The organism is Deinococcus aetherius (genome assembly GCF_025997855.1).
GTDB classification, from domain to species: Bacteria; Deinococcota; Deinococci; order Deinococcales; family Deinococcaceae; genus Deinococcus; species Deinococcus aetherius.
Genome location: NZ_AP026562.1, coordinates 359,692 through 473,425 on the forward strand (window position 1 = coordinate 359,692; position 113,734 = coordinate 473,425).

The 113,734-nt window shown below is 69.2% G+C and carries 100 protein-coding genes and 9 pseudogenes (2 of these 109 running past the window's edge); 34 read left to right on the forward strand and 75 right to left on the reverse strand.

The window, feature by feature from the left end:
* The 3 genes and pseudogenes from DAETH_RS21330 to DAETH_RS21340 form a co-directional block, all read left to right on the forward strand.
* Nucleotides 1-182 carry the 3' end of an ABC transporter permease gene (locus DAETH_RS21330; protein WP_264778139.1) on the forward strand. The gene continues 679 nt to the left of window position 1, outside the view, so only the last 182 of its 861 coding nucleotides appear in the window; its start codon lies beyond the left edge, outside the window; it ends in the stop codon at nt 180-182.
* 37 nt (nt 183-219) lie between these two features.
* Nucleotides 220-1,392 (forward strand): BMP family ABC transporter substrate-binding protein, encoded by a 1,173-nt coding sequence (locus DAETH_RS21335; protein WP_264778140.1) that lies wholly within the window; start codon nt 220-222, stop codon nt 1,390-1,392.
* A 303-nt stretch (nt 1,393-1,695) separates the two neighbouring features.
* Nucleotides 1,696-1,941, forward strand: a pseudogene (locus tag DAETH_RS21340) (IS6 family transposase); the annotation flags it as partial.
* Between the two features lie 12 nt (nt 1,942-1,953).
* Here the strand turns inward: DAETH_RS21340 and DAETH_RS21345 are convergent.
* The 3 genes and pseudogenes from DAETH_RS21345 to DAETH_RS21355 form a co-directional block, all read right to left on the reverse strand.
* Nucleotides 1,954-2,496, reverse strand: a pseudogene (locus DAETH_RS21345) (transposase).
* A gap of 48 nt (nt 2,497-2,544) precedes the next feature.
* Entirely contained in the window at nt 2,545-3,327 is a 783-nt protein-coding gene (locus tag DAETH_RS21350) for a hypothetical protein (protein ID WP_264777600.1), read from the reverse strand.
* Nucleotides 3,328-3,336: 9 nt separating this feature from the next.
* Nucleotides 3,337-3,609, reverse strand: coding sequence for a transposase (locus DAETH_RS21355; protein ID WP_264777599.1), 273 nt, complete (start codon nt 3,607-3,609; stop codon nt 3,337-3,339).
* 40 nt (nt 3,610-3,649) lie between these two features.
* Here DAETH_RS21355 and DAETH_RS21360 point away from each other — a divergent pair.
* A pseudogene (locus tag DAETH_RS21360) lies at nt 3,650-4,126 on the forward strand (IS6 family transposase); the annotation flags it as partial.
* Nucleotides 4,127-4,224: 98 nt separating this feature from the next.
* On the opposite strand, the gene DAETH_RS21365 reads toward DAETH_RS21360, so the two are convergent.
* The 4 genes from DAETH_RS21365 to DAETH_RS21380 form a co-directional block, all read right to left on the reverse strand.
* Nucleotides 4,225-4,917 (reverse strand): phenylalanine--tRNA ligase beta subunit-related protein, encoded by a 693-nt coding sequence (locus DAETH_RS21365; protein ID WP_264778141.1) that lies wholly within the window; start codon nt 4,915-4,917, stop codon nt 4,225-4,227.
* Entirely contained in the window at nt 4,910-5,821 is a 912-nt protein-coding gene (locus DAETH_RS21370) for a DMT family transporter (protein ID WP_264778142.1), read from the reverse strand. Before DAETH_RS21370 ends, DAETH_RS21365 begins: the two co-directional genes overlap by 8 nt.
* 25 nt (nt 5,822-5,846) lie before the next feature.
* Nucleotides 5,847-6,683, reverse strand: a complete 837-nt coding sequence (locus tag DAETH_RS21375) for a helix-turn-helix transcriptional regulator (RefSeq protein WP_264778143.1) — start codon at nt 6,681-6,683, stop codon at nt 5,847-5,849.
* Between the two features lie 513 nt (nt 6,684-7,196).
* Nucleotides 7,197-7,487, reverse strand: coding sequence for a DUF4158 domain-containing protein (locus DAETH_RS21380; protein WP_264778144.1), 291 nt, complete (start codon nt 7,485-7,487; stop codon nt 7,197-7,199).
* Between the two features lie 12 nt (nt 7,488-7,499).
* Between DAETH_RS21380 and DAETH_RS21385 the strand changes: the two genes are divergently transcribed.
* The gene (locus DAETH_RS21385) at nt 7,500-7,646 is read left to right on the forward strand and encodes a helix-turn-helix domain-containing protein (RefSeq protein ID WP_264778145.1); all 147 of its coding nucleotides are present in this window, start codon (nt 7,500-7,502) and stop codon (nt 7,644-7,646) included.
* 141 nt (nt 7,647-7,787) lie between these two features.
* On the opposite strand, the gene DAETH_RS21390 is transcribed toward DAETH_RS21385, so the two are convergent.
* On the reverse strand, nt 7,788-8,636 hold the full coding sequence (locus tag DAETH_RS21390; RefSeq protein ID WP_264778146.1) for an NAD(P)H-binding protein: 849 nt from the start codon (nt 8,634-8,636) through the stop codon (nt 7,788-7,790).
* A gap of 95 nt (nt 8,637-8,731) precedes the next feature.
* On the opposite strand from DAETH_RS21390, the gene DAETH_RS21395 reads away from it, so the two are divergent.
* The 3 genes and pseudogenes from DAETH_RS21395 to DAETH_RS21405 all read left to right on the forward strand — a co-directional run.
* Complete coding sequence (locus tag DAETH_RS21395) at nt 8,732-9,700, forward strand: AraC family transcriptional regulator (protein WP_264778147.1); 969 nt, start codon at nt 8,732-8,734, stop codon at nt 9,698-9,700.
* Between the two features lie 313 nt (nt 9,701-10,013).
* Nucleotides 10,014-10,832, forward strand: coding sequence for a MerR family transcriptional regulator (locus DAETH_RS21400; RefSeq protein WP_264778148.1), 819 nt, complete (start codon nt 10,014-10,016; stop codon nt 10,830-10,832).
* Nucleotides 10,833-10,984: 152 nt separating this feature from the next.
* A pseudogene (locus DAETH_RS21405) lies at nt 10,985-11,260 on the forward strand (recombinase family protein); the annotation flags it as partial.
* Nucleotides 11,261-11,389: 129 nt separating this feature from the next.
* On the opposite strand, the gene DAETH_RS21410 reads toward DAETH_RS21405, so the two are convergent.
* A complete protein-coding gene (locus DAETH_RS21410) occupies nt 11,390-11,521 on the reverse strand; it encodes a transposase (RefSeq protein WP_264778149.1) in 132 nt (43 codons plus the stop codon).
* A gap of 192 nt (nt 11,522-11,713) precedes the next feature.
* On the opposite strand from DAETH_RS21410, the pseudogene DAETH_RS21415 reads away from it, so the two are divergent.
* From DAETH_RS21415 to DAETH_RS21425, 4 genes and pseudogenes are all read left to right on the forward strand, one after another.
* Nucleotides 11,714-11,869: pseudogene (locus DAETH_RS21415) on the forward strand (NmrA family NAD(P)-binding protein); the annotation flags it as partial.
* 39 nt (nt 11,870-11,908) lie between these two features.
* Nucleotides 11,909-12,343 (forward strand): helix-turn-helix domain-containing protein, encoded by a 435-nt coding sequence (locus DAETH_RS24740; RefSeq protein WP_406585089.1) that lies wholly within the window; start codon nt 11,909-11,911, stop codon nt 12,341-12,343.
* Nucleotides 12,340-13,023 carry an IS630 family transposase gene (locus DAETH_RS24745; RefSeq protein WP_406585125.1) on the forward strand — a complete coding sequence of 228 codons (684 nt, stop codon included), beginning with the start codon at nt 12,340-12,342 and terminating at the stop codon, nt 13,021-13,023. Before DAETH_RS24740 ends, DAETH_RS24745 begins: the two co-directional genes overlap by 4 nt.
* A 25-nt stretch (nt 13,024-13,048) precedes the next feature.
* Nucleotides 13,049-13,777, forward strand: a pseudogene (locus DAETH_RS21425) (3-beta hydroxysteroid dehydrogenase); the annotation flags it as partial.
* A 62-nt stretch (nt 13,778-13,839) separates the two neighbouring features.
* Here the strand turns inward: DAETH_RS21425 and DAETH_RS21430 are convergent.
* Together DAETH_RS21430 and DAETH_RS21435 are read right to left on the reverse strand one after the other, a co-directional pair.
* Nucleotides 13,840-14,433 (reverse strand): TetR/AcrR family transcriptional regulator, encoded by a 594-nt coding sequence (locus DAETH_RS21430; protein WP_264778151.1) that lies wholly within the window; start codon nt 14,431-14,433, stop codon nt 13,840-13,842.
* Nucleotides 14,434-14,548: 115 nt separating this feature from the next.
* Nucleotides 14,549-15,661 carry a transposase gene (locus DAETH_RS21435; RefSeq protein ID WP_264774679.1) on the reverse strand — a complete coding sequence of 371 codons (1,113 nt, stop codon included), beginning with the start codon at nt 15,659-15,661 and terminating at the stop codon, nt 14,549-14,551.
* 115 nt (nt 15,662-15,776) lie between these two features.
* Between DAETH_RS21435 and ung the strand changes: the two genes are divergently transcribed.
* Entirely contained in the window at nt 15,777-18,098 is a 2,322-nt protein-coding gene (gene ung / locus DAETH_RS21440) for a uracil-DNA glycosylase (protein ID WP_264778152.1), read from the forward strand.
* A 193-nt stretch (nt 18,099-18,291) separates the two neighbouring features.
* On the opposite strand, the gene DAETH_RS21445 is transcribed toward ung, so the two are convergent.
* Together DAETH_RS21445 and DAETH_RS21450 are read right to left on the reverse strand one after the other, a co-directional pair.
* Nucleotides 18,292-19,785, reverse strand: coding sequence for an ABC transporter substrate-binding protein (locus tag DAETH_RS21445; protein WP_264778564.1), 1,494 nt, complete (start codon nt 19,783-19,785; stop codon nt 18,292-18,294).
* Nucleotides 19,786-19,856: 71 nt separating this feature from the next.
* Nucleotides 19,857-21,047, reverse strand: a complete 1,191-nt coding sequence (locus DAETH_RS21450; protein WP_264778153.1) for an amidohydrolase — start codon at nt 21,045-21,047, stop codon at nt 19,857-19,859.
* Between the two features lie 361 nt (nt 21,048-21,408).
* Between DAETH_RS21450 and DAETH_RS21455 the strand changes: the two genes are divergently transcribed.
* The gene (locus DAETH_RS21455; protein WP_264778154.1) at nt 21,409-23,625 is read left to right on the forward strand and encodes a UvrD-helicase domain-containing protein; all 2,217 of its coding nucleotides are present in this window, start codon (nt 21,409-21,411) and stop codon (nt 23,623-23,625) included.
* A gap of 15 nt (nt 23,626-23,640) precedes the next feature.
* On the opposite strand, the gene DAETH_RS21460 is transcribed toward DAETH_RS21455, so the two are convergent.
* Nucleotides 23,641-25,926: a 3'-5' exonuclease gene (locus tag DAETH_RS21460; RefSeq protein ID WP_264778155.1), complete on the reverse strand. Its 2,286-nt coding sequence runs from the start codon at nt 25,924-25,926 to the stop codon at nt 23,641-23,643.
* Between the two features lie 141 nt (nt 25,927-26,067).
* Here DAETH_RS21460 and DAETH_RS21465 point away from each other — a divergent pair, with 141 nt between their 5' ends.
* Nucleotides 26,068-26,784 carry an endonuclease NucS domain-containing protein gene (locus DAETH_RS21465; protein ID WP_264778156.1) on the forward strand — a complete coding sequence of 239 codons (717 nt, stop codon included), beginning with the start codon at nt 26,068-26,070 and terminating at the stop codon, nt 26,782-26,784.
* Nucleotides 26,785-26,843: 59 nt separating this feature from the next.
* Here DAETH_RS21465 and DAETH_RS21470 read toward each other — a convergent pair whose 3' ends face one another.
* Both DAETH_RS21470 and DAETH_RS21475 read right to left on the reverse strand, forming a co-directional pair.
* Nucleotides 26,844-27,248, reverse strand: a complete 405-nt coding sequence (locus tag DAETH_RS21470; protein WP_264778157.1) for an HU family DNA-binding protein — start codon at nt 27,246-27,248, stop codon at nt 26,844-26,846.
* Nucleotides 27,249-27,339: 91 nt separating this feature from the next.
* Nucleotides 27,340-29,229 (reverse strand): BTAD domain-containing putative transcriptional regulator, encoded by a 1,890-nt coding sequence (locus tag DAETH_RS21475; RefSeq protein WP_264778158.1) that lies wholly within the window; start codon nt 29,227-29,229, stop codon nt 27,340-27,342.
* Between the two features lie 45 nt (nt 29,230-29,274).
* Here DAETH_RS21475 and DAETH_RS21480 point away from each other — a divergent pair, with 45 nt between their 5' ends.
* The 4 genes from DAETH_RS21480 to DAETH_RS21495 all read left to right on the forward strand — a co-directional run bounded on the left by DAETH_RS21480 (nt 29,275) and on the right by DAETH_RS21495 (nt 31,746).
* Nucleotides 29,275-29,409, forward strand: a complete 135-nt coding sequence (locus DAETH_RS21480; RefSeq protein WP_264778159.1) for a hypothetical protein — start codon at nt 29,275-29,277, stop codon at nt 29,407-29,409.
* On the forward strand, nt 29,406-29,540 hold the full coding sequence (locus DAETH_RS21485; protein ID WP_264778160.1) for a hypothetical protein: 135 nt from the start codon (nt 29,406-29,408) through the stop codon (nt 29,538-29,540). The genes DAETH_RS21480 and DAETH_RS21485 overlap by 4 nt, the downstream gene beginning before the upstream one ends.
* Nucleotides 29,541-29,688: 148 nt before the next feature.
* Nucleotides 29,689-30,735 carry a DNA polymerase IV gene (dinB, locus tag DAETH_RS21490; protein WP_264778161.1) on the forward strand — a complete coding sequence of 349 codons (1,047 nt, stop codon included), beginning with the start codon at nt 29,689-29,691 and terminating at the stop codon, nt 30,733-30,735.
* 387 nt (nt 30,736-31,122) lie between these two features.
* On the forward strand, nt 31,123-31,746 hold the full coding sequence (locus DAETH_RS21495; RefSeq protein WP_264778162.1) for a GNAT family N-acetyltransferase: 624 nt from the start codon (nt 31,123-31,125) through the stop codon (nt 31,744-31,746).
* Here the strand turns inward: DAETH_RS21495 and DAETH_RS21500 are convergent.
* Entirely contained in the window at nt 31,739-34,129 is a 2,391-nt protein-coding gene (locus DAETH_RS21500) for a putative bifunctional diguanylate cyclase/phosphodiesterase (RefSeq protein WP_264778163.1), read from the reverse strand. The two genes, DAETH_RS21495 and DAETH_RS21500, sit on opposite strands and share 8 nt — an antisense overlap.
* A 785-nt stretch (nt 34,130-34,914) precedes the next feature.
* On the opposite strand from DAETH_RS21500, the pseudogene DAETH_RS21505 reads away from it, so the two are divergent.
* Both DAETH_RS21505 and DAETH_RS21510 read left to right on the forward strand, forming a co-directional pair.
* Nucleotides 34,915-35,040 (forward strand): annotated as a pseudogene (locus DAETH_RS21505) (IS6 family transposase); the annotation flags it as partial.
* A gap of 151 nt (nt 35,041-35,191) precedes the next feature.
* The gene (locus tag DAETH_RS21510) at nt 35,192-35,494 is read left to right on the forward strand and encodes a Rossmann-fold NAD(P)-binding domain-containing protein (RefSeq protein WP_264778164.1); all 303 of its coding nucleotides are present in this window, start codon (nt 35,192-35,194) and stop codon (nt 35,492-35,494) included.
* 149 nt (nt 35,495-35,643) lie between these two features.
* Here DAETH_RS21510 and DAETH_RS21515 read toward each other — a convergent pair whose 3' ends face one another.
* The 5 genes from DAETH_RS21515 to DAETH_RS21535 form a co-directional block, all read right to left on the reverse strand.
* Nucleotides 35,644-37,149 carry a sulfatase family protein gene (locus tag DAETH_RS21515; RefSeq protein ID WP_264778165.1) on the reverse strand — a complete coding sequence of 502 codons (1,506 nt, stop codon included), beginning with the start codon at nt 37,147-37,149 and terminating at the stop codon, nt 35,644-35,646.
* A complete protein-coding gene (locus DAETH_RS21520; RefSeq protein ID WP_264778166.1) occupies nt 37,146-38,018 on the reverse strand; it encodes a carbohydrate ABC transporter permease in 873 nt (290 codons plus the stop codon). The genes DAETH_RS21515 and DAETH_RS21520 overlap by 4 nt, the downstream gene beginning before the upstream one ends.
* Nucleotides 38,015-38,980, reverse strand: coding sequence for a carbohydrate ABC transporter permease (locus DAETH_RS21525; protein WP_264778167.1), 966 nt, complete (start codon nt 38,978-38,980; stop codon nt 38,015-38,017). The genes DAETH_RS21520 and DAETH_RS21525 overlap by 4 nt, the downstream gene beginning before the upstream one ends.
* 10 nt (nt 38,981-38,990) lie before the next feature.
* The gene (locus DAETH_RS21530) at nt 38,991-40,439 is read right to left on the reverse strand and encodes an ABC transporter substrate-binding protein (protein WP_264778168.1); all 1,449 of its coding nucleotides are present in this window, start codon (nt 40,437-40,439) and stop codon (nt 38,991-38,993) included.
* 344 nt (nt 40,440-40,783) lie between these two features.
* Nucleotides 40,784-41,788 (reverse strand): LacI family DNA-binding transcriptional regulator, encoded by a 1,005-nt coding sequence (locus DAETH_RS21535; protein WP_264778169.1) that lies wholly within the window; start codon nt 41,786-41,788, stop codon nt 40,784-40,786.
* A gap of 195 nt (nt 41,789-41,983) precedes the next feature.
* Between DAETH_RS21535 and DAETH_RS21540 the strand changes: the two genes are divergently transcribed.
* Entirely contained in the window at nt 41,984-42,694 is a 711-nt protein-coding gene (locus DAETH_RS21540; RefSeq protein WP_264778170.1) for an IS6 family transposase, read from the forward strand.
* A gap of 139 nt (nt 42,695-42,833) precedes the next feature.
* Here the strand turns inward: DAETH_RS21540 and DAETH_RS21545 are convergent, their stop codons facing one another.
* The 3 genes from DAETH_RS21545 to DAETH_RS21555 form a co-directional block, all read right to left on the reverse strand.
* On the reverse strand, nt 42,834-43,913 hold the full coding sequence (locus DAETH_RS21545; RefSeq protein WP_264778171.1) for a peptidoglycan recognition protein family protein: 1,080 nt from the start codon (nt 43,911-43,913) through the stop codon (nt 42,834-42,836).
* Nucleotides 43,914-44,032: 119 nt separating this feature from the next.
* Nucleotides 44,033-45,379 (reverse strand): peptidoglycan-binding protein, encoded by a 1,347-nt coding sequence (locus tag DAETH_RS21550; protein WP_264778172.1) that lies wholly within the window; start codon nt 45,377-45,379, stop codon nt 44,033-44,035.
* 131 nt (nt 45,380-45,510) lie between these two features.
* Nucleotides 45,511-46,515: a peptidoglycan-binding domain-containing protein gene (locus DAETH_RS21555; protein ID WP_264778173.1), complete on the reverse strand. Its 1,005-nt coding sequence runs from the start codon at nt 46,513-46,515 to the stop codon at nt 45,511-45,513.
* Nucleotides 46,516-46,843: 328 nt separating this feature from the next.
* Here DAETH_RS21555 and DAETH_RS21560 point away from each other — a divergent pair, with 328 nt between their 5' ends.
* Nucleotides 46,844-50,191, forward strand: coding sequence for a BTAD domain-containing putative transcriptional regulator (locus DAETH_RS21560; protein ID WP_264778174.1), 3,348 nt, complete (start codon nt 46,844-46,846; stop codon nt 50,189-50,191).
* Between the two features lie 157 nt (nt 50,192-50,348).
* Here DAETH_RS21560 and DAETH_RS21565 read toward each other — a convergent pair.
* The 10 genes and pseudogenes from DAETH_RS21565 to DAETH_RS21610 all read right to left on the reverse strand — a co-directional run bounded on the left by DAETH_RS21565 (nt 50,349) and on the right by DAETH_RS21610 (nt 59,843).
* Nucleotides 50,349-51,099: pseudogene (locus tag DAETH_RS21565) on the reverse strand (IS6 family transposase).
* 129 nt (nt 51,100-51,228) lie between these two features.
* Nucleotides 51,229-52,047: an SDR family NAD(P)-dependent oxidoreductase gene (locus tag DAETH_RS21570; RefSeq protein WP_264778175.1), complete on the reverse strand. Its 819-nt coding sequence runs from the start codon at nt 52,045-52,047 to the stop codon at nt 51,229-51,231.
* Nucleotides 52,048-52,179: 132 nt separating this feature from the next.
* Nucleotides 52,180-52,890: an IS6 family transposase gene (locus DAETH_RS21575; RefSeq protein ID WP_264778176.1), complete on the reverse strand. Its 711-nt coding sequence runs from the start codon at nt 52,888-52,890 to the stop codon at nt 52,180-52,182.
* A gap of 249 nt (nt 52,891-53,139) precedes the next feature.
* The gene (gene trxA, locus DAETH_RS21580; RefSeq protein WP_264778177.1) at nt 53,140-53,562 is read right to left on the reverse strand and encodes a thioredoxin; all 423 of its coding nucleotides are present in this window, start codon (nt 53,560-53,562) and stop codon (nt 53,140-53,142) included.
* A 323-nt stretch (nt 53,563-53,885) separates the two neighbouring features.
* Nucleotides 53,886-55,130 (reverse strand): hypothetical protein, encoded by a 1,245-nt coding sequence (locus tag DAETH_RS21585; protein ID WP_264778178.1) that lies wholly within the window; start codon nt 55,128-55,130, stop codon nt 53,886-53,888.
* Nucleotides 55,131-55,322: 192 nt separating this feature from the next.
* Nucleotides 55,323-56,399, reverse strand: a complete 1,077-nt coding sequence (locus DAETH_RS21590; protein WP_264778179.1) for a DHH family phosphoesterase — start codon at nt 56,397-56,399, stop codon at nt 55,323-55,325.
* A gap of 69 nt (nt 56,400-56,468) precedes the next feature.
* Complete coding sequence (locus tag DAETH_RS21595) at nt 56,469-58,370, reverse strand: putative bifunctional diguanylate cyclase/phosphodiesterase (RefSeq protein WP_264778180.1); 1,902 nt, start codon at nt 58,368-58,370, stop codon at nt 56,469-56,471.
* A 124-nt stretch (nt 58,371-58,494) separates the two neighbouring features.
* Nucleotides 58,495-58,698, reverse strand: a complete 204-nt coding sequence (locus tag DAETH_RS21600) for a hypothetical protein (protein ID WP_264778181.1) — start codon at nt 58,696-58,698, stop codon at nt 58,495-58,497.
* A gap of 614 nt (nt 58,699-59,312) precedes the next feature.
* The gene (locus tag DAETH_RS21605; protein ID WP_264778182.1) at nt 59,313-59,516 is read right to left on the reverse strand and encodes a hypothetical protein; all 204 of its coding nucleotides are present in this window, start codon (nt 59,514-59,516) and stop codon (nt 59,313-59,315) included.
* A 45-nt stretch (nt 59,517-59,561) separates the two neighbouring features.
* Nucleotides 59,562-59,843 (reverse strand): hypothetical protein, encoded by a 282-nt coding sequence (locus DAETH_RS21610; RefSeq protein WP_264778183.1) that lies wholly within the window; start codon nt 59,841-59,843, stop codon nt 59,562-59,564.
* Nucleotides 59,844-59,979: 136 nt separating this feature from the next.
* On the opposite strand from DAETH_RS21610, the gene DAETH_RS21615 reads away from it, so the two are divergent.
* From DAETH_RS21615 to DAETH_RS21630, 4 genes are all read left to right on the forward strand, one after another.
* Nucleotides 59,980-60,828: a CBS domain-containing protein gene (locus DAETH_RS21615; protein WP_264778184.1), complete on the forward strand. Its 849-nt coding sequence runs from the start codon at nt 59,980-59,982 to the stop codon at nt 60,826-60,828.
* 256 nt (nt 60,829-61,084) lie between these two features.
* On the forward strand, nt 61,085-63,376 hold the full coding sequence (locus DAETH_RS21620) for a PAS domain-containing sensor histidine kinase (protein ID WP_264778185.1): 2,292 nt from the start codon (nt 61,085-61,087) through the stop codon (nt 63,374-63,376).
* Complete coding sequence (locus tag DAETH_RS21625; protein WP_264778186.1) at nt 63,373-63,498, forward strand: hypothetical protein; 126 nt, start codon at nt 63,373-63,375, stop codon at nt 63,496-63,498. Before DAETH_RS21620 ends, DAETH_RS21625 begins: the two co-directional genes overlap by 4 nt.
* A 2-nt stretch (nt 63,499-63,500) precedes the next feature.
* The gene (locus DAETH_RS21630; protein ID WP_264778187.1) at nt 63,501-64,547 is read left to right on the forward strand and encodes a GAF domain-containing protein; all 1,047 of its coding nucleotides are present in this window, start codon (nt 63,501-63,503) and stop codon (nt 64,545-64,547) included.
* A gap of 84 nt (nt 64,548-64,631) precedes the next feature.
* Here DAETH_RS21630 and DAETH_RS21635 read toward each other — a convergent pair whose 3' ends face one another.
* On the reverse strand, nt 64,632-65,144 hold the full coding sequence (locus tag DAETH_RS21635) for a hypothetical protein (RefSeq protein ID WP_264778188.1): 513 nt from the start codon (nt 65,142-65,144) through the stop codon (nt 64,632-64,634).
* A 110-nt stretch (nt 65,145-65,254) separates the two neighbouring features.
* Here DAETH_RS21635 and DAETH_RS21640 point away from each other — a divergent pair, with 110 nt between their 5' ends.
* A complete protein-coding gene (locus tag DAETH_RS21640; protein WP_264778189.1) occupies nt 65,255-66,241 on the forward strand; it encodes an acetylxylan esterase in 987 nt (328 codons plus the stop codon).
* 3 nt (nt 66,242-66,244) lie between these two features.
* Here the strand turns inward: DAETH_RS21640 and DAETH_RS21645 are convergent, their stop codons facing one another.
* From DAETH_RS21645 to DAETH_RS21695, 11 genes are all read right to left on the reverse strand, one after another.
* The gene (locus DAETH_RS21645) at nt 66,245-67,015 is read right to left on the reverse strand and encodes an SDR family NAD(P)-dependent oxidoreductase (protein ID WP_264778190.1); all 771 of its coding nucleotides are present in this window, start codon (nt 67,013-67,015) and stop codon (nt 66,245-66,247) included.
* Between the two features lie 345 nt (nt 67,016-67,360).
* Nucleotides 67,361-68,143: a RusA family crossover junction endodeoxyribonuclease gene (locus DAETH_RS21650; protein WP_264778191.1), complete on the reverse strand. Its 783-nt coding sequence runs from the start codon at nt 68,141-68,143 to the stop codon at nt 67,361-67,363.
* 471 nt (nt 68,144-68,614) lie between these two features.
* A complete protein-coding gene (locus tag DAETH_RS21655) occupies nt 68,615-69,076 on the reverse strand; it encodes a hypothetical protein (RefSeq protein ID WP_264778192.1) in 462 nt (153 codons plus the stop codon).
* Between the two features lie 325 nt (nt 69,077-69,401).
* Nucleotides 69,402-70,817, reverse strand: coding sequence for a lipopolysaccharide biosynthesis protein (locus DAETH_RS21660; RefSeq protein WP_264778193.1), 1,416 nt, complete (start codon nt 70,815-70,817; stop codon nt 69,402-69,404).
* Nucleotides 70,810-71,160 carry a hypothetical protein gene (locus tag DAETH_RS21665; protein WP_264778194.1) on the reverse strand — a complete coding sequence of 117 codons (351 nt, stop codon included), beginning with the start codon at nt 71,158-71,160 and terminating at the stop codon, nt 70,810-70,812. The genes DAETH_RS21660 and DAETH_RS21665 overlap by 8 nt, the downstream gene beginning before the upstream one ends.
* Nucleotides 71,161-71,166: 6 nt before the next feature.
* A complete protein-coding gene (locus tag DAETH_RS21670; RefSeq protein ID WP_264778195.1) occupies nt 71,167-73,014 on the reverse strand; it encodes a hypothetical protein in 1,848 nt (615 codons plus the stop codon).
* On the reverse strand, nt 73,011-74,366 hold the full coding sequence (locus DAETH_RS21675) for a glycosyltransferase (protein WP_264778196.1): 1,356 nt from the start codon (nt 74,364-74,366) through the stop codon (nt 73,011-73,013). The genes DAETH_RS21670 and DAETH_RS21675 overlap by 4 nt, the downstream gene beginning before the upstream one ends.
* Complete coding sequence (locus DAETH_RS21680; RefSeq protein ID WP_264778197.1) at nt 74,363-75,400, reverse strand: glycosyltransferase family 2 protein; 1,038 nt, start codon at nt 75,398-75,400, stop codon at nt 74,363-74,365. Before DAETH_RS21680 ends, DAETH_RS21675 begins: the two co-directional genes overlap by 4 nt.
* Complete coding sequence (locus DAETH_RS21685; protein WP_344870094.1) at nt 75,390-76,166, reverse strand: glycosyltransferase family 2 protein; 777 nt, start codon at nt 76,164-76,166, stop codon at nt 75,390-75,392. Before DAETH_RS21685 ends, DAETH_RS21680 begins: the two co-directional genes overlap by 11 nt.
* Nucleotides 76,167-76,672: 506 nt before the next feature.
* Entirely contained in the window at nt 76,673-77,941 is a 1,269-nt protein-coding gene (locus DAETH_RS21690) for a deoxyguanosinetriphosphate triphosphohydrolase family protein (RefSeq protein ID WP_264778198.1), read from the reverse strand.
* Between the two features lie 34 nt (nt 77,942-77,975).
* A complete protein-coding gene (locus tag DAETH_RS21695) occupies nt 77,976-78,164 on the reverse strand; it encodes a hypothetical protein (protein WP_264778199.1) in 189 nt (62 codons plus the stop codon).
* A 146-nt stretch (nt 78,165-78,310) separates the two neighbouring features.
* Between DAETH_RS21695 and DAETH_RS21700 the strand changes: the two genes are divergently transcribed.
* From DAETH_RS21700 to DAETH_RS21710, 3 genes are read left to right on the forward strand one after another with little or no spacing between them, the layout of a single operon-like run.
* A complete protein-coding gene (locus DAETH_RS21700; RefSeq protein ID WP_264778200.1) occupies nt 78,311-79,633 on the forward strand; it encodes an alpha/beta hydrolase family protein in 1,323 nt (440 codons plus the stop codon).
* A 7-nt stretch (nt 79,634-79,640) separates the two neighbouring features.
* Nucleotides 79,641-80,237, forward strand: a complete 597-nt coding sequence (locus DAETH_RS21705) for a hypothetical protein (RefSeq protein WP_264778201.1) — start codon at nt 79,641-79,643, stop codon at nt 80,235-80,237.
* A 12-nt stretch (nt 80,238-80,249) separates the two neighbouring features.
* Nucleotides 80,250-81,452 (forward strand): NAD(P)/FAD-dependent oxidoreductase, encoded by a 1,203-nt coding sequence (locus DAETH_RS21710; protein WP_264778202.1) that lies wholly within the window; start codon nt 80,250-80,252, stop codon nt 81,450-81,452.
* A gap of 168 nt (nt 81,453-81,620) precedes the next feature.
* On the opposite strand, the gene DAETH_RS21715 is transcribed toward DAETH_RS21710, so the two are convergent.
* The 17 genes from DAETH_RS21715 to DAETH_RS21795 form a co-directional block, all read right to left on the reverse strand.
* Nucleotides 81,621-81,851, reverse strand: a complete 231-nt coding sequence (locus DAETH_RS21715; RefSeq protein WP_264778203.1) for a hypothetical protein — start codon at nt 81,849-81,851, stop codon at nt 81,621-81,623.
* Nucleotides 81,852-81,966: 115 nt separating this feature from the next.
* On the reverse strand, nt 81,967-83,481 hold the full coding sequence (locus DAETH_RS21720; RefSeq protein ID WP_264778204.1) for a CoA-acylating methylmalonate-semialdehyde dehydrogenase: 1,515 nt from the start codon (nt 83,479-83,481) through the stop codon (nt 81,967-81,969).
* Between the two features lie 208 nt (nt 83,482-83,689).
* Nucleotides 83,690-85,036: an aminotransferase class III-fold pyridoxal phosphate-dependent enzyme gene (locus DAETH_RS21725; RefSeq protein ID WP_264778205.1), complete on the reverse strand. Its 1,347-nt coding sequence runs from the start codon at nt 85,034-85,036 to the stop codon at nt 83,690-83,692.
* A gap of 81 nt (nt 85,037-85,117) precedes the next feature.
* Nucleotides 85,118-85,858, reverse strand: a complete 741-nt coding sequence (locus tag DAETH_RS21730; protein WP_264778206.1) for a PucR family transcriptional regulator — start codon at nt 85,856-85,858, stop codon at nt 85,118-85,120.
* Between the two features lie 6 nt (nt 85,859-85,864).
* On the reverse strand, nt 85,865-86,263 hold the full coding sequence (locus DAETH_RS21735; RefSeq protein WP_264778207.1) for a cytidine/deoxycytidylate deaminase family protein: 399 nt from the start codon (nt 86,261-86,263) through the stop codon (nt 85,865-85,867).
* A 77-nt stretch (nt 86,264-86,340) separates the two neighbouring features.
* Nucleotides 86,341-87,171, reverse strand: a complete 831-nt coding sequence (locus DAETH_RS21740) for an aminoglycoside adenylyltransferase domain-containing protein (protein ID WP_264778208.1) — start codon at nt 87,169-87,171, stop codon at nt 86,341-86,343.
* 2 nt (nt 87,172-87,173) lie between these two features.
* Entirely contained in the window at nt 87,174-88,445 is a 1,272-nt protein-coding gene (locus tag DAETH_RS21745) for a M20 family metallo-hydrolase (protein ID WP_264778209.1), read from the reverse strand.
* Nucleotides 88,442-89,524 (reverse strand): ABC transporter substrate-binding protein, encoded by a 1,083-nt coding sequence (locus tag DAETH_RS21750; RefSeq protein WP_264778210.1) that lies wholly within the window; start codon nt 89,522-89,524, stop codon nt 88,442-88,444. Before DAETH_RS21750 ends, DAETH_RS21745 begins: the two co-directional genes overlap by 4 nt.
* A 106-nt stretch (nt 89,525-89,630) precedes the next feature.
* On the reverse strand, nt 89,631-90,602 hold the full coding sequence (locus DAETH_RS21755) for an ABC transporter permease (RefSeq protein ID WP_264778211.1): 972 nt from the start codon (nt 90,600-90,602) through the stop codon (nt 89,631-89,633).
* On the reverse strand, nt 90,584-91,468 hold the full coding sequence (locus DAETH_RS21760; RefSeq protein ID WP_264778212.1) for an ABC transporter permease: 885 nt from the start codon (nt 91,466-91,468) through the stop codon (nt 90,584-90,586). The genes DAETH_RS21755 and DAETH_RS21760 overlap by 19 nt, the downstream gene beginning before the upstream one ends.
* A complete protein-coding gene (locus DAETH_RS21765) occupies nt 91,465-92,199 on the reverse strand; it encodes an ABC transporter ATP-binding protein (protein ID WP_264778566.1) in 735 nt (244 codons plus the stop codon). The genes DAETH_RS21760 and DAETH_RS21765 overlap by 4 nt, the downstream gene beginning before the upstream one ends.
* Before the next feature lie 278 nt (nt 92,200-92,477).
* A complete protein-coding gene (hydA, locus tag DAETH_RS21770; RefSeq protein WP_264778213.1) occupies nt 92,478-93,842 on the reverse strand; it encodes a dihydropyrimidinase in 1,365 nt (454 codons plus the stop codon).
* 10 nt (nt 93,843-93,852) lie between these two features.
* On the reverse strand, nt 93,853-94,290 hold the full coding sequence (locus DAETH_RS21775; protein WP_264778214.1) for a type II toxin-antitoxin system VapC family toxin: 438 nt from the start codon (nt 94,288-94,290) through the stop codon (nt 93,853-93,855).
* Nucleotides 94,290-94,568, reverse strand: coding sequence for a hypothetical protein (locus DAETH_RS21780; protein ID WP_264778215.1), 279 nt, complete (start codon nt 94,566-94,568; stop codon nt 94,290-94,292). Before DAETH_RS21780 ends, DAETH_RS21775 begins: the two co-directional genes overlap by 1 nt.
* 26 nt (nt 94,569-94,594) lie before the next feature.
* A complete protein-coding gene (preA, locus tag DAETH_RS21785) occupies nt 94,595-95,974 on the reverse strand; it encodes an NAD-dependent dihydropyrimidine dehydrogenase subunit PreA (RefSeq protein WP_264778216.1) in 1,380 nt (459 codons plus the stop codon).
* 135 nt (nt 95,975-96,109) lie between these two features.
* Nucleotides 96,110-97,465, reverse strand: a complete 1,356-nt coding sequence (locus DAETH_RS21790) for an NAD(P)-dependent oxidoreductase (protein ID WP_264778217.1) — start codon at nt 97,463-97,465, stop codon at nt 96,110-96,112.
* Nucleotides 97,466-97,986: 521 nt separating this feature from the next.
* On the reverse strand, nt 97,987-99,135 hold the full coding sequence (locus DAETH_RS21795) for a M20 family metallopeptidase (protein WP_264778218.1): 1,149 nt from the start codon (nt 99,133-99,135) through the stop codon (nt 97,987-97,989).
* A 267-nt stretch (nt 99,136-99,402) separates the two neighbouring features.
* Here DAETH_RS21795 and DAETH_RS21800 point away from each other — a divergent pair, with 267 nt between their 5' ends.
* On the forward strand, nt 99,403-99,732 hold the full coding sequence (locus DAETH_RS21800) for a hypothetical protein (RefSeq protein ID WP_264778219.1): 330 nt from the start codon (nt 99,403-99,405) through the stop codon (nt 99,730-99,732).
* Nucleotides 99,733-99,805: 73 nt separating this feature from the next.
* Here DAETH_RS21800 and DAETH_RS21805 read toward each other — a convergent pair whose 3' ends face one another.
* The 4 genes from DAETH_RS21805 to DAETH_RS21820 all read right to left on the reverse strand — a co-directional run bounded on the left by DAETH_RS21805 (nt 99,806) and on the right by DAETH_RS21820 (nt 103,689).
* The gene (locus DAETH_RS21805; RefSeq protein ID WP_264778220.1) at nt 99,806-100,693 is read right to left on the reverse strand and encodes a diacylglycerol/lipid kinase family protein; all 888 of its coding nucleotides are present in this window, start codon (nt 100,691-100,693) and stop codon (nt 99,806-99,808) included.
* A 31-nt stretch (nt 100,694-100,724) separates the two neighbouring features.
* A complete protein-coding gene (locus DAETH_RS21810) occupies nt 100,725-102,101 on the reverse strand; it encodes a replication initiator protein A (protein WP_264778221.1) in 1,377 nt (458 codons plus the stop codon).
* Between the two features lie 560 nt (nt 102,102-102,661).
* A complete protein-coding gene (locus tag DAETH_RS21815; RefSeq protein ID WP_264778222.1) occupies nt 102,662-103,402 on the reverse strand; it encodes an MBL fold metallo-hydrolase in 741 nt (246 codons plus the stop codon).
* 119 nt (nt 103,403-103,521) lie between these two features.
* Entirely contained in the window at nt 103,522-103,689 is a 168-nt protein-coding gene (locus tag DAETH_RS21820) for a hypothetical protein (protein ID WP_264778223.1), read from the reverse strand.
* Between the two features lie 17 nt (nt 103,690-103,706).
* On the opposite strand from DAETH_RS21820, the gene DAETH_RS21825 reads away from it, so the two are divergent.
* Together DAETH_RS21825 and DAETH_RS21830 are read left to right on the forward strand one after the other, a co-directional pair.
* Entirely contained in the window at nt 103,707-104,138 is a 432-nt protein-coding gene (locus DAETH_RS21825) for a hypothetical protein (RefSeq protein ID WP_264778224.1), read from the forward strand.
* Nucleotides 104,122-105,297, forward strand: a pseudogene (locus DAETH_RS21830) (IS701 family transposase); the annotation flags it as partial. The gene DAETH_RS21825 and the pseudogene DAETH_RS21830, both read left to right, overlap by 17 nt.
* 49 nt (nt 105,298-105,346) lie before the next feature.
* On the opposite strand, the gene DAETH_RS24750 reads toward DAETH_RS21830, so the two are convergent.
* From DAETH_RS24750 to DAETH_RS21860, 7 genes are all read right to left on the reverse strand, one after another.
* Nucleotides 105,347-105,481 carry an integrase core domain-containing protein gene (locus tag DAETH_RS24750; protein ID WP_406585128.1) on the reverse strand — a complete coding sequence of 45 codons (135 nt, stop codon included), beginning with the start codon at nt 105,479-105,481 and terminating at the stop codon, nt 105,347-105,349.
* A 51-nt stretch (nt 105,482-105,532) separates the two neighbouring features.
* Complete coding sequence (locus DAETH_RS21835) at nt 105,533-106,198, reverse strand: IS3 family transposase (protein WP_264778225.1); 666 nt, start codon at nt 106,196-106,198, stop codon at nt 105,533-105,535.
* On the reverse strand, nt 106,195-106,464 hold the full coding sequence (locus DAETH_RS21840; protein WP_264778226.1) for a transposase: 270 nt from the start codon (nt 106,462-106,464) through the stop codon (nt 106,195-106,197). The genes DAETH_RS21835 and DAETH_RS21840 overlap by 4 nt, the downstream gene beginning before the upstream one ends.
* A gap of 311 nt (nt 106,465-106,775) precedes the next feature.
* Complete coding sequence (locus DAETH_RS21845) at nt 106,776-108,425, reverse strand: DUF7933 domain-containing protein (protein ID WP_264778227.1); 1,650 nt, start codon at nt 108,423-108,425, stop codon at nt 106,776-106,778.
* Nucleotides 108,422-111,613 (reverse strand): RHS repeat domain-containing protein, encoded by a 3,192-nt coding sequence (locus DAETH_RS21850; RefSeq protein ID WP_264778228.1) that lies wholly within the window; start codon nt 111,611-111,613, stop codon nt 108,422-108,424. The genes DAETH_RS21845 and DAETH_RS21850 overlap by 4 nt, the downstream gene beginning before the upstream one ends.
* The gene (locus tag DAETH_RS21855; RefSeq protein WP_264778229.1) at nt 111,604-113,442 is read right to left on the reverse strand and encodes a DUF11 domain-containing protein; all 1,839 of its coding nucleotides are present in this window, start codon (nt 113,440-113,442) and stop codon (nt 111,604-111,606) included. The genes DAETH_RS21850 and DAETH_RS21855 overlap by 10 nt, the downstream gene beginning before the upstream one ends.
* Nucleotides 113,443-113,515: 73 nt before the next feature.
* On the reverse strand, nt 113,516-113,734 hold the 3' end of the coding sequence (locus tag DAETH_RS21860; RefSeq protein WP_264778230.1) for a COG1361 family protein. The gene runs 1,215 nt beyond the window's last position; 219 of the gene's 1,434 nt are visible here — the last part of the coding sequence; its start codon lies off the right edge, out of view; it ends in the stop codon at nt 113,516-113,518.

The window sequence follows — 113,734 nt, forward strand, 5'->3', positions numbered from 1 at the left end:
TCTTCGGGGTGCTGTACTACCTGCAATTCAGCCTTCAGGGCCGGACCGTCTTTCCCACCGAACTGCTCTCGGCCATGCCGTTCGTGCTCGTGCTCGTCGCCCTGGGGGTGGCGGGGGCGCGGCGGGCGGCGGGTCATGCCCCAGCGGCCCTCGGAAGGCCGTACCTGCGCGGCGAACGTTGACCCTCCCCGACCTTCCCCGTTCCCGGTAAGGAGAACCATGAACAAAGCGGCAGCCTCCCTTTCCCTGCTCGGCCTCCTCAGCCTCGCCCTCACGGCCGGTGCGCCCGGCGCCCAGGCCCAGGGGAACAAGCTCCGGGCCTGCTTCGTCTACATCGGCCCGGCCAATGACGGCGGCTGGACCTACGCGCACGACCAGGCGCGCAAGGCGGCCGAAAAGGCGCTGCCCTGGCTGGAGACCCGCTTCGTCGAGTCCGTGCCCGAGGGGCAGGCGACGCCGGTGCTCGACCGCCTGGCGCGGAGTGGGTGCCAGGTCATTTTCACGACCTCCTTCGGCTACATGGACCAGACGGCGGAGGCGGCCAAGAAGTACCCGAACGTGATCTTCGCGCACGCGGCGGGCTACAAGCGGGGGTCGAACCTCGCCACCTACATGGCGGACTTCTACCAGGTGTATTACCTCAACGGCCTGATGGCAGGTGCGCTGAGCAAGAGCGGCAACATCGGCTACGTGGGCACCTTCCCGATTCCCGAACTCAAGCGGCACATCAGCGCCTTCGCGCTCGGCGTGCGGGCAGTCAATCCCAAGGCCAAAGTCAACGTGAAGTGGATCAGCGCCTGGCTCGAGCCGACCAAGGCCCGCGAGTCCGCCGAGGCCCTGATCAACGAGGGGAACGACGTGCTCGCCTTCACCGAGGACACGCCCACCATCGTGCAGACGGCGGCGGCGCGCAATATCCCCGTGTTCGGGCACTACAACGACATGTTCCGCTTCGGGCCGAACAGCGTCGTGTCGGGCCAAATCGTCCACTGGGACAAGATCTACATCGACTTCCTGACCAAGGTCCACAACGGCACGTACACGAACAAGAACCTCCAGAACGTCGATTACTGGTGGCTGCTGAACAAGGGGGCGGTCGAGGTCGCGGCACAGCCCGGCGTGGTCATCAATCCCAAGTTTGCCGCACAGCTCAAGGCCGCCAGGATGACCGTGAACGGCAAGCCGGTCAGCGTCTATGACCGCGTGATGGCCCTGAACGCCGACATGAAGAGCGCCAGGCCCAAGTTCGACCCCTACACCGGGCCCATCAAGGACCGCAACGGCATCCTGCGTGTGGCCGCGGGCAAGGTTGCCAGCGTGGCCGATCTCAACAGCATGAGCTGGATGGCCCCCGGCGTGACCGGCGCCGTGGCCGACGAGCCGAAGAAGTAAGCGGGAAGAGAAAAGACGAGCCCCCACACGGCGCATCCCGCCGGGGCAGGCGCCTGTGAAGGGTCGGACTTCAGATGTTGAGGACCCTATCCAAGGTCGTGCGGTTGCGGCAAGGTGAACTTACTCCGCCCGTGTGGACATCGAGTGAAGGCCCGACAAGAGGAAGTCGAGGTTCCCGGTGGGGAAACGCCGCACCTTCACCGCCGAACTCAACCAGGAAGCCGTTCAGCTCACCCGGCAGGGTTGTGGCAAGTTGTTGGGGTAGGGTGTTCTGGCAACTTAACCTCGGTAAGCTAGCGAGCTGTGAGTGACCGGAAGCCGTGTCGCCATCGTTTTCCCCTGAGCGTCATCGACTACGCCTTGCGGCTCTACCACCGCTTCCCCCTCAGCCAGCGTGACGTTCAGGAGCTCCTACAGGAGCGCGGGATCATCGTCAGCCACGAGACTCTGCGACAGTGGAATAGGAAGTTTGTTCCGCTCCTGACAGAAGAACTGCGCCAGCGGGAACCCCGTCGGAGTTCTCGGTGGCCTCTGGACGAGGTGTGGATACTGTCGGCCAATTCATGCAGTCAAGCGCAGGGAGGCAAAGCGAGACGTCCTGGTCGAGCTTCTCGGGGTGCCAGCCAGCCAGGTCGTCACTCTTACGGCATTGATGGCAGCTGCGACGTTGGCATGCTGGAGCGCTGTTTTTGCGAGGCCCATGTAGCGGGGACGCCGAAGTCCACAGGCTCGAACCGCCTGAGAAATCGTGCCTTCAATTCCTGCACGCAGGTGGTACCGAGCTCACCACGTCGTGGACTGCTCCTCTTCTCGTGCCCGGAGCAGCGCTTCGTGCTGCTCCCTGGGATGCAGCACACTATGGCGGGGAGAGCTTTTTGATCGTGTACACAGCGACCGGACGGCACAGGGCGAACAGTCGGATCGGCTGAACTGCAGTTGGATGATCTCGTTCCCAAAGGCGTCCTCTCCGGGACGCCATGTTGTCGAGGCGTTGCCTTGCGGGCACGTTGCCTGCTGTCGCTCCCAGTCGATCCGAAAATTGGGGAGGTCATCGCCTTGACCGGCCTTGGCTTGCCAACTGCTGTTGACCCTCAGTGGGCCAATTCAGGTGATCTGCTCTTGCTGACTGGTCACGAGCAGTTCAGCGTCGGTCTACCCGGCATCTACCAGGTGCTCCTGTGGACACAGGTTTTTCTTGATGAGCTTGCGTTGAATGGTCCGCGTACTGGCGACATCAGGGATTTCGGCAGAGCACGTATCGCTGTCGACGATCAGGTGGACGTCGTTCTGATCGCAAGTTTCGGTGTAGTGCACTTTGTAGCCCAGCCATTTCACGCCCCGCTTGTCGCTGAAATGGGCTTCAGGAGCGTAAGGGGAATGCACGCGCTCACCGGTTGGTAGCCATTCCCCAGGCTCCTTCCCACGGCAAGCGGTGGCTTGCCGTTCAAAGTGGTGCTCCCACACCTGGCGGAGAATTCGCACTGCAGGACGTTCACCCAGGACCGTCATCGACTCCCCAGCAGCGTGAGTCTGAATTGCGTCCAGCAAAGCAAATCCGTCCTGACCCACCTGAACAAGATAGGTCGTGCGGGCCGGCAGGGTGTGCGGCAGGTGTTTTTCTTCACTCCGCCATGAATACCGGTCGAACCAGGCCAGCGGAGTTACGCCCCGCAACCAGCCCGGCACCACGGTGGCCAGGTCGTTTAACGCCGCCCGCAACGTTTCGGCGACCAGTTCCGTCAAATGAATTTCGCGTCCTGCCGCCAGGACGTGGGTCGAGTCGGTTCGTTGCTTTCCTCGCGCCTTGAGCAGCTGTTCTGCTCGAAACCGCTCCACCATCAAGTCGAGCAGCAGCGCGTGTGCGCTGCTGCCCACGAGACGGCTGCGAAATTCGGACAGCACGCTGAAGTGGAATCCGGGATCCGTCAATTCCAAGGCCAGCGCCTATTTCCAGTCGATCCGTCCCCGAACCGCGTCTGCCGCTTGACGATCACTCAAATTTTCCATGAACTGCAGCACCGTGACCAGCGCTAGCCGCCAGGGAGAGAACGCAGGTGGGCCTCGCCGCGAATACAGGGTCTGGAATGATTCATCCTGATACAGCTGCTGGAAGGCATCCCTCAGCTTCGTTGCCACAGTGCCCTTGGGGAAGGCGAGCTGGGCCACCCGAGCTGTTTCTTCAGGGATGGGCACCAGGGGCTGGATTTTTAGGGACATGTGCAGAGTCTGCCCCCACCGATGAATTGGCCGACAGTATCAGGTCTGCGTCAAGGTCGGCGGGGTGGGGCACTGGTTGTGGCGGGCGGTCGACAAACACGGGAACGTGCTGGACATCCTTCTTCAGGAACACCGCGACACCGAGGCGGCCAAGTCTTTTTTCGTGCGCCTGTTGAGGGAGTACGACGTGCCGGAGATCATTCACACCGACAAGTTGTGGGCCTATAGGGCGGCCCTGCGTGAGCTTCCCGTGCTCCACGGTGTGGAGCACATCCAGGTCATCTCCACCGCCCGCTGCAACAACCTCGTGGAACAGTCGCATCGAGCAACACGGCAGCAGGAGCGCAGTCAGCTCGGCTTCAAACAACGGCAGAGAACGCAGGAATTCCTCGCCCTGCACGCTCGAGTCTCGAACCTTCACCGCCACGCCCGAACCACCGTCTCTGCAGCCATCCGAAGAAGGAACCAAGCCGCAGCAGTTCTCCTCTGGCGGGCAGCCATGCAGCAGGCGGCTTGATTTTCAAGCCGCCTGCTGAGCTGCTATGGCCCTGCTGGGGTTAAGTTGCCAGAACTCCATTGATCGACCTCCAGGGAGCAGGGTGTAAGCCCGGGTGCTCACCGATGAACGCCTGCTTCGTAGATTTCAAGCTGCCGAGTCGCCGCCTGTGGCGCAAACAGCCGCACGTTGTCCTGGGTGGCGAGCAGTTGGCGCCGGACCCGCGTTTCTCCCACCCCAGCGGGCGCGTAGCACACGAACAAGGCCTGGGTGGTCGCCGCCGTGACGCGCGTCCGCCGGTCCTGCCCGTACAGGATCGTGCACACCACGCCCCCCTCGTCCGCCATCATCATGTCGTTCGCCCGCAGCGTCCGTACCTTGCCGTTCATGCCCTCGAACACCTCACCACCCCCCGTCACGTCGATGCGGAGCGGCCACACGAGGCGATCCGCGTCATGATTCGCCGTCAGCACGAGCGTGTCCAGTTCCGCCACGAAGCTGGCATCCACCAGCGGGCTGACGCTCGGCAGCGACTTTGCCTTGTGGACGACGGACTCCAGTTGCAGTTGCACGTGGTACGTCTGGCCAAACCGCTTGTAATACGCCCGGTACGCCTTCAGCACGTCGAGTTCGAGCAGGTCCTGACGGGAGAGGTCGCCGAATTGGGCGCGCAGCCTCTCTTCCAGGGCCCGCTTGCGCGCGTCGAGCGTAGCGTTCGGCGCTGTGTTGTCAATGCCCTCCATCAGGAGCACGCCCACGTGTCCACCGGGAAAAGTAGCGTGCCAGGCGTCACTCACCGCGATGTCAGTCATGAGAGGCTCCTTGCCGCGCGAAGACGAAGGTCGCGCACAGGACGCACGCGAGGCCGAGCGCGTGCCACGGGGTGAGTCGTTCGCCCAGCAGCAGGGCCGAGAGGGCCACGGCGCTCACGGGGAGCCACCCGGTGTACACGGCGGCGGTGCTCGCTGTCAGATGACGCACTCCGGCGAACCACAGGAGGTACGCCAGGACGGTCGCCCCGAGTGCGTAGTACCCGAGGGCGAACACGTCCCCCGGAGTGAGGCGCGCGAAGTCGAAGGTGATCGCCTCGAAGAGCCCGAGGGGGAGAAACAGCACGAGTGCCAGGCTCGTCACGAGCGTCGTGGCCGTGAGGGGTCCCAGGCGGGCGCCGGACAGTCGGCTCAGGACATTCCAAGAGGCCTCCCCGACCACGGCCCCCAGCACGAGTGCACCCCCGAGCAGGAGCCTCGCACCCTCACTGGCGGCGGCGCCGGGGACGGTCAGGACGAGGATGCCGAGGGCGGTCAGCAGGACGCCCAGGAGGGCGCGAACGGTCAGCCGTTCGCGCAGCAGGATCCAGGCGAGCAGGGCCGTCACGGCGGGCACGCTGCTGGTCAGGATGCCTGCCGAGGCGGCGGAGGTCAGGGGCACCCCGTAGAAGAGGAAGACCCGGAAGCCGACGATGCCGAGCAGGGCTTGCAGCCACAGGGGACGCCAGGCCTCACGCGGGACGCGCACGGGACCTTCGAGGCGCCAGGTGAGGAGCCACAGCACGCCCACGGCGGGGAGCAGGATCAGGGTGTTGGCGAGGAAGATCGGGAGGCTCGCGCCCACGATCTTGCTCAGGACGACGGAGCTGCCCGCGAGCAGCATGGCGAGCGCGAGCTGTCCACGGGCGAGGACGCTCCGGCGCACGTCCGGGAGGGCAACCAGCATGACGGCACGCTACGGCCCCCGAGCCTCACAGGGCTAGAACGTTCTTGACGCCCTGGCGGTATTGCCCGGGGGTGACCCCGAAGGTACGGCGGAAGTGCCGCCCGAAGTGGCTCTGGTCCGTGAATCCTGCCCTAAGTGCGGCTTGCGCGACCGTTTCACCCCCGCGCAGGAAACGTTTGGCGTGGCGCAGCCGCACCTGAAGCTGGTAGGCGTGGGGAGGCAGCCCGTAAGCGCGGCGGAAGGCGCGCAGCAACGTGTACGGGTTCAGTTCGGCGAGGCGGGCGAGTTCGTCGAGGGTGACGTTGCGCGCGAAGTCGTCTTTGAGGATCGTGCGCACAAGGTGCAGTGCCTGGGGTTCTTGCCCTACCGTGGGCAATGGAGGCGGTTTGGCCGCGTGACGGAGGACGAGGCCCGTGAGGGCCTCGCGCATCAGGGACTCCCGCGTGAGGCTGGGCGCGTGCTCCTCGAAGGCCCGGTGGGCGGTCACGAGCGCGTGGAAGAGGACCGGGTCGTCGATCACGACGGGCAGGCGGGGCAGCAAGTCCGCCCGGCTCCCCAGGGGCACAAACGCGCCGACCAGCAGCCCGGCGTCCGGGTAGAAGTTCCGGTACGTCCACCCGTCTCGGGTCTCCGCGTGCCCGGTGTGGACCTCGTCCGGGTGAATCAGGCCGATCACTCCGGGCCGTAGCGTGTGGGTGGCCCCCCGGCACTCGAAGCTCATGGCGCCCTGGGCGAGCAGGCCGATGCTGTAGGTGTCATGGGTGTGGCGGGCGAAGGCATGGGTGGTGAAGGTCCCATGCAGGAAGTCCACGCCGCCGAGTTCGGGAGCGCGCCAGCTCTGCACCCGGACACGGGGCGTCACGTGGGAACCTGCGGGGGCACGCGCCCATCATGCCACCCAAAGAGCCGGACCTAAACGGCTGTTTTCGGGCGCTTGGGCTTACAACGCGTATTTCGACCTCGCCACCATGAGTCGGCAACTGGCCGGGGGCTGAGTCAGGGTCAGCCAGCCCTGAGGAGGGTGCCCCCATGGTCGGCCCGGACCAATTGCACTTCGAGCGTACCTCAGCCCGCCTGGACTAGGCCCTAACCCGGCGGATGTGTCACCAGCAGCAAAGTGGCGGGGTATGCCTCCAGTAAAGCTGGAGACGTGCCCCGAGACGCTTCGCCTGTTCTGGGCTCAAGACCCGCTTTCGACATTTGGGTCCGCTGAGCGTAAACGCCGTCCAGGACGAGGTCTCGCTCCTCAGCCTCTGGTAGGTCCCCGGCGGAGACACCAGTTCCTGACGCCAGCAGTTGGTCCCGTCACCAAGGGCCTCAGAGCGTGTGGGGAATGGTGTTTGCGCTTATCGAACCAAGATGGCGAAACCGTATCTTAAGCCCAACTAGGCATAGCACGCGGGTTCACCCGCAGTTGCTCGGCGAGGGAGGCCAGAACCGCTTCTGGCGGTGCTTCCCCAGGGCACATGGCCCGCCCCAGATGGCGTAGCACGGTGAGCTGCACGGCGTACCCCAGCTTGTTGAAGTCCCGTCTCCGCTCTCGCACGAGCAGCAGGTCGGCGGCATCGAGCAGGTCGTGCCGCGAGAGGATGCGCTCGTCGAGCTGCGGGAAGCGGGTGAACTGTTCACGCTGGGCGGAGGTCAACAGCGGCGGGAGAGTGGTCAAGGAAGCCTCCAGGTGTCCCAGTCGCGGGTGCTGCGGCTGTGCGCCGAGGGGCGGTCATATCGGGAGATCGCCCGCGAGCTGCGCCTGAGCAAGAACACCGTCATGAACATCGTAAAACGCGCTTCCCCAGCAGGGTCCGGGGAGGACGAGGCGGCTTAGCACACAAAAATTGCTAGAGCTTGTCCGCTCCCCGGCAGGGGGTCGCACCGAGAGGGCGCCAGAACCTTGAAAATGGTTCTGGCGTTGACAACCTCATAGCAGGCCAGTGCAGCTTTCCTGCCCCAGGCTTCGCTGAGGCGCTCACGCCGAAGTCCAAGCCCTTGCCGCGCCCGCCGCGTACGCCGCGAACGGCGTCGCCGGGCGGCCTGTAACCTGGGCAACGGTGCCGGTCACGGTGGCGCCCGCCCCGTCGCGGATGGCCTCCTGGTCCCGCACCACCATGGCCGCGTAGTCGGCCGGGATACCGGAACCCACCAGAATTCCGGTCAACTCGTCCGGAGAAATCTGGCGGTAGCCGATGTCCCGGCCGATCACTTGACCTATGGTCGCCGCAGCCTGCGCGAACGTGAGCGCCTCGGGTCCGGTGACGGCGTAGGTGGCGCCCGAATGCCCGTCCTCCGTCAGTGCGGCAGCGGCGACGGCCGCGATGTCACCAGCATCGACGAGGGCGACCGCACCGCTGCCGGTGACGGAGGCCACTGCGCCCGCCCGCAGAATGCCGGGCAGCAAAAACCCCTCCGAGAAGTTCTGCGCGAACCCCGAGGGCCGCAAAATGGTCCACGCCAGCCCTGAGGCCATCACCTGCCGCTCCACCTTGCGCCTGCCAGAATCAGGGTCTTCGTTCGGAAATTCGGTGCCCAGGGACGACAGGAGCACCACCCTCGTCACGCCCTCCCGCTCGGCTGACTCGAGAAAAGGCCCGACGACGGGCGTGGGGTCCTCCACGAGGTCGGGGGCGACCAGGTAGAGCGCATCGGCACCCCGCAAGGCGGGAAGGTGGGTCTCACGGCGATCCCAGTCGAAATGGACGCGGCCCTCACCCGCCTTGCGGCTGGCGGCTCGCACCTTCAAACCACTCGCGGTCAGTCGTGGCACGAGGCGGCGACCTGTCTTCCCCGTGGAACCCAGAACAAGTACAGTCTCGGTCATGTGTTTCTCCTCTGGCCGGCTAGGAACGCTAGGAACGGCCGAGGTCAAGCTACGTGAGCGGCCCGCGACATTGAATACTTGATACTCTCCAAAACATGTTCGAGCGTATCGATTCCCTTCCCGATGTGCTCACCCAGGTGTTAGGGGCGGTGCACCTGGGTAGTTCGCTGTCGGCGCGCACCGAACTCGGGGCCCCGTGGGCGACCCACGCCGGAGGAGTCGGACAACGGGCGGGGTTCCACATCGTGGTCGAGGGGCGCTGCTGGGCGCGGGCGGACGGAAGCAGCGAACAGGTCGAACTCGGTCCGGGCGACATCGTTCTCTTTCCCCACGGCACGGGCCATACCCTGTGCGACCATCCGGCCACCCCGCCTATCGAGTTTGAGCCCCTGGTGGCCTCAATACGACCGGGCGAATCGAGGGCCCTGCCGACCGGGGGAAGCGGCCCCTCCACGGTGCTGCTGTGCGGCTCGTATTCCCTCTCGGCGGACGGCTCGCATCCTCTCCTGCGCGGTTTTCCGCACCTGCTGCACGTACCCGCCGAGGGCGGCCAGGGGAGGGCGCTTCGGGCGACGGTTGACCTGCTGGCGGAGGAGGCCCTTCACCCCGGCTCCGGCGGCGGGCTCGTCGTCGGCCGCCTGGTCGATCTCGTGTTCGTCTACGCGCTGCGCGACTGGCTGGCCCACCACGCGGACGCCCGGCACCGGAGCTGGTTCGGAGCGCTTCAGAATCCGCTGGTCGGGCCAGCCATCCACGCCATTCATGGCGGTCCGGCGTTCCCCTGGACGGTGGCGGCCCTGGCCCAGCTCTGCGGCCTGTCGCGTGCGGCCTTTTCCCGCCGCTTTCACCAGGCGGTCGGTGAGCCGCCCCTGACGTACGTCGCCCGCTGGCGCATGACGGTGGCGGCCGAACTGCTGGAGGAAGGGACGCGCGTTGCGGACGTGGCCCAGCAGGTGGGCTACGAGAATGAATTTGCCTTTGCCAAGGCGTTCAAGCGGGTCCGGGGCAGGGCGCCGGGACAGGTTCGCCGCGCCGCGCACTTTAAAGCGCTCCCAGGGGCCTGATACCGGCGAGGATCAGGGCAGAAGGTCGGACTTTTGGGCAAGGATGACCCGGGGCACGTCCGTACTAGGCTAAACCTAGCAAAGCTCCAGAAACTGGCCAACCGTCGTGCGAACACGTATTGCTGATGTTCGTGATCACGCAACAGCGTTTCGCAACGCCGGAACCCGCGCCCCATCACGCCATCACCATCGTTGCGCAGACGTCCGGTATCGCTTTCCCATCGCCCTAACCCCCTGCCTTACCAAGTCGCAGAGGGAGCGGCTGCGCCCGGGGCTTGCATCTGACACGGTGTGAGGCCGCACAGTGCAGGGCGTGACGGTATCCATTGGTGACTTTGCCCGGCTCGGCGGCGTGTCCGTCCGCATGCTCCGCCACTACGACCACATCGGCCTGCTGTTGCCCGCCAACGTCGACCCCCAGACCGGCCACCGCCGCTACGCCCTGGATCAGCTCGTCACCCTCAACCGGGTGGTGGCCCTCAAAACGCTGGGCTTCACCCTGGAGGAGGTGGCCGATCTGATCCAGGGCGGCGTGGCTCCGTCCGAACTGCGCGGGATGCTGCGCCTACGCCGCGCCCAACTGGAACGTCAGGTGCACCATCACCGGCACACGCTGGAACGCGTGGCCGCCCGCCTTCGCCTCATCGAACAGGAGGATGTTATGCCCGAGACCGTCCACGTGAAACACATTCCCGCGCAGCCATTGGCGGCGCTCTCGATGGTGGCCCCAGACCCGAGCCGCCATACGGTGGGGCCACTGGTGCAGGAGCTGTTCTCGAGGGTCGCTGATCACATGGATCACGCCGGAGGCGACCGCACGACCCCCATCGCCCGCTATGCGCCGGTCTCCACAGGCGGCCCGGAAGTGCGCCTCACCGCCGGGTACGTCGTCGTGGGGGACGCGGTGCCGGAGCTGGAGTTGGAGCCTCTGGCGGCCGTGGAGGTGGCGGCGGCAGTACATCGCGGCCGCATGGACGGAATCGCCGGCGCGTATCAGGCGCTGGCCAACTGGGCGCAGGTCAACGGACGCCAGGCATGTGTGGAGGCGGGGTGCTGGCGTGAAGTGTACTTAGAGGCGAATGGCGAAGACCAGCGGGAATGGCTAGTAGAAGTCCAGCTTGAACTGGGCTGAGGATCGCGAGGGGAAAGAGGCCTGTTCCTGCCTGTGATGGCGGCAATTGGGTTGTGGGTTGCGCTTGGTGCGGCCAGCCAGCAGATCGAGCTTCGCCACGCCTGGCCGCCAATGGCACCTTTACCAGGTGAAGACCCACCAAGTGGGCGCACGAGGCTGTCGACACCACCACACCCGCCGGCCGGATGATGATGCAGATGGTCGGCGCCTTCGCCGAGTTCGAGCGGGCCATGATCCGCGAGCGCACCCTGGCGGGCTTGGAACAGGCCCGGCTGGAAGGGCGCGTCGGCGGGCGTCGGCGCAAACTCCTCCCGCACCAGGAGCAGGACATCCGCGAGTCGGTGCAGGCCGGGCGGCGCACCGCGGCGCAGTGCGCCCGGTTGTTCGGCGTGCATCCCAGCACCATCACGCGGCTGCTCCAGCGCTGAGTGCCGCGCACACCGCCCCTGGACGCCCGAAGCCCTCGCCCAGCACCTCACCCTGACCCCCGGAGAACGGGCCTTCCTCGCGTTGTAGCCCCAAGCGCCCGAAAACGTCCGTTAAGCCCGGGCCTGTGCTCAGGAGCGGAGGCGGGCGAGGTCGAAGTGGTCACGCCCAAAGGGGTTGATGTGCTTACGCAGCAGCGGGGTTATCAGGGCCAGCACCTCCTCCGGCAACTCGTGCCCCTCGGCCCTACCCAGGGCGAGCATTCTCAACGGCCCGCTTTCCTCCCTGTGCACGGCAACGGGGCGACTGCACCTCTGTTCCTCTCCACCCCCCATTCGAAATTTGCAGAGTGATGGAATAATAGTCCCATCACTCTGCTATTGTGACGGGGTGGTTGTCCCATCACTCTGCTCCGTCGATGGGATAGTGGTCCCACAACCTCAGAGGAGACACGGATGCACATCTTCGTCACTGGTGGTACCGGCACCATCGGCACCCCCGTCATCGCCGAACTGCTCGCTGGCGGCCACAGCGTCTTGGCGCTGGCCCGCTCGGATGCCTCCGCGCAGGTCCTTGAGCGCGCGGGCGCTGAAGTCCTGCGCGGTGCACTAGTGGTCGACCACGGACAAGAGAAGGTCTAAGATGAGGGTATGGGACGGCGGAAGCAGTTTGTCGTGACGCTCAGCGATGAGGAGCGTCGTCAACTTACCGACATGACGCGAAAGGGCGTGATCAGTGCGCGGGTCATGACCCGCGCACGTCTCTTGCTTCTGGCTGACCAACAGTTGAAGGATGATGACGTGGCCGAGCGGCTGGACATCAGTCATTTGACGGTCGCCAGCATTCGGAAGAAATACACCCAAGGTGGGCTGCAAGCCGCCTTGTACGAGAAGGCTCGTCCGAAACCGCCGTCAAAACTGGGTCCTAAGGAGACAGCAATCCTGATTGCAGAAGCCTGTTCAGGAGGTCCAGATGGGCAAGCCAAGTGGACCATGCAACTCCTTGCAGATCGTTTGGTGACGCTGGGCGTAGTGGAAAGCATCAGTGATGAGACGATCCGGCGAACACTGAAAAAAACGACTTGAAGCCCTGGCAAGTCCAGAGTTGGTGCATCGCCAAAGTCGGCGCTGATTTCGTCTGGCGCATGGAAGAGGTGCTGGACACGTACGCTGAGCCGTATGATCCACTGTACCCCGTGGTCTGCTTCGACGAGAAGTCCTATCAATTGTTGGCGCACATCACTGAACCGCTTCCACCCGTGCCGGGACACCCGGCACGGGTGGACTACGAGTACAGGCGTTGTGGAACGGCCAATCTCTTCATTGCTTTTGAACCCTTGACCGGGCAGCGGACAGTCACCGTGACCGAACGTCGCAGCAGCGAGGAGTTCGTGGCACAAATGCAGGCTCTCCACTTGCGCTACCCCGAGGCGAAGACAATTCGCCTGGTGCTGGACCAACTGTCCACGCACACGCCGTCCTCGTTGTACCAGCACCTCCCGCCCGACGAAGCAAACGCCTTGAAGAGGCGGTTTGAATGGGTCTACACGCCGAAGCACGCTTCCTGGTTGAACATGGCGGAGATGGAATGGTCAGTTTTGGAGCGACAGTGCTTGAGACGACGGTTGGCAACCTCTGAGGAACTCAACAATGAAGTCAAAGCCTGGGAAGCGGATCGAAATGCTCGGTCAGTTAAGGTGAGCTGGCAATTCAATACAGACAAGGCACGAGTGAAATTAAGCCGCCAATATCCGTCCCAAAATTAGGCCTAGCTATGTCTGTGGTTATCCACTAGCTGATCTGTCCATCTTACGGGAAGGCGCGGCCCGGTCCGACGGAGTGGTCAGTTTGGCGTTCAGCCGCGACTACGGCACACTTGAGGCGGTCACACAGGGCGTCGCCGAGGAAACCGCCGCTCTCACCGTCCTGGGAGAGGCGCTCATCGGGAGCAACCGACCCATCGTCGCGGTGTCGGGGACGCCCGGGATTCCGGGCCGCGCCTCCACCGAGGCTGACCCGCTTCCGACAGAAGGGCCCGTCGGTGGACGAGCGCTGGCACAGATGGCGCTGCTTGATCTGGCCTCACGGGGTGTGCGCAGTGTGACGGTTCGCCTGCCGCGCACGGTTCACAACGAAGGCCAGGGCGGGTTTGCCGGTCTGTTGACCGACGCGGCGCGGCGCACTGGGGTGTCCGGTTACCCAGGTGACGGGACCCAGCGCTGGCCGGCGGTGCACGCGCTCGACGCCGCCGTCCTGTTCCGGTTGGCCCTGGAGTCGGCACCGGCGGGGACGTCCTGGCACGCCGTCGCCGATGAGGGTGACGCGGTGCGAGACATCGCGGCGGTGATTGGCCGGCGTTTGGGGCTGCCCGTCGAGCCGGTGCCGGAGGAGAGTTTCGGCCCGTTCGGCTCGATTTTCGCCATGGATCAGCCGGCCTCCAGTGCCTACACCCGCAACAGCCTGGGATGGGAGCCGACGCACCCCAGCCTCCTCGAGGATCTGGAAAACGTTCAGCCCTGACTGACTGCCCTGATTTGCCACACCGCAGGGCCGGTCAGGGCGTCTTCCCCAGGAGGCCGGGGTCACTCGCGGGGACGAAAGCTCAGAGACAAGCTCGCCATGCGCAGGTCCTCAAGGGCAGTCAGGACATACGGTGCGAGTCCTTCACCGTCCGCGCGGTCGTCTTCAGACCACTGGGCGTAGCCCCGCTTGAAGGCAAGCCCCCCCATTTCGCCCGCGAGATGCGCGGTGGGCTCTGGGACGCCGCGCGCGATGAGCGCGGCGGTCATGGCCGCCGCGAGACCGACACTTTTCAGGGCGTCTCGCTCCTGAAGTTCGGTGCTCGTTGCCACTGCGGCTTTGAGGCGGGGGCCGAGTTGACGGTTCACCGGCCCCATGACGCTGGAGGCGCGCTCGAGACCCGCGGCCACCGCTTCGAGCGGGCTGGCGTCTGCCGCCGCCTCCGCAATGCCGCCCGCGAGTAACCGGCTCAGCGTCTCCTGGCCAGCAACCAGGAGTTCACGCTTATCGGGGAAGTGTCGAAAAAACGTGCTTTTGGTGACGCCGGCGCGCTCGGCGATCTGCGCCACCGTCGTGGCGTCGTACCCCTGCTCGGCGAACAGATCGACGGCCGCGATGATCAGTCGCTCATGTGCCCCGGGCTGCCATCGGGCCATGCCAGGAGTATAAGGTGTCCCCTGGCGAAGGCCGAATCTTCGACCTGGGTCACTTTCGGAACTGCCTGGGACGTTGTTGAAACCCTGAATGGTCCATCAACTGACATCTTGCAATTTAGGTTGAGGGGACGGGAAGTGCATGCTGGAAGGCGTCGAGCGCGTCCAGCTCCAGTTGGAGTGCTTGACGACGCACATCGGGGACGAACGAGAACCGTACGGTTCTCGCCAGATCGCCCCAGTCGGGCCACATGCCTGCTCTCCCCACAGGCAGATCGAGGTTCTGGAGATGGCAGAGGAGGAAGGCTGTCCCAGAGAGGCACCACCAGCGCATCACCCCCTGTTTGCTGTGCTGGGCGAAGCGTTCGAGCCCAAAGCGTCCCTTGACCGTTTTGAAGAAGGCTTCGATCCGCCACCGGCACTTCCCCAGCCGAGCCAGGTACTTGCCCCCCAGATCGAGATTGGACATCACGAAGCGTTGTTCAGGCTCTTTGTTGCGGTAGAGCCAGACCCAGGAGACGCACATGGTGTGGTCAAGCCCTGTGGGCTTGACCAGGCTCCCCCGGACCATCAGGTCACGGACCTGCCGCCCACCCTCCAGTTTCCGGGTGCAGCGCACGCCGACCACGATGTCGAGGCCACGGGCGAGAACGCCCCGAATAAACTCGGCACTCTCGAAGCCCCCGTCTGCATGCAGACGGGGACGCCGTTTTCCAGACATCAGGGCAGAAGGAACGGTGCGGAGCAGCTTCAACGCGAGCTGCGCGGGGGAAGGGGTCCCCTTCCCCCGCCAGATTTGAAAAGCCCAGGGCAGACGAAGCTGCCCGCAGCACAGGTACAACACCACCAGGTGAACGCCGTGGACGCTGTTGAAGGTGTGAACCCAGTCGGCAAGTTCGCTGAACTTGCCGGTCTTTTCCAGGCTGGTCAGGTCCACCAGCAGTTCCAGCCGAGGGCGCTGGTGGGGCTGCTGTCGCCACCAGTCCTGCACCGTCTCCAGGGCGTGCTGACGCAACACTCGGCACAGGTGCCGGGTGTCCCAGACCGCGTGATTGAGGAAGCGGCTGAGAGCTGAGGGAGATTTGACGGTGGCCCGTTGGGGTAGCGGTCTACCAGAACCATCCAACAGCAGGTCGAGGAAGACCTCGAACGACTCCCGATGCTGCTTGCGGGAAAAGCAGGGCAGGATGTCAGAATACAACCGTCTGGAACGCTGTTCTTTTGGGTTCACACCCCACAATGGGGCCAAAAGGGCGTTCCAGACGTCCTTTCCCTCAACTGCAAGATGTCAGTTAGGTTTCCTACGTCCTACGGTGTATCTCGTGGAGGCCCGACATACTCGGCCAGTGCCTCACCTCGTCTGGTTCAAGCGCGACCTGCGAATTCAGGATCACGCCGCGTTGCTCGGGGCCGCCGAGTGCGGCGAGGTCCTGGCCCTGTACGTGTACGAGCCCGAGCAGTACCGGCACCCCGAGTTCCATCCCGCCCACCTCAGCGTCCTCAACGACGCTCTCGCCGAGTTGCGGGAGCAGCTGGACGAGTTGGGCGTCGCGCTCCTCCTGCGTCACGGGGAGGCCGTCGCCGTGCTGGAGGCCCTGTGGCGGGACGTGCCCTTTTCTTCGCTCTGGGCGCATCAGGAGACCGGGAACTGGGTGAGCTACCAGCGCGACCGGCGGGTCCACACCTGGGCGAAAGGGCGAGGCCTCCCCTTCTACGAGCCGCCTCAGAACGGCGTCGTTCGAAGGCTCCGCTCCCGTGACACCTGGGCTGAGGAGTGGGAGGCCCGCATGGGCAGTGCACCCAGGCCGGCCCCCGAACGGCTGCGTGGTCCTCAGCACCTTCCTCCAGGTGATCTCCTCACCCACCGGGACCTGGGACTCCCCGAGAACGACAAAGTGCTGCCCTGGCTGCCGGGGGCCTTCGGCGAACACCTCGCACACGCCACCCTGCACAGCTTCCTCAACGAGCGCGGGGTGAATTACACCCGCGAGATGTCCAGTCCCCTCACGGCCGAGCACGCCTGCTCGCGGTTGAGCGTCCACCTCGCCTTCGGCACCCTCAGCCTGCGGACCGTGGTGCACGCCACCCGGCAGCGCCTCGCCGCCGTGACGGGCGACCCGGAGGCCGATCCACGCTGGGTGCGCTCGCTGCGCTCCTTCGAGAGCCGCCTGCACTGGCATTGCCACTTCATGCAGCGCCTGGAGAGCGAGCCCGAGATGGAGTTCCGGGGCCTGAACCCGACCCTCGCCGACCTGCGCCCGGAGGAGTTGGATGAGGTGGCCCAGGCACGGTTCGTTGCGTGGGCGAGTGGGCGCACCGGGTATCCAATGGTGGACGCCTGCATGCGGATGCTGCTCGCCACCGGGTGGCTGCCCTTCCGGATGCGTGCCCTGCTGGTCAGCTTCGCCACCGAGCAGCTCTGGCTGCCCTGGCGGGCGGTGGGCCTCCACCTCGCGCGGCACTGGCTGGACAACGAGCCGGGCATTCACTGGTCGCAAGTGCAGATGCAGGCGGGGATGGTGGGCATCAACACCCTGCGCATCTACAACCCGACCAAGCAGGCGCGCGACCAGGATCCGGACGGAGTCTTCCTGCGAAGGTGGCTCCCGGAGTTGCGAGTCCTGCCCTCGGTGTACGTGCACGAGCCGCACCTAACTCCGCCGCTCGTGCAGGCCGAGACAGGCTTCCGGGTAGGAGAAAGCTACCCGCTGCCGATTGTGGACGACCGCAAGACGGTGCGGGCGGCCAAGCAGCGCCACCAGCAGGCCCAGGCACGAGACCCCGAGCGGGAGGTGGCGCGGCAGGTCTACGAGCGGCACGGGAGTCGCAAGAAGGCCCAGCTCCGGGCGGAGGGGCGCATGTCCCCGAGTCGGAGGGAGCAGCGGGCGACGGTGCTGGCAAGCTCGGCACCTTCCCCACCGCCGCGTCCAGTCCTGTCCCACGGGCAACCCCTGCTCTTCGACACCCTGGTCCCCGAGTTGCCACCAGTGACGTTGCCGCGTCTCCCAGCGGATTGGCAGGCGGTCCTGAGTCCGGTGATGCAACGTTCCGCCTTCCGTGAGTTGCTGGCCTTTGTCGCCTTGGAACGCGAACAGGGCCCGGTGTACCCGCCCGAGCCGGAGGTCTTCGTGGCGCTGCACCTGACCCCGCTCAAGGCCGTGCGGGTGGTGATCCTAGGACAGGACCCGTACCACGGTCCCGGGCAGGCGCAGGGCCTGGCCTTCAGCGTGCGGCCCGGGATGCGCGTGCCGCCTAGCCTGGCGAACATCCACCGCGAACTCGCCGCTGACCTGGGGTGCCCTCCTCCCCGGCACGGCGACTTGCGGGCGTGGGCGAGGCAGGGGGTGTTGCTGCTGAACACAGTGCTGACGGTGCGGCGCGGAGAGCCGGGCAGTCACGCGAACCGAGGGTGGGAGACGTTCACGGACGCGGTGATCAGGGCAGTAAACGCGCGGCCTGAGCGGGTGGTCTTCCTGCTGTGGGGCGCTCAGGCGCGGCGCAAGGCTCGGTTGATTACCGCGCCCCACCATGTTGTGCTGGAGGCGGGACACCCCAGCCCTTTGAGTGCGGCGCGCTTCCTGGGGAGTCGGCCTTTCAGCCAGGCCAACGCAGCGCTGCGGGAGGCCGGGCGCGGGGAGGTGGCGTGGTGTTTGCCGGAGCGGCCCTGAGGCGGGGCAGGCCGTGGGGAGGACGCGCCGCTCGGGTGATCGTGCATGTGGACATGGACGCCTTCTCTGCCTCGGACCGCGACGTTGAAAACGGCTGTTGAGACGTCTGGACTGTCATCCGGGCAAAACAATCACCCACCCCTAAGGGAACTGGGCGGCCACCACACTCCCCTCCTAACCACGCCAGAGGTCGTCAGTTCTTGAAGACGGTGGTGAACGCCTCGGTCCCCAGGGGACTGGGCGTCCAGCCCTGCAGATTCGGCACTTTCGCAGCCAGGGGACGACTGTGGACAATAGGAATGCGCACCGCTGCGTCGTGCGTGAGCTTGTGAATCTGGCCGTACACCCGGGCCTGCTGCGTCCTGCCAATGGCGGCCTGCGCCTGTAAGAGGAGCGCGTCCAGTTCCGGGGGCGCGTACTTGCTATCACTACTCACGTCCGCCCCGTAGTAGGCACCGTAAAAGTCCAGGGGGCTGCCGTTCCCCGGCGTCCAGCCGATCATGTACATGTCGAAGCCGGGCTGGAAGCGGTGCTGCAAGTAGGCGGCCCAATCCTCGGTTTTCAGGTTGACCTTGATCCCGATGTCGCTCAGATCGGCTGCCATCGCCTCCGCGATGGGTTTGGGCGTGGGGAAGTACGGGCGCGAGACGGGCATGTACCACAAGTCGAGGGAGAACCCGTTCGGGTACCCGGCCGCCGCGAGGAGAGCCTTGGCGGCCTTGGGATCGTACATGACGTTCGCGGGCACCTGTTTAGAGTTCGCCCACGCGAGCGCCGGCGGCAGGAAACTGTTGTCGCTGACGCCCAAGTCGCCCCAGAAGCTCTCCACGATGGCTTTCTTGTTGATCGCCATGCTAATGGCCCGGCGAACGCGGACATCCTTCAGGTAAGGGTTGCTGCTGTTTAAGCTTAGAAACCCAACGTTGAACGACGGCTTCAGGACAGGCTCGATGCGCCGGTCCGCCCGGACATTCGCCAGCGCGTCAGGGTTGAGGTCGGAGGTGAAGTCAATGGTGCCGCTCTTGAGTTCGTTCAGGCGGGCACTCGGGTCCTTGATGAAGCGCAACACGAGCCCGTCGGACTTCGGCGCACCGCCCCAGTACCCAGGGTTGGCTCGCAGGACCATCCGGTCCCCCGTCGTCCAACTCTGGTAGATAAATGGCCCTGTTCCGACGGCCCCCGCCCTCGGCGTACCGTAGTCGGCCCCCGCTTTCCTCACCGCCGCCGGGCTCGCCATGCCGAAGAACGTGGAGCCGATGACGAGCGGGAAATCGGCGTAGGGTTTGGACAGCACGAAGCGAATCCGGTAAGGTCCCTCCTTGAGGATGTCCTTCACCGTGCCCTTGGGATCACCCTTGAAGCCGTTGAAGGCCCGCCCCCAGCTCTGCCAGTCCTTGTTGGCGTCGCGGTAACCGTTGGGGTCTTTCGGGTCCCACCAGCGGTTCAGGTTGAAGAGCGCGGCGTCCGCGTTGAAGGGCGTGCCGTCGGTGAACTTCACGCCGGGCCGCAGGAAGAAAGTCCACTCGGTCGAGGTCGCGTTCGCCTGCCAGCGCAGGGCCAGGCCTGGCTGAGGGGTGGTCGTGCCGGGCTTGAAGCTGACCAGGGTGTCGTAGATCTGGGCCTGCGCGAGCGCCGAGCCGGTGTCGTTGATGTTCCCGGACTCGAGGCTGGTGGGCTCGCTGCCCATGCCGTACACGATGGAGGCCGCCCCCGCATGGCCCGCGGCCAGCAGGAGGGTGGACAACAGGAGCTTGATCTTCACACGTTCTCCTTTTCCCGGCCGTTCAGGGCCAGCACGGTGTTCACGAACAGGGCCGTTCCCGTTTTCAGGGCGGGCTCGTAGATGTCAAAGCGGGGGTGATGGTGGGGGTAGGTGATGCCTCGCTCGGGATTGCCGCTGCCGAGGCTGAAGAAACATGCAGGCACCCGTTCGGAGAAGTAGGCGAAGTCCTCTCCGGCCATGCTGGGGGGGATGGCCTCGACCCGGTCCTCGCCCCCGAGCCGGACGGCCACAGCGCGCACTGCCTCAGTGAGGTGGGGGTCGTTCACTACGCTCGGGTATCCAGGGAACTCCTCGAAGGTGGCCTCCGCCTCGAAGCCGCTCACGATGCCCTCCAGGAGCCGCCTCATGCGGCGCGGCACCTCCTGTCGGACCCCCGGTTTGAAGGTCCGGACTGTGCCCTGGAGTCGAACCGTCTCCGGAATGACGTTGTAGGCGTGACCTGCGTCGAGCTGGGTGACGGAGAGCACCGCGCTGTCGAGGGGGTCCACGTTGCGGCTCACGATAGTCTGGAACGCCGTGATCACCTGTGCGGCAATGACGACGGGGTCCACGGCCTGGTGGGGCATCGCGCCGTGCCCGCCCCGCCCACGAATGTGAATGTCGAAGCGGTCGGGCGCGGCGGTCTGGGCACCTGCGCTCAGGCCGATGTGCCCGCTCGTGCCGGCGGCCCAGAGGTGTGCGCCCAGGGCGTAATCCACGCCGTCGAGGAGACCTCCTCTGACCAGCTCGACCGCCCCGCCGGGTGGGGCCTCCTCGGCGTGCTGGAAGATGAACCGGACCTCGCCCGCCAGGTCATCGCGTCGGGCGCAGAGGGCCTCAATGGCCCCCAGCAGCATGGCGGTGTGCCCGTCGTGACCGCAGGCGTGCATGACTCCCGGCACTGCCGAGGCGTATTCGACGTCGTTCTCCTCCTGGATGGGGAGGGCGTCCAGATCTGCTCTGAGGAGCGCCGTCTGGCCGGGACGGGGCGTCCTCAGGACGGCCAGGACGCTGGTCGGCGTCGGGCGGGTGATTTCTAGATCGGGGTACGCGCGCAGTTGCGCGTCGACGTAGGCACTCGTCTGGTGTTCCTGAAAGGACAACTCGGGGTGTTGGTGTAGGTGACGCCGCCACGCGATGATGCGGCGCTCGAGGTCCGGGGAGAGAGAGAAATCAGCGGTCGTCACCGGGCCTCCTCAAAGCATTCGAAGGGTCAAAAACACGACCTCAGGTGGCAGGCAAATTGCCCAGAACAGTTCAACTCTACGTGCCACCACTTGGGGCGGGTGGTGCATTGTGCAGATGGGGAACGTCCGCCGAAGGGGGCAGGCGTCCGTTCTGGTCCGGCGCCGTGAAGGGGGAGGCAGAACATGGGGGCCCTCGACCATCCATGAGGTTTGGGCTGAGGTCGCGGTTGACCTTCCCAGCTACGCTGTTTCACATTGCCCTCGCTCACTCCGCCGGATACTGCATCCCTGACGTGTTGGATTGGCGCCTGAACGTGAAAGGACGTGCGATGCTCTCAGCCCCTCCCCGAAAGACACCGCTGTGAGTTACGTGTCCTGGCAGGGTGGGCGGCTGCGCACCGGGGCCTCCACACCACGTGCCATCCCCAGGCATTTCACCCCGCAACAACGGGCCTTTGTCGGGGCGGTCCGGGACACGGAGCGGCATCTGGTCTTGCGCGCGACGGCTGGAAGTGGGAAGACAACGACGCTCGCGGAGGCGGCCTGGCACCTCGATACAGCACGCCCGGTGATGTACTTCGCGTACAACAAGCACGCGGTGACGGATGTCGGGCCTCGCCTGCCGCCCCGGGTGTCCGCGAGCACGCTGCACGCCTACGGGTTGCGGGTGTTGTGCCGCGAGCGGAGCGCCTCGTTGGACGTGGATGAGGACAAGAGCCTGCGCCTCGCTGGGGTGGTGTACGCGGAAGAGCGGGTGGAACGCCGCGTGTTGCGTGCGGCGGCTCGCGCGTGGGATGCGGCTCGGGAGCAAGCGCTGGACGGGGACGCGCACGAGGACGATCTCGTCGCCGAGTGGCCCCAGGAACAAGGCGTAGGTGCTCTGCGCCGAGTCCTGCACGGGATGAAGCGGCTCAGCCTGCATGACTGGCAGACGGGCGGCCTGCCGGATTTCACAGATTTCCTGTGGCTCCCGCTCGAACTCGGGTACGCCGATGGGACGCTGGGCGTGGCGCTGGTGGACGAGGCCCAAGACCTCACCCCCCTCCGGCAGCGCTTCGTGACGCACCTCCTGGGCCTGAACGGCAACGACAGCCGTGCCGGTCGTCTGATCGCTGTGGGAGACCCCGAACAAGCGATCTATACCTACGCCGGGGCGGACCCGCAAGGCCTGTGGCGACTTGCGGAACGTTTGGGGGCTCAGGAGCTGCCCTTGAGTGTCTCCTTCCGTTGCCCGACCAGCCACGTGCAGCTTGCCCGGAATGCCAGCACCTTCATCCAAGCGGCTCCTCAAGCACGAACAGGCACGGTCGAGCACTTGGCAGCGGAGACGGCCACGTACGCGCGCGGAGACGTAATCCTCTCCCGCCTGAACGCACCACTCGTCCGCGCCGCCCTGCTGCTGATGACGCAGGACGTCAGCGTGAACATCCGAGGCCGTGACCTTGCCGCTCGTCTGGAGGCCGCCGCGCAAGACGCTTTTCCACGACCCTTCACGAAAGATGGGATCAAGGACCTCGTGGACGTGCTGTACGAGAAGCGGGCGGCACCCTTGGTTAAGAAGGCTCGGGAGGGGGACCTGGCGGCGAAGAAGGCGTTGGGGGAACTCAAGGACCTGTGCGCCTGCCTGCGCCTCCTCGCGCTGAGGGCCGCGAACGTGGCAGGTGGAACCGCGAGCATCATGGACGTGATGGGCGTGCTGCGCGGGTTGTACCACGAGGACGCCGACGTTCTCCTCAGCACCGTCCACCGCGCGAAGGGGTTGGAGTGGGAGCGGGTGACGTTGCTGTACCCGGAACTGATGCCCTCCCCGCACGGGGACCCGGAAGAGGAACGTTGCGTGTTGTTCGTGGGCCTGACCCGGGCCAAGGACACGCTGCGCTTGGCGTACGGGAAGGAGAGTTGGACCAACGGCTGGAGGTTGCACCCCGCTCCGCTGTCGGAGAACGAGACCACACCGCTCCAAGAGACGGACAGCGTAGTGCTGGAGAAAGAGCTGGGGCAGCAATTCCAGGTGGAGGACGTGCCGCCTCCCCTGCGGCCACCGTCGCGTCCGGTACCGCCACCGCCCGTCAGTGAGCGCGTTCAACACGCCCAGCGCTTGCGGGTAGTGCAGGTGCCCCAAGACGTCGAGGATCCCCGAACCCTGCCCTTGTACGGCGGGTTGGACAACCTGCTCGTCCTCGCGTTGCGCGAGCGCTTGGAAGCCCTGTTGGGGGAACCACGCCCGGCCCTGCGGGAGTGGGCGGAGGGGTCGCTGACCCTGCTGCGGACGATGGGGAGTCGTCAGGTGCGGGTGAACGCGGCGACCTTGAGACAAGTGGAGCGGGCGGCCAGTCAGGCTCGTCTGGCGGTGCCCTTGATGCAGGCGTTGACTGCCAAGCAGGTGCCGGTCGTCATGTTTGAGACGCACTTCGCGCGGGTGCGGGCGGGGCAAGTCACACGACAGGGCGAGCGGGTGTGGAGCGTGACGGTGGACGGGCAGGCGTTGCGATTCGATCCACGCACGGGGGAGGTCCTGGGGGAGCCTTTCACGCCGCTCGCCCCGCACCTGCAACGGAAGGAGACGTGCGGGTCCTGATCGTCCCGCGTTGGGTCAGGCCGACTCAACTCGAGTCCAGATCGGCGTGAGGGTCTCGACTGGCGGATCGAACAGGCCGGGCTGCCCGCCCTGCTCGAACACTTGCTGGAAATCTTCGGGCCGCAACGCCTTGCGCAAGCGCGTCGCGTACGCCTTATGCAGGTGGGCCGCGTAGTGCTTCACGTCGTAATCCCGCCCGTCCGGGTTCGTGTCCAGCGGCATCAAGCCCAGCCCAGCCCGGTGGTACAGCATCACCCGTTCTCCCGCCCGCCACGCGCGCCCTAACCCGTGCAGCGCCTCGTACGCGGCCTCCTTGCGGGCCGGTCGAGTGGCGGCATACACTTCCGGCGTTTTCGTCAGCCGCACTCGACTCGCCACTTCTGTGTTGGTGAACTCACGGGCTCCTAAGACGCGTAGCGTCTCCAGGTACACCTCACGCACGCCCACCACGTCACCGCTGAGCAAGCACCGTAAGGCACGCTGGAGGAACACTCGGCCGTAGGCCTCCGTCCGGCTGGACTCGAAGGCGGCGCCCCGGAGTTCGAGGCGCCCGTCGTACCGTAGTAAGGCGTAGTTCTTGATCTCATGGCTCAGCATCGCTCGCGCTCGCCCATCGAACTCCAGCGAGACGCCGGTGGGCAGCAACGCGTCCACCTCCGCGATCAGGTGCACTTCGTCCCCTTCCGTCCAGCCTTCTGGGCAGGCGAAGAACACGCCGTCGGTGTCGGCCTCAATCAGGGTTACCTCACGTTCGCGTAGGGCCATCACCACCTGGGACAGCACTTCCCGTCCGCGCCGGGTGATGTGGTCGGCCGCCTCGCGGTCCGCGAAGAGGGCCAGTCGTCCAGCCCCGAGGTAGCCGTACCCGGCATTCACGACGAGCTTCATGGCGCTCTGCATGGCGTCGTGCTCTCCAGGGTCGCCCCGCTTGGCGGCGGCTTTATGGTGCAGCCGCAGGGTGGTGAGGTGGTCCATCAGGTGCAGGAACACGCCCAGGGGGTCACAGGCCGGGCCGATGCGCTCGGCGCGGATCAGGCTGGGGTACATACTGGCGACATCGGCTTTCACGACTTGGGACAGGACGCCCTCGGCGTAGAGCTGGACGGCACCGCCCTGGTGAGGCTCGCCCGCCTGGTGTTGGTTGCTGGGAAGAGCATGTCCGGCGTTCAGGTAGGCGCGCACCAGCATCGGTTCGAGCAGACCGGTCGCTGGTCCGGCGTACGGGAGGCGGTGGTAGGGCCGGGGCGCCATCTTCGCCAGGGCGAAGGAGGGGGCCAGGACGCGGCGGGCGAGGGCGTCGACTTCCTGCACGTCTTGCAAGGCGTACCGCCGCACGGTGGCCGGGTCGGTCCGGTACGTCTGGGCGATCTGGTCGCCTTCCAGGTACACCCGGCCTTTGGGTGCGATGCCGAAGAGTTTGGAGACGACTTTGAGGCTGGCGCTGGGGAGGTCGAGGCGGCGAACCGCGTCGATGGTGTCCACGATCTCTCGGCCTGAACAGGCCCAGTGCGGAGTCGAGCGGCCATCCGACACCCGCCACATGCCGGGCGGTCCGCCGGGACGGCCCAGGTCGAGAGCCAGCCCATGCCCCTCGGCCCGGCCGAGGAGGAAGGGGAGGTCGAAGGCGCTGAGGTTGTGGTTCTCCAGCACGTCCGGGTCACGTTCGCGGATGACGTGCAGCAAGTCGAGGATCAACTGCGGTTCCTCGGCGGCCCGGCGGGCTTCGAGCACCACTTCAAATCCCCGGTTGTCGCGGACGGCGATCATGAAGATGCGGCCGTCTTGGGGAAAGAGGCTGGTGGTCTCCAGGTCGAACTGGAGGCGGTGCAGATCGTCGAAGGCCAGGCCCTTGAAGTAGGTGCGGCCGGAAGCCATCAGGTATTGCTCGGTGGGGCCGACCGTGTAGTAGCCGGGGAGGTCGTGCAGGCTAGTGATGGGGTGCCCGAGGCGTTGGGACGCACCATTGAGGACAGCTTGCCGTAAGGCGCGGCCATCCTGGGCGGTGAGGAGGTACTTGAGGCTGCCGGGTGGGCCGGGGAGTTCCCGCACGTGGAAGGGGGCTTGATCATCGTTCCAGGAGCGCCTCGTGCCGAGGCGCTGGAGGTCCGCAAGATCGCGGGCGTACAACCAGGGGCGGAAACGAGCACGTTCCAGCACGACCTGCTCCTGGACACGGCGCCAGATGAGGGCGTGGCCGTTGAGGGTGGCGTGGACGGAGACGATGCCGGGGGTGGGATCCTGTCCGAACAGGAGGGGGTCCAGCCCTTGGGCGGCCGTAGGGTTGTGCGAGGGGGTCTGCAACGTTCGGGACCGTGTTCAGGGTTGAGGGTGCTGATCGGGAGGGTGCGCCGCTTCAGGAGTACGGTCTGAGCATATTCCTTTCTCCCGCTTTGTCCTTCAGGATAGAAAGGTGCTTGTGTCGGCCGTCTTCGAAACTTGGGGGTGGGGTTCGTGATTCGGGAGCAACTCGTTGCCCCGTCCCCCACGGACCTCACCGCGTTCTTGCTGCGGCATACGCGGACACGGGACTGTCTGGTGCAGGTGGCGGGCCTGGCGGAGGTCACCTACCAGGGCCGGGCTGCGAGCACAGCTGACGTCGGCTCGTACCTCGTCCTCCTGAAGCGGGACGGGAGCTTGCAGATTCACGCGCCGAAGGGCGTGAAGCCGATGAACTGGCAGCCGCGCACGGATGAGATCACCGCCCGGGTCGAGGACGGGCAGTGCGTCCTGCTGGCGTCTAGGCGCAGTCGGGTGGAGCAGGTGCGCGTCGTCTTCCTGGAGGCTCAACTGGCTCAGGCGTTGGAGCTTTCGGAGGAGGCGGGCTTTGTCCTCTCCGGATCGGAAGCGCAGATGCAGGACGCGCTCGCACGCCACCCGGACCTTATTGAGCCGGGCCTGCGGGTGTTGAACCGGGAATTGCTGGTGGAATCGGGCGGTATCGACCTGTACGCGCAGGATGCTGTGTCCCAGCTCGCCCGATACGTGGCGTCGGTACAGCGGATGGTGGGCTCAGTGGTCGTGCGCGGGATTCTGGCCGCCCCCTCGATCACGACGCCGGCGCGAGCGCAACTGGAAGGGCGAGGGTTCGAGTTCCGGGAAGTGCAAGCCCTGCCCGCCGTGGTGTCGGCCTCGACGCAACCGGGGCTGTTCGAAGCTTGACTTCCCCGGTTGCCTCAAAAGAAAAGCGCCCCTCGTGGGGCGCTCCGGTGGACGTGTCCTTACTCGGCAGCGTCGCCCGTGCCGCCCAGCGTACCCTTCAGGGTGTTGGCTACTTTGAAGGCGACCTTCTTGCCCGCGGGAATCTGGATGCGCTCGCTGGTGCCGGGGCGCACGCCGGTGCGGGCGGCGGTGGCCTTCACGCTCAACGTCCCCAAGCCCGGCAACCCCACACTCTTCCCGCTCTTGATTGCGTCAATGATCACTTCCATCGCGGCATCTACGACCTGACCGGCCTGTTTCTTGGGCAGGCCACTCTGCTGAGCCACCTGTTCCACAAGCTGCGTCTTGCCGATCTTGCCGCCCGGGCCGCTCTCGGAGGGAGCCTGCGGAGCGGGTTCAGCTTCCGGTGCTTGCTGCTTGGCTGAAGTCTTCTTCGCTGGAGCCTTCGCCGTTTTTTTGGTCATGGCCCGCATCGTGACGGCTCCACCCTCGGAATGCAAGCGAAATTGCCCGGAGGACACCGGTCTGCTCGCCCTGCCGCCTCCCTGCTGCCCCTCAGTGGTAGACGCGGTGCAGTTCGGAGACGTACCGCGCCAACTCGTGCGCCGGGGCGTCCACCCTCTGCGCGGCCCGGACGCGCTCCTGCAAGACTTCCACATCCAGGGGGTCCACCTTAAGGACCTGGTTGGCGAACAACACCACCCGCCGCCAGTCCCCCCGTTCGCGCGCCTGCGTCATCTGTTTGCGCAGCTCGATGGTCAGGGCAAGGAGCGTTTCTTCACGGCGCTGGCGCACCCAGTCGCTCTCCTCGACCCCGGGCAGGAACTCTCCCCGGTATAAGGCCAGCGCCCGAGCGGCCTCCCCGTCTTTGACGGCTACCAGGAGGTGCGAGAAGTCCAACTCCACCTGTACGCCTGGCCCCAGCCGGTACACCGGCGCCCGGTGCGGCCCGCTGCACCCCACCACCTCGGGCCCGAGCTTGTCGCGCAGGTCCCAGATGCACTGCCGGAGGTAGCTGCTGCCCGTCTGGTCATCCTTATCGGGAAACAACTCCAGTTGCATCTGGGCCCGCGTCCGCCCGGGGTGCAGGGTCAGGTAGGTCAGCAGCAGGGGGCTATTGGGGTACGCGAAGCGCACCTCCTCGCCGTCCCGGGTCACGGCCACCCGCCCCAGCGTCGTGACGTGCAGGCGCATCGCCCCGTCCTCCGCCAACCGGGGTGTTCCAGCGAGGTGGGCCAGGCGGTCGAGCAACGGTTCGAGGTACGGCGCCAGGTCGGGTTCCAGCAGGGCGTAGTGCATCAGTTCCGAGAGTTCTTCCACGTCGGGTTTGAACTCGTGGAGCTGCTTGAGACGCAGCATGGCCGTCAACGCCTCGGAGAGCGACCTGGCCGCCTCCACTTCCCGCCGCAGGCGCAGCTCGCACGCCGCGAGGTGCAGCAGCACACGGATCAGCTCCGGCGTGGCGTCCGCTTGCCGGAACGCACTCGCTGCCGTCGCCAGCCGGTCATACGCCGTCTCGTAATCCCCCCGGCGCCGCCGCAACACGCCGTCTGTCGCCCACAACTCGGCGGGCCACTGCTCCTCCGGCAGCCCGAAGCCGTGCAAGGTCCCCAGGGCCTGCCCGTGCAGGTTCATCAGGCTCTGGTGCTCAGCCAGCCGCGAGATGGCCCACACCCGCAGGTGGTGGTCGCCCAGCTCCTCGGCGAGGGGATGCAGCGCCTCCAGCGTTCGGGCGTAGCTCTTGTACCCGCCGCTTAAGCGGTACAACTCCGCCTCACTGCACAGCAGGTGCGCGGCGACGCGGGGGGCGGGCGCCTTGGAGAGGGCCTGCTTGGCGGCCACCAGCGTCGTGTGGGCGTCGGCGAACTCGCCCCCCCGGATCTGGAGGTCGAGCAGGTTCTTGAGGGCACTCAGTCGCGGCGCGGGGTCGGGCTCAATGGGCAGGGCGTGGATGGCTTCCTGCAACAGCAGCTTGGCCCGCGCGACGTGCCCGAGGATCGCGTGCATCTGCGCGAGGGACTGGGTGACGCTCGCCGTCAGGGCGTCGTCGCCCAGGGCGACGTACCCGTGCCAGGCGCGCTCGACCTTTCTCAACCCTTCCTGGGTGTCCCCGGCCTCGAAGGCGGCGACCCCCCACCAGCGCAGGGCGCGCAGCTTGAGTTCGCCCTCCGGGAGCCCGGACAAGACCTCCTCGAGGTGGGCGCGGGCCTCGTCGTAGCGCCCGAGCAACCGCAGCAGGTTGCCATGCTCGACGGTGCCCTCCGGGTCCCCCAGGATGGTCGCACGGTGCAGGGAACTCTCGGCCTGCGCGAGCTGGCCGGTGCGCAGTAGGGCGATCCCGAGGAGGGCGTACTCACGGGCACTCCTGGCCTGCCCCTGGAGGAGGGTGACGACGGCGGCGTACGAACCGGCGGCAAAAGCGTCTTGGGCTGGGGAATGCGTCATGGAGAGGGTTTCCGTTTCTAAACAGGTCTCGCTCTACCTTAACCCATGCTGAAGAAAGTTGTGCTCATGTGCGGCGCGCTCCTGATCCCCCTGTGCTCCTTCGCCTCGGCGGGGTCCAAGGACTTCGGGCAGAAGGCACCGATCAGCGCGGACGGCAGCAAGGACTTCGGGGACCGATGACCCGCCCGGCGCAGCCCAAGCCCCTGAAGGTGCCGCCGCCCCGCGTCGAGGAGGTGCGGCTGGAGTTGGCAGCCGAACGCCAGGCCCTGCCCGTGATCGGCCGGCCCTCGCTGGACTTCGGTGACCGCTGACGTCATTGCCCCCCAGGGCAATGACCGCCCTCCCACATCGCTATGACACTTCCAATCTTCAAGGCGTGATCAAGCAGGAGATCACGCCTCTGTCTTTTGGGAAGGTGGGCTGACGGAACGCGTGCCTCTGATGGTCGACACTGCCCTCATGAGCCGCCTCGTGGTGCATGTGGACATGGACGCCTTCTACGCCTCCATCGAGGTGCGCGACCAACCGGAACTCGCCGACAAGCCCGTCGCCGTCATCGTGCCGGGCCGCAGGGGCGTGGTGATGACCGCCAACTACGTGGCCCGGGGCTTCGGCGTCCATAGCGCTTTACCCGCCCACCTCGCCCGGCGTCGCTGCCCCGGCATCATCCTGATTCCGCAGCGCATGGAGGTGTACCGCGCCGTCTCCGCCCAGATTCACGGCATCTTCGCCCAGTACACCGACGTGATCGAACCCCTCGCCCTCGACGAGGCGTACCTCGACGTGACCCAGGAGCAACGGACGCTCGATCAGGCTGAAGAGATGGCCCGGAGCATCCAGGCCGACATCCTGGCCGAAACCCAGCTCACCTGCTCCGCCGGGGTGTCGGTGAACAAGTTCCTCGCCAAGCTGGCGAGCGGGATGAAAAAGCCCGCTGGCCTGACCGTCATCTCTCCCGAGGAGGTGGACGCCCTGCTCGCCGCCCTGCCGGTGGAGGAGTTTTTTGGGGTGGGCCCCGTGATCGCGGGGAAGCTCCAGGCCCAGGGCACCCACACCGGAGCGGACCTGCGTGCGCGGTCCCTGGCGGAACTGCAAGCCATCCTGGGCTCCGGCAAGCTGGCCCCACGGCTCTACGACCTGGCACGGGGGGTGGACGAGCGCCCCGTCGAGGCGCACCGGGAGGCGAAGTCCATTGGGGTCGAGCAGACCTTCGAGCGGGACCTGACGAGCCGCGAGGCGTTGCTGGCAGAACTGCCGGGGATCACGGCGGAGGTGGAGGCGCGGCTGGCGAAGCGGGGGTACGTGGGGCGGACGGTGGTGTTGAAGCTGCGGTACGAGGACGGGACGCGGGTCACCCGTCACCGGACCCGGGAGGAGCCGCTGGCGACGGCGGACGAACTGGCCCAGGCTGCCGCCGAGGTGTTGACTCCGGAACTGCTCGCCGGGCACCGCGTGCGCCTCCTGGGCGTGAGCGTCGTCAACCTCAGCCCCCGGCAAGGGGCGTGAAGGCGGGTTGGACGGTCCCAGGCTCCGAGGTCGGGGCAGCCACACCGGAACAGGCAAGCGGTCCGTACCAATGACCTTCTTCCAGGGCCTGGCGCGCTGGGGGTCAGGCTGAGCTCAGCGGTGAGAACGACGCCCCGGCCATACGCTTCTCCTGAAGCTGGGCGCAGACACCAAGACCGTGCCGTTGCGGGCTCTGGGCCCGCCTGTGGAAGCGTCCCGGGTCAGGTGCGACCGCAGACACCCCGACTCTCTGGCGCGACGCTTTCCGGCCCAGTGTGGCTCAGAAGGTAACCCCCGGCAGCTGCGGCAAAGGGGTTCGGTCCGCGTGTGGGTGCAGCGTCTGCTTTTCCATCGCCCGCCCTGCCCCTTCTGGGTCAAGCTATCCCGATGACTGCCTCCTCGCTCCCCCTGCCCGCCGCGCTTCAGGCGCGGCACCTGCGTGAGGCCGCGCTGATGCTGGGGCGCGCCTTCCACGACGACCCGCTGATCACGCACCTGTTGCCCGACCCGGCGCGGCGTGGGCGCGAGGCCCCCGGTTTCCTGGGCGGCTTGGCGCGCTGCTGCCTGGCCTATGGCGAGGTCCACGCCGCCCCTGGGCTCGCGGGCGTCGCGTGCTGGCTGCCCCCGGGCGAGCACGCGACCACCTGGCGCCACCTGCGCACCGGCGGTCTCGCCGTACCCCGGCAACTCGGCGGGGCGGGCCTGCGGCGGGTGCTGGCCGTCCAGGCGTACCTGGGCCGCGAGCACGCCAGGCACGCTCCGGGGCCGCACTGGTACCTGTACCTCCTGGGCGTCGAGCCGGCCTGTCAGGGGCGTGGGGTGGGCCGCGCCCTGCTCTCACCCTCCCTGGCACGCGCGGACGCCCAGGGGGTGGCGTGCTACCTGGAGACCCAGAACCCCCGCAACGTCGGCTTCTACGAGCGGCAGGGCTTTCGGGTGACGAGCGACGGGCAGGTCCCCGGCACGGCGCTGCGGGTGTGGACGATGCGCCGCGACCCGGCGCTCAGGTGAGTTCCGGAACCGACGTCAGGTGCGGTTCGACCTCGGCCGCCGGCAGCGGGCGGCCGAGCAAAAAGCCCTGGGCGCGCCCACACCCCAGCGCCGCCGCTGCCTCGAGTTGCGCCGGAGTCTCCACCCCCTCGGCCACCACCTCCAATCCCAGCCCCCGTCCCAGGGCCACCACCGCCTGCGCCACCCGGTCTGCCTGTCCGGCCCGGCCCAGCCCGCTGATCAGGGCGCGGTCCACCTTGAGCACGTCGAGGGGCAGGTGCGCGAGGTGGCTCAGCGAGGAGTGGCCCTGGCCGAAGTCGTCGAGGGCCACGCGCACCCCCAGCCGCCGCAACGCGCGCAGCACCGTGACGGTGCGCTCCACCTCGCGCATCGCCAGCCGCTCGGTCACTTCCAGCTCCAGCCAGGTCGCGGCCAGCCCGTGGCGGCGCAGGGTGGCTTCCACCTGGGGGACAAACTCCTCGCGGGCGAGTTGGGCGGGGGACACGTTGACCGCGACGCGTACGGGGGCCAACCCCAGGCGCTGCCACGCCGCGTTCTGGCGGCACGCCTCGTCGAGCACCCAGGCCCCGATCTCGGCGATCAGGCCGGTGTCCTCGGCCACGGGGATAAAGCGGCCGGGCGCGACTGAGCCCAGTTCGGGGTGAGTCCAGCGCAGCAGCGCCTCCAGCGCGAGCACCTGGCGGCCAAGCAGGTCGAACTGTGGCTGATAGTGGAGTTCGAACTCGCCGCGCCCAACCGCGCCGCGCAGCAGGGTCTCGATCCCCGCCGCCGCGTCCAGATCCGGCGTGTAGGCTCGCCAGGCGTTCTTGCCGTGCGCCTTGGCATGGTACATGGCGGTATCGGCATGGCGCAGCAGCACGTCGGCTTCACGGGCGTCTGCCGGGTACACGCTCAGCCCCACCGATCCCGTCACGCTGGCCTGGCGCCCACCCAACGCGTAGGGCCGGGCGAGTTCCTCGAGGACGGCCTGGGCTACTCGCTCGGCCTCCCGGCCGACCACCCCGGGCAGCAGCGTGGTGAACTCGTCGCCGCTCAGCCGCGCGACCAGGCCCGGCTGGGGGACGGCCCCGCGCAGCCGCACGGCCACCTCGCGCAGCAGGGCGTCGCCCGCCGCGTGCCCGAGAGTGTCGTTCACCGCCTTGAAGCCGTCGAGGTCCACGAACAGCACGGTGAGTTCCTCACCGGTCACGCTGGCCTGGCTCACCGCCGCCTCCAGATGGGCCGTGAAGGCGGCGCGGTTGGGCAGCCCGGTGAGGGCGTCGTGCTGCGCCTGATGGGCGAGTGCGGTGAGGAGTTCGCTCTTGCGGTGGTCTGCCTCCTCCAGGGCCAGGGTCCGCTGCCGCAGTGCCGAGCCGATCTGCACGTTCTCGTGGATCACCAGGCCCTGCCGCGCCAACATCAGCAGGGTCGCCGCAAAGCACGCGGCCGCAATCCAGGCGCGTATTCGGGTGTCCCCTGAAAAGTAGGCGAAGAGCAGCAGGTACAGCGCGATCAGCGCGCCGTACGGCAGGACTGAGTTCAGGAGGGCCCCGTTCTCGAGGAGGAGGTCCGTGCGCCGGGCCGCGTCCTGCCGCTGTCGCAGGGCGGCCAGCACGAAGCACAGCTCGGCGAGCACCCACCCGCTGACCGAGAGCAGTTTGTGCGTTTGGAGGGCGGGCAGTTGCCCCAGCGGCGTCTCGAACACGAGCACCGAGAGGCCGAACAGGAAATCGGCGAGCAGGAGCCAGCGGGCGGGACGCACGTTGCGGGGGGTGGCGGGGGCAAGCAGGACCAGCGCGCCCAGCAGCACGAACAGGAGGCCGCCGCTGATCTGAATGAGCTTGTCCAGGTCCAGCGTGAGCATAGGCACGCCCCAGTGCGCGGCAGCCTCCTGCGGCCAGCGCACCAGCCCCACCCACCCGGCCAGGCCCCCCGCCAGGGCCAGGGTGAGCACGTCGATGGCGAGCTTAAGTCGGTCGCGGGCCAGGGCGGGCGCGCTGGGCAGCAGCAGCAGCCCGACCAGCATCGGGGGGGGAATCAGGGCGAACAGCAGGTCCGCGACCGGGCCGTCCTCCCGCACGGGGCCACCCAGGTGCACGTGCAGGCTCTCCGCCGTGAAGGCGGCCACCAGCGTGAGGTGGGCCGCGAGCATAAAGGTCCAGGCCCACCGGGTCCGGCCCTCGGCGCCCCGCCGGGCGATCCAGGCAGCCAGGGTTCCCAGCAGGCCGAGCGGCAGCATGAAATCCTGGTCGAAGCGGTACGCCGCCTCCGGGCCGGGTAGCCAGAGCGTGAAGAGCACCGTGCACAGCAGGAAATACACCAGCAGCAGGGCAGCCACCCCGGCGAGCAGGTGGGAGAGGAACCTGGGTGAGGAGGGGGGGGGATGGGGCGTCGGGGACCTCATGGGCGGCGCGCCCTGAGGCGCTGGGGCGAGCGTAACGCCTCCCGCCTCACAGCACTCCTACTGGGGGCCGGGTGAACCCCAACGTCCCGGGAGAAGCCGGCCAGCCGGGCCGGGTGTGCGGTTTGGACGGTCGGGGGGCGCCCGGCGTGGGGGGACGTGGCCGGGGAACAGGCCGGTGGCCAGGTTCTTCCCCCGCGGCCCTGAACTCCGGTGGCGGATGGGGTGGCCAGCGGACGGGCCTGGTGCGCCGTGAGAGAACCGGGCGGCCGACGTTCGCCCACCACGCGCCTTCACGGGCGTCCACCCTCTCGGGAAAGTCCTCTTCGGTTCCCATCTTCCGGGTGTGGAGAATACCTGGCGGCAGCTCACGGCCACCTGCGTCTCTGGATTCAAGCACCCCGCAGCGCCGAGGTGCTAACGCCGCGACGCCTCAACGAACACGAGGGTCGCTGCCTGGGCGTGAGCGTGGTCGACTTGAGCCCGCGGGCCGGGACCTGAAGACGTCTCGACGATCCCAAGCCGTGAAGGTCGATGAACCTGAACAGGAAAGCGGTTCGCAAAACATAAAGTGCGGCATGGATTGCGGAAGGCCGGCGAGCGTGGGGAACCGGGTTTCGACCGGGAGGAAGCATCCCTTCTAGGCCAGCGGAAGCCGCCATCCGGCGCCCTCCACTCCATTCCTTCACGGGTCATCGGATCAAGACGACGTTGGCGGCCTTCCTCCGCTCCTCCGGCGCCGGGGAGAGCGATGCGTTTACCGTCCACGTGACGCCTTTCAGCGGGTCGCGCTGCACGCCCGAGTCTCGAACCTTCACCGCCAGACCCGAACGACCGTCCCTGCTGCCCTCCGACGAAGCAACCAGACCGCAGCACTGCTCCTCTGGAGCGAGGCGATTCAGCAGGCGGCTTGATTCTCAGGCCGCCTGCTGAGCTACTCCGCTTCGCTGAGGTTAAGTTGCCAGAACTAAGCTGTGCAACCTGCTGTTCGCCTACGAACTCGACCGACGGCTGAGGACAGCGGGACGCGGGGGTATCACTGTGAACGCCTTTGATCCTGGGGCGGTGCCGGGCACCGGTCTCACGCGCGAGTATCCACCGCTGCTGAGGCTCGTGCTCACCTGGCCGCCGCTGCTCCGGCGGCTGGGTGTGCGCGTCGAAAACGGCGTCACCTCGGGAGCGGACATGGCCCGCCTGATCCTCGCTCCCGAATTGGAGGGGGTCTCAGGCCAGTATTTCCAGGGAATACAGCAGGTCCGGTCGTCGAGGGCCTCGTACGAGGCTTCCAAGGCCCTCGACCTGTGGCAGACCAGCATGGAGCTGGTCGGACTTGACCCGCGGCCGTCGATGCTGGTGGCCTCCTCCTGACCGTCAAGGTCGCTGAGTTCGTCGTTTGCCGCTTTCAACGCTGTGCAGGACGCTCTTTTCCCTTACTGACGCTCTTTTCCCTTACCAAGGTGGATGGATCTTGTCGTCTCCCCCACGAGTCCGCAAGGCGGTGACGCGTGCGGCGAAGATCAGGCGTTTTGCCGCTCCCGCAGGGTCTCTGGCCATAACGCGAACTGCCAGCCGCGTCCTTCTGGGTCCCGGTCGTCCTCGTTGCCCCGCGCGAGCGTACGGGGGTAGCGCCTCCAGTCCCCGCCCATCACGGCGGCTTCATGACCGTCCCGGGCCAGGCGTGAGAGGACGTGTTCCTTCAGGTCCCGCCCAACCTGCGCGAACTCCGGCCTTCCGGCGAGGTTCTCCGTTTCGCTCAGGGTACTGCTGTGATTGAGCAGGATTTCGAGGTCGTCCGCGGCGCTGTAAATGTACTTGTGCCGCTCGTTCATGGACAGGTACAGGCCCAACGGCCCGTGCTGGAACTGGCCAGTCAGCACCTCGCGCACGCGGCCCACCTCGCCGTGCAGCAGGGGCAGCAGGTTCACGCCGTCGGGCGAGAGCGGGGCGGAGTCCACTCCGGCCGCGCTCAGGAGCGTGGGGGGAAGGTCGGCCAGGCCCACCAGGGCGTGCGTCTCGGTGCCCGCCGGAAGCTGGCCGGGCCAGCGCACGACCAGGGGAATGCGCGCCGCTGCGTCGTGGAAGCCGCGCTTGCCGTATGCGCCGTGGTCGCCGAGGTATTCCCCGTGGTCGGCCATGAACACCACCAGGGTGTCCTCGGCGAGGCCGAGTTCGTCGAGGGTGCGAAGAATCTCGCCCACCCAGGCGTCGATAAAGGAGACGCAGGCGGCGTAGTACGCCCGGATGGTCCGTACGTGTTGCAGGTCGAAGTCGGGCCGGGTCCACTTGAAGCGGTGCTGACGTTTGATGAAGATGGTGTCCCAGGCGCGCTCGCGCTCATGCTGCACGGGGTCGGGCATGTCGAGCGGCGAGTACAGCCGGGACCACGGGGCGGGCGGATCGAAGGGCGGGTGCGGCTTGATGAAGGAGGTGAAGCACACGAACGGCTCGTCGCTTCCGGCCCGCTCGCGCAGGAATTCCACCGTCTTGCGGCCCGTCCAGGCGGTCGTGTGCAGGTGCTCGGGGAGTTGCGAGGGCTGCGGCACGTAATACAGCTCATGCCGCAGGCCGTGGGGTTCCTCCACGTGCCCGAAGCCCGCCGCGAACAGGTCCTGGAGAAACTCGTCCTCCTCGACGCTCCCCGGAATCTCCTCCGACAGCCACAGGCGCCGGAAGCCGTGCCCCTCGCGCACGGGCTCGAAGTGCATCTTGCCGATGGCCTGGGTGAAGTACCCGGCGTCCGCGAGCAGGCGCGGGAAGGTCGGGACGCCCGGGCGCAGGGGCGTGTAGTTGTCGAAGACCCCATTGCGGTGCGGGAGCTGCCCGGTCAGGAACACCGCGCGGGCGGGCACGCACACGGGCGACTCGGTGTACGCCTTGCGGAGCGACACGCCCTCGCGCACCAGCCGGTCGAGGTGCGGCGTCTGGAGGACCGGGTGGCCGTGCGCCCCGATCATGTCGTGGCGCATCTGGTCCGCCATCAGGATCAGGATGTTGGGGCGTTTCAGGGGAGTTCCGCCGCTCACGACTTCACCGCCCCCGCCACACCCTCGACGAAGGCGCGCTGGAACAGCACGAACACCAGGATCACCGGGAGCAGGCAGAGGGTGGCCGCCGCCGCGAGCGCCGTCCAGTCCACCGGGTTCTCGCCGAAGAACGAGTAGATGCCCACGCCCAGGGTCCGCAGTTCCGGCCGGGTGAAGGTCAGCACGAGCGGCAGCAGGAAGGCGTTCCAACTGGAGATGAACTCCAGGATGGCGACGGTGGCGATGATGGGCCGCGCCAGGGGCAGCATGACGTACAGGAACATCTGGAAGATGTTGGTGCCGTCCACCAGTGCGGCCTCCTCCAGCTCGCGCGGCAGGCTGGCGAAGTACGCGGTGAACATGAACACGTACAGGACGAAGCCGGTGCCCGTGAGGGCGAGCGTCACCCCGCCCAGGGTGTTGTTCAGCCCCAGCCGGCCCACCAGGTCGTAGATCGGGATGACGGTGTACCCCTGCGGCAGGAAGAGCGTCGCGCCGAGCAGGGCCAGCAGCGGCAGGCGCCCGGGGAAGGTGCGGCGCCCCAGCGCGAAGCCCGCCAGCGCCGTCACCAGCGTGACGATCACGACCGTGGACAGCGAGACCACCAGCGAGTTCAGGAAGTAGCGCGAGAAGTTGCCGAGTTCCCAGGCGCGCTGGAGGTTCTCCAGGGTGGGCGTGGCCGAGAAGAGCGCGAGCGGGGCGCGCTGCGCTTCCACGGCGGGCCGGAAGGTGGAGGCCAGCATCCACACGAAGGGCGAGACCCACAGCAGCAGCACTGCGATGAAGGAGACGTGCAGCAGGAGTCGCCAGGGGTTGAAGGGGCGGGGCACACGGCCCACCCGGCGCGGAATGGTCGCGGTCGTGGTCATAACACCCTCTCCCGGCGGCGCGCGGCCCGGGTGGCGAGCGCCTGCACGGCGATGATCGCCAGGTTGGTCACGCCGAAGATCACCCCGGCGGCGGAGGCGTACCCGAAGCGCGGCACCCCGAGTTCGGCGCTGAAGGCGAGGCGGTAGATGTAAGTACTCACCACGTCGGTGGAGTACAGCGGCCCGCCCGCCGTCATCACCCGCACGAGGTCGAAGACGTTCAGGCTTTGCAACAGGGCCAGCACCAGGATCGTGAGCGCGACCGGGCGCAGCAGCGGCAGGGTCACGAAGCGCAGAATCTGCGTGCCCGTCGCCCCGTCGAGCCGCGCGGCCTCGTACAGCTCGGCGGGGACGCTCTGCAACCCGGCCAGCCAGTAGATCATCTTGATCCCGAAGGTCTTCCAGATGCCGATGGCGATCAGGGTGGGCAGCGCGAGCGACACCGTGCCCAGGAAGTTGACCGGCCGGTCCACCAGCCCGCTCCCCAGCAGGGCGGTATTCACCGCGCCGCCGATGGGGGAGAGCATCACCGCGAGGACCACCCCGACGACAGCGGTGGTCGTCACGACGGGCAGGAAGAAGAGGGTGCGGTAGACGGTGCGTCCGCGCAGGGTGGGGTCGTTCAGCGCGACGGCCACCAGCAGGGCCAGCGGCACCTGGAGGATCACGACGCCCAGGGTGTACTTCCAGGTGTTGCCGAAGGCCTTCCAGAAGAGGCCGTCCCCGGTCACCTCGCGGTAGTTCCCCATGCCCACGAACTGCTGGGGCCAGCCGAGGCCGTCCCAGTTGAAGAGAGAGAAGTACAGGCTCGCCAGGGTGGGCCACAGCACGAAGCCCAGGTACAGCAGCACCATCGGCGCCAGGAAGAGGTAGCACCACCCCACGCCGCGCGGGTCGAGGAAGGGCCGCTTCCGGCGCGCGGGGCCAGGACGCGCCGCGCGGTCGAGGGAGGCGTTCGTCATGGCCCGCGCCTCACTTGCAGGCGGGCAGGCCGCGGTAGTCGGCGAGGGTGAAGTTCTTGCGGGCGTTGTAGTTCGGGAAGATCAGCAGCTCGCGGCAGACCTTGGCCCCGTCCGCCCGGGCGGTGGCGATGGCCTTGTCCAGGGCCGCGTTGTACGCCGCGTCGTAGCGCGCCGCGAGGTCCGCGTAGTTGCCCTGCCCCTGGATCGCGGCCTTCTGGATGTCGATCAGGCTGGGCTGCGGCGCGACGAAGGCGGCCTGCACGGCGGACCAGTCTGGGCTCCGCAGCAGCGGGTCGGGGCGCAGCACCCCTTCAACGTCGAACACCGCGTTGAGGGGGGCCGCGACCGGGTTGGCGGCGTTGATCTGCCGCTGCGAGAGCCGCACGGCCGGGATGAAGCCCCCAAGCTGCCCCTGGTTGGCCCGTAGGACCTTCTGCGCCACGTCCGCGTTGTACAGGTAGTCGAGGAGTTTCCAAGCCTCGTTAGGGTATTTCGTCTTGGCGGTGATCCCCAGGAAGCCCAGGGCCGGTTCGTACGGCAGCCTGGTGGTCGCGGCGGCCGTCGAACTGGGCACCGGCGCCAGGCCGAAGTCGTTCAGGCCGAGCTTGAAGTCGTTCACGAGGGCGGCCACCTGGGCGGGCTTGGCGAGCATCATGGCGATCTGGCCGCGCCCAAAGCCTGCGGGCAGGTCGTAGTTCGCCTCCCAACCGGGCACGATAGACCTGTCCGTCAGGTTCATCTGGCGCAGCACGTCGACGGCGGCGGCCATCGCGGGGTGCTCGGCGTTGTAGCGGCCCGCCGTGTAGTCGAGCGCGCCCGTGTGGTCGCCGACGAAGCCGCCGCGGGCCGCCAGGAAGGTCACGCGGGGGTCGCCCGTCTCCAGGCCCAGGCCGTAGTACCGCCCCTTGCCGGTGTCGGTGAGCTTCTTCGCGTAGCTGCGCAGCTCGGCCCAGGAGCGCGGCGGGCGGGTGAGCCCGGCCTCCTGGAACATCTTCTTGTTGTACACGAGGACGGCCAGGCCGCTCGTGCCGGGACGCTGCATGGGGAGCGAGTAGCGCTTGCCGTTCACCGTCGTGAGGCTGTTCTCGACCGCTCCCTTGGGGTAGCGCGTGATCACCCCAGCGGTCACGTACCGGTCGATGGGCAGCAGCCAGCCCTGATCGACCCACTTGGCGAGCGGGAGCGCGAGGTTGAAGAAGTTCCCCTGCGCGCGCAGCACGTCAGGCTGGTTGCCGCTGCGGAAGGCGAGCTGCACTGCGTTGAGGTACTGGGGCGTGCCGATGGTCTGCACCCTCACGTCGATGTTCGGGTTCGCCTTCTCGAAGTCCCGCATCAGCGTCTCGAAAAAGGCTTGCTCGGCGCTCGTCCCGTTCGTCCAGAAGTTTAGGGTGACCTTTTGCGCCAGGGCGGGCGAACCCGCCAGGGCAGCGAGGGCGAGCGTCAGGATGGGTCGTCTCATAGGAACCTCCGGGGGGCGCCGCCCGGCGCGTTCCACATCTGTCCGGGCGAATGGAGTCGGGGAAGCGGCCGAACGCCGGGCCATTGAGCATCTGCAGGTGCCGGAAAGTTGGGGACCCACCAGGAAGGCGGGCGTGCCGGGTGACGGCCCGCTGGAACAGTCGGGGAACCCGAAGCTGTCCTCCTGGAACTCCCGGTGATCACGACTCTGCCTGCTCTGGGAAACGGGCTCCTGACCACGAGACTCCTTGGGTGAAGGGGTTGAGGGCGAACGGCACGGCGATGTCAGTCTGAATTGGATCGTTAAAACTTTTGACGAGCGGGAGGTGGCCAGCAGAAGGAGAATCAGGCGGACTGACGGACGACGAGCCGAGTGGGGAGGACCCGGTGGGTGACCGACTTCACCTCACCCGCGACGGCATTGAGCAGCAGTTGCACCGCGGCGCGGGCCATATCCTGCACCGGCAGGTCCACGGTCGTGAGGGCCGGGTGCAGGTAACGGGCGAAGTCGAGGTCACCGAAGCCGGTCACCGCGAGGTCATGGGGCAGCCGCAGTCCCAGCGCGCGTGCGGCGTGCAGGGCCCCCAGAGCCATGCGGTCGTTGGCGGCGACCACCGCGTCCGGGGGTTCGGGCAGCTCGAAAAGCTGCCGGAGCGCCGCTGCGCCGCTGGCGTACCCCCAGTCGCCTGCGACGACGTACCCCTCCTCCACGTCCAGGCCGCATTCCCGCATCCCGGCGTGATAGCCCGTCAGCCGGGACTGTGCCCCACGGTTGAGGGGCTGCGGCGGCCCGCCCACGAACGCGATGCGCTGGCGGCCCCGGCCGTGAACATGCCGGACGGCAGCGCGAACACCCTCGGCGTAGGTGGCCGCGACGTAGGGCAGCCCGCTCTCCGGCGCGTCGCGGTCGAGCAGCACCACCGGGTGCGGCCAGGCGGCGAGGAGACCCAGCACGTCGTCCGGCAGGTCGGATGCGAGCAACACCGCGCCGTCGATGCGCCGCTGGGTGAACATCGCTTCCAGCACGCGCAACTCGCCGGGCTCGCCTGACAGGAGCGTGTGAATCAGCAGGTCATGCTTGGCGGCGCGGGCGGCTGTGCTGATCGAGGCCTGGACGAGCGCGGCGTAAGGGTCCGGCTCGGGCTCCGGGGTGCGCTGGTACAGGATGCACGCGAGCGTGCGCGTGTGCGACCTGCGCAGGGAACGCGCCGCGAAGTTCGGTTCATAGCCGAGCTGCTCAATGACCTCCTCGACCCGGGCACGTGTGGAAGGCTTGACCAGCAGGCTTTTGTTCAAGACGTTGGAGACCGTCTGCGGCGAGACCCCCGCGCCCTCCGCAACTTGTTTCAAGGTAACCGCCATCATCCTCCCTCCCGCTGGTACCCCCAGACGCTTGTTGGATCGTTGAGATTGTAACGTTAAAATGACTGTAGGCTTCCCGGCCCATCCTGTCAAGGGAAGGCCAGCGGCAGCTGTGCTGCCCCTGCTGGGGGAGCCATGTCGGATACGGGTTCTGGCAACTTCACGCCGGTAGGTCGTTGAGCGGTGACTGACCGGAAGCCCTACCGCCACCGTTTTCCCCTGAGCGTCATCGGCGACGCTCTCCGGCTCTCTCACCGCTTCCCCCTCAGCCAGCGGGACGTACAGGAACTGCTTCACGAGCGCGGTGTTCAGATTAGCCATGAGACCTTGCGACAGTGGAACATCCCATTCGCGCCGCTCCTCACCGAGGAACTGCGCCACCGAGAACCCGAGCGGGGTTCTCGGTGGCCTCTGGACGAGGTGTGCGTCAAGGTCGGTGGGGTAGGGCATGGGTTGTGGCGGGCGGTCAACGAACACGGAGACGTGCTGGATATCCTCCTTCAGGAAGACCGCGACACCGAGGCAGCCAAGTCCTTTTTTGTGCGCCTGCTCCACCAGTACGACGTGCCGGAGGTCATTCATACCGACAAGTTGTGGAGCGACAGTGCGGCCATCTGGAAACTTCACGTGCTCCACCTCGTGGAGCACGTCCAGGTCGCCTCGGCTCTACGGTGTAACAACCTGATCGAACAGTCGCACCGCCCCACCCGACAGCACGAACGGCAACAACTGGGCTTGGGGCGACGACGACGGACTCAGGACTTCCTCGCCCTCCACGCCCGAGTCTCGAATCTTCACCAGCACACCCGAACCACCCTGCCCGCCCAAAAGCGACGAAGCTACCTGACGGGTGCGCTGCACGTCTGGAATCAGGTCGTGCAGTGGGCAGCCTGACGTTCAGGTAGTCCGTCGGTAACGTCGGCTTGCACCTCGTTCACTTGCCAGAACCCTCGGCAGCATCAATGGGAGCTGAGTAAACCTGGCTGCGAGGACCTGATAGCGACCCAGGTTCCCGACGAGGGGGCAGGCTCGCCTACCCCACCAGGGCGGACCAGGTGGCCGGGCCCACCACACCGTCGACGGTCACGCCGCGGGCCGTCTGGAAGCGCTTGACAGCAGCGTCGGTGCCCGGTCCGAAGGCGCCGTCGACGGTCAGGCCCTCACCGGCTCCCACGTTGAGCTGACGCTGCACGGCCCGCACCGCGTCCCCGCTCTTGCCCAGCCGGACAGTGACGATCAGGCGCTCCCAGGTCTGTGGCCCCACAATGCCGTCGCTGGTGATGCCCACGCCCGTCTGAAAGGCCCGGACCGCCATGTCGGTCGCGGGGCCGAAGTCACCGTCCGACACGACATTTTGGCCGCGTGCCCGCAACAGGTATTGCACGCTCCAGGTGGCCTCGTTCCGGTCGCCCTGTCGCACCAGCGGCCAGGGGCGTGCCGCCTCGCCGAGCGCGGCGGCCACGTCGCGTCGCAACCGGGGGAGCAGCGCGTAGAGCCCGTCGCCCGGGCAGGTCGTGTCCACGAAGTCGCGGTGTCCGTAGATCGAGGTGCTGGGAATGGCGTACTGCTGGCAGATGTAGGCGCAGAGTTTGACGAGCTGGTTGTACAGGGCCGTTGGCGGGGTGGTCGAGGTGTAGGTGCCCTCGTTCTCGATCCCGATGGACACGTCGTTGAAGCCCTCGCACTGGGCGCCGCGCACATGCTGGCGCCCGCCCTGCACCGCCTCGATGCTGCGGTGACGGCCCTCCGTGACGTACCCGCCCCGGCTGATCGTGAACTGCTGACCGCTGTCAATCCAGCCCCGGGCAAAATGCGACTGCTGGATGGAGCGCGCCAGGCGGTAGGCCTGGGTCTGGGAGAGGTCGGTCGTGTTGGGGCTGGCGGTGTGGTGGACGATCACCATCCGGGGACGGCTACTCAGCAGGGTGATCGCCTCGGTCGGCGCGCTGGCACCCCAGGCCGCGCAACTCGCCACCGGGGGAAAGGTCGCCAGCGTCTGCACGGTGTTGGGGGGCACCTCCCCGTCGGGCAGCCGGGGGCTGACACCGCAACTCGCCAGCAGCAGGCCCAGCCCGGCCCCCAAACCGTACTTCATCACGTTGCGCCGGGACACGGCCGGGGCACCGAACGGGGAAGTGACAGCCGGGCGGCTCTCGCACTCAGAACACATAGAACTCCTTGAGGGAAAAAGGGTGGGGACCGGAGGGCAGGGCCGCCCGGGGCGGGGCCGGCTCAGGGCAGGTCACTGTAACTGACGACCACGTACCCGTTTTGCAGGGAGCCCAGGCCGAGCCGGCGCGCGGCGGCCGGGCTGAGGTCGATGCCCGCCGGGTTGCCGACGACGCGGCCGAACTCGTCGCGCCCGCCGTTGTAGTTGTTCAGGTACGCCGCCTGCGCCTCGGGCACGCAACTCCCCGCCGAGGCGAACTTGCGCCGCGCGGAACTCCAGTAGTTGTCGTTCTCGTTCCAGGGACCGACCTCGTACACCTTCAACCCGCCCACGACCGTCGTGCCGCGCGTGATCTGCACGGTGTACGGCGGGCTCTTGTAGGGGCTGGTCCAGCCGCGGTTGGCGAACTTAAGGTACTTGTCGGGCAGGGCCACCTGCTCGCTCGGCGTGCCCGCCTCTTGTTGAAACTGGGTGGCGTACACCCGGCAGGACCCGCCGCCGCCGTTCGACGAGCCGACAAGTTCACGCCAGGTGTTGGGTCCGACGATGCCGTCGGCTGTCAGGCCGCGCGACTGCTGGAAACTCACCACCGCCGACTTCGTCTGCGGCCCGAACTGCCCGTCCGCCGTGACCCCCAACTCCTTTTGCACCGCCTTGACCGCCTCCCCGGTGCTGCCCTCGCGCACGGTGATGACCAGCGCGGTCCAGGTCTGCTCGCCGACGATGCCGTCGGCGCTCAGGCCCCTGGACTGCTGGAAGCTGCGCACGGCGGCCTCGGTCTGGGAACCGAACTGGCCGTCGACGCCGACCGAGTGGCCGTGGGCCAGCAGCAGGTGTTGCAGGCTGGTCACGCTCTGGCCGCTCGACCCTACCCGCAACACCGGCCAGCTCACCGCCTGGGGGCTGACCATTCCCGTGTCCGCCGACGAGGACCGGGCCTGCTGGCGGGCCCACGCCGCGCGGACCCAGGCCCGAAAGGTGTCGTAGCGGTCGCCGAGCAGGGCGCGCACCCCGGCGTCGGTGGTGTCCACCACCCGCTGGAGTTGCAGGTTCTGCTGCGAGACGGCCTGGGGGGCGATTTGGCCTTCCGCGGCTTGCCGGCGGTATTGGGCGCGCAGGGCGGCCTCGCCCTCCTGCTCACGCTGGGCGAGGTTCAGCAGTTGCTCCCGCTCGGCCTCCGAAAGACCCAGCACGGCGAAGAGGTCGCGCACCTCGGCCGCCAGGGTCTCGTCCTGGGTGAGCAGCAGGAAGCCGAGCACGGGTTTCTGGCCCCAGGGGTCGAAGCTGGGTGCGGCGGCGGCGGGAGCGGCGCCGGAGGAGGGGCCTTGCGCCGACGGGGTGCCCGAGTTGGAGCAGCCCGCCAGCAGCGAGGCGCCGAGAACGGAAAGGAGGAGTGAGCGTCGCAGCATGTCAGTCTCCTGAAGTGGGTTGGAGAAGAAGTGTCCAATGTCCGCCGCGGCCCGGTGGCAGACAGGACACCGGGCCGCGGGTCACGCTGGGGCCGGAAAGGCCCGGAAAGCCCGGACCTTCCCGGAAGGGCTCAGCGCGGCCAGCCGCAGTGGACGTGGGTGCTGTGACCGGCGCTGCCGGGGCCCAGTACCTCGTCGGCGCCCGCGTTCCGGCAGGCCTGCATGAAGTTGCGGAAATAGGGGTTGCTGGAACTCACCCGCACGCCGTTGATGGTATCCACGTCGAAGGCCAGGCCCGCGTAGTGCCGCGAGTTGCTACTGTGCGACCCCCCCGCGATGGCCGTCGAGCGGTAACTGTAGACCCCGGCGGTGGACAGCATGCCGCGCAGCATCCGGGTGTCGAGGTACACCGAGCCGCCCGGCGCGTTGTCGTAGCTGCTGCGCTTGGCGGGGCGGCCCGCCGCGGTATCCACGATGTTGCTGCGGGCGTCCGCCCCGTCGTTCACGCCCGAGACCTGAACCGTGTAGAGGCTGATCCGGCCGTTGTTCAGAATCTGCTGCGCCAGGGTCGCCCGGTCACTCGTGGTGACCGTCCCCGAGCCGACAAGTTCACGCCAGGTGTTGGGTCCGACGATGCCGTCGGCTGTCAGGCCGCGTGACTGCTGGAAACTCACCACCGCCGACTTCGTCTGCGGCCCGAACTGCCCGTCCGCCGTGACCCCCAACTCCTTTTGCACCGCCTTGACCGCCTCCCCGGTGCTGCCCTCGCGCACGGTGATGACCAGCGCGGTCCAGGTCTGCTCGCCGACGATGCCGTCGGCGCTCAGGCCCCTGGACTGCTGGAAGCTGCGCACGGCGGCCTCGGTCTGGGAACCGAACTGGCCGTCGACGCCGACCGAGTGGCCGTGGGCCAGCAGCAGGTGTTGCAGGCTGGTCACGCTCTGGCCGCTCGACCCTACCCGCAACACCGGCCAGCTCACCGCCTGGGCGGTCAGGCTGGCCCCGTCCTGGGGAGCGGCCACTTCGGCATCCGTGCTGGCCTGCGCCGTATTTGCCCCCGAGCTCACCTGCGTGGACCCGCAGCTCACCATCATCAGCGCCGAAAGTCCCACCAGCCACCATTTCTGTTGTCGCATCGTCTTCCCCCCGGAAGGCTCCCCGGCAAAATCTTCCGCGCGTCCGGGAACCGAGAACGCGGGCAAACGGACTTCTGAACGAACCGTCGGCCGGAACACGCACTTTTTCCCCAGCGTGCCCCGCGGCGGTCTAGGCACGGTGGCCCGGACTCACACGGGTCAGCCTAAGCGCAGGTATCCTCGGCAGCGTCCTTACACCTGTCCTGAGACCCGTCCCACTTTCGTCTGCTTCCCGTCGAAGAGGCTTCGGAGGTGGTGGACGCCTTCCGGGTCGCTGTGCCAGCACCGGCACCGACCTGGCCGGAACCACCACCTCCCGAGGAGGACCATGCGCTTACCCCCTTCTTCTCCCCGCGTGCGCCTGTTCGGCCCGCCCCGCGCCGAGTGCGGAGCCCAGGTCACGCACCTGACCTCCCTCAAGGAGGTCGCCCTGCTGGGCCTGCTGGCCGTGGGGCGCGCCGAACAGACCCGCGAATCGCTGCTCGCCCTGCTGTGGCCCGACAGCTCCCCCGCCGCCGCCCGCAAGAACCTGCGCAACGCGCTGTGGTCGCTGCGCCGCCTGCTGGGTGAGGACGCCCTGAAAACGCGCGGCGACCACCTGACCCTCGCCCAGGACCTGTGGGTGGACGCCCGTCACTTCGAGGCTGCCGGTCGCCTGCTGCGCCTGGACGACGGACACGGACACCCGGCGCCGGGCGAGGGCGGGGAGGCCGCCCTGGAGCAGGTGCTCGAGCTGCATACGGGGCCCTTTCTGGAGGGAATCCCGGTCCCCGAGGAGGGCGAGTTCGACGCCTGGCTGCGCACGCAGCGCGACCGCCTGGGCCACGTCTACCTGGAGGCGCTGACGCGAGCGGTGCAGCACGCGGCGGCGCGGGGCGCTTGGGCGCAGATTCCCTCCCTGGCCGGGCGGGCGCTCGCCCAAGACCCGCTGCTCGAACCGCTGCACGGAGCGCTGATGGAGGCCTACGTCCACCTAGGGCAGCGGGGGGAGGCGCTGCGGCAGTTCGGGCGGCTGCGCGAGACCCTGGCGCGCGAGTTCGGCCTGGAGCCCTCGCCCGCCATTCTGGCGCTGCATGCCCGCATCGTGGCGGGGGACCTGGGCGGCCTGGCGCCTGCGGTTGGGAGCGCCCCCCGGGCAGCGGGACCGGAGCCCCTGCGGCTGATCAACCTACTGCCGCTCGACAGCTCGCAGCGCTTTTTCGGGCGGGAGCGTGAGCGGGCCGAACTCGCGCGGCTTTTGAGGGAGCGCCCGCGGCTGCTGGGCGTGTACGGGCGGGGCGGCGTCGGCAAGACCGCGTTGGTGTGCCGGGCGCTCCTGGACCTTCAGGCGGCGCCGGAGTCCTTTCCCTACGCCGGTGTCGTCTCGCTGGGCCCCACCACGACGGGCGTGGACTGGGCGCGCGTCGTGGGTGACCTGGGCCGCCTGCTTCCCGAGCCCGCCCGCGCCGCCCTGCTGCGCGACACCCACCAGCCCGGCCAGGCGCCCGGGCAACTGGCCCACGCCCTGCTGGACCACCTGCGCGGCGGGCGCTTCCTGCTGCTGCTCGACGAGGCCGAGCGGCTGCTCGATCCCGTCTCGGGGGAGGTGGCCGACCGCGAGTTGCGGGCGCTGCTGACAACCGTGTTGCGCCAGGGAGGACCGCTGACGGTGCTGCACAGCAGCCGCGCGCCGTGGCCCATCCCCGTCGCCTGGGCGAGCTGGGAGCGCAGCCTGCACCTGACCGCAGGCCTGAGCGTGGCTGAGGGCGCTGCCCTGCTGCGCGCCTGCGACCCCGACGGTCATGCAGGGCTGCGCGAGGCCGGGGACGACCAGCTCGCGCCCATCGTGCGTGGGGCCGCCGGCTTTCCGCGGGCGCTGGAGGCGGTCGCGGGCTTGCTGCTCGAACGCCCGCTGCTGCGCCTAGAGGATCTGTGTGGGGCCCCCGAGCGCTTTCTGGGAGAGGCTACCGGGCTGGTCGTTGAGCAGGTGCTGGGGCAGTTGCCACCCGAACTGCTGCGGGTGCTGGAGGGGCTGGCGCTGCTGGGCCGCCCGGTGCCGCGCGCCGCGCTCGCCTCCGTGCTGCGTCCTTATGTGGCCGAGGAGACGCTCGATAACCTCTTGCAGCGCCTGGTCCGCTCCCACCTCGTGCAGTACGATCGCTCCGTAGAGATCTTTTCCCTGCACACCCTGGACCGGGACTACGCCTACCGCCGCATTCCCACCCAGGGGAACGAGACGGCCTCGGCCGGGCCCCCCTACACCCGCCGCGCCCTGCACCTGCGCGCGGCAGCCTACCACCGCTCAGTTGCGCCCACCCCCGAACTCGCCGCCCCCGACGACGCCGAGAACCGCCTGCGGGAATTCGAGCATCTGCTGGCGGCCGGGGAGGGCGACCGGGCCGCGGCGGTGCTGCTCACGCTCGGCCCATCCCTGACCCACTGGGGCCAGCTCTCGCGCCTGGCCGGGCTACACGCGGCGCTCCACGGCCACGTCGCCGACCCTGAATTGACGCAGGGACACCTCGTCGCCCAGGGCCGGGCCCTGCGCGCCCTGGGCCGGGCGGGCGAAGCGGCGGTCCACCTGCGCGACGCCGCGGGGCTGGCCCACGCCGCGGCCGACACCCAGGGCGAGATTGACGCCCTGCTCGAACTCGCCTCCACCCTCTATCAACTGGGCCGCCGGGAGCAGTGGCAGGCCGTCACCACCCAGGCCCTGACCGCCGCCCAGGCCCTGAGTGACCGGGCGCGGCGGGCGGCGGCGCTCAAGGGGCTGGGCAACCTCTGCCTGAGCGGCGGTGACCTGGGGCGGGCACGTGACATCTACCGGGAGGCGTTGGAGGAGACCCGGGCCGTAGGCGACCGAACGCTGGAGGGCGCGTTGCTGTACAACCTGGGCCTGGTGCACGCCGAACTCTGGGATCTGGACCCCGCCCTCTCACTGCTGCGGGCCGCCCTGCACCTGGGCGGCGCGGGCCCCAATCCGGCCGCCGAGGCCGCCACACTCGGCACGCTGGGGTCGGTGCTCGCCGGGCAGGGAGATTTGGCCGGTGCTTTCTACCACACCCAGCGCGCCCTGGAGATTCAGCGCGCGCGCGGCGACCGCTACGGCGAGTGCTGGAATCTGGGCAACCTGGGCATCTGGGAACTGCTGGGGGGCAATGCCCGGCAGGCCGTGGCGGAACTGCGCGCTGCCGTGGCCCTCGCACGGGAGATCGGCGCCGAGTCCCTGGTGGCCTTTAAGGGCGTCTTCCTGGCCGCCGCGCTGCTGCTCGACGGGGAGGACGAGGAGGCGCTACAGGTGGCACAGAAGGTTCGCACCATCGACGAGCCCACCAACAACGACAGCGCGGCCCTGCTCCATGGCCTCGCGCTTGCCCGCGCCGACAGGAGCGCAGAAGCCCGCGAGGCTTTTGAGGCTGCCTGTGACTTCGCGGGGGCACGCCTGGCCCTCACGCCGGGACTGTACAGCGCTGTCGCCATACGGGGCCTGGCCGAGGCGGGGCTGGTCGTCGTCGCTGGCGGAGCTCCCGAACAGGCCGCCTGTAGCCTACGGGCGGCCCACGCCGCCTGCGCCCCGGGGCTGCTGCTGTACGGACAGCAACTGCTTGGCCTGCTCACCCAGTTGCCCGACGGAACGCGCCTCGCCGTCCTGAGCCGCACCTTTTTGCCGCCCACCTTCGCCGCCTCCCCGGGCTGAGGGCCAGTTGCAAGGCTCGTGGACTCGAAAGCCGAACGGGGTGGGAGTACCTGGATTTTGAGGTTCTTCCGTGATCTCAATGCAGCTCGGTTGTGGCAAGTTGTCAGCTTCGAAGAAAAGAAGCCTACGAGCCCTGGCGAGGCAGGTGGCCTGAAGATCAGGCCACCTGCTGCACGGTTTCTTGCGACGTCTTAAAGGCGACTTTGCGGTGATGGCAACGGTGGCAATCGGGTACGGTGGAACGGGCAGGGTGATGAAGATTGGTCGTTCAGGCATGCAACTCTAGGAAGCCTTGCGCCCGTTTTCGTGACCTAAAGCCTAGCTGTTGTCGCTCTTGTCGCCGTGTCGGTCGATGGGATTGTTCGACCAGATTGTTACAGCGAGCTGTGGAGACCACCTGGACGTGCTCCACAACGTGGAGCACGTGAAGCGCGCGCAGGGCAGCACCATAACTCCAGAGCTGGTCGGTGTGAATGACTTCCGGCACGTCGTATTCCCCCAGTAGCCGGTAGAAGAACAACTTGGCGGCCTCGGTATCCCGGTGCTCCTGCAAGAAAACATCCAGCACAGCTCCGTGTTCATCGACGGCCCATCAGAGCCAATGTTTGACGCCGCCCACGTCCACACACATCTCGTCGAGGTGCCACCGGGAACCCCGCCGGGGTTTCCGGTGACGGAGGCCCTGCGCGAAGAGGTCACTGAACTTGATGCACCACGTCCGAATGGACTCGCGGAGGAGTGGCGTCCTCATGGGCGTCCGTTCACGACGAGGGGTCACCGCAATGCCCCGTTCCAGCAGCAACTCTTCGACATCCCGGTAGCTGAGCGTGAAGCGGTGATAGAGCAGGGGCGGCGTACCCAATGACTGCGAGGGGAAACCGGTAGCCAGCAAGCTTCTGACCGCTCAGCACCACGTCACCCTACCTCAACAACTTGCCACAACCTTCGGCGGTCAGAACGAGCGTTGCAAATGGACTTGATCTCCCTGATCCCTGTGTCAGGAGCGGCCGGAACCCAAGTTGTCAGCGCCGTGCCCATCACCGCATGGTCATGCCGCCGTTGACGTCGAGGTACACGCCGGTCACGAAGCTCGCCGCATCCGAGGCCAGCATCACGATGGCTCCGGCCACGTCCTCCGGCGTGGCAATGCGCCGCAGTGGCGTCATCTGACGCATCCGCGCCATCAGGCCAGGCCCTCCGTCTTGCCCCTGATCCCCGCTCCACATCGACGCGCTGGCTTCAGTCTGTACCAGTCCCGGAGCCACGGCGTTCACGCGAATGCCGTGCGGCCCCAGCTCGTTCGCCAGCGTCCGTGTCAGGGCGTCCACCGCCGCCTTGCCGCTGGAGTGGCCCGCCATGCCCTCCTGGGCCCTGCGCGACAACTGACTGCTGACGTTGATGATGGTGCCCGCGCCCCGCTTCATCATGCCGCCGACCACCGCCCCCACCGGGTAGAACACGGCCTTGGTCTCACCGGTCAACAGGTCCTCGAACTCGGCCCACGACAGGTCCACGAAGGGCTTGACGGTGAACTCGCGCACGGCGTCAGCATTGCACACCAGGATGTCGATGGGTCCCAACTCCTCCTCGACCTGCCGGACCATCGCCTCCACCTCGGCCTGCTCACCGACGCTGCCGCGCACGGCCACGGCGCGTCCGCCCGCTGCCTCGATGGCGCTCACCACCTCACGGGCGCGGGCCTCGTTAGAGACGTAGTTCACGCCGACACTTGCTCCCTGAGCCGCCAGTAGCTTGGCGGTGGCGGCGCCGATGCCGCGGCTGGCCCCGGTGACCAGAGCCACCTTGCCGTGAAGGGAGAACGTCCGGTCGCCCCCGGGGGATGAAGGGGAAGTCATGGCCGGCACGATAGACCCGGGCCGCCCCACCCGTTGTCGGGCGGGTGACAGTGATGCGAGCGTAACTGTGAGCAACGGGTTCCGGCAACTTGATGACAAGCAGGCCGAGCTTCCGAAGGGGCAGCGTGACGCTCAGGCTGCCCCTTGCACCACCTCACTCCAGACCCGTAGGGCGGCCCTAAAGTAATTTTGTCGCCTTGAAGCAGGCACGGTGGTTCGGGTGTGCTGGTGAAGGTTCGAGACTCGGGCGTGCAGGGCGAGGAATTCCTGGGTGCGGCGTCGTCGCTTGAAGCTCAGATGTTGTCGTTCCTGTTGTCGTGTCGGTCGGTGTGACTGCTCGATCAGATTGTCGCAGCGCGCCGTCGAAGCGACCTGAACGTGCTCCACAGCGTGGAGCACGGGGAGTTCTCGAATGGCTGCCCCGTAACTCCAAAACTTGTCAGTATGGATGAGCTCCGGAACCTCGAACTCACTGAGCAGACGAGTGAAGAAGGTTCGGGCAGCTTGCGTATCCCGGTGTGGCTGAAGCAGGAGGTCGAGTACCATGCCATGCTCGTCGACGGCCCGCCATAACCAGTGCTTGACCCCTCCAACCGGCACGCAGACCTCGTCGAGATGCCACCGGGAACCCCGTCGGGGCTCCTGGTGACGCAGTTCCTCAGTGAGCAGGGGAGCAAATTTGATGTTCCATTGGCGCAAGGTCTCGTGGCTGACCTCGATGCCGCGCTCGAAGAGCAACTCCTGGACATCCCGCTGGCTAAGGGGGAAGCGGTGGTACAGCCACAGGGCGTAGCCGATGATGCTCAGGGGGAAACGGTGGCGGTAGGGCTTCCGGTCGGTCACAGGTCAGCAGCCTACCGAGGTTAAGTTGCCAGAACCGTCGGGTCCTAACTCCGTGTCCACGCAGCCGGGGCAAGCTCACGTCATGGCTCCCCCTTTTCAGGCCCCAGCCTACCGGGCGCCCGAACAGCGGATGCGCGAGAGGCGTGAACGGCCGTTGGTTTTCCTGCCGGGGCAGGCCTGGGCGAGATGAAGGGGAATGGTCCCGGCACTCCTCGAGGAAGCACGCAGGCCGGGGACCGTGGAGACCTCTCAGCCCAGGTAGGGCGCGAGACGGGCGTTCAGGGTGCCACGGGGCAGGGCGCCGACCCACGTCTCGGCCGGTCGGCCCTCCCGGAAGAGCATCAGGGTAGGGATGCTGCGCACCTCGTAGCGCCCTGAGACCGCTGGGTTGTGGTCCACGTCGAGCTTGACCACCTTGAGCCTGCCCGCGTGCTCGCGTGCCAGCTCCTCCAGCACGGGGGCCACCACCCGGCACGGGCCGCACCACGCCGCCCAGAAGTCCACGAGCACGGGCACGGACGCCCGGACCTCGGTGTCGAAGGTCGCGTCGGTGGCGCTCAGCAACCAGGGGAGGGGCCCGGCGCAGCGCCCGCACACCGGCACCTGACCGGGGGGTGGCGTGCCGAGGCGGTTTTTCGCCCCGCAGTTCGGGCACACGGCGACGTCACTCACCGCGCGCCTCCGGGGAAGGAGAGGAACAATCCATAGATGAGGTCCTCCAGAAGAGGGGGCTTGGCTCCGACTTCCTGCGAGAAGGATTCGTCATTCCCACGCGCCGGGACTCTGGCAGCGGGAGCGGACCGGGCGAGGGCCTCGAACACGCCGGTCAGGAGTGCCCACCCCGAGATCAGGTACAGCGGTGTCAGGACAGTTCGGGCGTCCGCGCGAAGCCGCCGCCCACCACACCCGGGAGCAGGCCACCCTCACGGCGCAGTGTCCTCCCCCCAAAGGAACTGGACGAGCCGCCGAAGCAACCCGTCCAGCCCCCTTCGACCTCAGTTGCCCGAGGTGGTGGTCGTGGTGCCGGTGCCGCCCAGGCGCGACAGGAGGACGACCGTGAAGCCGTTGTCCTCGTAGACGCGGACGCGGATGCGCTGGCCGTCCCGCTCGAAAACCGAAGCCTGCCCCTGTCCCTGGAAGGTCGAGGTCGTCCCCGCCGTTCCGGTGGTCGCAGTCGAGGTGTCGGTCGTCGCGGTGCCCGCCGTATCCGTGCCGGTCGTGCCCATCGCCGTGTCCGTTCCAGTCGTGCTGGTATCGGTGGTCCCGGTCGTCGAGGTATCGGTCGTCCCCGTGGCGGTGCCCGTCGTCGAGGTGTCGGTCGTTCCCGTGGTGCCCGTGGTCGAAGTTCCGGTAGCCGTTCCGGTCGTCCCAGTCGTTCCGGTGCCTGTCGTCCCTGTGGCGGTTCCGGTGGTCGAGGTATCTGTCGTCCCAGTCGTCCCCGTCGTGCCGGTGGTCGAAGTGCCGCTGGCCGTTCCGGTTCCGGTCGTCGAGGTGTCGGTCGTGCCCGTGGTTCCGGTGCCGGTCGTGCCGGTGGTCCCCGTCGTCCCGGTTCCGGTCGTCCCCGTCGTCGAAGTCCCAGTGGTTCCGGTGCCCGTCGTCGAGGTGTCGGTCGTCCCGGTGGTTCCGGTCGTCGAAGTCCCGGTGGCCGTGCCGGTCGTCGCGGTCCCGGTGGTGCCCGTCGTCGAGGTATCGGTCGTGCCGGTCGTCGAGGTACCCGTGACCGCGCCCGTCGTCGAGGTGTCCGTCGTGCCGGTGGCGGTGCCCGTCGTCGAAGTATCGGTCGTCCCGGTCCCGGAGGCGTCGGTTCCGGTGGTCGTACCCGCCGTGTCCGTCGCAGTCCCGCTCGCGGCGTCCGTCGTGCCGGTGGTCCCCGTGGCCGCGCCCGCCGTGGTGCCCTCCGAGCCGGGGGAGACGGCGGTGAAGCCGCCCGAGGTGAGCGCCTGGGCGTACTGGTCGAGGGCGTTCGCCACGGAGCCCTGGTAGATCACCGCGACGCCCGTGAAGGTCTGGACGCTACGGATGGGGGTGGCACCCGGCAGGTAGGGAAGTTGCAGGTCGCCCGAGGAGAGCGTGAGGGTCGTCTGCGCGGGCAGGCCCTGGGTCCCCTGCGCCGCCGTGGACGTCGTGTCCGTCTGGGCGGGGGCGGCCGTGGTATCGGTCTGGGTCGTGTCCGTCTGGGCAGTGGCGATGCCCAGGAGCAGCGCGGCCGTGAGCAGCATGTGGCGAGTCGGGTACGTCATCCTCCAACCTCCTAGCGTGTGGGTGCGTGCAGGTCCGGCGTCTCGGGTCTGAAGTGCTCTTTGGTTTTCAACCCATGAAAAGCAGCCTAGAAGCCCCACGTGTGAGAGTTAATTCACTTTTCGGGGCTTTTCTTGGCGCCGGGTTCATCCTGAGTTCCAAAGAACAGTTGACACTCTCCCGCACCGGGCGGCTCACACCCGCACGCCGGCGTCGAAGCCCAGGGCGTCCAGCAGCCGGTTGAAGGCGGGCGGCGGGAGATGCCCTCCCGAGGCCTGGTCGTGCCCGTGCCCGTAGCTCCCGTCCGTGTCCCCGACGTCTATGCCTTGCAGGACCCTCGGGAGGTTCAGGTCGGCGCGGGCGGTCCGCACGGAAAAGGCCACCGTGCCCGGCAGGTAGCCCGTGTTCGCCGCGATGACGGCGTGGCCGGGGAGTCTCCCGCGCCACTGCTGGGCGATCAGCGGGTGGATCTGTGCCCCCGAGTGGAGGCGGAGGAGGGCGTAGGGCCCCGTGGCGCTGAACTTCGGGGCCGAGCGGCGGGCGATGGCGAGTTCGGCGTTCACCTCCGCCCGGTAGGCGCGCAGGCGGTCGGCCCCGTGCTCGTCGTCGGTGGCGAGGTCCTTGGGCCCCCCGGCGGTGAGGAGCAGCCCCAGTGGCGTGTCGATGTCGAAAGCACTCGCGCGCCGGGCGGCGTTCACGAGCGCCACGGCCTCCTTCAGCCACTTGGCGGTGTAGCGTTTCTTGATCGCGGGAAGCGCCTCCCACGGCGCCCCGTCCCCGAGGTCGCTGATCGTCCCGACCGCCCCGATCCAGCCGAGGTCGTCCAGGTCGGCCAGCGGCGAGAGGAGGTCGTGCGCGAGCCACGCGCTTGCGGGGATGGGGTCCCACCCGTAGCCGCTCACGACGGTGGCGTTCCCCGTGGGCGTCCCGCCAGGCTGGTGGTGGTCCACGTACAGGGTGGGCACGTCCGGCAAGACGCCCCGCCCGTTCACCCCCAGGTCCGTGACGACGAGGGCCGCCGGGTTCAGCGCGGCGAGCCGGACCCGGGCCCGGTCCGAGAAGGCGGACTCCCCACGCCCCGAGGGCACTACCCGCACGTCCCGGAAGCCCAGCCGGGGCAGGGCGCGGCCGAACAGGGCGCCCGCCGAGAGGCCGTCCGCGTCGAAGTGGCAGAACACGACCACGCGCCCGGCGGGGGAGAGCGCCCCCAGGAAGGTCCGGGTGGCCTCGCGCGCGGCGGGGAGCGCGGTCTGGAGGGGCAGGGCACACATGCCCCCGTTGTACCAGCCCCGGGACCCGTCACCCCGGAACGTGAGGCCTGCGTGACGGGCCGGGAGGGGTCAGGCGGTGACTGTGTCCTCCTCGCGCGGCGGCTGGCCCCAGGGGGTGTCCAGCACGTCGCTGAGGGGGGCGGGGCGCCCGAGCAGGTAGCCCTGCCCGACGTGACAGCCGAGGTGGTGGAGGGCTTGCAATTGGGCGTCGTCCTCCAGCCCCTCGGCGACGACCTCCAGGTCGAGGAGGTCGGCGACCTGGAGGAGTGCGCCGAGGAGCGTCCGGGCGAAGGGCTGCGCGTGGCCGCCGCGCAGGTCCGCCACAAAGGAGCGGTCGATCTTGACGGTGTCGAGCGGCAGGTCCCGCAGCGAGGAGAGCGAGGTGTGCCCGGTGCCGAAGTCGTCGAGGGCGACCCGCACGCCCAGGGCGCGCAGTTGCCCCAGCGCGTGCCGGGCGCGGTCCACGTCGCGCATGACCGCCGTCTCGGTGAGTTCGAGTTCCAGCCGCTCGGGCGGCAACCCCGACTCGTGCAAGACCGCCTGGACCAGCGCCGGGAAGTCGCCGTCCTCCAGTTGCACGGGTGAGACGTTCACCGCGACGACGAGTGCGTCCGGGAGGCGACGGGCGTCCGCGCAGGCCTGCCTCAGCACCCACTCGCCAAGCGGCCGGATCAGGCCCGTCGCCTCCGCGAGCGGGATGAACTCGGAGGGGCTGACCGGCCCCAGGCCGGGGTGCGTCCAGCGCAGCAGGGCCTCGACCTTGACCGCCCGGCGGGCGCGCAGCTCGAAGAGGGGCTGGTAATGCAGGGCGAGTTCGCCGCGCTCGGCGGCGTGCTGCACGTCGCGCTCCAGCAGGGCGCGCCGCGATTCCGCCTCCCCGAGCGCGCTCGCGTAACGCCGCACCGCGTTCTTGCCCGTGCGCTTGGCGCGGTACATGGCGAGGTCGGCGGCCCGCAGCAACGTCTCGGGGTCGGTGCCGTCGTGGGGGGCGACACTCACCCCCACCGAGGCGGTCACGAGTTCGGTGAAGGCGCCGATCTCGTACGGGGCCTGGAGGGCGTCGCGCACCCGCTCGGCGAGGGCCTCGGCCTGCCAGGCGCTCCCCACCGGCGAGAAGAGGGCGAACTCGTCGCCGCCCAGCCGCGCGGCGGCGCCCCCGCCCCGCAGGAGGTGCAGCCGTTCTCCCGCCTGCCGCAGCAGGGCGTCGCCGACGTCGTGGCCGCGCGTGTCGTTCACGCGCTTGAAGCCGTCGAGGTCGATGAACAGCACGGCGTAGGCCTGCGTCCCCTCACGGGCCCGCAGCTCCTCCTCGAAGGCCGCCGACCAGCCCCGGCGGTTGAGGCGCCCGGTGGGCACGTCGGTCCCCGCCAGCCGCTCGTGCTCGCGGGCGCGGCCCCGCAGGCGGTCGGCGAGCGAGCGGGTGAGGGCCAGCACCGCCAGATTGCTGCACGCGAGCTGCACGAGCGCGGAGATCACCGGGAAGGCCTCCCGCTCGCCCGCGTGCAGCGCGGTGTAGACCGCGCCGACGAGCAGCATCGAGATCAGGCAGAGGACGGCGAGGCGGCGGGCCAGACGGCTGTTCCCGTCCGGCACGAGGTACGTCACGACGTACATGACGGGCACCCACCCGTACGCCTCGGTGAGTTCGCGCAGGGTGTCGGCCCCCTGCGTGAAGTGCAGCAGGTACGTGAGGCGCAGGCCGAAGAACGCCCCCGCCGCGCCCACGGAGGCCCCCACGACCACGCGCAGGGCCGTCGGCCGGACCAGCAGCCACCCGGCGAGCAGCAGCAGCAGCGCGCCGAGCACTGGGTAGCCCGCCCGGTCGAAGGGAAGGGACTGCGGCGCCCGGTACTCCAGCCAGACCCCCAGACCGACCGCCAGACCGGCGATGGGCAGCGCGAGCAGCAGGTTCTGGCGCCAGGCCGCCTCTTCGGCGGTGAGCACGGGGGGCGCGGCGGGACGGACGGTCACGCCTCACCCTAGGGAGGAGGCGACCCCAAAACTCTTACAGCGCCCGGTCTTCATGAGCCCCTACCAGGCGTTCACGCGGGGCCTTCGCTCGCCCCGGCGGCCGGGGGCAGCGAGTTGGAAACGCTCAGGACGCCTCGTTCCGGCTCCCGGGCGGGTCCCCGGCGGGCCGTGCCGCCGCGCGTTCGAACAGGCCGCAGACGCCGCTGCGGCCCTGCCCGTTGTACTGCAGCAGGGCGACGGGCGTGGTGGTGCCGGGTTTCAGGCCCTGGGCCTTGAGCTGATCGGCGGTCGCCAGCCCCTCGGGAATCTCGTCGATGTATCTGGGCATCCTGGGGCGGGAGGAGTGTTTGGGCATGGGTCGTTGGTGAAGTTCACCCCGGCCTGGACCAGGGTGGGGGAGAGGGGAGGTGGGGGCACGAACCCGGAGACTGGCGTCGCGCCTGCGCCCCTTCCGGGCCGGAGGGGCATGGGCGCCGCAGATGGTAGCGCGAAAATTGCCCGGGCGCCCTCCCCGGAGACCCGCGCCTCATGTCCCCCGCGTTCCCGGGGCTTAGCCTGCCCGGGATGCGCGCCCGCCTCCTTCCCGTCTTGGCGGCACTGCTCGCCGCGCTCGCCGGGGCCGCCCCGTTCGCTCCGGGCGTCCTCGACCTTCCCGAGGTCGCGCCCGAGCGGCTCGGCGACGACGTCGCGCTCATCTTCTCCGACTCGCCGGAGGTCCCGGACCGGGGCGGCCTGCTGTACCGGGACACGGTCCTGGGGAAGGCACGGGTGCTCGCCTACCACGCCAACGGCCTGAGCCGCCCCGCCCGGCTGGTGATTCTCGCGCGGGACGGGGGCGGCGGGGGAAGCCTCGTGACCACCCGGCGCGGCGCCGCCACGACCCCGGGGCCCGACCCGCTCGTGGGGCAGCAGACCCTGCTGCGCTACTTCGCGTCCCGGCCCCTACCGCCGCGCCTTCTCCCGCCGGGCGGGGTGACGGTGCTGTACCGCTCGGAGCCCCTCGCGCCGGGCGCCGTGACGAGCGTGATGCTCGACCTCCACGCGGGCGCGGCCACCCGGCTGAGCGTCCTGATGGTCGCGCAGGAAGACCGCCTCACGCCCGCCGAGCTGGAGGCGCTTCCCGCCCTGCCGCGTGACCCGGGCCACGGGCGGGGCACCTTTCGGGGGGCGAACCGCACCCTGCGGGTCACCCTACCCCCCGGTCCCGCGCGCCTCACCCTCGGCGGGCGGGGCGACCTGCCTCTGGCGGGCACCGACGCGCTCACGGGCGAGCCCCAGGTTCTCCTCGGCAACTACGGGGTCCTGTACACCCTGGAGGTGCGGGGGGCGCGGGGGCGGCGCCTGGCCCTCTCCCCGCGCGGCGGCGTGTACCGGGGGGCGCTCACGGTGGGGGAGGGCGGGCCCGTCCTCCCCGTCCTGATCGGGCGGGGGGGCGCGCTCCGGGACCCCGCCGCTCCTGCCCCGCTGTGGCACGTCCGCCGGGACCCCCTCGTGGTGGGCTTCGTGCCGGGGAACGGGTCGAACCTCCCGGTCGCCCTCGTGTTCTCTGGGCCGGGGGCGGAATGCTCCCGTAACGCCGCCCGAGCCTGCCTCCAGGGAGGCGCGCAGGATGAACGTGACGGTCGGAGAGGTGAGGAGTCCCCGGGTGGTGAGCGTCGGCGCCCACGAGGGGCTGACCGCCGCCGTGGTGAAGCTGGAGCGGCTGGGGTTGCGCCGGTTGCCCGTGCTGCACGGGGGCCGGGTGGTCGGCATCGTGACCGCCGGGGACGTGCGGCACGGCCTGCTCCGGATAGGCGACCCCTCGGCCTTCACCTACGCGGTCGGCCGGCTGCGGGTCGAGGACGTGATGCGCTCGCCCGTCCTCACCGCCCGGGCCGACGAGGACCTGCGGCCCGCCGTCGCCCGGATGCTGGGCGCCGGGGTGGGCGGCCTGCCCGTGCTCGACAGGAACGGCACCCTGGGGGGGATGCTCACCCGGGGGGACGTGCTGCGGGCCGAGGTGCGCCGCCCCCGCCTGACCTGGGGCAGCGTGGCCCAACACATGAAGGGCGAGGTCCAGACGGTGACGGCGGACACCCCCGCCGGGGACGCCCTCCTCCGGCTGCGCGAGACGGGGCGGCACGTCCTGCCCGTGCTCGACGGCGAACACCTCGTCGGGGTGGTCCACGCCCGCGACCTGGAGGCTGGGGGCCGAGCGCGAGGAGCGGGCACACGGCGAGCCCGACCCCGGGCGGCCCCGGCCCTGCCGGGCAGGCTGGTGCGCGACTTGATGCGCCCGCCGGGCGGGGACGTGCTGGGCAGCGCCCCGATGCACCGCGCGATAGAGCGGATGCTGGAGGCGGACGTGTACGGGCTGCGGGTGGTCAGCGACCCCGGGCGGCTCCTCGGCGTGGTGACGGTGAGCGACGTGCTGGGCGCCGTCCTGGGGGGCTGGCGCAAGGAGACCTCCGCCTCCTGACGCTGGAGACGCGTGAGAGCGTGGTTGAGCAGCCTCCTGATGGGAAGCGGAGCGCGGCAGGAGGAGGCCAGACGCGCTCCGGCGGGCAACGTCGCCCGCCCCCGGCATAGAAGACCCCGGTCCACCAGCCCGGCGACCGGGGCTACCCTCCGACTTCACCTGATCGGTTGTGGTTGGGACCCTTCCACCTTACTCCAGCGGCGGGGGCCCCGTGCGGGGTGACTTCATTCACCAAGAAACCCTCTAGCATGAGCGGGTGCATTCCTCTGCAGACCTCATGGCCGCTGGTGACGGCGGGGCGACGGGCCTCGACGAACTCGCGCTGCTGCGCCAGATCGTGGACGCGAGCGCCGACTGCATCAAGGTGCTCGACCTCGGCGCGCACCTGCTCGACATGAACGAGGGCGGGCGGCGCGTCATGGAGATCGACGACTTCGGCGTCTGCGAGCGCGCCCTGTGGCCCTCCTTCTGGCCCGAGGAGACGCGGCCCGACCTCCTGGCCGCCGTCGCCGCCGCGCAGGGGGGAGACACCGGGCGTTTCGAGGGCTTCTGCCCGACCTTCCGGGGCACGCCGAGGTGGTGGGAGGTCACAGTCAGCCCGGTGCGCGGCGCGGACGGGGAGGTGGGGAGGCTTCTCGCCGTCTCGCGCGACATCACCCGCCACCGCCAGGCCGAGGAGACCGCGCGGCGCCAGGCCGAACTCCTGGAGCTGACGAACGACGCCGTGCTCGTGTGGACCCTGGGGGGTGGGGTGACCTACTGGAACCGCGCCGCCGAGGAGCTGTACGGCTTCACCCGCCAGGAGGCGCTCGGGCAGGTCACCCACCGGCTGCTGGGCACCCGACGGGGGGACGGGCTGGACGCGCCGACCTTCGAGGCCCGGCTGCGCGAGGAGGGGGCGTGGCGTGGCCGCCTCTCCCACCGCGCGAAGGACGGGCGGGAGGTCGTGGTGGACTCGCGCCACGTCCTGATGCCGGGGGAGCACCCGGGCGAGTTCGCCGTGCTGGAGTCGAGCCGCGACGTGACCGAGCAGGTCCGGGCCGAGACCCGGCTGCGCGAGAGCGAGGCGCACTTCCGCCGCCTCGCCGACGCCAACCCCATCGGGGTGGTGATCGGGGACGAGGCGGGAGGGCTCCCATACGTGAACGACGCCTTCTTGCGACTCATCCAGGCCTCGCGTGAGGACTTCGCGGCGGGCCGGGTGAACTGGCAGGCGATCACCCCGCCCGAGTGGCTCCCGGCGGACGAGCGCGCGATCCGGCAGGCGCGGGAGCGCGGCCACAGCGACCCCTACGAGAAGGAGTACCTGCTGCCAGGCGGCACCCGCCTCTCCATCCTGGTGGCGGTGACCCGCGCGGGCATCCCGCACGACGGCCTCGTCGCCTACGTCCTCGACCTCTCGGACCGCAAGGCCGCCGAGCGGGCCCTGAGCGACCGGAACGCCCGGCTGGAGGCGCTCAACCGCCAGATTCTCGACTCGGCCGGGGAGGGCATCTTCGGCCTCGACCTGCGCGGGCACACGACCTTCGCCAACCCCGCCGCGCTCGCCCTGACCGGCTTTGCGCTGGAGGAGATGCTGGGAAGGCCCCAGCACGCCCTCCTCCACCACACCCGGGCGGACGGCACCCCGTACCCGGAGGGGGAATGCCCGGTGCAGGCCGCGCGCCGGGACGGGGAGGTGCGCCGGGTGGACGGGGAGGTCTTCTGGCGCAGGGACGGCACGAGCTTCCCGGTGGAGTACGTCGCCACACCGCTGCGGGGGACCTCGGGCGAGACGGAGGGGGTCGTCGTGACCTTCCGGGACGTGACCGCGCGCCAGGAGGCCGAGGCGGCGCTGCGGCGCAGTAACGAGGACCTCGCCCGCAGCAACCGCGAGCTCGAACAGTTCGCCTTCGTCGCCGCCCACGACCTACAAGAGCCCCTGCGCACGGTCGTGAGTTACGCGGGGCTGCTGGAGCGCAAGCACGCCGACGAACTGTCGGACGGCGCCCGGCGTTACCTGGGGTTCATCACCGGCGGGGCCACCCGCATGAAGACCCTGGTGGACGACCTCCTCGCCTACGCCAGCCTCAACGTCGTGTCCCCCGCCCGGCGGCCCGTGGCCCTGGCGGGGCCGCTCTCGACCGCGCTGGAGGCTCTGGGCGCGGCGGTGCAGGGCACAGGTGCCCGGGTGGAGGCGGACGAGTTGCCCACCGTCCCCGGTGACGCGCGGCAGCTCGCCCAGGTCTTCCAGAACCTGATCGGGAACGCGCTGAAGTTCCGCCGCCCGGGCGTGCCTCCGGTGATTCGGGTGCAGGCCGTGCGCGAGGGGCGGGAGTGGCAGGTGCGGGTCGGCGACAACGGCATCGGGATGGAGGCCGCGTACCTGGAACGCGTCTTCGGGATGTTCCAGCGTCTGCACACCCGCGACCGCTACGAGGGCACCGGTCTGGGCCTCGCCATCTGCCAGAAGATCGTCGAGGGGCACGGGGGCCGCATCTGGGCGAGCAGCACGCCCGGCGAGGGCACCACCTTCCACCTCACCCTGCCCGCCGCCGGGGAGGCGTGACCGCCCCGGCCGGGGAGGCGCCTGCGGCCTGGCCGGGAGAGGCGCCGGACCTGATCTGGACGCCGCGAAGGGCGATCACGGCCCGGGCCACCCCGCCCGCGTTAGAGTCGGGGAACCGGTGACCGTGAGCCTGCCCCCCCCCCTCCCCGCGAACGAGCGCGAGCGTCTCCAGGCGCTGCGGCGCTACGAGGTGCTGGACACGCTCCCCGAGGAGGCCTTCGACCGGATCGTGCGCCTTGCCGCGCGGATGCTGCGCGTGCCGGTCGCTATCATCAACTTCGTGGACGAGGACCGCCAGTGGGGCAAGGCCACGCACGGGACCGGCAGCACCGAGGCCCCGCGCGAGCACTCCTTCTGCGCCTGGACGATCCTCTCTGACGAGGTCATGGTCGTCGAGAACGCCCACGAGGACCCGCGCTTCCGGGACAACCCGCAGGTCACGGGCGCCCCCCACATCCACCTGTACGCGGGGGCGCCGCTCGTCACGCCGGGCGGCTACCGGCTGGGCTCGCTGTGCGTGGTGAGCCCGGGGCCGCACGAGATTCGCGAGGAGGACCGGACCGTGCTGCGGGAACTCGCGGCGATGGTGGTGGACGAGCTGGAGTTCCGCCGCGCCCGCCGCGACCTGGAGCGCGAGGTCGCCGTGCGCGAGCGGGCCCTGCGCGATCTCACCGAGAACCGGGCGCACACCGAGACGCTCGCCGTCCTGCTCGCCTCGCTGGAGGTGGACCTGCTCCCGGTCGAGGCGGCGCGGCTCACGGCGGAGCACGTCGCGCGGCAGGTGGGGCTCGACTGGGTGGCGCTCGCCTCCGCCGGGGGGAACCGGGTGACCGCCCGCACGGTCTGGCACGCCCCCGGGGTGCCCGATGCCCTCCTGCACACCGCCCGCCAGGGGGTGCCGCTTCCGGGCAGCCTCACCGGGCGGACCCTGGAGCGGGGCGCGCCCCTCTTCGTGGACGAGTCGGCGCAAGGGCCCTTCGCGGACCTCGGCGTGCGGGCGGCGGCGGCCCTGCCCCTGGGCCGGATGGGCGACGTCGCGCACGTCTACCTGGCGGCCCGCCTGCGTCCCGTGGGGTGGAGCGCCGCCGACCGCCAGCTCCTGGAGGCGGCGGCGAGCAGCGTGCGGGTCGCGTTCGAGCGGGCGGAGCGGGCCGCGTCCTTCCCGGGGTAGCCCCGAGCACTTTCTGCCGGGACAAAAGGCCGATGCCCCGCCAGGTCCGGCGGGGCACCGCTTTCCCCAGGGTTGTCGGGTCCCTCAGCGGGCCTTCCTGTGGGGGAGGCGGGTGGCGGGGACCGGGCTCCACGCGCGCTCCACGCGCAGGTCACCCAGGGTGAGCGCCCCTTCGGCCCCGTCGAGGTAGCCCGCCCGCGCGGCGAGCACCACGGCCCCGAGGGCGGCGAGGGGGAGGAGCAGGGCCAGCACGCCCTCCCACACGCCGCCCGCCAGGGACGCGGTTTCCACCAGACGCCAGCCGTTCGCCACCATCCAGCCCGCCGCGCCCAGGAGCAGCAGGACGCTCAGGAGCAGCGGCCACGGCTCCCGGGCCCCCCCACCGCGCCGTCCCTCCAGCAGGTCGAGGGCCACCCGGCACACGGCCCCGGCCAGGGCAGCGGGCAACATGGCGAGCAGGATGGGCGCCGCCGCGTAGAGGCCCGGGCGGGCCGCCGGGGAGATCACGTACATCACCCCCGCTGTCAGGAGCGCGGCCACCATGACGCTGCCGCTCAAGGTCTGTTGCAGGCGGGGAAGGGGGTGGCGATGGGTCATACCTGAATCTTCCCTTAAAGCTTCATTAACTGCTAGGAGGTTTCTCACGTCTCACATCTCTCTGTGCCGTGGCCTGCAATCCTCCCTCTCCTTCCCACAGAATGAAAGCCGTGGCCCTCTTCGACCTGCCCGAGGACGAACTCCGCGCCTACCGCCCCGAGCGCGAGGAACCGCCGGAATTCGACGCGTTCTGGACCCGGACTCTGGCGGAGGCCCGCGACCTCGCGCCGGGGCCGCGCTTCGAGGCGGCGGACGTGCCCCTCGCCACCGTCGAGGTGTTCGACGTGACGTTCGGCGGTGGCGGGGGCTCGCCCGTGCGGGCGTGGCTGGTCCTGCCCCGGCAGTGCGAGGAGCCCCTGCCGTGCGTCGTCGAGTTCCTGGGGTACGGCGGCGGGCGGGGCCTGGCACACGAGTGGCTGCTGTACGCCTCGGCGGGGTACGCCCACCTCGTGATGGACACTCGCGGCCAGGGAGGCGGCTGGCGGCGGGGCGACACCCCCGACCCGGGCGCGGGCGGCGAGCCCCACTCGCCGGGCTTCATGACCCTCGGCATCGGCAACCCGCACACGTACTACTACCGCCGCCTGTACGCGGACGCCGCCCGCGCCGTCGAGACCGCCCGCGAGCACCCGGCGGTCGATCCCGCCCGCGTCGCCGTGACGGGCGGCAGCCAGGGGGGCGGCCTCGCCCTCGCCGCCGCCGGACTCGTGCCCGGGGTCATCGCCTGCCTGCCCGACGTGCCCTTCCTGTGCCACTTCGAGCGAGCGATCCGCCTCACCGACCAGTTACCCTACGCCGAGATCGCGGGCTACCTGCGCGTTCACCGGGAGGCCGCCCCCCGGGTTCGGCACACCCTCGCGTACTTCGACGCGCTGCACTTCGCGGCGCGGGCCCGGGCACAGGCCCTCTTCAGCGTGGCCCTGATGGACGAGGTGTGCCCGCCGAGCACCGTGTACGCTGCCTACAATCACTACGCGGGAGAAAAACGCATCGTGGAGTACCCCTTCAACCGCCACGAGGGCGGCCAGGGCCACCACGACCTCGAAAAGCTCGCGTTCCTGGGGAAAGTCTTCGGGGAGGAGCGCCCCCCCGCCTGACCCTCAGCGGATCGTCCAGCCCCCGTCGATCATCAGCGTCTCGCCGGTGATCAGGGCCGCCGCCGGGGACGCGAGGAACACCACCGCCCCCGCCACGTCCACGGGCTGCCCCACCCGCCCGAGGGGAATGCGCTCCACCACCGAGGCGCGGAACGCCGGGTCGTCCAGCCACCGGCGGGTGCCCGGCGTCTCGACGAAGGTCGGCGCGACCGCGTTCACCCGCACGCCCCGGGGCGCCCACTCCAGCGCCAGGCAGCGGGTGAGGTGCGACACGCCCGCCTTGGTCATGCAGTAGACGGATTCGGTGGGGAGCGCCACGAAGCCCGCCTGCGAACTGATGTTCACAATGACGCCCCGGCCCCTTTCGAGCATGTGCCGCCCGACCACCTGCGCGACGAAGAAGGTGCCCCTCAGGTTCACGGCGACCGTCGCGTCGAAGTCCTCCTCGGTCACGTCCTCGGCGGGGTTGGGGGCGCCGATGCCCGCGTTGTTCACGAGGAGGTCGATCTGCCCGAAGTGCGCCAGCGCCTCCTGAACGGCCCCCCGAACCTCGTCCAGCCGGGTCACGTCCATCTGCACGGGGAGGGCGCGGCGGCCCAGCGCCTCGATCTCGCGGGCGAGGTCTTCTCCGGTGGCCCGGTCGTGCAGCCCGAGAACGATGTCGGCCCCGGCGTGCGCGAGGGCGAGGGCACACGCGCGCCCGATGCCCTTCGAGGAGGCGGTGACGAGCGCGACCTGCCCGTCGAGGCGGAAGGAGGGGGGAGCGCCTTGCATGGGGCCAGTGTAGGAGAAGCCCCCCGGCCTGCCGCCCGACGGGGCCGACCAACGCGAAAACGAGAAGACGGGAGCGCGCGGCCCCCGCCTTCCCGTGTACACACACCCGCATCCGGGCCCACGGCGGCTGCCCCTTGCGCGTCTGGAGAAAGGCGCCCACCGCCCGCCTCCCTAGCGTCCGGGCCTGGCCGTCCTGAGCGACGACCCCGGCAGGGGGGTGAGTTCGCTCGGCGGCTGGGTCTGGGACGGCGGGGTGTGGGCGGCGGTCATGCCTTCCTCCTTGGGTCGGGTGGATGCCGTCAGCGTAGCGGGGGAGAGGTTGGAATCAGGTTGAAGGAGGCGCCCCTAATTGCGCCGCGTGCCCCGCCTGCCGGAGCGCGTGGCCCGGGTGCCCCCACGTCCGGTGTCCTGTTCGGTCTGGCCCGTCAGCCGGGCGGCCCATCCCTCCAGGGTCGCCCACAGCCCCTTTCGCTCGGGTGAGTTGGCGGTCTTCTGGGAGGTCTTACCCGCCTTGGTGCCGGTCTTCTCCGCTTTGCCGGGGGAGGTCGGCGGGGTCTTCTTCGGACGCTGGGCCGCCTCGCTCTTGGGTGGTGTTGTCCTTGGGGGAACCGGGCGGTGGGGTTCTGCCTCCACCTTCGCCCGAACCCGCTGGGCCGCCGGGGTGGGGGGCGCCGCCGGTGACCTCACCGCTGCCGCCTTCGCGCCCGAGAAGAGGGTCACGGTCACCTCCACGCGCGGGCGGGCGGCGTCGTAGCGCGGGTGGTCGTGGCCGCCGTAGACCCACTTGTCGCCGCCGGGGAAGAGCGCGTCCACCACGCCCTTGCGCACGTTCTCGGGGTCGGCGTGCGTGCGGTTGGCGAAGTGGCACACCACGTCCAGCCGCACCCGGCTCGTCTCGTCCACCGGGCGCAGCCGCCGCAGCTCGGGGGGTGCGTGGGCGCGGACGTGGTCCTTCCAGGTCTGGTACTCGCGCAGCCGGGTGTGGTTGGGGGTGGCGCCCCGGGTGTAGTACCCCACCAGCTTCGCGCGGCGCGGCGCGGTGGGATCGGGCCGCCCGCCGCTGCGCCCCCAGGTCGCCAGGGCGGGGATGACGAAGTTGACTTGTCGGGCGGGTGGAGAGGCGGGCACGCGGGAGGGAGGGTCCTTTCGGGCCCGGTGCCGGGAGCCGCCTGAACGAACCGCCTCCCCGGGGATGAGGTTGTCCTCCGGGGGCCGTGTGTCCAGGACGGGCCGGAGAGATTCACGCACCCCGAGCCTCAATCTGGACGAACCGTACCACGACGCCCTCTCATGAATACCCTCCCCGATGACGAACGATCACCCCGACCGTATGACGGTGTATCGGGTCATCCTTCGGGAACTTCTCCGAATAAACCGTCGCGTGGGTGGAAGCTGGAAGTCTAGAAGCACCAGAAAGCTTCAAACGTGACGGTTCACACCAGGGACGGTGTGGGGAGGCTTGTCCTCCGGGACGCGCCACGCTCCTCTTTCCCGCTGCCCCCGCAGAGGTCGGCACAAAGGCTTGGGAGGCAGTGGGAAGGGTGGGCGGCCCACGGCGAGGACCGGTGTGATCCCTGGCCCTCCAGCCAGGGCCTGCGCCTACTGCTCCCGCTTCTGCGGCAGCAGTCCCGCTTCCACGACGCCGAACTCCCGCACGTTTCCCTCGCCGTCGAGGCCAAGGATCAGGGTCCAGCCGTTGCCCGGGTCACGCTCGAAGGTCGCGGTGCGGGTGTAGTACGTCACGCCGCCGTCTCGCGTCACCCGTTCGTTCAAGACGCTCTTCTCGTCCCCGTACGCTTCGGTGCCTTCGGCCCGGTAGGCCTTGAAGGCGGACAGGCTGCCCCACTCCGACCGCACGGCGGGAAGAAAGGCCGCCCAGACCTGATCAAGCTGCCCACTGTAGAACAGCCGTGCCAACTGCCGCCCCCGGTCCAGGGGTGTGGCCCTCGCCAGTTTGGCTGTGGCTGCGGGCGGCTGTGGGGCGGGGGAGGGCAAAACTCGCGCCTGGTCGGCAGGTGCCCGGTCACTGGGCTTCGCGGGAAGCACGGGCAGTGCCGGCACCTCCGCTCCTGCTGGCGCGGTTCCCAGCCCGGGAGCGTCCCCTGAGGCGACTGTAGGCACCCCATCCACCACCGGGCGCGCGAGCCAGGCCAACAGCTCGGGTCCGGCCACGACTCCCATACTCAACACGCCGCACAGCGCGACAATCACGTACCTACCGACAAATCGACTCACCAGGACCTCCGCGCTCCAGGTGTGGGCTGCCCGGCATTGAGGTTGTGGCATATGGCCGGGGTGCCGACCGCGCGGGCGGCCCACGGAACGATCCGGGCGACGCCCCGCGCCACCACGAGCCACCGGCGACCTGGGAATGGGGGAACAGGGTTCACGGTCGCCCTCCCGGCCATCCGGCGCCGCGCAGCACCGTGGGGAGCAGGCACAGCGCCTCCAGACCGTACGCGATCAGCAGGCCGACCGACAGACCCACCACCCCCCACGCCCGCCCGCCGAGGGCCGCCGCCGCCAGTTCCACCCCCCCGCCGAGCGCGACCATCACCGCCGCGCCGGCGAGGTGCCCGCGCACGCGCCCCAGCGCGATGTAGTGCGCCTTGACGATCACGGGCAGGGCCGTCAGCGCGAGCACCTGCAGGCTGAGCGCGTGTTGCTCGTACGCCGGGCCGAACAGCGCGAGCAGCGGGCGGGCGGTGAGGATCAGCCCTGCGGCGCCCGGCGCGCAGACCAGCAGCGACCACCGCAGCGAGGCGCGCACCCGGGCCCGCAACACCGCCGTCTCCTGCGAGCTGGCGGCGGGCAGCACGGTCGCCAGCGCGTACGGAACCATGCCGAGGAAGCTGGCGATCATCCACGACACGTAGAAGGCGGCGTTCGCGCCTGGGATCAGTTGGCTCGCGGCCAGCACCGGCAGGGCGAGGGCGGGGGCCTGCATCGCCAGGTTCAGCGCGTGGTGCCGCAGCGCGGGGCCGCCAAGGCGCGCCAGGAACGACCAGTTCGGACGGCCCAGCAACGGCGCGCCGCCTTGCCGGGCGAGCGGCAAGACCGCCAGCACGGAGGCGACGTTGCCGATGAACCATGCCCCGTAGATGGCCTGCGCGCCCGCGTGCGTGGCAAACTGCCCCACGACCAGGACCGCGAGCAGTTTGACGACGGCGGAGACGGCGTTGCGCCACCACTGCAACTCGCCGCGCAGCAGGCCGATCACCGCCTGGTCGAACACCAGGGTCACCGCCGAGACGACCACCCCGAGGACGAACAGCGCCAGCGAGGCGGGGTCGCGGGCGATCCAGGCAAAGGAGGGCGCGGCGTGCGGCAGGGCGAGGCCGCAGGCGACGGCCAGCAGCGCCGCCGCGACGGCGGCAGAGAGCAGCGCGGCGCTCATCAGGCCCGCTGCATCCGCGCGCTCCCTGGCCCCGGGCAGTTCACTGATCAGGAGGGTGCCCAGGCCGAGCATGCTCAACGTGGCGACCAGCATCATCGCGGACACGGCGGCGGAACCGAGGCCCACGCCCTCGGCGGGCAGCACGCGCGCCGCCAGCCACCAGAAGCCGAAGCCCAGCCCCGAGGTGACTGCGCTGGTTGCGACCAGCGAGACGGCGTTGGCGATCAAACTGTCCCTCATCGCCCTTCCAGGTCGGCGCCCGACGTGCCGCTCGCCGCTCGCCTCCGGCCCGCCCTCGACCGCGCCGTCACGGGAGACGCCCCTGGGCGGCCAGGTCATCACCGTCGGGCGCGCAGGCCGGAGCCGGGCGCCCAGCCCTCCACCATGTTCCTCCATGTCAGGCATTCGGCCTCAAATCGCGGGGGGGAAGGCCCGCGCGCACGGGAAGCAGGGCGGCGATGAGGGTGACCACCGAGAGCGCCACGGTGAAGGGCAACGGGGGCAGGTACAGCAGCGCCGTCGCGACGAGCAGATCGAGGGCCAGACTCAGGGCGAGGGCGAGCGTCCACGTCTGGGCGGGGTCCAGCCCCCGGACATGCCGGACGACGGCCAGGCCGGGACAGACCGCCATGAACCAGAGCGTGACGGGCGCGCGCAGGACCAGGGGCGCGTGCAGCGCCCAGGCGAGCAGCCAGCAGACGGTGGACACGAGCAGGACGGCGGGCAGGAGCAGAGGGGACGACTTCATCGGGCTTCACCTCCGGAAGGGGTTCAGGGTGGAGGCGTAGATCGTGACATGGGTGCTGGCGTAGACCCGTCTGAACTCGGGCGAGCGCGCGACCGAGCGTTGGAACCCGTCGTAGGAGCCGGGGTGAAGTTTCTTGTACAGGTTGACGTAGGTGCGCTGACCCTCGGACAGAACGATGTAGAGGGCCGGGAGTTTTTGTCGGGTGCTGTAGGACAGGATGTGGTCGAAATCGAGCGTGGAGAGCTGCACGCCCTGGTCGTCGGTCAGCGAGAGGTGGGTGAACTCGTTGTAGTTGCCGCTGATCTTGACCGGGAAGTTGTTGGTCGAGACGGTCAGGATGGCGCTTCCCGGGGGGGCGTGGCCGTAGAGCCACCGCGCGGCCTGCACCTCGTCCCGGTGGATGTGGTTGGTGCTCTCGTTGCCGAAGTACGCCACGGTCATCGCCCCGAGCAGCAAGGCACTCACCAGCCAGGGCAGGGGCGTGAACCGGGGCAGCCGCGCGGGCGACCCCGGCCCCGCCGGGCACAGCAGGGCGTGGGCGACCAGGAACGCCATGAACGGCAGCGCGAAGAAGTAGATGCGCAGCAGCATCTCACCGCCGTACGCCTGCAGGGCGAGCAGCGGGAAGGGTGCCAGGGCGAGCAGGCCGGGTGCCAGGAACCTCGCGCCTGCCCGCCACATCCTCCAGGCGCCCAGGGCGGCCAGCCCCCACATGCCCAGCGTCATCACGCGGGTGACGCCGACGACAAAGGCGTGGGCGGTGCTTAAGTTCTGGGCGTCGGGGACGTTCTTCGAGAGGTTGGCGAGCAGCGCCCCCAGGCCCGCGTACCACTGGTTGTGGCCGCTCAGGTACGTTGACGCCATCGTCACGTTCCACAGCACCGTGAGGGCGAGCATCCACAGCGGCAGCGTCCGGACGCGGCAGACCCGGGCCAGCACGAGCGCCGAGACGGCGGCCACCGTCATGAAGGGGGTGAGCTGATGCGAGCATGCCACCGCCGCGAACAGCAGCAGCACCGCGAGGGTGCCCGGGAGGTCGGGCCGGACCCGCCGGTACACCGCGAGGGCACCCGCCCGAACGCTTCCACCCTCACCCCCGGGAGGCGGGGGGCGCGTCCTCACCCCGGACAGCCAGGTCAGGCACACCGCCAGGATGATCAGGTGGAAAAAGTAGGCCAGCGCCTGCGGGGCGAAGTAGTCCTGCGAGACCCAGCTCGTGGCGTAGAACAGCCACGTGGCGTGCCAGACCGTGCGTGCGTCGGGGGTCAGGCTGCGGAACAGCAGCAGCAGGGCGGGCAGGTACAGGAGGTTGAAGGCCAGTTGGGCGTACCCGGCGAAGGGCAGGGGACTGGGCAGCCCCAGCGCCGCCGTGAATGCCGCCGCCAGCGCGAAAAAGCCCGGCCAGTTGTGGTAGGCGTCGATTCCGGGATCGACGGTGCCGTGCTCCAGGATGTAACCCACCACGCCGACGTGCTTGTAGGTCCAGGCGAAGCGCGGCTCGTCGTACAGAAACGCGGTCAGCCCGTGTAGCATCACGATCAGCGACAGGACGTGGATGGCCAGAAGCCAAGTGCTGACCCGCGCCCGCGTGAGCTGCCAGTAAAACGAGCCCGCCAGCACGATCAGCGCGGCGAAGTACGCCCGGGGAAGGGCCGTCGTCAGGCCGTAGTCGGAGAGCCGGTCCAGGTCGATGTGGCTCAACGCCAGCCAGCGCAGGCCAAAGACGAGCGCGAGCAGGCCCCAGGTGACCGCCACCGGCCACCACCTCCCGGGGGGCGCCCCCGGAACGTCGGCGGGAACGTGACTTGCCTGTTCCCGGTGGTCGGTCTGTTCACGGGCAGGAGAAGAAGTCATCTCGTCCCTACGCGAGTGAGAGGGAGGGACAACCTGCTCCGCGCCTGGCGGCGACTTCTCAGGTAGGCGACGGGGCCGTACAGCATTCCCCTGAGTTCCAGCCGGGTGAGTTCCGCCGGGTACCCGGCATTCTTCCCCTTGTTCTTCCCCGACCGGGGGTTCAAGGCGTAACCCAGGCCATTGGGCACGCGCGCCAGGAGGTCGAGCAACCGGGCGGGGCGGGTGAGCAGGGTCCTGGTCAGGTAGGCGGTCAGGCCCGCGCCGTAACCGAACATCTGCCTCTTCAGGGCGTCGTAGGTCGTGCGGTGCGCGTGGTACACCAGGGCCCCCGGCTCGTACGCCAGTTCGTAGCCGCGCGACAGCACTTCTAGGAAGATCGAAAGGTCCTCGCCGCCCATGCTCGGCGTGCCCGCGCCCAGCGACGGGTCGAAGCCGCCCACGGCCAGCAGCGCCGACTTCCTGAACGAGCAGTTGACCCCCGAGCCGAAGGTGCCCGCCGCGTAGGGGTAGAGCCCGCTGGGGCCGCGCTGTCTGGCGAGGTCGTAGACGCGGCGCGCGAAGCCCTTGTTGAAGCCGCCGTACTGCTCGAACCACAGCTCTGGCGCGGTATCGAGGCTCATCGCCAGGGTGGCGCCGGTGACACACCCGACGTTCCTGCCCGCCTGAAAGCCCCGCGCGACCTCGGAAAGCCAGCGGGGGTCGGGCCGCGCGTCGTCGTCCGTCACGGCAAGAATTTCGCCCAGGGCGTGGCGAGCGCCGCAGTTGCGCGCGTTGGACAGGCCGGGGCGGTCCTCGCGCATGTAGCGCACGCGCGGGTCATGTCCGTAGCGCGTACGCAGCAGCTCGCGGGTGGCGCCGCCACTCGGCGCGTTGTCCACCACGATGACCTCGTAGTGCGGGTACTCCTGGGCCAGCAGGGCGTCCAGCACCGTCGGCAGGGACGGTGCGCGGTCGCGGGTAGCGACGATCACGCTGGCAAAAGGCGCCCGCTCCAGAAAGCGCACCCGCTCCTGGGCGCAGCGCGGTTCGGAGACTCCCGTCACCCCCTGGGCCGACAGCGTCACGAGCGGCGGCACACCGTCGCGGCGCAGGTGATCGTTCACCTCCTCGGCGAGGTCGCGCCAGATCAGGCCGGCGAGGTCCTCGCCCGTCAGTCCCCCGGGGGGCAGCGCCAGATCGAGCAACCCGAGCGGCTCGCCGTGCAGCCTGACCAGGGCGCGCGCGCGCGAATAGGCGGGCCCGCTCGGGGACTCGGTGCGGTCGAGCCGGGGCAGCGGTGCGCTCAGCTCGATCTCCAGCACCCGGATCGGCTCGAAGGCGGACCCGGCACGCCCCAACGCCTCCAAGGTCACGAGGCCGCTCCGCTCGACCGCCGACTCGGGGCGGCAAGGGGCTCGTCCCCGGACAGACGGGGGGTCGGCGAGGCGAGACCGGCGGCGTACCCGGCCGCGACCGCAGCGAGGCCGACGACGACGGCGGTCGCCCGCCCCAGGCCAGTGATGTCGCCCCCTAGTGCCTGCTGCACGCCGCGCAGCACGCCCCGGGGCAGCACGCGCGCCGCGTAGGCACGCTCGGACGCCAGGGCTGCGCCCCGGCCGACGAAGCGTGACACCCTGGCCTTGCTGAGCCCCTCCGCGAAGCAGCGCCGCAGGAAGTAGCGCCCGGTCGCGCGCCTGCCGGGCACGGTGTGCCGCACGGTCGCCCCGGGTTGGTACAGCCAGGCCCCCCTGGCGAAGTGCTGCCCGGCGCGGATGCAGAACTCGGTCTCCTCGCCGCCCAGCGGAATACTGCCCACACGTCCCAACCCCGCGCGGAACCCGCCGACCTCCAGGGCCACGTCCCGCCGACACGACATGTTCGCCCCGATCAGGTTGCGCACCACCCCGGGGCGTGCGGGCAGGCCGAGGTAGGAGCAGCCCACCACCCACAGGAACTCGTCCGGAAACCACGCGGGCGCCCCCCCGCGCCACTCGGGCTCGATGTGCCCGCCCACGCCCAGGACGCCGGGGTCCGCGTAGGGGGCCAGCAGGGCGCCCAGCCAGCCGGGCTGCGCGGCGGCGTCGTCGTCGAGGAACACCACCACGTCGCCGCTCGCCGCGCGCAGGCCGCTGTTGCGGGCCCCGGACAACCCGGACCGCTCCGCGTTGGGAATGACCGCGACGGGCGGCGTGGCGCCGGAGAACGTCGAGCGGGCGCGCTCCAGGAGCGCCGGGTTGTGGTCGACCACGACGATCAATTCGTGGGGAGGCGGCGTCTGGGCCTGGACTGAGCCCACCGCCGCCCGCAACTCCGCCCAGCGTTCCTCGGTGTGAGCGCAGATGACGACCGAGGCACGCGGGGGGGCGCCGACCGGGAAAGCGGACGCCTGTTCGCGCCTACTGGGCATGGGCGGATCGCGCGGGGGCGCGGCGCGGCGCACGTCTGAAAAACCGTTCGCGCAAGATCACCTTGAAGATGCGCCAGCCGTCCCGCGCGGCGTGGAGGTTGCTCGTCCCGTACAGGCGCGGGTGCTCGAAGCTGTGCACCTCGACGACGCGCAGCCCCGCCCTCAGGGCGCGGATGCCCATCAGCGTCTCGATCTCGAAGCCGTCGCTGTCGAGGTCCAGCTCGGGCAGGACCGAGCGCCAGAAGGCGTTGTAGCCGTAGCACAGGTCCGAGTAGCGCCCGCCGAACAACGTGCGCACGGCCCAAGTGATGCAGGCGTTGCCGAGGCCGCGAATGCGCGAGATGTCGTCTGTGCCCGCCCCTTGCAGAAAGCGCGAGCCTTTGACGAAGTCGGCGCCCGCGCGAAGGTGCCGGACGAACGTGCCGATCTCGCCGGGGTCGGTGCTCCCGTCGGCGTCGATCATGACCACAATGTCCCCGGTCGCTGCGGCGAAACCGGCGCGCAGCGCGTTGCCCTTGCCCCGTCCCGGCTGCGGAATGACGCGGATGCCCGGCAGCAGCCCGTAGGCCACCGCGACGGTCCCGTCCGTGGAGTGGCCGTCCACCAGAATCACCTCGTCCACCCAGGCGGGAATGGCGGGCAGCACGTGAGGGAGGTTGTCCGCCTCGTTCATCGCGGGCACTACCACGCTGACGGTCGGTCTGGCGCCGGCGCTCTTGCTGGCGTGGATTCCGAGGGGGGCAGCCGGACGTCTGGACACAGTCATTACACTCCTGTCACCGCCTCGCCAGGGACAGCCCAACACGCTGCCAGGACGGCGCGGCGCGGAGGCCGGGTCTTAGCACCGGGGACGTTGCGGTTGGCGGTCAAGCGCGGCGGTCCTGGCAGTGCACGCCACACAGCAAGAAGGACACAGCACGGTTGGCAATTGCGCCATTGAAGGCGTTCTTGCAACCAGGCTGTCAGGTGAACGATAAGCGGGACTTTCTGGAAGCTCGACGTGAAGTTTTGCACGGTCGCACTCGTGCGAAAAATGATTAAGGCACATTTAACTCGTTCTTAAGCATCTCTAACTTGAGACAAAAAAGGGCACATAGCGGTATGCAACTTGGACGGGTTTGGATCGCCGGGTTTTCACAGGTGGGTTCTGCCAAGCCGGACAGGAGGCCGGGAGGTTCAAGCCGCTTCTTCACAGAGGTGGGAATGCCGCCTGGCTCGGGGCGGGACGAGGCGATCCAGCCGGAGGGGGCAAGGGGCCGTCCCGTCAACCCATCACAGCGGCGCGAAGGGTGAGCTCTGCGGGGCGCCGAAGAGGCGCTGGTGGTACTGGGAGGCCTGCGCGTCCGTCATGTCGGCGATGAAGTCGCACACGATCCGGGCCCGGGCCCGCTCGGAGGGGCTTTGCCTCAGGCTCTCGCGCACCTCGCGGGGGAGCACCGCCGCGCGCACGTCGTCGAGGTCGCCCATCGCCGTCTCCAGCAGCAGGCCGAAGAGATCGGTGATCGTGCCGGTGGCCTGCCGGGCGTACACCCCGGTGCGCTGGTCGCGCAAGATGAGTTCCTGGGTGATCGCCTTGAGAACCGCGCACTCCAGCCGCACCTCGGACGGCAGGGCGAGCGTGAAGTCGAAAGCACTCCTCGGCGTGCCGTGCGTCTCGATGTTCGTGGCCGTCACGAAGCGGTTGACGTAGGCGGCCTCCACCTCGCGCACTCGGGCGGTGGCGGGCGCGATGCTCGTGCCGTCGTCGAGCCGGGCGTGCAGCACGCGCAGCACCGACCCCACGAAGTCCTCGTCGAGTTCGGGGTGGGCCCGCCGCGCCCGCTCGGTCACCCGGGAGACCGCCTCGCCCGTCACGAGCGCGTGGTGCGACAGCAGGCCGCTGCGGATGCCGTCTTCGAGGTCGTGCAGGCTGTAGGCGATGTCGTCCGCCCAGTCCATGATCTGGCAGATCACGCTGCGCGGGAGGGGGTCCTCGCCGCCCAGCTCGCCCCCGTACAGCCAGCCCCCGTCGAGGCGGGCGTCATCCTCGTACATCGCGGGCACGCCGCCGCGCCCGCCGGGGTACTTCAGCACGCCGAGCAGGGTCGCCCGGGTGACGTTCACGCCGGGGTGCCGGGTGGTGAGGGGCTCTAACCGGGTCAGGATGCGGTACGTCTGCGCGTTGCCCTCGAAGCCGCCGTAGGGCCGCATGCAGGCGTGCAGGGCGTCCTCCCCGTTGTGCCCGAAGGGCGGGTGCCCGAGGTCGTGCGCGAGTGCGGCCGCCTCGGCGAGCCCACCGGGCAGCCCGTGGTTGGTGGCGATGGCGCGGGCGATCTGCGCGACCTCCATCGCGTGCGTGACCCGCGTGCGCAGGAAGCCCGACCACCCCGCCGCGAAGATCTGGCTCTTGCCCTGGAGGCGGCGAAAGGCGCTGGAGTGGATGACGCGCGCCCGGTCGCGCTCGTAGGGGTCACGGCGGTCACCCTCCGCCCCCGTCGCCTCGCTGAGGTAGCGGCGCTCGGTGTCGTGGGCGTTGAACCAGTCGTAGATGGCGGCCAGCACACCCCAGGATAGCGCCGGGCGGTCCCCTTCCCCTTCACGGTCGTGGGACGCAGGCCACCGGCATCGGAGCCGTGCCCGCCGCCGGGCACCAGCCCACCCCGGCGCGGGACTGGACGCCGGGAGCGTTGGCCGATAGCCCGTGGGAGAGGGCAGCGACCCCCACCAGGGCGAGGACGCCCAGGAGCAGCCATCCCGGCCGGGTCACGCGCGGCGTCATCCTCATCCCCACACGATACGGCAGGCCGGGCGGTCACGTTCCCGGAGAGGCCCGGGGCCGGTGTATGCTGCGCGGGCAACCGCAATTTCCCCGGGAGGCCCGCCGTCCGCTCCCGGTTTCCTCCCCCCTCGTTCCCCGTTGGAGGTTCACCGATGTCTGTCCTGTCCTGGCGTTCCTGTCTGCTGGCCCTGTCCTCGCTGCTCGCCCTGGGCGGCGGGGCACCGGCCCAGACCGCTTCCCCCACCTCGACCAGCCCGGCCTACCCCGGCGCCCCACGCCCGGACGCCCCCGAGCTGAGTGCGCGCGGCCCACACGCGGTGGGAGTGCGAACCCTCTCGCTCGTGCGGCGGGACGTGCCGGACATCGCGCGGGCGGCGGCCATGTCACCCGCGCCCAACCCGCTCCCGCGCTACGACCGCCCGCTCACCGTGGAGGTGTGGTACCCGGCCACCCTGGCCGCCGGGCAGGCGCAGGCCACCGAGTACCGGGACGCGCTGGGCAGCGGGCCCGGGGACCCGAAGCGGCCCGTCGTGCCCTTCACCTTTCCGGGGCGGGCTGCCCGCGACGCCGCGCCCGCCGCTCAGGGTGGTCCCTACCCGCTCGTCATCTTCTCGCACGGGTACCCCGGCAGCCGCTACCTGATGAGCCGCCTCGCCGAGAACCTGGCGAGCAAGGGCTACGTGGTGGCCTCCATCGACCACACCGACAGCACCCACGCCGACAAGGCGGCCTTCGCCAGCACCCTCCTCAACCGCGCCCCGGACGACCAGGCGGTGCTCGACGGGGTGGCGGCCCTGGCCTCGGCCGGAAGCGGTTTCCTGCGCGGCCTCGTGGACGCGAACAACACGGCGCTGGTGGGCTACAGCATGGGGGGCTACGGGGCGCTCAACTTCGCGGGCGCGGGCTTCGCCCCCCAGGTGCTCGGCTTCGTGCCGGGCGGGGCGCTCGCCTCGCGCGGGGTGGGGGCCTACCGGGTGGACCCGCGCCTCAAGGCGGTCGTGGCCTTCGCCCCCTGGGGCGGGGACGCCGCCGTGCGGTCGGCGGGCATCAACAACGCGGCCCGCTTCGGCTTCTGGGACGCCGCCGGGCTGGGCGGCCTGCGGGTCCCGACCCTCTTCATCGTGGGCGACCACGACGACGTGTCCGGTTACGAGGGTGGGGTGAAGGCCCTCTTCGAGAACGCGGTGAACGCCGACCGCCACCTGCTCGTGTACCAGAACGCCCGCCACAACGTCGCGCCCAACCCGCCCCCGGCGGCGAGCCTGGGGAAGCCCGAGGAGTACGCCCACTACGCCGAGCCCGTCTGGGACATGGAGCGCCTGAACGACCTCAACGCGCACTTCGTCACGGCCTTCCTGAACCTGCGCCTCAAGGGCGACGCCGGGGCCGCCGCCTACCTCGACGGCACCTCCTGGAAGGGGTTCCCGGCCCGCAGCGCGCTCGGCATCGAGCTGCGCCACCTCCCGCCCCGGTAGGTCACCCATGACGGAAGACCCCGATCTGCCCACCCCCGCCGCCCGGGCGCGGGTCGCCTCGCTCGTCCTGATCACCGCTCTCACCGCCGGGCCGGGTGCTGCCTCGGTGCCGCCACCTTCCAGCGTGTCCCCCACCCTCCAGGCCCAGGTCGAGGCGCAGCCCTACCGCATCGGGGACTGGGCGGGCTTCCGGCCCCTCGCCGTCACCAGCCTCGACATCCTGATGCTGGGCGAGGCCGGGGAGGCGGATACCGGGGACCTCGACCTCGCGCGGCCGCTGCTCACCGTCGCCGTGTCGGCAAGCCCCTCGCCCGCCGTCGTCGCCCGGGAGGCGTTCGCCCGCCGCGCGCTGGAGTTCGTTCCCTTCGTCTCGGGCATCGTGGCCCAGAGCGCCGGGACCGTCCGCCGGGGCGGGGCCGAGTGGCACGAGACGGTGGGGCGGGCCCGCAGCCCCTCGGACCGGGAGGTGGTCGTGTTCCAGTCGATCCGCTTCGGGGCCCCCGGCACGCCGTATCTGCGGGTGGTGGGCCTCGCCCCGCTGGAGACGCGGGACGACGTGCTGCCGCGCTTCCGCCTGCTGGCCCGCAGCATCACCCCCAGGTAGCGGGAGGACCGGGTGCCCGACCTGTATGCCCGGCGAACGGCGGACGTGATCGGTGCGGGGCAAGCTCGCCCGCGACCCCTGCGCCTGCTGCTCGTGGGCGGCGGGCACGCGAACGTGGCGCTCCTCAAGGCCGCGCGCCGCTGGACCCGCCGGGGCGTCCGGGTCACGCTGGTGAGCGACGCCCGGCACCTCTACGCCTCGGGCATGACCCCGGAGTCCCTCGGCGGCGTCTACTCTGCGGAGGACGTGCGGATCGACCTGCTGCGCTGGTGCCTGGTCAACCACGTCGCGTTCGTCCAGGCGCGGGTGACGGGCCTCGACGTGGTCGCCCGGACCGCCCGCACCAGCCAGGGCGACATCCTTCCCTGCGATCTCGCCGTCTTCGACATCGGTGCCACGAACCCCCTGCGGGACCGGGCGGGGAGCGCGGTGCTCACCAAGCCCCTGCACCACATCGGGCGCCTGAGGGCCTGGCTGGAAGGGGGCTCCTCCTCCGGGCCGCCGCGCTCGCTCGTCGTCGTGGGCGGCGGCCCCGCCGGAACGGAGGTGCTGCTCAACGTCAGCGCCCGCTGGGGGCGCCGGACCGGCCCGGGCGCGCTGGGCCTTACGCTGGTGCATCCCGGAGGCCGCCTGATGCCGCAGTTCGCGCCCGGCCTGGGCCGCCGGGCCGAGCACCTGCTGCGCGGGCGCGGGGTGCGCGTCCTGCTGAACACCCGGGTCGAGCGGGTCGAGGAGGGCGCCGTGGTGCTGGAAGGCGGGGAACGGCTTCCCGGGGACGTGGTGCTGTGGGCCACCGGCACGCGCGGGCAGGCCCTCTTCGGGGAGGCGGGTCTCCCGGTGGACGGGCAGGGGTACGTGCAGGTCGACCGTCGCCTGCGGGTGCTCGGCCAGCCCTGGCTGTTCGCGGCGGGCGACTGCGCGGTCATGGAGGGCCGCCGCCTCGACCGCAGCGGCGTGAACGCCGTGGCGCAGGGGCTGGTCCTGCGCGGCCACTTGGACCGGCTGGTGAACGCCTGGCAGGCGGGGAGGGACCCGGCGGGAGTGTCCCTGTCGCCCTTCCGCCCGTACCCGGTCGCCCCCTACCTCATCTCGACCGGCACCCCCGAGGGGATGCTCGCGCTCGGCCCGCGCGTGGGGCTGCGCGGGCGCCCGCTGCTGTGGTGCAAGCACCTTGCCGACCGCGTCTGGGTCGGGCGTTACCGCTTCCCGGCCTGAAGGCTCTCGGCAACGCAGTCCTGGCGGTGGGGAACTCAGGTGGCGGCTCCAACGCCCCTGGGCGGGCAACGTCCTCGCGCTCGACCACACGCCGGGGCGGGAAGACGCTCGCCCTGACCGTGCCCCTGGGCTCCTGGGCTATCCCGGGGGTGGAGGGGGCCGTTCGGCTCAGCCCTGACCGGCCTTCCCCGCCTCCCGGAAGGACAGAACCTCGTAGGGAAGCTGCGGGGGCAGGTCCGGCGAGGCCTCGCGCCGCCGCGCGTGTTCGGCCTGAGCGAGGACGTGGACGTCCTGACTCACCTTTCCAATCCACAAAGGACCCTCGTAGACGAACCGGGAGCGGTGGCCGTCCGCCCACCGAATCAGGACGTGCCACCGCAGCACCCCCGGGGGAGTCATGGCGCCCGGGGGACCGGGGGTCGGCCCACCTGAACAGGGTCGTTCATCCTCATGTCGCTGAGGCGAGTGTACCCCGACCTCCCGACCTGTCCCACGGAACGGGTCAGGCCCCCTCCTACCGGTTCTGCGGGAAGCCCAGGTCCACCCGGCTGCTCGCGGGGTCGGGCCAGCGCGAGGTGACGACCTTGGAGCGGGTGTAGAACTTGATCCCCTCCGGCCCGTACATGTGGCTGTCCCCGAAAAGGCTCGCCTTCCAGCCGCCGAAGGAGTAGTAAGCCACCGGCACGGGGATGGGCACATTGATGCCCACCATGCCGACCTCGACCTCGAACTGGAATTTCCGGGCCGCCCCGCCGTCCCGGGTGAAGATGGCCGTGCCGTTGCCGTACTGATTCTCGTTGATGAGTTTCAGGCCCTCTTCGTAGCTGCTCGAGCGCACCACACAGAGAACGGGGCCGAAAATCTCGTCCTGGTAGGCGTCCATCTCGGGCGTCACGTGGTCGAGGAGCGACACGCCCAGGAAGAAGCCGTCCCCCTCGAAGGGCTGCTCGCGCCCGTCCACCACCACCGTCGCGCCCTGGCCCCGCGCGCTCTCGATATACCCCGCCACCCGGTCGCGGTGCTCGCGGGTGATCAGGGGGCCCATCTCGTTGCCGGGCTGGTCCCCGGGGCCGACCTTGAGGGCGGGCAGGCGTTCCTGAATGGCCGACACGAGGGCATCACCCACGTCACCAACGGCCACGAGGACGGAGATCGCCATGCACCGCTCGCCCGCCGAGCCGTACGCGGCAGAGACGGCGGCGTCGGCGGCCATGCCCACGTCGGCATCGGGGAGGACGAGCATGTGGTTCTTCGCCCCGCCGAGGGCCTGTACCCGCTTGCCGTGCGCGGTGCCCTTCTGGTAGATGCTCCGCGCGATGGGCGTGCTGCCCACGAAGCTCACGGCGGCGATGCCGGGATGCTCCAGCAGGGCGTCCACCGCCTCCTTGTCGCCGTGGACGACGCTGAACACGCCGTCGGGCAATCCCGCTTCCTTCAACAGTTCCGCCAGGAAGAGGCTCGCGCTGGGGTCCCGCTCGCTGGGCTTGAGGATGAAGGCGTTTCCGCACGCGAGCGCGTTCGCCATCATCCACAGCGGCACCATCGCCGGGAAGTTGAAGGGCGTGATGCCCGCCACGACGCCGAGCGGCTGCTGGATGGAGTACACGTCCACGCCCGTGCTCGCCTGCTCGGAGTAGCCGCCCTTGAGCAGGTTCGGCACTCCGCAGGCGTACTCCACGTTCTCGATGCCTCGCGCGATCTCGCCCAGCGCGTCGGCATGAACTTTGCCGTGCTCACGGGTCAGGATACGGGCAAGTTCGTCGCGGTTGCGGTCCAGCAGGTCGCGGAAGCGGAAGAGGACTTCGGCACGCTTGCCTAGGGGCGCGGCACGCCATGTCTTGGCCGCAGCCGCGGCGATCTCGACAGCCTGATCCACTTCTTCGCGGCTGGCGAGGGGCACTTGGGCCTGTACCTGCCCCGTCGCCGGGTTGTAGACGGGGGCGGTGCGTCCGGAGGTGCCCTCAGCCGGTTTGCCCGAGAGCCAGTGGGTGAGGGTGAGGACGGCGGGCTTTTGGGCGGTGCTGGTCATGGTAGGAACCTCTGGGGCTGGTGCAAACACGGAGGGCTTTGCTGCTGTCCTCTCCCCCTTGAGGGGGGAGGCCGGGTGGGGGGGAGCGGGCCGGGCGTCAGGAGGCCAATGGAAAGGGAGAAGCCCTCTTCTTGGCGGTGAAGCTGGTCACACGCCCCCTCACCCCGGCCCTCTCCCACGAGGGGAGAGGGGGAAAGGCACGTCCTCTTCAGTCTGCCGCCACCGGAGCCCCGATCATCTCGTCCACGAGGGCCAGCGCCTCCTCGTACACGTCGAGCCCGGCGTCCAGCTCCTCCTTCGTGATCACGAGGGGCGGGCAGACCCAGACCATGTTGAAGCGGCTGAAGGCGTAGACGTGCTTGGACTTGAGGTAAGCGGCAAGCTTCGCCATCTCCGGCGAGGTGCCGTTGAAGGGGGCCAGCGGCTCCTTCGTCTTCTTGTCCTTCACGAGTTCCAGCACGCTGAAGAGGCCGATGTACCGCACGTCGCCCACGCAGGCGTACTTGCGTTTCATAGCCTCCAGGCGCTCGCCCAGGTAGGCTCCCAATTCCAGCGTGTGCTCGAAGAGATTTTCCTCCTCGTACACCTTGAGGTTGGCGATGGCGGCGGCCAGGGACACCGGATGGCCGCTGTACGTCAGGCCGCCCGCCAGAAAGTTCTTCTCGAAGTGGTCGGCGATCTTCTGGTTGACGATGACGGCGCCCAGCGGCATGTACCCGCTCGTGAGGCCCTTGGCGCAGGTCACGATGTCGGGCACGATGCCGTAGTGCTGGGTGGCGAGCCACTTGCCGGTGCGCCCGAAGCCGCTCATCACCTCGTCGTCGATCAGGAGGATGCCGTACTTGTCGAGCAGCGCCCGCAACCGGGGGTAGTAGCTGTCGGGCGGGATCAGCAGGCCGTTGCTGCCCGTGATGCCCTCCACCAGCATGGCCGCGATGGTGTGGGGGCCCTCCATTTGAATGACTTCCTCAATGTGGGTGATGCAGCCGTCCTCCCACTCCTCGGCGCTGCCGCCCATCGGCGGGCGGTACATGTAGGGGTCGAACACCCGCACGATCCCGGGAATGCCCGGCTCCACCGGCCAGCGCCGGGGATCGCCCGAGGCGCTCATGGAGCCCATCGTCGCCCCGTGGTAGGAGCGGTAACGGGTGATGATCTTGTCGCGCCCGGTGTAGAGCTTCGCCATCTTGATGGCGTTCTCATTGGCCTCGGAGCCGCCCAGGGTGAAGAAGCTCTTGGCGAGGCCAGTCACTTCCGCGAGCTTCTTGCCCAGCTCCGCGCGCACATCGGTAGCGAAGGACGGCCCGGCGAAGCACATCTGGTCCACCTGATCCTTGATGGCCTGCAAAACCTTCGGATGCTGGTGCCCCACGTTGATGTTGATGAGCTGCGAGGAGAAGTCGAGCCAGGTGTTGCCGTCGCCGTCGTAGAAGTGGCTGCCCTTCCCGCCCGTCATATGGATGGGGTTGGCCTGCCCCTGCACGCTCCACGAGAAGAGGGTGTATTCGCGGTTCTCGGCGATGACCTGTTGGGTGTCGGGTCTGGGTTCCGGCATGGGGTGCCTCCTGGCGGAGAAGGGAAAGAGGGACAACTTGATCGTAGGTTCCGCGCGTGAGGCTGCCAAGAGACAGAGTGTCTAACGCTCCGTGGGCATCGGCACCGCCTCGGCCACCTCGCTGCGGCTGAGTTCCAGGGCGAGGTGGAGGCCGAGTTGTCGCCGGGGTGAGTCGAGGTCGCCGAGCATCGCCCGCAACTGCTCCAGGCGGTAGTACACGGTCTGACGGCGCACGCCAAGTCGCCTCGCCGACTCCGCCATATTGAAGTTCGTCTCCAGCAGGGCGGCCAGGGTGCCGATCAGGGTGACTCGCGCCCGGGTCGGAAGGACGAGGAGTGGCCCGAGTTGCGCCTCCAAAAAGGCCCGGCTGCGCCCCGTCTCGGCCAGGGCGTCGAGAAGGGGCGCGAGGCTGGGCTCCCCGTGTTCGGCAGGTTGCCGGAGGATGCGCGCGTGGGCCGCCCGGGTGAGCTGGGCGAAGTTGACCTCCTGCCGGAAGACGAGGAGCGGGAAGTCGTAGAGCCGGGCGGCCCCCAGCACGGCGGGCGGCGGCTCCCGCACCTCCCGCACGAGTTCGAGGGCCAGCCCGCTCGCCCCTCGCTCGGCCAGCGAGCGGATGTAGGCGTGGCTCGCCTCCTCCGCTGCATTGACCAGGGGAGCGCCGACCGACAGCAGCAGCTCACCGCCGCTGAGGAACCGGGCGGCGTCTGGGATTTCCGAGACATGCACCCAGGTCACCGGTTCCCCCAGCCGGGCGTGACCACTCAGCACCTCCGCGCCCGTGAAGGCCGGGAGGGTCAGGAGTTCGCGCAGGGTGGGGAGCATGGAAACTTACCCCTCGTTCTCGGCGTGCCAGTCGTAGGTATAGGGCAACAGCTCGCGGATGCCGACGCGCCGCACCTGCCCGCCGTCGGGGACGAGGACATCGATGTTCGGGTGGTAGTCGAACAGAATTTGCCTGCACCGTCCACAGGGAGCCAGGACACCGCGGTCACGGTTGCCCACCGCGACGATCAACTCCAACGGGGCAGCCTGTCGCGCGACGGCAACAGCCAGAGCCACCGGCTCGGCACAGGGACCGCCCGTGAAGTGGTACAGGTTGATCCCCTCGAACAACCGACCTTCAGCGTCGCGGACTATCGCGGCGACCGTATGGTTCTCGTCGGCGGGGAGGGAGGCAATGAGGGCCTTTCCCCTTTCCACCAGGGCTTGATCAGCGGCAGAGATCATCTTCGTTCCAGTATCTCAGCCCTTGCCCAATTCTGCGGCTTGTCCCCGGCACAACCCAACTCACCCTGGAGCATGGGTCAGGAGGCCGTGGCGGCGAGCGGATGACCCAGCGCGAAGCGGATGAAGTCGCGGGTGAGGGCGAGGTCATTCGGGTCCGCGGGTCGCTGATACCGCGTGAACTGATCGGCGTGCTTGGCCCAGGCGCGCCCCAGGAGCGGCGCCCACTCGGGGGCGTGGCGCTCTGCCCAGGCGACCGCCGCCTTCTTGGAATGCACCTGACCCGTGTTCAGGGTCTGCAGCATCCGGGTCATGAGGAGGACCACGAGGGGCTGCAACCAATCGTTGTTCAGGCCGTCGGGGGTCCAGGCCCAGCCCCTCGAACTTTCCTCCGATTCGCCGAGCAGCGCGCGGCCCCACCTGTGTAAGAGGGTCCGCACCTCGGCGCGCAGATCGTTCGGGTCCACCGGGTCAATGAGTTCCCGTGGCGGTGGTCCGGCGAGGGCAAGACCGTGCTCACGCGTGACCCAGCGCACGACCAGGGTGTTGTCGTGGTCGGAGAATTCCAGATCGCGGCCGCCGTGGTTGAAGTAGGGAATGGGCGTGCGGGCCGGGTCGGGGCGGCGCAGCAGGTCCGCCGGGAAGTACGAGCCTTCCAGGTGCTTCCCCCAATGCGCAAATTCGTCGTAGAGCGTGCGCTGCAACGCCTGCACCGCCGCCTGCTGCGGCTCCGTCAGGAATGCCCGCGTGACGACCAGGAAATCCACGTCGCTGCCCGCGTCGGCGTCACCGAGGGCGAAGGAGCCGGAAAGGTAGACTCCCATCAAATCCGGCCTCAACGCTTCCCGAGTCCCCTCGACCAGCCGCGTCAGCACGTCGTTGAGGGCAACAAAGGGCGTGAGGTCCGTCACCACTACTGCTCCGCCACCCACTCCATCGCCCGACTCGCCAGCCGGTCGAAGGCCTTCACGCTCTGCATGATGTGCTCCTCCCGCGTGTCCTCGATCTTGTTGTGGCTGATGCCACGCAGGCTTTGCACGAACATCATGACCGTGGGCGCCCCGGCGCGGGCCACTTCTGCCGCGTCATGGAGCGGGCCGCTGGGCAGGCGGTGACTGGTCGGCACCGTCTCCAGGATGGCCGCCTCCGCCGCGTCAATGAGGTTGGGGTGGAAGGGGATGGGCTCGATGTTCCACAGGTTGCCGAATTCGACGGTGCAGCCGCCCTCCCGCGCGAACTGCTGTGCCGCCTCCCGCGCGTCCTGCCACATCGCCGCCAATTTGTCGGCGTCGAGGTGCCGCTGGTCGAGCGTGATCTCGCACCGCTCCACAACGCTCGTGACGATGCCGGGCCACGTCTTGACGCTGCCTATCGTGCAGACGCCGCCGTGCCGCTCCGCGATGGCGTAGATTTCCTGTCCCAGCCGCGCCGCCGCCAGGAAAGCGTCGCGCCGGACGTTCATCGGCGTGCTGCCCGCGTGCGCCGCCTGCCCGTGAAAGGTCAGGGTATGGCGCTCGACCCCCACCGTGCCCAGCACCGCGCCCAGCGGCAGGCCCAGCCCCTCCAGCACCGGCCCCTGCTCGATGTGCAGTTCGAGGTAGGCGGCGGCGTTCCTCAGTTCCTGCCGGGCCTGCGGGGCGTCCTCCAGACGAACACCCACCCGTTCCAGCGCTGCCCCCAAACTCACCCCATCCCGGTCGGTCAACTTCGCCATTTCGGACACGTCGAAATGGCCGCTCGCCGCGCTCGACCCGTACAGGGAACGTCCAAAACGCGCTCCCTCCTCGTCGGCCCAGTCCACGAGGCGCACGGTGACGGGCGGACGGCCCCCGTACTCGGCGTTCACGCGCCGCAGCACCTCCAGCCCGGCGAGCACGTTGAGGCAGCCGTCGAGCCACCCCCCGTTCGGCACGCTGTCGAGGTGGCCGCCGATCAGCAACTCGCGCTCGGACTCGCCCCTCAGCGTGGCCCACAGGTTCCCGGCGGGGTCCTGGTGAACCTCCACGGGAAGCTCGGCGAGGCGCTCTTTCAGAAACTCCCGGGCGCGCAGCCAGGTGTCGGTGAAGGCGACCCGCTGGGCCCCGTTCTCATCGCCCGTGAGGCGCCGCAACTCCTTGAGTTCCGCAACGGTGCGGGCCGGGTTGGGCCCGGTAGGGGTCGTCTCGGTGGCCTCTCCCGCGCTCACCGCGCCGCCTTCTTCCCGGTCGCGGCCTCCCACACGCTGTAGGTCACGGCGCCCGCGTCGGGGTCGGCCTTGAGGATGCCCAGGTTCTTGAGGAGGGCCACGTTGTTGCGGTACACGGCGGGGTCGAGGTATCCGGCCATGCCCCGCGTCGTCGGGCCGGTGTTGTAGAGCTTGGCGACCTCCGCCATCTGCCACGTCTGGTGAGATTTGGCATCGGCGCGGGTGCCGCTGCCCTTACAGGTGTTGCCGCAGAGTGGCAAGACGATATTCACGGCCTCGGCCTGGTTCTTGACCGCGTAGTCCCAGCCCTTCAGCGTTGCGCGCACGAGTTTGGCAGCGATCTGCTGGCCGCTCTGCCCGCTGCCCTTGAAGTTGGTCGTCTTGAGCGTGCGGTCGGTGGTGAACATCAGGTCTTCGAGGAGGTTGATCCCGTAGTCGGCGGTGCGGAAAATCCGCAGCTTGTCGAGGCTGTACCCCAGCCCCACGATCTGGTCGATCTCGTTGTAGGTCATCGCCGACACGAGGTCCACCTTGTCGGGGAACACGATGCTGGGGTCGAAGGGGTAGGTGACCGCCTGCACGCTGGGGTTGCTCACGGTACTGTCGAGGCTGGTGGTCAGGCCGTACTTCTTCATCAGCGCCACCGCCGGGTACTCGTTGCCGCTGGGCCACACACCTACCCGCTTACCTCGGAAGTCCTGCGGTTTGGTGATGTTGCTGTTTTTCAGGGCGACGAGCGTGTACCCGCTCTTCTGGAAGAGCTGCGCGATGTGCGTCACCGGGATGCCCTGCGCCCGCGCGGTGAGCAGGTCCGTGATCCAGGTCGTGCCGAAGTCGGCGGTGCCCGTCGCCACCGTCTGAATCGGCGACTGGTCCCCGGTGGGCAGGAACTGCACGTCCAGCCCCTCGGCCCGGTAGAAGCCTTTCGCCTGCGCCACGAAAAAGCCCGCGAACTGCGCCTGCGGGAACCACTTGAGCTGCACCTTGACCGGCACGAGCTTCTGGGCTCCGGCGCCGGGGGCGAGCAGGGCGGCGGCAAGCGCGGCGGTGGCAGCGACGGTCAGCTTGGAATGCTTCATGTGTTCCTCCGGGGGAGAAGAAAGGCGGGATAAAAACTTGTGTTCAAAGAATGCCGAGCGTCTCGGCTTTTCCTGGTGACTGGACACTGGCGACTGGCAACCCTCCCTAGCTGCCCTGCGGTACCGGCGCGAACCGCCGCTCCAGCACGCTGATCAGCCCGAAAAACGCCAGCCCCACCACGCTCGCCAGCACGATAGCCGCCCACACGACGGCGAGGTTGAACCGCCCCACCTCGATCTGGATGCGGAAGCCCAGCCCGTGCCCGGTCGTGCCGAAGAACTCTGCAACGATGGCCGAGATCAGGGCGAGGGTGCTCCCCACCTTGAGGGCGTTGAAGACGAAGGGCAGCGCCGTGGGCACCCGGACGGTGCGAAAGGTCTGGGCGGGGCTCGCCGCGTAGGTGTGCAGCAGGTCGAGGTGCAGGGGCTGGGCCGCCTGCAACCCGCGCACCGCGTTCACGACGACCGGAAACAGCACCGTGACCGCCACGACGACCATCTTGCTCGGCCACTCCAGCCCCAGCGCCTTCACGACCACCGGGGCGAGCGCCACGATGGGCACCGAGCTGAAGAGGGCCGCGTAGGGCAAGAGCCCGCGTTCGAGAAAGCGGAATCGCACCACCAGTAGCGCGAGCACGAGTCCGATCACCGTGCCCACCCCGAAGCCCAGCAGCGCCTCCAGCACGAAGGTGTAAAAGGTGTCCTGAAGAAGGACCGTCCGCGCCTCCCACAGCGCGGCGAGCACCCGGCTGGGGGTGGGGATCAGGCCCGCCGGGACTCCGTAGGCCCGCAGCAGGACCTCCACGGCGAGCACCGTCAGCAGCCCCGTGAGGGCGGCGGGGAGGACCCGGGCGGCCCTTCCTTCTCCCCGTGCCGCCAAACGAATGCCGAGCACGCCCAAGAGCAGCAGCGCCAGCACTCCCAGCAGCCAGGGTAGCGGGCGGCCGGGGGCCGTTCCCACTCGGGCCAGCGCGACGGCGAGCCCCAGCAGGCCGAAGCCGCTCAGCGCCAGCGGGAGCATGGCCCCTAACCCCGGACGGCGGGCGGCCCCGCGCCACGTCACCGCCCCACTCGCCACGGCGTCACCACCCTTTCAAGAAGTCCGACGAGGGCGACCAGCCCCACGCCCAGCGCCGCACCGTAGGTCATGATCACCCAGAGCGCAATCGTGTCCGATGCTCGCGAGTTCTCGGCCAGCATCTTGCCCAGGCCCGAAAAGGAGATGGTGCTGATCTCCGCCACGATGCTGCCGACCAGCGCCGCCGTCACCGCCACCTTGAGCGCCGTGAAGAGGTACGGCAGGCTGGCGGGCAGCCGAAGCTGGAAGAACACCCGCCCCGGCGAGGCGCTGTACGTCCGCATCAGGTCGAGTTGCAGCGCGTCCGGGCTCCGCAGCCCCCGGCTCATCCCCACGGCGACTGGGAAAAAGGCGATATACGCGGCGATGAGCGCCTTGGGCAGAAAGCCCTGCACCCCGTACTGCCCCAGCAGCACCGCCAGCATGGGCGCGATGGCGACGATGGGCACGGTTTGAGAGGTGACGAGCCAGGGCAGCGTGGCCCGCTCGAACGACCGACTCAGCACCAGCAGCGCGGCCAGAACCAGCCCGAGCCCGGTTGCCAGAACGAGCCCCAGCAGGGTTTCCCCACCCGTCACGACGGCGTTGTAGGGCGCGGAGGTCGGGGCGGTGGGAGGCACGCTGAGCGAGCGGAACCCCTGCGCGAGTTGTCCGGGCGCGGGCAGCACCGGGTTTCTAAGCTGCGTGGCACAGGCAATTGCAGTAGGACATCCCAAGTCCGCCCCATTGGCAAGCGCCCGCGACGCCGGGCCGACGTTCGCCCACAGCATCAGCGGGAGGTACAGCAGGACGGCGATCACCAGCACCACCAGCATCGGGAGGAGGGGGGACCCGGCGAGTCGCCCCCTCCTGGGCGCGGCGGTCATGCGTGCCCCTTCCTGAGCAGTTCCCGCACCTGGGTCATCAGCTCGAAGAAGCGCGGCAGTTCCCGGGTGTCGTCTCCCCGGGGCTGCGGCAGGTCCACGTCCACCACGCCCTCGATCTTGCCGGGCCGGGCGGTCATGACCACGACCCTCGTGCTCAGGAACACCGCCTCGCTGATGCTGTGCGTCACGAAGATGACCGTCTTGCCCGTCTCGCGCCACAGCCGCAAGAGTTCGAGGTTGAGGTGCTCGCGCGTGATCTCGTCGAGCGCCCCGAAGGGCTCGTCCATGAACAGGAGTGGCGGGTCGAAGGCGAGCGCCCGGGCGATGCTCACCCGCTGCTGCATTCCGCCCGAAAGCTGCCAGGGGTAACGCCGCTCGAAGCCCGCCAGCCCCACGAGGTTGAGCATCTCGCGGGCGCGGGCCACCCGGTCGCCGGGCACGTTCATCACCTCCAGCGGCAGCAGGACGTTGCTCAGCACCGTGCGCCACTCCAGCAATGCGGGGGCCTGGAAGACATACCCGTATTGCCGCTCCCGCCGCGCCTGCCCCGGCGGCTGACCCCCGATCAGGATCGTCCCCGCAGTCGGCTGCACGAGGTCCGCCAGCAGCCGCAGCAGCGTCGTCTTGCCGCACCCCGACGGCCCGATCAGGCTGATAAATTCCCCCCGCCCGATGTTGAGGTTCGCGTCCTGAAGGGCAACCGTCTGCCCGCCCGGATGCGGAAAGACCATCTGGAGGTCACGGATGGAAACGATGGGCTCAGAGGAGGGGGGGTGAACGGCCTGGGTGGTGAGCACTTGTGTCACGGGGCGCTCCTCTGGGGTGGGACCTTGAAAGCCTGTGTTTTTGTTTTTCTCCCTCCCCCTTCGTGGGGGAGGGCCGGGGAGGGGGGGAAGGCGAGCCAGCTCCACCATAAAGAAGATGCCTTCCCCTTCCTGCTGACGTGGGAAGCGGCGACGGTCCACCCCCTCCCAACCTCCCCCCTCAAGGGGGAGGAGCTAAAAGACCTTCACCGCCGCAGCAACTGCCCCCGCCCCGGGTCCCCGACGAATTGCCCGCCCTCGACTGCCACCTCGCCGCGAACCGTCACCACGTCGGGCCGACCGTCGATCTCCCAGCCCTCGAAGCCGCTGTAGTCGTTGTTCATGTGACTCGTCGCCGCCGAGATGTGGCCCCGGTAGCCCGGGTCGTAGATCACGAGGTCGGCATCCGACCCCACCGAGATGGTGCCCTTTCGGGGGAAGAGGCCGAAGAGCTTGGCGGCCTTCGTGCTCGCCGACTCCACGAAGCGGCTGAGACTCAGACTGCCCCGGCTCACCCCGTAGGTGTAAAGCAGGTTCACCCGGTCCTCGATGGCGGGGATGCCGTTGGGAATCCTCGTGAAGTCGCCCTCGCCCATCGCCTTTTGCGACACATCAAAGGGGCAGTGGTCGGTGCCCACGGTGTCGATCAGGCCCTGCTCCAGCGCGGTCCAGAGTGCATGTTGATTGTGCTTCTCGCGCAGGGGCGGGCTCATGACGTACTTGGCGCCCTCCACGCCGGGGCGCTCGGCGTAGGTCTTGTCCAGCAGGAAGTGCGGGATGACGGACTCGATGTGAAGGTTGACGCCCCGCCGCTTGGCCTCCAGTGCCGCCTCCAGCGCCCGCTCGTTGGAGAGGTGAACGACGTACCCCTCGGCCCCCGTCATCTCCACGAAGGCGGCGAAGTGGGCGGTGCCCTCGGCCTCCACCCCCTCCGGGCGGCTGGGCTCGTGCCACTCGGGGCCGGTCTTGCCCTCGGCCAGGAGTTTGCGTTGCAGTTGCGCCACCAGTTCCGCGTTCTCGCAGTGGGCGGTGACGACCACGCCGAGTTCGCGCGCCAGGGTGAGCACCCGGTAGAGCACGTCGTCGTCAATGCCGAAGGCACCCTTATACGCCAGGAACACCTTGAAGGACTTCATGCCCTGCCCCACCAGCTCGCGCAGGGTGGTTTCCGTCTTGTCGTCCCAGCGCGTTACCCCCAGGTGGAAGGTGTAGTCGCAGGCGCTCTTCCCCTCCGACAGCCCGGTCCACTTCTCCCAGCCCTCCCGCAGCGGCTCGCTCTGGGCGGGCGCCAGCATCTCGATGTAGGTGGTCGTCCCGCCGATCAGGGCCGCCTGGCTGGCCGTCGTGTGCGTGTCCTTGGCAAAGGTGCCCATGAACGGGAGGTAGACGTGGACGTGCGGGTCGATAAAGCCGGGAAAGACGTACTTGCCGCTCGCGTCGATCACGCGGGCACCCTCGGGCGCGGTCAGCCCCTCCCCGATCTGGCTGATGGTCTCGCCCTCCACGAGGAGGTCGGCGGTGTAGTCGGCGTCGGCGGTGATGATGCGGCCATTCTTGATCAGGAGAGCCACGAAACCTCCGTTACAGGTCGGCGGGGGTCAATACGGTTAGGCCAAAACGTTTGAAGTCGGGGGCATTGAGGGTGAGGAGGGCGCCCAAGTCGTGTGCCAAAGCAGCAGCAGCCAGGCGGGCATCGTGAGCCTGCTTGCCGGAGACTTGATGCGTCATGACCAGATTGAGCCAAGTGTTGAACAGGTCCAGTGGGTCCGGAAGCAGGGCGAAGGCACCGCTCAGCAGCCGAAGGGCGGTGTTCACCTCCTCGGTGGTGTAACTCAGGCCATTGCTGGTTCCGTAAGGCCGGGTCGCCACCACCCAGTACTCGTACATGACCTGTGGGACGAGTACGAGTTCGTCCCCCCGCTCCATCAATCGGTCAACGGCGGCCTCCACCTCGGTGTGCTGCTCGGCGTCCTTTTGCACGTAACGCAGCATGATGTTGGTGTCGGCCAGCACACGCATCAGTCGTAGACCAGTTCGTTGATCTCGGCCCGGGTCGTGGGAACCGGGCCACCACCGGCGCGCATCACCTGCTGCTTGAACGCGGCGTAAGCGGCGGCCCGCTCCCCGGCGTCCGCGATCTCGCTCAGCCGACGCATGGGCGGACTCAGGGTGATGTTTTGGCCCTCCACGCTCAGCCGGAAGGTCTGGTTCCTCAGGCGGGCCAGCAGTTCGGGGGCTCCGTGCAGGCGACCCTCGGCGTCTATCTCGATCAAGGCGTCCAGTTGTGGCGCTTCCATATTGCCCCCTTTCCTTAAGTTTAAGCTCAGTGAATCTCGATCCCCGCCTCCTCGCGGTACGCCTCCATCGCGCCCCACTCCTGAGTCACGGCAGGGCGGGTGGCGGTGAGCTGGTCCCAGGTGACGGACGGGCGGCCGCTGGGCACGCTGACCATCTCGATACAGCCGTCCACCGGGCAGACGTTGGCGCACAGGGCGCACCCCACGCAGTCGGGCTCGCGGACGACCGGGGTGGCCCGACCCTGGGCGACCTGCTTTCCGCCGTCCCGCACGTTAAAGCCGGGGTTCACCTTTACCCCCTCCGGCGAGTACAGGTCGATGCACTGGTGGGCGGTGTCGTTGCAGGCCACGTAACAGAGGTCACACTGAATGCACTTGTCGGGGTCGATGCGCGCGACTGCCTGGTAACCGAGGTCCAGCCCGCCGAAGCTGCTCATCTGCGGCAGGCTGCGGCCCGTCACGTCCGCGAGGGTGGCGAAACCCTTGTCGTCCATCCAGTTGCTCAAGCCGTCCACGAAGTCCTCGACGATGCGGTAGCCGTAGTGCATCGCCGCCGTGCAGACCTGGAGGGCTGAGGCACCCAGCAGCAGGAACTCGGCGGCGTCGCGCCAGGTCTGGATGCCGCCCATGCCGCAGATCGGCACGCCGCTTTTCCTCACAGTGGGATCACACATCAGCTCGCTGAGCATGTGCAGCGCGATGGGCTTGACCGCCGGGCCCGCGTACCCGCCGTGGGTCGCCTGCCCGCCGATGCTGGGGGTCACCAGCAGCGTGTCGAGGTCCACCTTCATCACGCTGTTGATGGTGTTGATGAGGCTCAGAGCGTGCGCCCCGCCCGCCAGCGCCGCGTGCGCCGGGTCGATGATATGGGTGACGTTGGGAGTGAGCTTCACGATGACGGGGAGGCGGGTGACGGACGTGACCCAGTGCGTGTTGAGCTGGCACATCTCGGGCACCTGGCCCACCGCCGCGCCCATGCCGCGCTCGCTCATGCCCTGGGGGCAGCCGTAGTTCAGCTCGATGCCGTCGGCCCCGGTGTCCTCAATCTGCATGACGATCTCGCGCCAGGCTTTGGGGTCGGCGTCCACCATCGCGGAGACGATCACCGCGCGGTCCGGCCACATCCGCTTGACCTCGGCGATCTCGCGCAGGTTCACCTCCAGCGGGCGGTCGGAGATCAGCTCGACGTTGTTGATGGCGACGAGGCGCTGCCCGCCCAGGGTCAGGCCCCCGTAGCGGTTGGAGATGTTGAGCACGGGGGCGCCGATGGTCTTCCACACAGCCCCGCCCCAGCCGTGCTCGAAGGCGCGGTGAATCTGCGCCCCGCTGTTCGTCGGCGGCGCGGAGGCCAGCCAGAAAGGATTGGGCGCCCGGATGCCCGCGAAATTCACGGAGAGGTCAGCCATAAGGGGTCTCCAGAAAAGGGGTGTGCGCTATGGAACAAGAAAGGCGAGGCTGTCTTTTTCCCCTCCCCCTTGAGGGGGGAGGTTGGGAGGGGGTAAACCGAAGCAACGTCCCCAGAACGCAGACGCCCAACCCCATCAGTCCGCCGCCACAGGAGAAGCACTCAGCGCCGCGTGAATGCTCGCCGCCGCCAGCTTGCCGTCCTGCACGGCCATGACGGTGCTCGCGCTGCCGCGCACGCGGATGCAGTCGCCGCCCGCGTACACCCGAGGCTCGCTCGTCTGCAGGCCGTCGTCCACCCGGATATAGCCGTTTTCGAGGGCGAGGCCGAGCTGGGCGGCAAGGGCGGGTTTCTCCTGCCCGATGGCCGCGATCACCGTGTCGCATGGAATCACGAACTCGCTGCCGGGCACGGGCTCGGGGCGGGGGCGGCCCGAGGCGTCGGCCACGCCCAGGCTCATCCGCACGCAGCGCAGGCCCGTGACCTTGCCCCCCTCCACCTCCACCCCGACGGGCTGGGTCAGGAAGGTGAAGCGCACCCCCTCGTGCAGGGCGAACTCGTACTCGTGGCGGTAGGCGGTCATCTCGTTCTCGGTGCGGCGGTAGACCATCTCCGCCTCCGCACCGTGACGCCGCCCCACCGTCGCCGCGTCGATGGCGGTGTTGCCCGCGCCAATGACGACGATGCGCTCTCCGAGGGCCAGCGGGCCCACCTTCAGCCGCCAGGGCTCGACCTTGCTCGCCTCGATGATTTCCAGGCCGTCCAGCACCGCCTCCTCACCGGGGACACCGAGGGCAGGAACGGCGCCGAGCCCGAGCCCGAGGAATACCGCGTCGTACTGGGAGAGCAGCACATTCAGCCCCTCGCGGTCGGTCAGCTCGACCCCGGTGCGCACCTCCACACCGAGGTTTTGCACCGCCTCCACCTCGCGCAGGGATACCTCCACGGGCTCGCGCAGGCCGATGATGCCGTAGGTGCTCAGGCCGCCGCCGAGGTCGCGCCGCTCGAAGAGGGTGACCCGGTGCCCCAGCTTGGCGAGTTCGGCGCTGGCGCTGATGCCCGCCGGGCCGCTGCCCACGACCGCCACGCTCCGCCCGGTGGGGGGCGAAGGGGTGAAGACCTGCACGCCCCGCTCGAAGATGTGGTCGGTCGCGTACCGCTGGAGGCGCCCGATCTGGATGGGCTGGTGGTCCTTGCCCAGCACGCACGCGCCCTCGCACAGCTCCTGCACCGGGCAGACGCGGGCGCAGGTGGCTCCCAGGAAGTTCGCCTCCAGGATGACGCGGCCCGACCCGCGCAGGTTCCCGGTCGAAATCTTGCGGATGAAACTGGGGATGTCGATGTGGGTGGGGCAGGCCTGCAGGCACGGGGCGTCGTAGCAGTACAGGCAGCGGTTGGCCTCGACGGTCGCCTCGTGGGCGGTCAGCGGAGGCAGAGCCTCCTGAAAGCGGTACACCTCTGGTTCGGGGACGGCCGGACTCGAACGTTCCATGACTGACCTCGCTTCTCACCGGGGCGGGTCGGTTCGAGCCCTCACGGGAGCTGACTTAACCGAAACGTAATGAATTGTAATTCGAGGCATGTATAGCGTCAAGCTGGAGGTCAGAGGCGTCCGGCAGGGAGGAAAGGGCAAAAACAACGTTTCCGCCTCTCACTTTGCCGCTGCCGCCGCATCTTTGGAAGAGATGCACGTCGCCTTGAACGCATGAATTAGCGCGTATACGCCTTCTTATGCAAAGCAACTGTCGGCGGACGACTTTTCCTTGGCGATGAAACGATGCGTGCTACGGCGTCTTGGGAGTCATTGCCGAGAGCGAGGAAGGCAAACCGTTCTGCTGTTGGCTGTGAATATGCAGGGTCAGGCCCTCAAGTGCCCCGCGCCGGAATAAAAATGCGCCGGGCGTCCGCCTTTTGAAAAAGGCCCCGCGAAAGCTCGGCCCTCCCTCCTCCGGGTCCGAGGTCTCGCAGACGGGAAGACTTCCGGCCCAATGTGGCAAATCATGGCGCTGGCCCTCACGCCGCACGCATGAGAAAGAGTGTTGCCGCCGCTGCATAAATTCGTGTGGCATCCACGACCGCTTTCAGCGACACATGTTCGTTCACCTGATGGGGAATGGTGCGGTCGCCCGGGCCGAGGGTGACGATGGGAAGACCCGCCCAGGCGTGGAGGAAGGTCCCATCCGTCGCCCCCGGCACGCCCCCGTAGCGCACCGGCTGTCCGGTGAGTTCCAGCGCCCGGACGACGGACTGCACGACGGGCGCGTCCAGCGCCGTCTCGGTAGCGGGGCGGTCCTCGTAGATGTCGAGCGCGGCGGAGATGCCCGCAAAGTCCCGCAGGACCGCCCGGAGAAGGTCCTCCACCTGACCACTCAGCAGCGCATGGTCCACGCCGGGCACCGTGCGGATGTCGAGCCCCACCCGGCACGCCCCGGGAATCACGTTGTTCTGCCCGGGTCCGGCACTCGCCTCGAAGACCGTGGGCGTGAGGTAGACCTCGCCCAACAGGTCGTGCCGCGCGTCCCGCCAGTCTTCTTCGAGGGCCGCCAGTCCGGACACGAAAGCGGCGGCGGCGGGAATGGGGTTGACCCCGGCGTAGGGCATCGCGCCGTGGGCCATCCGCCCCTGGAAGTTCACCCAGACCCGCATGGCCCCCTTCTGGCACAGGCAGACCTCGTTCTCCTCGGGCTCGCAGATGATCGCCCCGGCAAACCCCCGCGTGTACCCGGCCCGCACGAAGGCCTTGACGCCCAGCATCAACCCCTCCTCGTCACATAGGATGGCGAGACGCAGGGGGCGTGGGGGGTCGGGCATCACCTGCCGCACGGCGACGGCGGCGCAGATGGCGGCGGCCAGACCCGCCTTCATGTCGGCGCTGCCGCGTCCGTGGAGCAGGCCGTTCTCGATGCGGCCCTCGAAGGGGGGAATGGTCCAGCCTCCCGGGTCGCCGACCGAGACGACGTCGGTGTGACCCTCCAGGATCAGGCCGCCGGTTCCGGTGCCGAGGTCGGCGATGAGGTTGGGGCGGCCCGGCGCGACCTCCTGCCGGGTGACCGCGAAGCCGCGTTCCCGCAGGTACGGTTCCAGGAAGCTGGCGGCGACGGCCTCGCCGGGCAGCGGGGCCTGGGTGTCCAGGCGAACGAGGGCCCGGGCCAGGTCGGTCAACGCCTCCTCGTCCACGGCGGCGGCGGCGCAGCGGGCCAGGGTGTCCAGGTGGTCGGGGGAGATCAGGGGGGAGACGTTGATGGGGGAGACCTCCTTCGGGGTCGGGGCGACCGGGTGCCGTGCTCAGGAGCATAGGGCGAGGAGGGAGGTGGACGGCGAAAGGACAGTCCGGCGCCCCCTGATCCTCCGCCCGGAGCCACACGAGGACACCGCCGCGCCGGCGGCAGGCGGGGGGAACCTCGCCTAGAGTGGAGGGTGGGAGGCAGGATGAACGAGATCGTGGTGGTGCTGGAGGGCGGCGTGCAGGTCACGGGCACGCCCGCGCAGGTGGACCCCGAGCAGGTCTCGCTGCTGGCCCAGGCCTCGGAGGTGGACGGGGTGATGCTGAGTGGGGTCCGGTTTCAGGGCGGCGGGGCGGAGGTCACCCTGCCCTGGCTCTACGTGCCCTTCGTCCGCGTGGTGGCCTGCGGCGTGGCCCAGCCCGTGGACGAGGACGAGGCCCGGACCCGGCTCGCCTTCCTGGTCCAGGGCATCCGCAAGAGCCACTTCAGCTCGCGGGGCGCGAACGAGGGGCTGCGTTCCGTCGAGAACGAGTAGCCCTCTGGAGCTGCCGTCCGTCGGGAACGTCCCCGCAGGGGCGGTGGGGGGAGACGCCCGCCCCTTCCCCTCCTCACACCCGGCTGGCGTCGAAGCCACGGGGCACCCGCACCCGCAGGGCCCCGGCCTGCACCCGCAGCTGGAGGGCGGTGCCGAGCGTCACCTCGCCGTCCACGCTCATCCATTCCTGGCCGCGCCGCGTCCGGACGCTCAGTTCATCGGTGGAAAAGCGCAGGGCCGGGTCCCCGAGCGTCCAGCCGATCCCCGCCCGCAGCAGGCTGACGAGCCGCCCCTTGCCGAACACCAGCACGTCGAGTTGCCGGTCGGCCACCGAGGCGCCCGGAGCCGCGCGCAGGGGACCGGCCACGTACCGCCCGTTCGCCACGAGGAGCTGGTGGGTGTGCAGCCGCAGGGTGCCCCCGGCGGAGGTCAGGGTGAGGTCGAGCGCCCGGTGCCGCCACAGCACCCGCGCCCCCACGGCGGGCCAGGCCAGCAGGCCCAGGCGCCGCTTGAGATCCCCGTCGAGGCTGCGTGCGATCTGCGCCGAGAGCCCGAGGGCCACGCTGTTGAGAAAGACCCGCCCGTTGACCCGCCCGACATCGACCGCCGTCGTCTGCCCCTGGGCGACCACCCGCGCGGCCCTGGCCAGGTCGAGCGGCACGCCCACGCTGCGCGCGAAGGTGTTGCCCGTGCCGAGCGGCAACACGCCCAGGGCCGTGTTCGTCCCCGCCAGCAGGTTCGCCGCGTGCGAGAGCGTGCCGTCTCCGCCCCCCACGACCACCCAGGGGGCGCCGCGCTCCACCTCGGCGCGCAGCAGGTCTTCCGCCGCCCGGGAGTCGGTCACCACGAGCGCCGTGACCCGCAGCCCGGCCGCCGCCAGAGCCCCCACCGCCGGGCCGACCGAGACCCGGCCACGGCGCGAGTTCGCGTTCACGAGCAGCTTGAGGTCGCCCGGGGTCATCGCCCGTCCCTCCTGACCGGTCCCCGGGGCGTCACGGGCGGGTGCCGAGCTTCCCCTTGAGATCGTCCACGAAGTCTTGCAGCCGCAGGGTGGCGGCGGCCCGGGCAGCGTCGTGGGCGAGACGGGCCGCCAGAAGGTCACCCGAGCGGCAGCGGGCTTCGAGCGCCGCCTTCTCCTCGGCACCGAGGGCCTTTTTCAACAGCAACAGCAGGGTGGCGCCGGTCTCCTTCCACTGCCGCTCGGGCGGAAGCGCCAACTGGGCTGTCAGCCGCGCCTCGTGCTCCTCCTGGGCCCGCACTTCGCTGTGGAGGGCGCCCGCTGGCTGGGCGTCCTGGTCGTGGTCCCCGGGCGGGGTGGCGAGATGACCGGGCAACTCGTACTTCTCGGGATGGGTGATGATGTCGGCGATTAACCCGGGCGGGTTGCGCACGACCTTCCCCTGCCGTCTGAGGGACTCGTAGTACGCGACGGCCTCCTCGACCCGCCCGGGAAACTCGGTGGAAAGCTGAACCGCCCGGGGGGCGCCGACCCGGTACTCCCGCAGGAGGCGCACGAGCGCCGGGTCCGGGTCGTTCTCCTGGCGGAAGACGTACTCCAGGTGCTGGTGCTGACCGCGCCCGCTGACGTGCAGGTCGGCCAGGTATCCGGCGGCGGCGAGTTCCTCGTGGGCCGCGTCGAGGGCACGCATGACCTTGCTGGCGCGCTCCTCGCGGATGCCGCAGGCTTCGCGCCAGTCCATCAGGGGAACGTGCAGGGTGCGCACAATCGTGCCGTCGTCGGCGTAGCGGTGGGCCTCGGTCAGGCGGTAGAGCGCGCGGGAGTGGGGTTGCTCCAGGTGGGTGAGCACCTCGCGCCTCAGCGCATGGGTGTATCCCGCGCGGATGCTCGACGCGAGCTGGTGGGAGAGCCGGACGCTCAGCCGCGCGTCGGGGAGGAGTTCCGGCAGGTCGTTCGTCTCCTTGTCCCAGTAGCGAAGCTCCTCGAAGAGGCGGAAGGCGGCATTGAAGCGGATGGGGCGGCCCGTGGGGTCCACCCAGCCCTCGCGGACGATGAAACCGGTCGCCCAGACCCGCAGCAGCCCCTCGCGTATCCGGTGGAAGGCCCGGCCGTTCTTAACCATCATGGCCGCCTCCCGCAGGGCGTTCGGGGTCGTGTGCAGCCAGTTGTCCTCGGGGCTGCCCTGAGCGATAAAGAGCTGCTCGATCCCCAGCATGATGTCGGTGTCGGCGCCGTGCGGCCTGCCCCGGGTGCCCTCCCCGTGCACGTGAACGGTGCGGCCCCCCACTTGAAACTGGCTCTCCCACACGGGCTCCAGCGGGAGGCGCGTCTGGATGCTGAAAAAGCCCAGGCGGTCCAGGTTGCGCTCGGTGAGGAGGGGAGGGGGTTGAAAGGGTTTCTTCCGGTACATGCTGGTTGTTTTCCTTCTTTGTTCAAAGATAAAAGAAAACAACAACAGGGCGAGTCGTGTCTGACGTGCTGGACGAGCAGTTTCGTCACAAACGGCCCAAAGGTGTCCCACTTTCGAGCCCCAACGGCCCAAAGGTATCCCCCTTTTCGGGGGAGTTCGGCCCAAACCTGTCCCAAATGTGGGTCCGGCTGGTCCAGAAAAAGGTTTTCCCGCGCCAAGACGACGAAAAGAGGCAGTTCGGCCCAAAGGTGTCCCACCCGGTCGGCCCAAAGGTATCCCACGAACGGCCCAAACCTGTCCCACTGTCACGGGTTGTCTCAGACGGTCTTTTTCAGGAACGGCCCAAAGGTATCCCACCACGGGACGGCCCAGATCGGGACTTCAGGGCGAGCCCGAGGCTCAAAACGGCCCAAAGGTGTCCCATGTGCACACCGGGTTTCCGGGCCGCCGCGCCTCGCGGTGCCATTGGGGAACAACCGGCAGGGCGTGCGCGAGGAGGGCGCCGCCTTCACGAGAGCCGGTCATCGGGAGTGCCGCCGACGGACCTTTCATCCGGCTCCTCAGGTCGTGGTCTCCTGATCGGCCAGGCGCCGCAACTGCTCCCCTGCGTCCCGGGTCACCAGCCCTCCGTGGTAGCAGAGGATGGTCTGTACGTCGAGTTCGGCGAGTTTACGCACCGAGGCGCGGGCCGCCCGCATGTCCGGCGTCGCTCGCTCTATCGGCCCCGCGAGCTGCCCGTCGCGGGCGACGAGGGCGTCCCCGCTGATCAGGGTCCGGCTCTTCTCCAGGTACAGGCTGAGGTGCCCCGGCGTGTGCCCGGGGGTAAAGACCACCCGCACGCCCCCGGCCAGGTCGAGCCGCTCGCCGTCGTGCAGCCGCCGCGTGACGGGGACGGGCTCGGCCCCCCGCTCGAAGAGTTCGCGCATCCGGGGCGGCATGGAGGCCAGCATCGCCTCACGCACCTCGGGTGGGGGCATCTTGGCGGGGGGAAGCCGACCCTCGATGTAGGGCGCCTCGACCTCGTGCGCCAGAACCTCGGCCCCGCTCGCCCGCACCACGTCCGCCAGCGAGCCGATGTGGTCGAGGTCCTGGTGGGTGAGGATGACCCGGCGCAGGTCCCGCACCCCCACCCCGACCTCCGCGAGCGCCGCCAGGGTGGCCCCGAGCTGGCCGGGCACACCGCTGTCCACGAGGGTGTGGCCCTGCTCAGGGTCGAGGATCAGGGCGAGGTGGAGTGTGGTGGGCCCGCCCATCAGGGTGGTCTCCAGGGGCAGCACGGCGAGGTCGTCGTTGACGCGCATGGGGGCCAGGATGCGCCGGGGGCGGGGGGCTCGGCGACGCGCCCGCTCACACTTCATCCCGGGGCCAAAGGGAAGGGGCCGATCCGTGCAGGACCAGCCCCTCCGGTTGCCCGGGTAGCTCAGTCGGAGGGGTGGAGGGCGGGAACTTCCCCCATCCTCGGTTCGCCGCGCCCGCCTTGGCGCAGGGGAAGCGCCGGGATGAACAGCGTGACGCTGAAGCCGACCAGGGTGATGAGGATGAAGGTGCCGAACATCCTCGTCACCGCTGCCGTGAAGCCCTGCTTCATGCTGCCACATCACGCTGATGCGGGAAGCCACGAGCGACCCGGCGAGCGAGGAGCAGACCATCCACGCCCTGGAGGCGGCGGGGGCCGAGCAGGTCGATACCGGGTACCTGCGGCGGTTCGGCCCGGTGAAGGCCGAGGTGGCCCCGGAGCGGCTCGACCACGTCCGCGCCCTGGAGGTCGTTCAGGCGGTGAAGGAGCTCGGCGGCATGCGCGCCATCTCGCCGGGAGAGCTTCGGCCGCCGGTTCCCGATCTGTCCGGGTCGGCGGCGAGGCCCGTGCAGGCAGAACCGGCGCGCTACGTCCGTCCCGGCGAACACGCTGACAGCGGTGGGGGAACTGTCGTCCGGGATGGTTGGTGGCGGTTTAACAGGACTTTGTCACTCTGGGGCGGCGCTCAGCCGCCCCTCGCCGTAGTGACCGATCTTGGCGGGTGTGCCCGTCCCTCATAACTGGCAGCGGTTCTTTTCGGACTTCCTGTCTCCCTGTCTGAAAACCCTCGACCACCCCAATCAGCGCACCTGCCTGCCCAGATACGTCCGGGGCCTCCTCGCCCCACTGGAGCGGAAGAGCACCGAGCCCATCGCCGAACACCTCGGTGTGGATGACCAGCGCCTCCATCACTTCCTGAATGTCAGCCCCTGGGAGACGGACCCGCTTGAACGCCTCCTGGCCGAACGCGCTCAGTCCCTCTGCGGTGGGAAGAGCGGCGTGCTGATCATTGACGACACTGCCCTGCCCAAGAGTGGGGAGCACAGCGTCGTCGTCACTCACCAGTACTGTGGTGCGCTGGGGAAACTCGCCAACTGTCAGGCCCTCGTGACTCTCACACTGGCTGACCAGCGCGTCTTCGCGCCGCTCGGCATGCGGCTGTTCTTCCCTAAAGGTTGGACCGACGATCCAGAGCGTTGCCGCATCGCGGGTGTGCCCGAGGGACTCCAAACGTACAAGTCGAAAGGTGACCTCGCCCTGGAAGAACTCGACCGCGTGCGGGCGCAGGGTGTCACCTTTCGGGTCGTGCTGGCTGACGCGGGGTATGGCGTCAGCAAAGAATTCCGCCAAGCACTTACTACCCGGGGTCTCACCTGGGCGGTGGGCATTGTCGGTCACCAGAAGGTGTTTGGTGAGCACGTGACCGTCCACGACCCACCACCGAAGGCCCAGGTCAAGGGGCGACCTGGCAAGCATCCGATCCCCAGTGAACAGGCACGTCCCGTCAGGGACGTGCTTCACGCCTTGCCGCCCTATCGCTGGCACACCGTCAAGGGTGGGAAGAAGTCGCGCTGGGTGGTCGTGCGAGCACGCATCGCCAATGGGGTTGAGGATGCGCGTGGACGCCATTTACCCGGCGAGCTGGTGTGGATCGTCGGGGAGAAACGGCGGGGGGGCGAGATCAAGTACTACGTGACGAACCACTCACCAACAACGTCGAAAGCGCAGCTTGTGCGAGACCTTAAGGCACGCTGGGCATGCGAAACGCTGCACCAACAGGCGAAGGAGGAACTGGGACTCGATCACTTCGAGGGTCGGTCCTGGCGGGGCCTGACCCATCACGTCGCCTTGGTGCTGCTGACGATGCTGTTCTTGCAGACCGTGCGGGCCACAACCTGCGGCACTGGACTGGCCCAGTTTTGTGGGCAAAGCTGACTGGAGACTCGACTCAGGGGGAGTGTACGACGGCGGGCAAGGCGGTGGGTGGTGCCCACCGTCCTGCGAACTCGTCCGGGGTGAGGTAGGCCAGGGAAGAGTGCGGCCTGGCGCTGTTATAGAAGGTCCGCCAACCGTCCAGCAGCACCCGGGCGTGCCGGGCGGAGTGAAAGACCTCCAGGTTCAGCAACTCGTCCCGTCAGCGGGCATGGAAGCTCTCGGCCATGCCGTTTTGCCAGGGCTTGCCAGGATCGATGTCCCGAGTGCCCACCTCCTGTACGGTTAGCCAGACCTTCAGGTCATGGGCGATGAACTCGGGGCCGTTGTCGCTGCGGATGAAGGCGGGCACGCCCCGTTCCCGCATCACCTCGACCAGGACGGCCTTCACGTCCACCGACGTGAAGGCCGTCCCACAACGCAGGGCCAGCGATTGCCGGGTGAACTCGTCCGTCAGGGTCAGGATTTTCAGGGGTTGCCCGGTCAGGGTCTGGTCGAAGACGAAATCATAGGTCCACACCTGATTCGGCTGCTCGGCGCGCAGGGGAACGTGCTGTCCGGTGCGGATTTTCTTTGCCTTGCGGCGGGTGGGAACAGCGAGGCCTTCGCTCTTCCAGAGACGATGCACAGTCTTGCAGTTCACCTGCACCCCCTCCCGGCGCAGCGTGGCGTGGACACGACGGCATCCCCAGCGGGGATGCTTGCAGGCCAACGTCCTGATCTGCTCTCGGAGCCTTTCGTCATGCCGGGGATGGGGGCGGTAGGACAGCGACGAGCGGGGTAGACCGACCAGCTCGCACGCCCGCTGCTGTCGGACATTTTTGCGGACCAGGAATTGTGCGGCCTCCCCGCGCTCGGGGGCCGTCAACGCTTTTTTGCCAGAATCTCTTTCATCCCCTCCAGCTCCAGGCGCTGCTGGCCCACCAGCTTCAAGAGCCGCTCGTTTTCGCGTTCGAGCTGACGGAGCCGCCGGGTTTCAATCACGGTGGCATCGCCGTATTTGGCCTTCCAGGTGGAGAAGGAGGCCGTGCTGCACTCAGCTTCTCGGCACAGCTCCTCCACCGACTTCTCGCCCTTTTTGGCGTCTTGGAGCAGCTTGATGATCCGTTCCTCACTGAACCGCTTCTGCTTCATGGGTCATCCTCGCTTTCCAGCCGAGGCAAGGGGAAGCCCCCTTCCCCGGCCGTGGGGCGAGCCGATGATCTCCAGTCAGTTTCGCCCAGTTTTTGGGGGGCAGACCAGCACCGCGCGGGTCGTGACCTTGCCACAGGCACGCCGAGCGGCGAGCCGGACCCTGGAGGAGGTCCGGCTCAGTCGGTGTCCGCATTGTGGGGAACAGGTGCGGAGAGTACCCCCATGAGCCCGAATAGAAGTGACAAAGTCCTGTTAATAGGTCCTGGGGAATTGGGTTGCAAGTCCCGGTTCCCCAGGCAGGCCCCTCGTGGTTAGGGCACCTGAGCCTGAAAGCACACCTCGACCGTGGTCCCGGCAGTGAAGGGAAGGATGTTGATGCCGAGGACCCGGCTGCTGGAGGTGTAGGTCGCGGTGTCGCTGTCGCTGGCAAGGGTGGCGTAGGTGTACGACGTGCCCGCGTTGCGGGTGATCCGAACGTCCTGGCCCGTGCCGTAGCTGTTCGTCAGGGGGACGAGCGGGGAGGGGATGACGTCACGCAAGGTGGCGGTCGTGGCGTCCGCGTAGCCAGTTCCCGCGTGGGCGGCGGTGAGGCAGTATTCGACTGTCTCGCCCGGCTTGGCGCTCACGGCGGCGGTGCCGAGCGTGCCGCTTTGGGTGACGTTGCGTTGGCGCTTGTTGATGGTGCCGGTGATGGCGTTATTCACCGTGAGGGTGGCGGTGCCCACTACCGCGTTAGTGCCCGCCGTGCTCACCACTCCCCCTACCGCGATGGTATTTACCTTGCTGCCAGTAGAGTTCGCGGTGACGTCGAAGCTCAACGTACACCCGCCGCCGGGGATGCTCGTGCCCGACGCCAGGGTCACGCTGCCGCTGCCCGCTGTCGCCGTGACAGTAGCCGCCCCTCCTGTGCTCGACGTGCAGGTGGTCGAGGGATTAGGCGTGCTGGCAACGACGACCCCAGTGGGCAGAGTGTCCGTCACCGCGCTGCGCATATAGAAGGGCGTGGGGTTGGTGTTGCCGAAAGTCAGGGTGACGCGGCTGTTCTGGTTGACCAACACGGTAGCGGAGTTGAAGCTCTTGGCAATGGTAGGTGGGTCCGGCGTGTTGCCGCAGTCGGTCATGTCGGTGAGGTTTGCTGCGCTGCCGAGCACCGTGGTGGCGCCGCTGCTGGTGTTCAGCAAGACGGTGCCGGAACTGCCGGTGCTCCCGCTGCTGAGGACTGTGCGGGCAGTCACGGGATCGTAGGAGATGCCGTTGTAGATCCCACGGGCCACGTTGGTGCCGCCCGACGTGATGCGCACGACCGAGGAACTGCTCAGCGCGGTGACGCCACTCGCGGCCACCGTGCCGAAGTTGGCGTAGAACATGCCGCCGCTGCCCGCTGCGGTGGTCTCGCCGTCTAGTAGAGCGTAGAGGGTGCTCCCGACGAAAACAATGTCGCCGTTGGTGGTGGTGGCGTTTGAAATGGCGGTCGTCGAGTTCTGCGCACCGTTGGCGAGGTTAAGGTCGATGGTACGCACCGTTGCGCCTGTGGAGGGGTTGACCTCCTGGAGCACGTAGTTTCCATAGAGCAGGTACAATTTCGGCGTTCCGGTCGAGTTGTCGAAGCTCGCTCCCACGTTCACGCTGGTCGTCGTTCCCCCGTTGCGAGTGGGAATAGTGACCGCTCCGATCTGGACGGGTGCAACGGTCGGCGTTTGTGGGTTGTAACGGTAGAGCGTGTTGGTCGTGGCAGCGCTGCGGTCAATGAAGTACAGTTGCCCGGTCACCGGGTTGAGTGCCGCCCCGTTGATGGCGGTGAAACTCGTGGTGTAGGTGCCCGTCACCGCCCCAGACTGGGCGTCCACCCAGTTGATGCCTGTGGAGGTCAGGGCATAGACGCTCGTGCACCCGCTCGCCGCCAGCGCCCCTCCCGACACGCACGCGGCCAGCCCCAGCAGCCGCAGGAACAAACGCTTCATCGCCTCTCTCCGGTCAGTTCGTCGATCATAAATTCGAGTCGCAGGTAGGCTCCGGCCCTGGTGGGTTCGGCAGTGATCGGTGTGAAGCCGCCGAAGTTGTACCCGACGGTCAGGGCCGCCTCCGGCATCACGCGGTATGTCCCTTCCACCCCGAAGGCGTGCTCCGCGCGGCCCAGCGACGGCTGGAACAGCCCCCGGTAGGCGGCCCCCACCCCGAAGCGGTCATTCAGCCAGTAGCGGGTGGCGAGCACCGCCTGGGCCGCGAAACCGTCCGCGTCTCCCGGCACGGCCCGCAGGGCGAGCTGCACCCGGTCCTGGGCCCGGACCCGGTCGCGGGTGGCGCTGACCTCGGCGCTCAGCTCGGTGCCCTCCCCGGTGCTCGTCAGGGTTCCGGCGCGCAGGCGGGCGTAGGCGGCGGCCTGGACTTCCTCGCCCCGGTAGGTGAACCCGGCGCCGTAACGGTGGCCGCTTCCATCCGCGCCGAACACGCTCAGGCCGTCGGCGGTGACCCCAACCGGTCGGTCCCCGGCCTGGAGCGTGTGGCTGACCGAGAAGCGCAGCGCGCCCGTCAGGCGGCCCTCGCCGTTCTGCACGCTGCGGCCGAGGTCCACCCCCGCCGTGGCGACGGTGCGGTCCGTGTTCACCCGAGCGTCCACGCTGGCCTGCTGCCCGGTGGGCCCGGCCCCGAGTTGCGCGCCGAGGTTCACGCCGGGGCGCAGGCTCCAGGTTGCCTGCACGCTGCCGCGCGCCTCGCCCTCGGCGGCCGGGGTGGTGGGCAGGGCGTACTCCAGGCTGGCGGTGTAGGGGCCGCTGCGTCCGGTGAGCACGGCGGCGGTGCTCACGGAGAAGTCGCCGTCCTGCCGCCGGGCCGAGAGGCGCATCCCGGCGGCAAGTTCGGTGCCCGCGTTCGGCGCGCTCGCCGGGAGGGGCAGGCGGCGCAGCAGCGTGGCGCCGTACTGGCCGTTGCCGGTGTCGAAGGCCTGCTGGGCGGCGAGCTGCGCCGTCCAGGGACCCCGGGTCAGCCGGGCGCCCGCACTGAGCCCCGTGCCCGCCAGGGTGCCCGTGCCCGTGAAGACGCCGAGCGTGTAGGCCTGCGCGTCCGAGGGGGTGTAGGTGGCGTCGAGCCCAGCGCGCAGCCCCGTGCCGCTCGCGTCCCGCAGGTAACGCAGGCTCGCTCCGACGCCGAAGGTCTTCGTGAGCGGCCGGGCGGCGGCTAGGGCGGCGCTATGGCCGGGGGTGCCGGTGGCGTCCACCCCGGCGTACCCCTCGTCCTCGTGGGTGGCGAGGGCGCTCCAGCGGGTGCCGAAGGTCACGCCGCCCGCCTCCAGCCGAGCGCGGGTGCCGCCCGCCGCGCCCGAGACCAGCAGGTCGGCCGTGGCGGTGTTCGGCCCGGTGAGGTCCTCGACCTGGAGCCGGGCCCCGACCGTGAGGTCCTCGCTACTCGCGTGGACGCCCGCGCTCGCGGTGAGCCGCGCCTCGCCCGCCCGGAACTCGCGCGTCACGGCGACCTGGGCGCCGGGGTCGATCTCCCCGCCCACCCCGGGACCGCGCGCGATCAGGCTGACGGTCGTATTCACGTCCGGCTGCGCCACCACGGCGCGCGGGAAGGTCACCACGCCCGCCTCGTCGGTCACGAAGTCCACCCCGCGCACGAGTTCCTTCTCGGTCGTCACGCCGTCCACGGTGACCTGCAGGAAGAGGCGGGCACGCTGGGGATCGATCTTCGCCGGAAGGCGCGACACCCGCGTGCCGTTCAGCGGCAGCGCCGCCTCGTGGGTATTGCCCGCGTAGGGGGCGAGGTAGGCGGTGACGCGCGTGTCCCCGTTTGTGCGGACGTTGAGGGTGTCCCCGCCGTCCGGGCGGCCAAACACTGGGTCCCGCGCGGCGCCCCGCGCGTAGGTCGCGGTGAAGCCGGGGTGGTCGTAGCGCGCCGCGAGGAGGCCGTCCGCCTCCAGGGGGCGCCTCTCCTCGCTCTGGTCGCCCAGGGAAGGGTAGCGGGTGTACTCCGGGGTGCCTTGGTGCGCCCCAGCGCTGTCGAGGTTGACGGTGAGCTGGCCCGGCCCGACCGGGGCCTCCAGCGTGCCGCGCGCCTCCAGCGTTCCCTCCCCCGCGCTGTTCAGGGTCGCCGCGCCCGCCGCGATCAGGGTGCGGTGCTGGTCGGCCGCCACCGTCATCGGCAGCTCGACCCGGTGCCCGTTCACGTCGAGGACCAGCCGGGTGTCCACCGGGCCGCTCAGCGGTGAGAAGCGCACCTCGGCCTGCCCGTCCACCACTCGGAGCTGCATCCCCGACTGGCCGGGGTCGGCGTCCGGCGTGGCGAGGGTCAGGCGTCCGGGATCCTCGACGGTGACGAAGGGGAGCACCGTCCGCTCCCCGGCGGCGTCGCGGACCTCGACCGTGGCCGTGATCGGCGTGAAGCCGTCCGCCCGGGCCACCACGTCCCGCAGCACGGCGCCCCGCGCCACGTCAGCGGCGCGCACCCGCACCTCGTCCCGCACGTCCCCGGCCACGGCGGTGAGTGTGTTCTCGCCGGGCCGCAGCGGCACGCCGATGAACTCACGGGTCGTCTCCCCGCGCGCGGGGTCGTCGGTACGTCGGCCCACGCGCGCCTGCGGCACCTCCTCGCCGTTCACCCGCAGGGTCACGTCGGCGTTCAGCGGGGTGCGCACGGTGACGTTGGTGCTGCTGCGCCCGCGCACGCCCGTGCCCTCCGCCGGGCTGAGGATCAGGCCGTCGCGCGCCGTGGCCGGGGCCCCCCGGGGCGGCAGGGTGCGGTACGCGGCGCTGCCCTCCAGGGTCTCCGTCAAGCCGGTGTCGTACTGTACGGCGACGCCGGGCGTCAGGGACGCGGGGAGGTCACCCGGCACCTCGAAGCTGAGGGCTACCGTTCCACCCGGCACGTTCCACTGGGTCAGTCCCTCCGAGCTGACAGCCGGGTCGGCGGCTGGCTGGCCGTTCACCCACGTGCTGCTGGGAAGGACCCGGTCCCCCAGCGGCAGGCTGATCAGGGCGGCGGTCACGCGCGGAGGCAGCGTGAAGGTGAAGGTCACGCGCCCCGCCGACGTGGGGGCGGGGGCCGCCGCGCTGCCGGATTCGGCGCTCGGTGGAGGCGGGGCCGCGCCCTGTGCCCCGGCCCACCCGAGGGCCAGGAGCAACGTGAGGCTGAGCGGGGAGAAGGTCAGGGGCACGGGACTTCCTCCATGGGGGGCAGGTTAAGCGGGCGGCGGGTGGCGGCGGGGTGTGGGCTGGGCAGCGGGGTGGTGACGGTGACGCCCGCCGGGAGGCGGACCACCCGCCCGGCGGGCGCTTCACCGAGGCGCACGCAGGCCCCGGCCTCCGAGCGGCTGGAGACGTCCCACCCGGCGTCCGAGGCGCGCGGGGTGAAGGTGTGGGTGCTCCCGGCGAGGCGCAACTCGGCCCCGGCGCCTACGCCCAGCCGGTTCGGTTGCAGCGGGAAGTCGAGCACCGTCAGGGCCGCGACCTGCACGGTGGCGCTGCCGGGGGCCGAGAACTGCGGCGCGGAGAACGCGGGGGCAGGGGTGTACGGCACGCTGCGCGGGTCGAGCCGCACGGCGTTGAGTCCGGCGACCACGTTCTTGAAGGAGTACAGCCCGGCCGCGTCGGTCAGCGCCTCGCGCCCCCCGGCGAGGAGCACCCGGGCACGGGGCACCGGGCGGTCGGTCCCGGACGTGTAGCGGGCGTTGCCGTCCACGTCCACGAAGACCCGCCCGACGAGATCGTTGCCCGAGCCGCTGAGGCTCTTGCGCAGGGTCACCTTTGCACTGGCAACGTTGCTCTTCACGGCGGCCATCACCACGCCCTGGCGGCCCCGGGCCCGCGCCTGCGCGGCGTTGTCTAAGGGCGTGCCGTCACCGGTCAGCGGCAGCCGGACGTCGTAGGTGATTGCCGCGCTCGAGTGCGGGGCGAGGGTGCCGACCGGGACCGCCAACACGCCGCCCGCGAGGGTGGCCGCCACCGGGGTGCCGTTCACCCGCACCGTCCCCGGCAGCACCTCCAGCCGGGGGTCGGGCGTGTCCTGGATCACCGTCTCCTGGAGGGTGGTGTCGGCGGGGTTGGTGACGGTGACCGTGTAGGTGACGGTGCCGCCCGGGTCGACCACCGCCGTGCTCACCGCCTTGGTCACCAGGATGCGCGAGGTGAAGACCCGCACGATGGCGGGCGGCGTGGAGGTGTTGCTGCCGCCCTCGCCGGTCGCGGTGGCGACGTTCGTGACCTCGGTATCGTCGGCGGTCTCCCCACGCACCCGCGCTACCAGCGTGTAGACGCGGCGCTCGCCCGGTGCCAGGGACTGCCGCCAGGCCACCCGCGTCTGCCCGCCTGAGAGCGGGGTGGCGCTGGCCGCCGCGCCCTCGACCGCGACGAACTCCAGCGCCGGGCTGAGGGTGTCCTCGATGAGAACGTCCGGCATCTCGACCCCCTCGGGGTTGGTGACGGTGACCGTGTAGCGCACGAGGTCGCCCACCTCGGTGGTAGTGTCCCCGTCCACCGTCTTGCTGATCCCGGGGGCGCCGATGTTCGCCGTGACGGTCAGGGTGGCTGTGAGGTCGCTGTGACACCCTGTGATGAGGGTGGTGTTGTTGACCCCCGGGCGCGCCGGGGTGGTGCTCACGAGCAAGGTGATCGCCCCGTCAGGTGCGAGGGTGACCGAGGCCACGGGCACGTCGTCGGGCAGCCCGTTGCCGTTGAGGTCGGCCACGACCGTGAAGGCGGAGGTCTGGTCCTTGGGAGTGGTGAGGCCTAGCGGGAAGGTGGCGGGGGTATTGCCAGTGTTCGTGAGGAGATAGGCGGCGGTGACGGCTTCGCCCACATGCGTGCTGCGGTCCGTGCGGCCCGGCGTCAGGCTCGCCGAGCAGACCGGGGCGACGGTGACCGTGACCCGGCTCTCGACCCGGCCCGAGTCATCCTCGTAGACGCCGACATTCTCGATGACGCTTCCGGCGGGGGTTCCGGCCGAGAGCAGCAGGGGCGCAAGCAGCAGCAGGTGGGGGCGTTTCATGGGTCTCCGGTCGTGGGACGGGGCAGGGGGCGGAGAAAAGCGCCGCGACCCTGCCCGCGTGGGAAAGAGGAGCTTAGTTGTTGCGCACCTGTACCGTGATCACGAGGCGCAGGGTCTGGCCGGGGGCGAGGCTGTCGCCCGCGTCCACAGTGGAGTCGCCGCTGCTGTCCAGGCCGACGTACACGAAGGGGCCCGAGGCGCTCGTCGTGCTGGTCGCCAGCGTGTTCGGGGCGCCCAGGTACCAGTTGGTGCGGTTGTTGCTGAACAGGACGTTGCCCGCCTGGGTGGAGCT

Bases quoted from the DNA above. Each gene is read 5' to 3' on its own strand.
- DAETH_RS21335 (WP_264778140.1), top strand. From the start codon at position 220: ATGAACAAAGCGGCAGCCTCCCTTTCCCTGCTCGGCCTCCTCAGCCTC.
- DAETH_RS21355 (WP_264777599.1), bottom strand. From the start codon at position 3,609: ATGTCCCTAAAAATCCAGCCCCTGGTGCCCATCCCTGAAGAAACAGCT.
- DAETH_RS21365 (WP_264778141.1), bottom strand. From the start codon at position 4,917: ATGACTGACATCGCGGTGAGTGACGCCTGGCACGCTACTTTTCCCGGT.
- DAETH_RS21370 (WP_264778142.1), bottom strand. From the start codon at position 5,821: ATGCTGGTTGCCCTCCCGGACGTGCGCCGGAGCGTCCTCGCCCGTGGA.
- DAETH_RS21390 (WP_264778146.1), bottom strand. From the start codon at position 8,636: ATGACCGAGACTGTACTTGTTCTGGGTTCCACGGGGAAGACAGGTCGC.
- DAETH_RS21395 (WP_264778147.1), top strand. From the start codon at position 8,732: ATGTTCGAGCGTATCGATTCCCTTCCCGATGTGCTCACCCAGGTGTTA.
- DAETH_RS21410 (WP_264778149.1), bottom strand. From the start codon at position 11,521: ATGCTCGCCCTGGGTAGGGCCGAGGGGCACGAGTTGCCGGAGGAGGTG.
- DAETH_RS24740 (WP_406585089.1), top strand. From the start codon at position 11,909: ATGGGACGGCGGAAGCAGTTTGTCGTGACGCTCAGCGATGAGGAGCGT.
- DAETH_RS21430 (WP_264778151.1), bottom strand. From the start codon at position 14,433: ATGGCCCGATGGCAGCCCGGGGCACATGAGCGACTGATCATCGCGGCC.
- DAETH_RS21445 (WP_264778564.1), bottom strand. From the start codon at position 19,785: ATGGGCAGCGAGCCCACCAGCCTCGAGTCCGGGAACATCAACGACACC.
- DAETH_RS21470 (WP_264778157.1), bottom strand. From the start codon at position 27,248: ATGACCAAAAAAACGGCGAAGGCTCCAGCGAAGAAGACTTCAGCCAAG.
- DAETH_RS21475 (WP_264778158.1), bottom strand. From the start codon at position 29,229: ATGACGCATTCCCCAGCCCAAGACGCTTTTGCCGCCGGTTCGTACGCC.
- DAETH_RS21480 (WP_264778159.1), top strand. From the start codon at position 29,275: ATGCTGAAGAAAGTTGTGCTCATGTGCGGCGCGCTCCTGATCCCCCTG.
- DAETH_RS21485 (WP_264778160.1), top strand. From the start codon at position 29,406: ATGACCCGCCCGGCGCAGCCCAAGCCCCTGAAGGTGCCGCCGCCCCGC.
- dinB (WP_264778161.1), top strand. From the start codon at position 29,689: ATGAGCCGCCTCGTGGTGCATGTGGACATGGACGCCTTCTACGCCTCC.
- DAETH_RS21495 (WP_264778162.1), top strand. From the start codon at position 31,123: ATGACTGCCTCCTCGCTCCCCCTGCCCGCCGCGCTTCAGGCGCGGCAC.
- DAETH_RS21500 (WP_264778163.1), bottom strand. From the start codon at position 34,129: ATGAGGTCCCCGACGCCCCATCCCCCCCCCTCCTCACCCAGGTTCCTC.
- DAETH_RS21520 (WP_264778166.1), bottom strand. From the start codon at position 38,018: ATGACCACGACCGCGACCATTCCGCGCCGGGTGGGCCGTGTGCCCCGC.
- DAETH_RS21525 (WP_264778167.1), bottom strand. From the start codon at position 38,980: ATGACGAACGCCTCCCTCGACCGCGCGGCGCGTCCTGGCCCCGCGCGC.
- DAETH_RS21530 (WP_264778168.1), bottom strand. From the start codon at position 40,439: ATGAGACGACCCATCCTGACGCTCGCCCTCGCTGCCCTGGCGGGTTCG.
- DAETH_RS21550 (WP_264778172.1), bottom strand. From the start codon at position 45,379: ATGCTGCGACGCTCACTCCTCCTTTCCGTTCTCGGCGCCTCGCTGCTG.
- DAETH_RS21555 (WP_264778173.1), bottom strand. From the start codon at position 46,515: ATGCGACAACAGAAATGGTGGCTGGTGGGACTTTCGGCGCTGATGATG.
- DAETH_RS21560 (WP_264778174.1), top strand. From the start codon at position 46,844: ATGCGCTTACCCCCTTCTTCTCCCCGCGTGCGCCTGTTCGGCCCGCCC.
- DAETH_RS21570 (WP_264778175.1), bottom strand. From the start codon at position 52,047: ATGACTTCCCCTTCATCCCCCGGGGGCGACCGGACGTTCTCCCTTCAC.
- DAETH_RS21585 (WP_264778178.1), bottom strand. From the start codon at position 55,130: ATGACGTACCCGACTCGCCACATGCTGCTCACGGCCGCGCTGCTCCTG.
- DAETH_RS21590 (WP_264778179.1), bottom strand. From the start codon at position 56,399: ATGTGTGCCCTGCCCCTCCAGACCGCGCTCCCCGCCGCGCGCGAGGCC.
- DAETH_RS21600 (WP_264778181.1), bottom strand. From the start codon at position 58,698: ATGCCCAGATACATCGACGAGATTCCCGAGGGGCTGGCGACCGCCGAT.
- DAETH_RS21615 (WP_264778184.1), top strand. From the start codon at position 59,980: ATGAACGTGACGGTCGGAGAGGTGAGGAGTCCCCGGGTGGTGAGCGTC.
- DAETH_RS21635 (WP_264778188.1), bottom strand. From the start codon at position 65,144: ATGACCCATCGCCACCCCCTTCCCCGCCTGCAACAGACCTTGAGCGGC.
- DAETH_RS21645 (WP_264778190.1), bottom strand. From the start codon at position 67,015: ATGCAAGGCGCTCCCCCCTCCTTCCGCCTCGACGGGCAGGTCGCGCTC.
- DAETH_RS21660 (WP_264778193.1), bottom strand. From the start codon at position 70,817: ATGCCTGACATGGAGGAACATGGTGGAGGGCTGGGCGCCCGGCTCCGG.
- DAETH_RS21665 (WP_264778194.1), bottom strand. From the start codon at position 71,160: ATGAAGTCGTCCCCTCTGCTCCTGCCCGCCGTCCTGCTCGTGTCCACC.
- DAETH_RS21670 (WP_264778195.1), bottom strand. From the start codon at position 73,014: ATGACTTCTTCTCCTGCCCGTGAACAGACCGACCACCGGGAACAGGCA.
- DAETH_RS21680 (WP_264778197.1), bottom strand. From the start codon at position 75,400: ATGCCCAGTAGGCGCGAACAGGCGTCCGCTTTCCCGGTCGGCGCCCCC.
- DAETH_RS21685 (WP_344870094.1), bottom strand. From the start codon at position 76,166: ATGACTGTGTCCAGACGTCCGGCTGCCCCCCTCGGAATCCACGCCAGC.
- DAETH_RS21695 (WP_264778199.1), bottom strand. From the start codon at position 78,164: ATGAGGATGACGCCGCGCGTGACCCGGCCGGGATGGCTGCTCCTGGGC.
- DAETH_RS21700 (WP_264778200.1), top strand. From the start codon at position 78,311: ATGTCTGTCCTGTCCTGGCGTTCCTGTCTGCTGGCCCTGTCCTCGCTG.
- DAETH_RS21705 (WP_264778201.1), top strand. From the start codon at position 79,641: ATGACGGAAGACCCCGATCTGCCCACCCCCGCCGCCCGGGCGCGGGTC.
- DAETH_RS21715 (WP_264778203.1), bottom strand. From the start codon at position 81,851: ATGACTCCCCCGGGGGTGCTGCGGTGGCACGTCCTGATTCGGTGGGCG.
- DAETH_RS21720 (WP_264778204.1), bottom strand. From the start codon at position 83,481: ATGACCAGCACCGCCCAAAAGCCCGCCGTCCTCACCCTCACCCACTGG.
- DAETH_RS21725 (WP_264778205.1), bottom strand. From the start codon at position 85,036: ATGCCGGAACCCAGACCCGACACCCAACAGGTCATCGCCGAGAACCGC.
- DAETH_RS21730 (WP_264778206.1), bottom strand. From the start codon at position 85,858: ATGCTCCCCACCCTGCGCGAACTCCTGACCCTCCCGGCCTTCACGGGC.
- DAETH_RS21735 (WP_264778207.1), bottom strand. From the start codon at position 86,263: ATGATCTCTGCCGCTGATCAAGCCCTGGTGGAAAGGGGAAAGGCCCTC.
- DAETH_RS21750 (WP_264778210.1), bottom strand. From the start codon at position 89,524: ATGAAGCATTCCAAGCTGACCGTCGCTGCCACCGCCGCGCTTGCCGCC.
- DAETH_RS21760 (WP_264778212.1), bottom strand. From the start codon at position 91,468: ATGACCGCCGCGCCCAGGAGGGGGCGACTCGCCGGGTCCCCCCTCCTC.
- DAETH_RS21765 (WP_264778566.1), bottom strand. From the start codon at position 92,199: ATGGTCTTTCCGCATCCGGGCGGGCAGACGGTTGCCCTTCAGGACGCG.
- DAETH_RS21775 (WP_264778214.1), bottom strand. From the start codon at position 94,290: ATGCGTGTGCTGGCCGACACCAACATCATGCTGCGTTACGTGCAAAAG.
- DAETH_RS21780 (WP_264778215.1), bottom strand. From the start codon at position 94,568: ATGGAAGCGCCACAACTGGACGCCTTGATCGAGATAGACGCCGAGGGT.
- preA (WP_264778216.1), bottom strand. From the start codon at position 95,974: ATGGCTGACCTCTCCGTGAATTTCGCGGGCATCCGGGCGCCCAATCCT.
- DAETH_RS21790 (WP_264778217.1), bottom strand. From the start codon at position 97,465: ATGGAACGTTCGAGTCCGGCCGTCCCCGAACCAGAGGTGTACCGCTTT.
- DAETH_RS21800 (WP_264778219.1), top strand. From the start codon at position 99,403: ATGAACGAGATCGTGGTGGTGCTGGAGGGCGGCGTGCAGGTCACGGGC.
- DAETH_RS21805 (WP_264778220.1), bottom strand. From the start codon at position 100,693: ATGACCCCGGGCGACCTCAAGCTGCTCGTGAACGCGAACTCGCGCCGT.
- DAETH_RS21810 (WP_264778221.1), bottom strand. From the start codon at position 102,101: ATGTACCGGAAGAAACCCTTTCAACCCCCTCCCCTCCTCACCGAGCGC.
- DAETH_RS21815 (WP_264778222.1), bottom strand. From the start codon at position 103,402: ATGCGCGTCAACGACGACCTCGCCGTGCTGCCCCTGGAGACCACCCTG.
- DAETH_RS21820 (WP_264778223.1), bottom strand. From the start codon at position 103,689: ATGAAGCAGGGCTTCACGGCAGCGGTGACGAGGATGTTCGGCACCTTC.
- DAETH_RS21825 (WP_264778224.1), top strand. From the start codon at position 103,707: ATGCGGGAAGCCACGAGCGACCCGGCGAGCGAGGAGCAGACCATCCAC.
- DAETH_RS21840 (WP_264778226.1), bottom strand. From the start codon at position 106,464: ATGAAGCAGAAGCGGTTCAGTGAGGAACGGATCATCAAGCTGCTCCAA.
- DAETH_RS21845 (WP_264778227.1), bottom strand. From the start codon at position 108,425: ATGAAGCGTTTGTTCCTGCGGCTGCTGGGGCTGGCCGCGTGCGTGTCG.
- DAETH_RS21855 (WP_264778229.1), bottom strand. From the start codon at position 113,442: ATGAAACGCCCCCACCTGCTGCTGCTTGCGCCCCTGCTGCTCTCGGCC.